Raw genomic sequence first — 115,343 nt, 5'->3', positions numbered from 1 at the left:
TCCAAGTACTGGATTACTGCACAAACCTGATGTTGCATCAGATCCTCCGCATTTAACTCCTACTATGAGGTCTGACAATGGAATATCCACCAATGGGGTGTTTTTGATCTCATTTATTAACTGATCGGCTATTTCTATTCCTTTATGAATAGTATTGACAGATCCGCCCTCTTCCTGAATATCGATCCAAACAACTGGTTTTCCGGTTTCTGCAATTTCTTTTTGAATTTGTTTCGCATCCATCACTTCGCAGCCAAGGCTAACTAATAGAACAGCTCCAACATTTGGGTTTCTTCCCATGCCTACAAGGACCTTATGTGTTCGGTCTTTGTCTTGGCCTACTTGGCTGCAGCCATGCTGATGGGGGATGGCAATTGACCCTGGGATCTGCTGTTGAATTTTTGTTACAACTTGATTTGCACATACGACTGTGGGCATGAGCAGCAAATGATTTCTTATGCCGCTCTTTCCGTTCGGACGACGGTATCCTTTAATGGCTGCCATTGCTATTCTCCTTTAAATTTGATTGATCTCCTCTGCCGCGAATGCCTATTAAATTATGAACATGGACATGTTCTCCATCTTCTATATCAGCTGTTGCCCGTCCAATAACTTCCCCATATTTTATGATTTCTTCACCTTCCTTAATTTTTCGCAGGGCAAGTTTATGTCCAAATGGAGCAGCCTGTCTAGCCCTTAAAGTTTGAGGGTGACCGTCTATATCCATACTGAATGTAAGCAATTCATTTTTTTCTGCTCTTTTAAGCAGAGTGATAACGTTATCATTTTTATTCATGACAATGCATGATATTTGAGATCCCATTAGTTGATTTATCGAATCCATGAAATAATTCTCCCCTCTAAGAGTAATGAATGGCCAGTCTCATTTTTATCATTCAAATAGATTTTCTTTATTATTGATAGAAAGATGTAACGGACTTCCTTTCACCGCTTTTCCACAAAGACTAAGAACAAATTCGCTGAACATAGAATTGGACCAGGAAAACCATTCTCTCGTATACTTTTCAGGCATATCTGCATGAAAACCTTCGTGCATAAAACCTGTATTTCCATCTGTAGAAGTCAGGATCTTAAGAATCTTCAGTTTTTCTTCAGGTGAAACAGCAGTCAACCCTTGAATAGACAATGCAATAGGCCAGACATACTGTCCAGGAGTATGAGGGCTTCCAATTCCTCTAGCCTTCAGCCCTTCGTAGTAATAAGGATTTTCCCGACTCAGTATATAGCTGCGCGTATTTAAATAAGTTTCGTCCCTTAAACCTGAGTAACCAAGATAGGGGATAGATAATAAACTTGGAACATTCGCATCATCCATAAGGTTAAATCGCCCGAGCCCATCTGTTTCATAAGCATAAATAGAATCAAATACTGGATGATTAAAGACAGCATACTTTTCAATCCCTGTGTTAATTTCATCAGCAATCTGCTCACAGGCCTGCTTCAGCTCCATATCCTTTATTACTTCGTCACATATCTCTGCAGCGTATTTTAATACAACAGCAGCAAACATATTTGACGGCACCAAAAATCCGTATAAACAAGCGTCATCACTTGGTCTGAAGCCACTCCAAGTCATTCCCGTCTTCGCTGTTTTCGATCCCTTTCCATCACGGATTAGTGTGTCATAATAACGGTTGGTCTCTCTTATAAATGAATACGGGGAGTTATTTTCATGATCCTGTTCTGCCGTCCATACATTTATAATCTTTTTCAATGCTTCAACAAATAAATGATCAAAGTGATCCACTCTGCCTGTAGACTTCCAAAATAGGTAAGAGAGCTGAATAGGATAGCAGAGGGAATCAATTTCATATTTTCTCTCCCAAATTTCGGGAAGCATTTCTGTTTGATCAGTCTGATACCCTTTTCCATTTGCAGATTCGTTAAAGGCATTGGCGTAAGGATCTATATGAATGAACTGCAATTGACGCATAATCACCCCTTTGATCATCTCAGCAATATTTTCGTCTTCTTCTGCTGCCATTAGATACGGGCGCACCTGTGCTGCCGAGTCACGAAGCCACATAGCAGGAATATCACCAGTGATGACAAATGTTGTTCCATCTTTCTGAGGCTTTAAAGTTGTTTCATACGTATTAACAAAGCATTGTTCAAACATCCTTTGCAGTTTTGCATCCTCAGGAAACGTTTCTTTAACAAGTGCAATTAATCTGTTTAGTGATGCTGGAATGACTTTATTTTTCATAAATGTTTCCCTCCCTTGCATCCTAATGTGATAATTTCATAGGGTCTTACCTTTTCCTCATCAATGGATTGATTGAATCTTACTATTTTTTCTTCTATTACATTACTTCGGGTAATAAGAACTTGGCATATTAAAATGAAGAGTAGTTATTTAAGTTTGATTTCAATGACTGGAACGATAACATTGGGCTTAATAACTGGGATTTCAAGAACAACTTCGCAAGCTTCAACTACCGGTACGTTATGGTGGTGTATATCAGACTCCATATATTCATAGAATTTCACTTCGGAATGATCATGTAAAAATTGAACATATTCTATTTTTCCTGCTAGTTCGCTTAGATGGATTGTCCTAAATGGCCAAGAAAAAATATGAAGATAAATAGTTTGATCTTTTTGAGTTAATCGGCAATCTGGAGGAGAAGGAAACTCACTTTCCCCAGCACCATATATGGATGAATCATGATACTTCATCCATTCCGAAATTCCTTCCATAATTTCCATTGATTTTAAATCCCATTCTCCTCTGGCATTTGGACCTATATTCAATAATAGATTTCCATTTTTAGATACAGTATCGATCAGCATTTTTATGACCATTTCCGGCGACTTCCAATGAAGTTCATCCCGGTCATATCCCCAGCTTCCATTCAAGGTTTGACAGGCTTCCCACACGATATCTAAGCCGTCTTTTTTTATGGACCGTTTAGGCTGATATTGCTCGGGTGTATAAACACCCCGATTCAGATCCAGTCGATTATTTAAAATGATATGCGGCTGCAGTTTAAGAATTAATGCTTCCAGCTCTTCAGCCTTCCAATCTTTTGCCCCTTTGCCTTTGGACCAATCCCAGTCCCTGTCCGGATAGGAAAAATCAAACCATAGATAATCGATTTTCCCATAGGATGTTAACAATTCATGAACTTGTTGATGCAGAAATTGCACATACTGGTCAAACTCTCTTTTTTTAACCTTTTCTTCTTCGTTTTCACGGAGTGAATGCAAGCCATCAATCGTAAACTCAGGATGATGCCAGTCGATGAGGGAATGATAGAATCCTATTTTTATTCCTTCCGCTCTGAATGCATCTGCAAACTCTCTTACAACATCTTTTCCATAGGGTGTATTTGTCACTTTATAGTCCGTTGCATGTGAGTCCCACATGGCAAATCCTTCATGGTGTTTTGTTGTGAGAACAGCATATTTTATGCCTGTCTTTTTTGCATTTTTAGCCCATTCCCTCGCGTTAAAAAGATCGGGATTAAATCGATCCATGTATTTTTTGTATTGATCTGAGTGAATTTTCTCTTTCGTCATCACCCATTCATGTCTTGCAGGCAATGCATACAATCCCCAATGAATAAACAGACCAAATCGATCCTCTATAAACCACTGAAAATCTCCGTAATGATTTGGCCAGTCATATACACGTTCCGTCATATACTCAACTCCTTCATATTCCAAATATAATAACCGCAGGCTGGATGATTCATCTATCATCATGCAGATGGTTAAAAGGTTACCTCTATGCCTTTTTCACTGGACTCATAGATTCCGCAAAGAATCTTCATGATCTCTACTCCATCCTGTACAGGACTAATCGGCTCTTTATTTTCAAGTAAGCATTCAACAAAATGATCGATTTCTGAATGAAAAGCTTCTGTAAAGTTAAAGGTTGCATGATTGATTTGAGGCGTAATATTAAGGATCGTATTGTTTTTCTCAGATACAATTTCTAAAGAAGGCTCTATTTCTGCTCCACCTTTATCCCCATAAATTTTTATTGTTGTCTCATCTTTTTTAGCATGCAGGGTGAAGCTTGCATCTACAAAAAGAGTAGCCCCATTTTCAAAGCGAATAAGAGCATTTGCCATATCTTCTACATTATTTTTTGTCGCGTCATAATCTGCCGCTTTATAAAAAGAGAGATTCTTCACATTTGAACGATTCCCTAATAAATGATAAGTGTTGCCTGAAATAGATTTGACCTTTGGGCGGCCCATTAAATACCAGCATAAATCTATTACGTGGACACCAATATCTATTAGTGGACCACCGCCGGAACGCTCCTTATCAGAAAACCATCCGCCTGGATTTCCCAAACGACGAATACTTGAGGCTTTTGCATAATAAATCTCGCCGAGTTCTCCAGCATCAATAAACGTTTTTAAAATTTGGGTATTGCTTGCAAACCGCCTTACAAATCCGACTTGAAGAATTTTCCCGCTTTTTTTGACTGCATCTTCAATTTCAAGAGCTTTTTCAACACTTGTGGTTAATGGTTTTTCTACTAAAACATGTTTTCCAGCATTCAACGCTGCAATGGCAATTTCGGCATGTGTATTATTCCATGTGCATATACTGACAGCTTGAATCTCTCTGTCTTCTAATAATTTTGTATAGTCCGTATAGTATTTTTCTGCATTGTATTTATCTGCTGTTGTTTTTGCTCTTTCTTCATTTAGATCGCAGACAGCGTAAAGTTCTGCACGCTCATGCATTGAAAAGCTGCTTAAATGCATTTCTGCAATTGAACCCGCACCAATAACTCCTATTTTAAGTTTCCTCATTGTTAATCCCTCCAATTAAAAATCTACTTCCATAACCTTTTAATATTGTTTAAACCAATTTCAATGGCTTTAAGGCAATCTTCCATGCCTTCAAATTCAAGTGAAATGTACCCATCATATCCAAAAGATTTGAGAGCTTGTATAATTCCTGTAATATCCAAATCACCTTGCCCTACAATTGCCCCTCTTAAAAAGTTTCCAGCAGTTGTCTGGAAAAATCCTTCCCCAGGGAATTGAGTATGCGGACGGATGTAAAAATCTTTAAAATGGACCATTGATGCTAAAGGAATAGTGCGTTTTACTGCAGATAATGGATCTTCATCCACGCATAGAAAATTACCAATATCGAGAGTTGTTCTAAAGTTTTTTCGATCAACTGAGTGAACAATCTGTCTAATCCGGTCTGCATGCTGAACATGAAAACCATGATTTTCGATGCTGGTAATAATTCCATATTGAGCAGCATAGTCAGCAATTTCTCGACAAGCCTTGATGATAATCGGCAAATCACACGCAAACTGTTCAATAGAAGTATGTTCTTTTTCTCTTGATGCAATATCATGGCGCATTCGCTTTACGCCAAGAGCATGTGCGATGTCAACCTGCATTTTCAGCTGTTCTAATTCTTGATTAAATTGAGCTTCATCTTTGTCGACGAAATTGGCGCCTACCGCATAATTAGAGATCTCAATCCCTGCTTCTTTTGCTTTTTCTACAATATCGTTAATTAGTGGGCTATTATCAGTTAGCGTAAAACCAATGGGGACGATTTCGATATGTTCTCCGCCATGGTCTTTAAGCCAATCAATCGCATCTATAATGCTCATATTTCCTGATCGAAGTGCGGAATAAAAACTGTAAGAACTTACACCTAGTTTCATAGATATCCTCCATAGTATGAATGGGAATTGAGAAACAATTGAAATTAAATATGTAAACAAATTAATAGGAAGGCTTCATCCCCTTTAATGAACGGGAATGAAGCCAGACCTTTTATTTCTCTTCTGTATATCGGTCGTATGCTTTCTGATAGATTTTAACCAATTTATCCACGCCCATTTTATCAATGGTTTTGATGTATTCGTTCCACTTCGAAATTGGCTCTTGACCTGTGATAAACTTAGCTTCCATTTGCTCTACATAAGCTTCAAGATCAGCATTGATAGAAGCAACTTCTTTTAGCTCCTTAGGAGTTAGAAAAACCTGCGGCATTGCTACTTGTCCAACTGGTTTGATTTTATTTTTTGTTTCAGCCACAACAAATGGATCATATTCATTTCCTTCGTATACAATTGGAGAGTCTAAATGAGCCCATGTAGGAACATTTATCCCATAGTTTGGTGTTAAAGTTCCTTTGTAATCTTCAATCGATGTTCCATCTTCACGAGGTTTTAGTCTTCTTAGATTCTTATCCTTATCTGCCCATTCCCAAATATCTCCTTCGTCCAGAATGCTCAGGAACTCGTTTCCTTCCTTGGAATAAGAATAGTCCACCCAGCGCATAGAAGCTTCAGGGTTTTTATTGACATTCGTAATGGCAAACTGTCCGACACTTTGTCCGGGGCTAATGGCAATAACAGGTTTATCAGCACCCTTACCGGTAATAGGCTGCATCATAGGGTTTGTTGTATCATTTGGCATACCAAGAAAATCTCCAGGCGCCCAGTTTGCAAACAATCCGACGCGATTAGCTTTTCCTTTTGCCCCCTTTTGATCCCAAGACTGAGAGAATACTTCATTATCCAGTAACTCTTCTTTATAAAGCTTATTCATAAATTCCAGGTAATTCTTAAACCCTGGCTGAGCTGCTCCATACTTCACTTCGCCGTCATAGGTGCCTACACCTATAGACACAACACCAAAGAATCCCATAAACCATTGATTAATATCCCACATTTCAGCTGCAGTCAGCGGAATTTCATCTTGTTTTCCATTTCCATTAGGGTCTTCTGTTTTAATTCGTACTAATAAGTCGTACAATTCATCACTTGTTTTAGGCAGTTCTTTCACATTTAAAGCTTTTAAAAATGAGCCATTATACCACATAGGATGAATATTCCACTGCAAGGTTCTATCTACAGTCGGCAGAGCATAAATGTGACCATCCAGGGCGGTAATACTTTTCTTTACGTCCGGATACTCTTTAAACATCGCTTGTATATTTGGAGCATACTTTTCAATTAAGTCATCTAATGGAACTAACAGTCCCTGTTCGCTGTATTTTATAATTTCACTGTTCGTCAAGGACGCGCCATAAAATAGATCAGGAAGTTCATTACTGGCAAATAAGAGATTCTTTTGTGTTTCAAAACTATCATTAGGAGGCGTATCAAACTCAAAATGAATATTTGTTTTCTTCTCCATCATTTTAAAATACTTCATATCTTCCCACTTCGCTCTGCCCACATTTGGGCCAAACATAGATAATGTAACTTTCTCATCAACAATAGGAAAACCTTCTTTGTTAATCTCTGCACTTTCGCTTTTTTCAGAACTTGCTTCCTGATTGTTTGAACATGCAGAGAGCATACCTGCCAATAGAATTGAAATCATAGGTAAAGCGAATCTTTTTTTCACAGTAATCCCCCTCATAATAATTTGATAGTAATAAAAGCTAACCTTAGTCTTTAACTTACCGCCTCTCTTTCTATCAGCATTCAGTGCCTCCAAAAAAGCAGGCAATTTATCCTTTAACAGAGCCAATCATCACACCTTTGACAAAGAAACGCTGCATAAACGGATAGATGATGATAATTGGCAAAGTTGCTACAATGATGACGGCATATTTCACAATATCCGCAATTTCAGCTTTTCGCTGCAAGGCCTCAGCAGTCGCCCCAGACATAATATCTGCACTCATTTCCTGTAAGACAAGGATTTGCCTTAAGACCAATTGCAAAGGATATAAATCCTGATCTCTCAAGTAAATAAGCGCTCCGAAATAACTATTCCAATGTCCTACTCCGTAAAACAAGGCCATTACAGCAATGATAGGAGCTGATAGTGGAAGAATAACCTTGAGAAACAAATTGAAGTTACTGCATCCATCGATTTTTGCCGCTTCTTCCAATTCATTTGGGATTGACGTTTGGAAAAAAGTGCGGCAAACAATAATATTCCAGACTGAAGCTGCACCAGGAAGGATTAATGCCCACATAGAATCCATTAACCCAAGGCTTTTCACAATAATATAAGTTGGAATGAGTCCTCCGCTGACAAACATAGTGACAAGCATCATTCCCATGATAAAGCCTCGGCCAACAAAATCTTTTCTTGCTAACGCATAGGCGGCAGGGATTGTCACCATCAGATTAACTGCTGTTCCTACCGCTGTATAGATGATGGTATTTTTATAGCCAAGCCAGATTTGCTCGTTTTGAAAGACTCTTTCATACCCTTCAAATGTTAGGTTGATAGGGAAAAGCCACATCTCGCCTGAGTTCACAAATTTCGGATCACTGACAGATGCACTGATAATGTAAATTAGCGGATACAACACGATGATAAGTGCCAGTGATAGATAGAAGTAGCATAAAAGCTTAAAAAATCTGTCAGCAGCTGTATCTTTAATCATTCCAACACCCCTCTTTTTTTACCATAAGCTCGTCTCCGATTTTTTCCGGGCAATTTGGTTAACAATTATGAGCAAGGCTGCATTAATGACGGAATTGAATAATCCGACCGCAGCACCGAAGCTATATTGACCTTCTAAAAGACCGACACGATAGACAAAGGTAGATATGATATCAGATGCTTCCATATTCAAAGGATTTTGCAGAAGCAGCACTTTTTCAAACCCGACTGATAATATGCTTCCTGCATCCAGAATAAACAGAATAACCATTGTTGGAACAAGAGCTGGAATATTGATATTCCAAATCCTCTGCCATCTTGATGCACCGTCTACAATGGCTGCTTCGTGAAGCTGCTGGTCAACGCCGGCTAATGCCGCTAAATAGATAATGGTTCCCCAACCAGCGTTTTGCCAAATTCCCGACAGTACATAAACTGTCGAAAACCATTTAGGATCTGTCAGAAACGGAATAGGTTCCATCCCAAGCATCCCGATAAGGTTATTAATCATTCCTGTTGTTGGAGATAAAAATGTTATAATCATCCCAGACATAATAACAATAGAAATGAAATGGGGTGCGTATGTGACGGTTTGAACTGTTTTCTTAAACATGCCATCACGTATTTCATTCAGGGCTAGTGCTAGAATAATAGGGATCGGAAAGCCTACAATCAGGCTATATACACTAATTTCGACCGTATTTTTAATCAGGTCCCAGAAATAATAGGATTCAAAAAATCTCATGAAATGATCAAATCCTACCCAAGGGCTCCCCCAAATACCTTGTACTGGATAATAATCCTTAAATGCGATTTGTATGCCATACATTGGCATGTAGTGAAAAAGGATTAAGTACATTACTAAAGGAAGTACAAAAAGATACAATTGCCAATTCTGTCTGACATTTTTCTTGGTTTTCTTTCGCTGTATTCTTTTAAACTCCGGATCTTCCTTCTTTTTTCTAAACTTGATAATTTTACTCGCAGCCTTTAAAGTTTCAGTAGATGCACCCTCATTCTTCTCTTTAAGAACACCCAAGAATTCCCCTCCCTTTATTAGTTTTACTTTCTGTTTTCATTTTTTCACAATTTTGAATACGGGGTAAATATGTCATATATTTTTGTTGTGTAAGCGCTTAAAAAAGTTGAAAATCCAAGCAAATAATAGATTTTACACATTAACGTTAAATTCTACATATGCCAGTTTCGTATAGACTCTATTTAAAAATCCGCGTTTTATTGTTATTCTTATGATAGATTTTATTTAGAATTTTCAATCTTGTTAACGCTTTCTTAATCAGAAATAATTTCGAACGGTGGTGATAGTTAATGGGGTCTAACACTTTGATTGGAAAATTCTACACTCTGGCAGAGTGGATATTAAAAGCTATGTATCTGCATTTGCTGTGGATCATTTTTACTATAGCAGGAGGGATTGTATTAGGGGTTATGCCTTCATCTGCAGCTGTCTTTTCAATCATTAGGAAGTGGCTTCAAGGGGAGACAGAGTTGAAAACCTTCCCTTTTTTCCTGTCCGTTTATAAATCAAGCTTTAAAACGACGAATTTAGCAGGCTTTATCTTTTTATGTTTAAGCATTGTCCTTCTGGTTGATCTGCAGCTGAATGAACTTACTATTAAATCTGCACTAATCCATTTACCTCTTCTGCTGTTTGGTTTGTTATTAATCAGCACCATGATCTTATTCTTTCCTGTTTATGTACACTATGATTTAAAATTCTTTCAGCATATTAAGCAGGCATTTATCCTATCACTGGCACAGCCATTGTGTGTAATGGCCATTTTATTATGGATCGTAACAGCGTATATCCTTTCGCTGTATATCCCTATTATCTTTTTATTCATGGGGATCTCAGTTTTAACTCTTCCAATAATGTGGTTTTCCCTGCATTCCTTTAACAAATTGGAGACAAAATGAAGGAATTAAAAGATTAAAAGGGGTGTTGCTATGAAAAAGATGACTTCAAGATTATTGCTGCAATACATCTTTTCTTATTTGATTATATTTTTTGTTCCATTTTCTGTCATGGCCCTCATTTTATATCACAATTCTGTTTCCAGTATAAGAGAAGAAATCGAACTGTCAAATTTGCATAATTTAAATCATGTGAAAAACCTGACAGAAAGCCGCATGCAGGAGCTTAGCAAGATCGGAACTCTTATATCATATGATCCAAATCTTACACCTTATATGATAAAGATGAAGGAAAATCATCCTGATGCTATAAAAAGCCTGGATAAATATAAAGAAAACAGCTCTATTATAACGGACCTTTATCTCTACTATAATGAGCAGGATCATATTTACTCTTCTGAAGGACTAATGTCAACAAATACATTCATAGAGTACAAGACAACCTATACGGAAATGAAGACGTTTTTGAAGGCGATAGAATCCTCAACCTACCCTTTTATAAGCAATAATCTGAAATTATCCAACAATACAACCGCCTATATTTATCCGCTTCCCTCAGGAGCTGTAAAGCAATACGGCAGTGTCATATTTAAACTGAAAGACTCTTTCTTTAAAGACATGATTAACAATATTCTTGGTACATACGAGGGGAAAGTATTTATTTTAGATCATAATAATAAAGTAATTGCGACCAACAATAGATCTTCCCAAACCATCGATTTAAACCAGATTGAAAAGATAGCTTCTTCAAAAAAATCATTTATTGGAGAACTTAAAATTGATGGAAACTCCTATTCTATTTCATCCGTAAATTCAGAAAGAAGTAACTGGTCATTTGTTGCAGCCATACCTACTGAGCAATTTTATGGAAAAGTATCAAAATTCAGCACGTTTATATGGCTGATTATACTTGGGATCGCAGCCGCGGCTTCAATTCTTGCCATCATGCTGGGTTTATACCAATATCGTCCGATCAAAAAAATCATTGAATTTATTAAAAATAAAGATGAAAGCTTACAATTTACGAGTAATAACGAGCTGGATACCGTACGCAGCACTTTAGAAAACATTTATCTCAATCAGGAACAGTTAAATAAAATCGTATTGCATCAGGAGCCACTCGTACGTGATCAATGTTTAATGATGCTTTTGCAAGGACAGATGGATAAATATATGCAGTCAGAAGGCTTATTGGAATCGCTGAACATTCAAATTGACGGTCCCTATTCATTTGTATTTACAACAGAATTAACAAGCAGGCAGCTAAGCACCATTGATATGAAGAAACTTGAGCTTTCCTCCAGCAGTTTAATAAAAGAGGTGACTATTTTTAGTGTTGAATTAATTAATAATAAGACTATGGTTTATGTGGCCAATGGAAATTCTGATCATCCTTCTGTTAAAGAAAGACTTATTCATGAATTTCAAAGAATCCTAATGAAGAACAATCCCAATCCCAAAATTGGTGTAGGTGAAACGTATAAAGGAATTAATCATATAAATCGTTCTTTTATTGAAGCATCAGCAGCCTTGGAATTCGCAAAATTAAGCGAGAAAAGAGATATCATTGCATTTACAGAAATAGATGAACTCAATGAAAAAATGTGGATCCCTAAAGAATATCTTTTAAAATTGTCGATGAGCTATAAACAGGGGGATGCTGAAATCGCATCTGAAACAATCATAACTTTGTTTAATTGGCTTCGAGACAACAGTTCATCTATTCATTTACTAAAAGGGATGACCTATGACGTTGTAAACACAATCACTAAAACAGTGAATGACATGAATGTACCGTGTAATTTCGGCAAAATCTATCAATTGATAGAAAGACAGTCATTTATCGAGATTGAAAAAAACTTAATTGAAATGACAATTGATATCTGTGCAGAAATTTCAAAAACAAAAGAATCTCAAAAAAACCAATTAGAGCAAAATATTCTCGATTATCTTACAAACCACTACGCTGAGTACGAATTAAGCCTAGAAGGAATGGCAGAGCAATTTGGCTTATCGAGCTCTTATCTGAGCCGTTTTATAAAAGAACAGACAGGAACAACTTTCTCACAGTATGTATGGAACTTACGGACAGACGAAGTTAAGAAACAACTGCTACAGACTAATTCGTCAATTAAAAAAATTATATCTGAGGTAGGATATATTGACGTACCGAACTTTATCAGGAAATTCAAAAACTCTGAAGGAATTACACCTGGTCAATTCAGAAAATTATATACAAAAGCCACGGAATAACTTAGGGACAGTCAAAATAACACAAGAAGCCTTTTCCTGAATTGTGAAAAGGCTTCTTTTCTTCTTACTGCTTCATGTGAGTGAAACCAGATTGAATGACCGCTGCAGATACTTCATGGTCACGATATACACCTATTAGCTTTCCATCCTTACCGGCTGCAAACAGCACAGACCGTTCAGCTTCCAGAAGGAACTCATATGTTGATCCGTTTTGCGTATTTTGTATTTCCATCTCAACATCTTCTCCGCATTCCGAAACAAAGATAAACAGATCCTCAGAATGAAAACTGAGCTTGCGTCCATATATACCTGGATAATCGCCTTTTATCCATTTTAAATCTTCAGCGACACCAGCAATATTCAAAGCATACTTATAAAGTTCGGAAATTGGTTCATTTCTTTCGTTTAGTTCAATTGATAACGGAGACCACAAAAGCTTCCCTTTTCCGATCTTGTATTGCTGAATCTCTGTTGGCTGTATACAATCAAGCGGGATCTCCTTCATCACTTCTGCTATTCGTTTGTCTGGGAACGATGCGAGATGCCTTGTATTATTAATGAACATAAATTCTTCTCTTCTTATATTTCCAACTGAAGTTTTTCCGACAATTCGCTTTGCTCTTTCAGTCTTATTCCAATACTCATCCATGCTTATTGGTCCGGTATATAATAATGTAGCTCCAGTAGCTTCCACTATTTCAAGAAGCTTTTTAAAAGCCTTTGTATTAAAGGTATGCGCACTTGGCACGATGATTAATTTAGACGGATTTATCCTTAAATCATCCAAATGATATTCACTTATTGCCCGAAAAGCTACATTTAATTCGTAAGCCATAACTCTAGTTAATCGTGCAGTAGAATCAAAAGCCAAACGCCTATTTGAAAAATCATTGGAAAATGGGAAAATAACAGCCACTTCTTCAATCTTTCTTCCTTCAAATATGTGGCTGATGTCTTTCATAAACGCCCCAAAATCATACGATACATTAGCCTCTGGCTTTTCTGTGCCATCGGCTCTTATTGCTCCGATATTAGACTCATTTATATTGTTAATAAAATAATTTGTATTCCATATCCATTGAACAGCGCCAGCCCCGGCCCCAGCGAAAGAATAAGCATATTTCCTTTCGAGAATATTCCTTAACTCTTCTTCAGTTCTCTTTGCGATATTATCTGGACGCTCGACATACATGATTCCTGTTTCTTGAATTAAATTTGGTTTATTTGGAGCTTTCGTAAAGATGCTGTCCCATAAAAGCTGATCCATAAACCACCAAGAGTGATTCGTTGTATAGTCTACAGCCTCTTCATAAAACATCGGTGAGGGTCTTTGAGACGTCAATGCTTCATCCTGTCCCACTGTGACCAATTGATCTGGTGTAAAATGCTTAATTGCTGCTGTTAAACCTTTTGCCCATTTATTATGCATATCCATGGTGTAGAAGGTATAGTCGAACCATTTTAGTCCGCGATTTCCCCAAGCCATGTTTTGAATATGCGAATTGATCTCACTAGGTTCAGGGGTATTGATGCTGTTGAAATCTGGAATTTCTGCCGGAGTTACATTCCAATTTTCCTGAAGGTTTTCGATTGTTCGATGTTTATTCTTTAACCAATTGCGAAATTCCTTTTTATCGTAAGAATCATGAAGAGATCTCGGTCCGGAAAATCCCCGATTTGGATCAAACATAGATGGCTCATTAATTAAGTCCCAATTTAAATTCTTCGTCTCTTTATGTCTTTGCACAATTGTTGTAATAAACCGTTTTTGTGCTTCTACACTCCTTGGATCTAAGTATGGATTTTCTCCATCCCACATTTCCGGCGTGAATGAGAAAAAGCAGAAAGTAACATCAATTTCATACTTTTTTGCACAAAGAACAAACGCATCTAAAGCTCTCAAGACTTCCTCACTTACGTGCCCGTCCACAAACATGATGTTGCGGTAAGCGGTCCAGATGCCTGTTCTTACATAATTAATATTTGCCTTTTTCATCTGGGCAAAATCACGATCCCATACCGCAGGGTTAGGCAGAAATAAAAAATAGCGCGATACATCTGAGGTCATGTAAGTCATGCCGACAATAGGCAAAGGCTTCCCGTTCTTTCGGAAATAATCCCGATCGACTGCTAAAGGCTCCCCTTTACTTAATAAAGATCGGTCCATTCCCCAGAATCCCTGCTTATAAATCAGTTTTTCTCCTTTATTTGAAGTCGCCGTACACACAACTTCATATAAGCCAGGTGAGATTGTAATATCAGGATGAATTCTTTTAAAATCCAAGTAGCTTGAAACAGTTGTATTAAAACGATGAGTAAATACTTCAGCATGATCTTTTGTAATTTTTATCTCAAAAGTCCATTCTGTGCTCTTCTTATGAATTGACTGAAATTGAAGGGAAATTGCTGGTGATTCATTCGCTTCATAACAGGCATAATTCGTTTTTAGCCAAATTTCTGTAACGCCGCAGTTAATGTATTGGGAAAGACTTTCTATCAGGTGAATGCTTTGTTCATTATAAAAAGGATTTGCCAGCTCTTGATTCATAAAAATCCATCTTCCGCCCGGAAATTTCCCCTTATAATTTTCTATCAATATCACAGGAGCCGTTATTTTTCTTTCTCCCTTATTTTCACCTGTAAGCAAAGGGTAAATCCTGGCATCCATAGGTCCGTTAGAACCCATCTCTTTTTCTATCGAACTTTTTTTTGTTACATGTAAAATAAAATTATAGGTGTCTTCTTTAGAAAATAGGGCTTCAAAGCCATCAAGCAATGGAATTTCCTTATTATGATTCAGGGTTTTTACATCTTTAGATTTTACTGTGAGCGCTTCATGTATGTTTAAATGCATGTGATAACCGGTCTGTTCTCTTTCTATTTCCCACGAACCATTTGTAAAGTTACATGGCTTGCGAAAAGGAATACCGCCAAGATATAAAAGCCCCTTACCCTTTTCTAAAAATGACGATATATCGCCCCAGGATCTTTTAGGAAAATAAGGACCATGCATGTGGATAAAACTGCTATATACAGGATTCCTAAGTTCCATTTCCAAATTCTTTGAATCCACAACAGTAAACTTTTCCTTTAAAAGATTTAGCCATTCACGTGTTGGCCTTAATCCAGCAAAGGGAAACGTTTCATCATAAAATACCAGAACCTGCTTCAACTAAAATCCCCCCATATCTGAAAAAAAATCGATTTGCCGATAATAAAAGAGCACCTCATTATTGAAAAGCTCTGCATCAGTTTACCATTCCTATTGGTTCGTACAATATGTGTATTATGACTAGGCATTGTAAGAATTTACTTTCCATTAAAGACCTTATATTTCTGCTAATCTTGTATCATATTTTAAATTCTCTCCATAGAAACAACCTATACTTTTGTAAAAAGACAAATAAAAAAAGGGAAAGGAACTTGTCATTCCTCACCCTGTCCATTGTTTACTTAAACTTTTGTATAAAAGCAATTGCTTCCGTAATATCTTGTATTGGATTTGCTTTCACTTCTCTTTCCTATTGTTAGGTAGCCTCTGTATTCTATCTCTTGAAGAGCTGCAAAGTAATCTGTAAAATTTACATGGCCATTACCCAGCGGCACTTCCATAAAATATTCTCCTGAACTAACCATCTCGGCAATTTTCTCATGATCAGTTCCGCTGTCATGGCCAAGGAACCCATAAACATTCCTTGGATCAACTGGTTTGTATTGGACTCCATCTTTGACATGAGAATGGACGAGGTACTCTTTAAGCAATTTAACACCCTCAACTGGATCATCTCCAGTTACCATAACCATATTTGCAGGATCAAAATTAACGGAAACACCATTTGTACTGAGCGAGTCTAAAAATGATTTCAGCCGCTTAGCCGTTTCAGGGCCTGTCTCGATGGCAAAGTAAGCATTCAAGCTCTTCGCATAAACACCCAGCTCCTCACATGCCCTTTGCATAGAATCATATATTCTGGAGTCAGGATCCTCAGGTATGATTCCGATATGAGTAGTCACAATGTTTGTACCCAGCTCTACTGCCAAATCTAGTATTCTTTTTGATTTCTCTATTTTTAATGGATTAAGACCATGATCTTGAAATCCATGTCCGCCCAAGTCACCACAAAGGGCGCTTATCTCTAAGCCTAATCCTTCTATCATTGATTTAAGATTTTTTCTGGCTGCTGATGATAAATTTTCAGGACTCATTTCACCTGAAACAGCGTAGATCTGAACACCATCCGCACCGAGCTTTTTTGCTGTTATTAAGCCTTCTTCAAGCGGCAACTGCAAACTGTCAACAATAATACCCGTTTTATTCTTTAATTTCTTTATGTTCTTGTTCTTGGTATCCATTTTAACTCTCCCTTCCTTTATAAGCAGCTCTGTTCAGTCGTACTCACACTCTAAAATTAAACTTCATCCCAGATTCGGCAGACGTTATCCATGCCAATTCTGGTGCCTTCCTGACAGTTTTCCATTCCCTCAAATTCTACGGTTAAATATCCATCGTAGCCTGATTGCTTGACCAGCCTTAATGCTTCACGGATATTAATATCCCCATGCCCAACAATAGCCCCGCGCAGATAATTATTGTTTACAGTTCTGAACCACTCACCGCCACCGGGATTCTCATAGTAAGGGCGTATATAAAAATCTTTGACATGGACTGTCTTGGCATATTTTACATTCTTCTTTACTCCCACCAGAGGGTCTTCGTCAATGCATAAGAAATTACCTATATCAAGTGTTGTTTTAAAATTATCCCGTTTTACAGCATGAAGCACCCGCTGTACACGATCACTTGATTGTACGTTGAAGCCATGATTTTCAATTGTTGTTGTTATGCCAAATTGATCTGCATAATCAGCAATCAGCTGACTTCCTCTTACCATCTGCTCAAAGTGCTCTTCAAAATAGTGTATGGTCATTTCTTCTTGCTCTAGTCTAAATGCAGTAACATCATGCCGCATAATTTTAATGCCCATTCGGTTCACAACATCCACATGTTTTTTTAATCTGTCTACCTCTTCTATAAACGCTTGTTCCGTTTCCTGGATAAAATTAGCCGGGAGTGAATAGGCAGATAATTCTATTCCTGCATCAAGAGCCTTTTCTCTTATTGCATCTGCCAGTTCGGTATTGTCAACTACCGAAAAACCGTATGGAACGAGTTCAAGATGAGTACCCCCATTATCAGCTACCCATTGTACTACATCCAATATGGTAAGGCTTCCATTTGTAAGATCCTTTAATAAGCTATAAGAACTAATTCCAACTTTCACTATACATACACTCCTTATTTTATGATTCTGCAAGATAAATTTTTTTAGATGTTTAAAGCTAAATTGAGAGATGAAACTAGTTTACTGACCAGGTAATATCTTTGCACAATGCTGTGCTTCTCGAATGATCAGGGCTGACAGCCAGCAGTTCTAAATAAGTTTTTCGTTCATGATTTCTATTTTTTAATTGATGAATATAGTAAACTTCATCATAAATTCTTCCTACTAATTCGCGATTCCTCTCTCCTGTTACATGGTATATTTCGTAGAATAAGATGTTTTCCGGATCGAAGTCCCAGGATAGAAAAACATCGGCTGTTCCCTCATTCATTTTCAGGTGATCAATTGTAAACCCGGTTGGCTCTTTTGGTTTGTCTGTTTTTTCTCCTTTTGCCAAATGAATTTGTCCAAGATTCAGACAATAATCTCTTTGGCCGTTAGCAACTTGTATACCAATGGCTGCAATGACTCTCCCTTTAAAGTTAGCCAGTGAAAGAGAATTTGCAGTCCAATCAGAGGTCATTTTTTCTTCACTATCCACCCAATAGAACTGATAAGGCTGATCTTCAAAAATAAGACCAAACTTAAAGTCTTTTGAGTGATCTTTTAGATTGCTTTTGTATGTAAATGAAAGAGAAACATCATCATCTACTGGTAAGCATGTCTTAAAAAGTCTTATTTCTGCTGCTTGATCTTCCGATAAATCTCCGCTTATTTTAAGTGATGAGCCTCCATCGTAGGCTGTTTGGTAATCATAAGAAACAGAGATTGGATGATCTGACCTGCTGTTTGTCACCCACCATTGCCATGTGGGCAAAATATCTTGAATACTTGCATTATTCCATTCTTCGACGCTTGCCAGTTTCCCATTTACAAAGAATCTTTTCCCATGCCCTGTATTGAAACTTGTAAGAAAAGGATAGGAACCAATAACAGACCTCTCAGGTATATAACGAGAAACACCGTCCCAGCAGCGAAACTCTTCAGGATTGACGGCTTTATATTCATCTTTGTACGGCTTATATAACGTTCTCCCTATAGGATCTAAAGGACTTTCTGTTGGACCGCACCAATAACGCCTTTCTCGTCTATCTACTTCTTCTTGATCTTCTGGGTCCAATTTATTATCGTAGCGATTCCATACAAAATCTGTGCCGAACAGAGCCCAGCCAGTTCTAGGCTCACCATTCTCAGGGAATATTAATCTCGTATCATATGGGGGGTTATACCCATATTTATCATTTTCTGTTCCTGCAAATACTTCGGTATAAGGGTCTAAACCTCTTTTTTCTGCATGACTATTAGAATACTCCAAACGCTTATCGTTCCACGCATAATTTAAGAAAATGCTGTTGCTGACCCTTTCTGCCCCATCTCTTACCCAACTATCATTTTTTTCGTTAAACTCATTCTGATAGTTTAACTTTCCATCTTTAAGAATGGCATCATACCATTGAACATGAAAAGGCTTTGATGCTTTTTTTTGCATGTATTTCATCATTTTCATTAAATTCTCACTGTCTTTTTGTGTGATCGTAGCTTCCTGATTAATAAAGTATCCATCAAAGCCGAAATATTCACACATTTCAAGCAGTTTGTCAGCAATTGGAAAGGTATGATCTTCTTTCTCCTCAACCCATTCAGAAAAGTTTTGGCCTTCACGGGGCCAAAACCATTTTCCTAAGCTCAAGACACCGTTCCGATGTGCCGCGTCCGTATAAGCGGGATTAGGTAAATTGATAACACCATATTGAGCATTCTCTTCTTCTGAATGTAAAATAGGCAGCCCATGCCATGCCCCGTAAATATCTGTGTACTGCCAAAATTTAAGGAGGTTCTTCGCAAAAGATTTACCGTATTTAAAACTGATTGCTGATTTATCATAATCTGCAGATAAATTCATTACCTGTGGAAGCGGACTGAGTTTGGGATTAACTTGAGTTGGTGCAAAAAATGGAATTCTTTTTGCCAATGGAACACGGGACCGATTATATTTTGCAAAGGGATCTGACTCAGCACTCCAATTTTTAATGTCATTCACATTGTAGCCATGAAAACGAACCTGATTAGTTTCTCTGCCTTTAACACTATTAGTCAACGTTTCACTCCTCCCTAATAAATAATTCCTGAATGTCACAGCATGAAGTAAAGTGATTTATAAACACAGCCTCCAATCTAATAATTAATTATTTATAGCTTTGCAAATTAATAGCATTATTTATATATGTATCTTTTTTTTAATGTGTCGTAACTGACAATTCTCAAATTGGAGATGTGTATATTTTAGTTGAGGCGTGCAGAACATATTTTTCAAATAAATGATATTCTCTCACAGTACACAGAGCTCTAAGAATATTTTTCATAACCTAACATACAATCATCTTGAGAAAAACAACCAACAATTCCCCTCAATAACAAAACAACCTAAAAAAACCTTGAAATACTCAAGGTTTTTTTAGGTTATTCTAGTAACTAATTCTGCATAAATTGCCTTGGAATCATCCCCGCCCCGACAACTCCAGCTTTCTGATCCAATAAAGCAAGCTTTAATTGGAGATGGGGTCTAAGACTAGGGTACAAAAGCGGAACCACTTTCTCTTTTAATGGATCTAGCATCAAATCCTTTGATTTCATCACTCCGCCTCCAAGAACGATAACCTCCGGATTTAAAGTATGAACAATATTGGCAATCCCCATTGCCAAATAGCTCAGCGCTTCATCAATAATCTCAGCTGCCTCTTGATTGCCTTCTTGAGCAAACAGGAACACTTCTTTTGCACCGTGGCCTGGCCCAAATACAGACTCAGCTTTTCTCCCAATTGCCGTGCCGCTTGCAAGTGCCTCTAACGCTCCTTTGTTAAGGTTAGGAGCACCTATTGCATGTGGATCTACTATCATATTTCCAATTTCACCGCAGTTTCCCTGAGCACCTGGTATTAGCTTACCGTCATATACGTAACCCCCGCCAATGCCAGTAGAAACAGTTATATAAAAGACACTTTCAGCTTCTTTGCCAGCACCGATCAGTGCTTCTGCAAGAGCAGCTGCATTGGCATCGTTTTCAAGATACACCGGCAAATGAATGGCCGACTCAATCATTTTTGTTAAATCAATATTTTTCCAGCTAGAAAGATTAGGAGGTTCTATAATGATTCCCCTTTTTGCATCCAGCGGCCCCGGCGCTCCAATGCCAACAGCTTGAACAGCGTGTTTTTCCTGCAATGATTGAATCATTGCAATGATTTTTTCAATAGCCGGAAGCGGCCCATTCCCCGCTTCTGTCGGGCATCCAAGCTCTTCTAAAATAATCCCATTATCATCAATCACTGCCACCCGAATGTTTGTACCGCCTAAATCGACTCCGATGTTCATTTTCCCCCACCATCCCATCAAACTTATATAAGATTAATCATATTGTCTATGCTTCTCGTGCACAACAGGAAAATTGAAATTATTTTCTCGTTTAATAATAAAACCTCAATGAGATCTAGCTCACCGAGGTTTATTCTTTAAACTAGCTTTTAAACACAAATACAATTACCTAAATACATCTATTAATTTAAGCAGTCCGATCACTATCCAAAATATCAATAATTTGATTCTTTAAAATCTCAGCAGTAGGTCCAAAAATTGCCTGAATACCATTTCCAACTTCTAATACTCCTTTAGCTCCAAGCTCTTTTAACTCCTCATGATTCACCTGTGATTTATCCTTAACACCTACTCTTAACCTAGTAATACAGGCATCGATATTGTTGATATTCTGTTCGCCTCCAAGTGCTGCAAGTACTTGAAGCGCTTGTTTGTTTTTCGATTTATCCTTATAATCCTGCTTGCTGTACAGCCTGTTGGAATCTTCTTCTCCTCTTCCTGGAGTAAGCAGATTCCACTTGCTGATGGCGAAGCGGAAGACAAAATAATACACAACAGACATAGTTAAGCCGACAGCAAGGACTAGCCACCATGGCTCGCCAACTCCTGGCAGGATTCCAAATAAAGTGAAATCAATGATTCCTGCTCCCCCTGCATAGCCTATGTTGACATCAAGCATATACATTAGCATAAAGGAAAGTCCAGCCATCAGACAGTGAAAGACATAGAGTAATGGCGCTACAAATAAGAACGTGAATTCAAGCGGTTCTGTAATTCCCGTTAAAAAAGCTGTACCGGCAGCTGTCAGGAGCAGACCGCCGACTGCTTTCTTATGCTGGGGTTTTGCCATATGGTACATTGCAAGAGCAGCTGCAGGAATACCGAACAGGATGAATGGGAACTTCCCTGTCATGAAGCGGCCAGCTGTGATTTCAACAACAGCGTTTACCTGTTTATCCGCCAGCTGAGCCATATACATGGCCGTATCACCTGAGACGACTGAACCGGCAAGTGTGGTATACGTTCCACCTACTTCCGAGAAACGGATTGGAATGTAGAAGATGTGATGCAAACCAAATGGAATAAGTGCCCTCTCAACTAAACCATAGATAAACATGTAGAACGGTGGTGTGTTTTCACCTGCCAGTTGATTGCCAAGGAAGAAAATCCATCCTTGTACATGAGGCCATACAAATGCAAGGATCAGCGCCATGATAATGGATACACCCGCTGTAATGATCGGCACAAAACGGGAGCCTCCAAAGAATGACAGCATTTCTGGCATTTTAAAGTCATGAAACCTTTGATATAGTGCAGCTGCAACAAAGCCCATGATAATTCCGCCAAAAACACCGACCTGAAGTGTAGGAATACCCAGTTCTAATGTTTTCCCGGGTTCTGCAGCTGTTTCAGGTGTTATTCCTAACACAATCCCAATGACTGTATGCATGACAATGTATCCTACAAAAGCGGATATACTTGCTCCTGCCTTTCCACCGGTCCAGCTGCCGGCGATTCCAATGGCAAAAAGAACACCGAGGTTTTTAAAGATGACACTCCCTGCACCTTTCATTAAGGACGCGAAGGTTTGCCAAAATCCGTTTTCCAGAAATGGCATATACTCTATTAAATATGGCGACTGCAGAGTCGTTCCTATTCCAAGGAGCAAACCGGCCGCAGGTAAAAGCGATATAACAACCATAAATGACTTCCCAATGCGCTGAAAGAAATCAAAGTTAAAGATTTTTTTCATCTTAATCAATCCCTTCTTACCCCATGTAAATAATGCTGAAAGCAGTTACATTTCATTCTAGTAAAAGGAGAGAGGAGCTCTTACGGAACCACTCTCATCCTTGTTCTATTTAATTTAATTCCGGCCAGTACTCTTTATTTTGCTCAATTAAAGCATCCAGCACTTCACGTGCTTTTCCTGCAGAGACAACAGTTCTGTTTAGCGTTAAGGCTTGGAGAGCCTTTTGATAAGATCCTTCAAGGTAAGCCTCAACCGTCAGTTTTTCATAAGCAAACTGTCCTTCAATTAACCCTTTATAGAATGTTGGAATTTCACCTACTGCATACGGTCTCGGACCATTCGCAGTAAGACTTGCCGCAACTTCTACCATAGCATCTTCAGGGAGATTATCAATGATGCCGTCATTTTTCAAGATCACTACAAAGTTATCCCCTTTATTATAAGCAATCGATTCAGCTACAATTAGAATAAATTCCCCATGTGCATCATTATGAACAACGTGAGAATCTTTGGCAGTATCTGCTGCGATGATGCGCTGACATTCCTCAAATACTCGTTTCTCACGGCCATCCATGACTTCGTTTGCACGCGTAAATTCTGGATTCAACTTATTTAAAACCTTGTCCGGATACAAGTAATACTGCAGGTAGGTGTTCGGCAGATAATCAGGAAAATCGCGCACCATCTGTTCCACCATTGCATACGTTTCAAGCCATGTCTTGTCCCGCTGTTCATAATCAACAGGTCTGAACCCGCCTTCTAAAATCACTTCTCTCAGCTCAGGAAGCAAATCATTTCCTTCTTGGTCGTACAGCTTCGTAAACCAGCCGAAATGATTCAAGCCAAAGTAGACAGGATCAAAGTCTCTCGGGTTTCGGTTCAGCAGTCTTCCATAGGACCGAAGCAGATTCTCAGGCTGATCGCAAATGTTCAGGATGCGTTTGTCTTCCGGGAAAATCCGCTGTAAAGCATCTGCTACTATAGCGGCTGGATTCGTATAGTTTAAGATCCAGGCATCCTTAGTTTTGCTTCTAACATCGTTCACGAGCTCCGTCATATCCCGAATGGATCTCATTCCATAAGCAAATCCCCCTGGTCCGCACGTTTCCTGCCCAATGACACCTAAGCTAAGCGGAATTTTTTCGTCCTTCTCTCGCATAGCATAGCCGCCAGTTCTCATTTGAACAAATACAAAGTCTAAATCCTCTGTGATGGCTTCCTCTTTATTGGTTGTATAGTGAAATTCAAGTTCTGGGAACTCTTCTCTGAATAATATGTTAGCAAAATCGCCAATGACCTGCTGACGCTCAGCATTCACATCGAGCATGACCAGACGTTTAATCGGAAATGTTTTTTGTCTGACGCAAATACTTTTCAGCAATCCCGGCGTCCAAGTACTACCTCCGCCAACGATTAATACGTTATACTGTTTCATATAAAAATCATCTCCTAAAGAGTTTGTTATCGGTTACATGTACATCTTAACAAGGAGATCCAGAAATAATAGAAAAGTTTCATTTTATGAAACTTTTTATGAAGAAAGGCGCATTTTCAATTTAGGAGAAACGTTCGGAGGCTCATTATGTACAACTTTATCGCTAAATTGCTTAACTTTATCGAATCTTCAACGGATCATACAAACTCAGAGATTGTGATTGCCGAATACATATTGCGTCATGTTGATAGAATTCCTGGAATGTCGATTTATCAGCTTGCAGAAGCCTGCCACACATCTCCCGCCACCATTACGCGCTTCTGTAAAAAGTTTGAGAACATTTCCTTCAAAGAACTGAAAGAATACGCCAGAACCTATATCGAGTTCAATGATTCAGAAGTGGATTATACAGAAGTAGAGGAAACTCTAAACGAAGATATGCTTCTAACTTATTTCAGCGATGTGCAAAAATCACTTCAAGAAACAAGCGAACTTATAAATTCAAAAGAAATCCTGGAAATCGTCAAGCGAATCCACCAAGCAAAAAAGGTATCATTCTTCGGAGTCACCTTTTCACACGTTATCGCACGAAATGCGCAATTCAAATTTATGCGTTTAGGTAAATACTCTACAGCCTACAGCAATCATGAAAATCAGATCGCTGATGCGGAATCACTGACTGGTGCAGACGTGGCAGTAGTCATTTCATTTTCAGGGGAAACAAGATTTATTGTTAGATTAGTGAAGACACTTAGGGAAAAAGGTATTCCAATTGTAGCCATTACAGGAAATGAAGAGTCGTTTCTGGCAAAACATGCAGCTGATATGATTCGAGTGAGCAATCGGAAGGTAACCACTTATAAGTCGCCAATTATTGAGGAGTTAAGTATGATGAGTGTCGTGAATTCGGTTTATATGATTTATTCTTTGTTTTTGGGCGGATTGGAGAGGAAATAAAAAACGAGAACACAGTTCTCGTTTTTTCATATAGATCTGTTCTATTCAGATTCCCCTTTCAGTTGCAAGCTTCATATACGCACGCCTCTTCTTATTTTCCATATGAATGAAGGTTCAATGAAAATCTAAATTTGGCATCTTCTTCGTACCACATTGGAAAATTCGTTCCCCATACATTGTTGTATAAATTAAAATGAAAGCCGTTCTCTAAAGTCGGAGGTTTATTATCCAGCTGTAATAATCGTTTTTCTCCTGGTGACACAAGAGGGACATCCTTCGTTTCAATGACAGCCCATCCATCTGCGCCATGGTAAGTTACTCCCGACTGAATGCCATGAAGGTTGCGGTTTCCGTTTTTTACAACCTCATACGGAGAAATCAGGGTGCCCATTTTATCCATTTTCCAAAGAGACGGATTATCTACCTGCAGATTAAATGAGAACCATATCGCTTCAGGAAGACGGTTTGCATCTTTTCCAAACCAATTCATTTCAATATCAATCGTTGGCTCATGCTTTAAAAATGTATAGATAATCTCAACTTCTCTTGGAGCACCGAACAGCTCTGCAGCCTGAACCGGCAAACGAAGGTTCACATAGACTCGATCTAAGCCCTGATCTTTATGCTTTGTCAGGGAAATTAATTCAGGACGATAGAGAGTATGTACAGGAATGGGCTCAACCAGCTCCATGCCCGGCTTCCCTTGATCTGCCTCTGACCAGCGGTAGGTTTGATGAAGATTTTCTACATACTGCTTAAACCACGTCTGATAGTTTTCTGTTCCGAAGGATTCATAGGAAAATACTCCAAGCCGCTGATCTTGATTGGCCCACTCTTTACCTGATCGATCAAGTAATCGAGAGATGGAGCCATCATCCGAGAATGATACTTGGAACTCACCAAGTGAATAAACAGTGCCTGTTCTTATTTCCTCTAAAAAATTCTCTTCATTCTTAACAGGCACTAATGCCTCGAGGGCTGCCTTGACTTCCTGCTTTTTGTCAGAAGAAAGCGCTCCAACAGCTTTTTGAAGAAACCCTCTCTGCTCCTTCCATGAGCTTTCAAATAAGCTGTAGCTTCTATTTTCCCATGTGGTTGAAAAGAGCTGCTTGGACATATTGTCAAATTCATGCATCGCAAATGAACCAATGTAGCCGTATTTATCAGGAACCGCATCTTTTGAAATCAAGTCGCGCTCTCTAGCCGACTTAAAATCTTGTTTTGCATAATGTTTATAGTCATTTAAATACTTTTTTTCATCAAGGCCCCATGTATGCTCAGGAATTAACAATAACCAATCCGAAAACTCCTTGAATTCTTCGCTGTCTTCTTCAAATCTGCCTTGTGTGATCCATGTATTTCGAAGCCTGATCAGCTCACGGTATTCCGCGACTTTTTTGGGATCGGTGCCTGCTCCATGAATCCATGTATCGCCGATCTCTTCATGCACAACTGGAAGTGTATGCTTGATCGAAAGAAGCTTTTCTGCAAAGGCATCCATAGTAGACGCTTTAATTCTGGCATTCGGGAAGCGTTCTCTTAATCTAGTAAACTCTTGTTTGATATCCTCTATCGATGGCGGTCCGCAATTGTCGCCGGTGTGGGCAAATACCATCACCTCATTCAATCCACCTATCCTTAAGACATCCCCGTAATTGTCTGCATAATTAATAATGACATCAGAGCCATCATCCGCTTTCCATACAAACAGGTTAGGGACGGAAGGGACCTTTGAGGCCGGGTTTACTCCAAAATGCAAATACTTGATTCCACTTTCGGCGAGCAGAGGAATCATAGCCTTTGTATGTCCCGGGACATCTGTCATTTTTCCGGCGATCGTCTTTTTCTCATACTTCTTATCAAGATTCTTCGAGATCGTTAATGCGTATTTAAACAGATTTTTGTCCATCAATTCCGTATGTGTCGTGAAAGGAAGGCCGTGCCAGGCGATATACCCTCTAGAGATGGCATCATCCATGACCTTTTTTTCATCAGCATTTGCCCGTTTTAAGTATTCATGAATGAGCCAAGAGCCCGTAGTCCATACAAACCCGGCACTGCCTTTCTCCTTCTCAAGCTCCCGGCTTAATTCAATCGCCTTGGGTATGTAGGACTGAATATATTGATTCGTCACATTTTCAGCTAAATCTGTAAAACCGATATCAAGATGTGTTTTAAATACGACATGAACAACTTCAATCTCGTTCAAATGAATGTCACCCCTAGTTTGTCTGCCATTTGGCTGTCAGTTTGATCAAGTATGAAAGGCTCTGCTCCAGGCTCTCGAGCGGGCTCCCTTCACAAATATCCTGTTCAACCGCGTACCACTCCACACCATTTTGTTCTCCCCACTTTAGAATCGGTTCAAAATCGATGCAGCCTGACCCTATCTCTGCAAAATTTTCTTTTCCGTCACTAGTCATATCCTTCAGGTGCAAAATCGGCATTTGATTTGGAAAACGGCGAATATAACTTAATGGATCAAGTCCTGCTTTTTTCACCCAATACGTATCGATTTCCGGAAAAATTTCTGGTGGAGCCAGAAGATAATCCAGAGCATATTCCCCATCGATCTCAGTTTGGAACTCAAAATCGTGATGATGATAGCCAATTCGAAACCCCTGCGGAACTGCTATTGCAGAAATGGCGAGCAAGTCTTTTCTGACGTTTTTGTATCCTTCTTCATTTTTTAAATGGTCATCTAAATAAGGCAAAATGATTTCTGCTGTTTGAAACAGTCTGGCTTCCTTCAACACATCATCCAATTCATGCTTCAGCCTGTCTAAGCTGACATGCATGCCTGCCGTTTTTAGCCCTGTTTCGTTAAGAACTCCAGCAATCTCCTCTGGCGAATACCCATATAAGCCATCCACTTGAACTGCTTCCCAGCCCATTTCTTTTACGATCCTTAAAGTGCCTGGAAAATCATTCTGAATTTCATTTCGCAGCGTATATAGTTGGGCAGCGAATTTATGCTTCATTTCTGGTCGCTCCTCTCCTTAAACACTTGCTTCATGTTCCATCAAATTCAGCCAGTTCATTTCCTCAGCCGTCAGCTTGATGGCGGAACCTGCTACTGATGACATTAATTCTTCTGAATTCTCCGGTCCTATGATGGCTGCCGTTTGGTATGGCTGATTCAACACATAAGCGAGTGCAATTTGAATAGCCGTAACACCCTTATCTTTGGCAAGCTTCTTAGCACGTTCATACCTTTTCCAATTATCCTCGGTGTAATAGACCCGAACCATTTCTTCATGATCTTTTCTATCAGGAGCAAATCTTCCGCTGAAGAAGCCGCCCGCTTGGGATGACCATGAGAGCAGCGGCATCTGTGACCCTTTGTGCCAATTCTCCATGTGCTCATCCACTGAAATACATCCAGGCCATCTTGGTTCCCTGCATTTTGCAAGGCTCAGGTTCGGACTATTAAACGTAAACCCTATTAATCCATGCGCCGCAGCATATTCATTCGCTTCCTGTATGCGCTGATGCGACCAGTTCGAAGCCCCAATCGCATGAACTTGCCCTGCAGCAAGATGCTGATTTAACGCATCCATAATCACGCCAACCTCTACGCTTTCATCATCACGATGAAGGGCATAGAAATCAATATAGTCTGTATTCAATCGCTCTAAGCTTTCTGAGATATCTTTAGAAATAGCTGCCGGATTCACGCGGGGACCTGGTTCACCATCATCAGGATGAGCCCCTTTTGTTAAAATATGAATCTCACTGCGATTCTTCCTCAAATGCAGCCATTCCCCAAAAATAACCTCGCTGTCTATGTACTGATGAGCCATATCAAACATATTTCCACCTATTTTGAAGTACTCATCCAGCATATCGAAAGCCTGCTGCTTACTGTCATATTGATAGAAATGAGCCGTCCCCATTATTAACCTTGAGCACGCTTTCTCAACATATTTTTGATCAATAATTCCTTTTAAACTGTGAAATTCCATTTAATGGCCCCCTTATGAATGATGAATCATTCTTTCTTATCATGACGTCAGGAAGATTCGTGTCCATCGCGTCGATTTTCCATTCCTGAAGCGTTTTCCATACATGGATATCGTCGCTCATGCTTCCATGCACATAATAGTCAGCCTGATGAAGCTCTTCTATTAAACTTGGAGATAATTGATTGATTGGCACATTTAATACTTGTGCCTGAAGTTCTTTCAGATAACGGACAGGATCTGCTAATCGCGAGGAGCAGATAACATTTGTGAGGATGAGCTTGCTGTGCAACCTCGCCTCTGCTAAGGATGCATGGTTAAAGGACATGAGCTGGATTTGGTCTTCCATTTGATAGCTTCGGATTAAATCTGTGACTCTTTTAGCTAATGGTTCTTTCAGGTGCTCCATCTGCTTCAGTTCGATACTGAGCACGATTTTCCCCTTCGCCCATGCTAAAACTTCCTCAAGCGCCGGAATCTCTTCATCTGCAAACTCCTCTGAAAACCACGCACCTGCATCTAGTTTTTTCAAGTCGGATAAAGTGTGTTCCCTCAAAAATCCTGTTCCATTAGTTGTTCTCTCAAGCGAGAAATCATGGAAGACAACAGCATGCCCGTCACTTGTCAGCTGGACATCAAGCTCAAGCATATCAGCCTGCAGCTCCATCGCTTTCTTAAAAGACGACATCGTATTCTCCGGACAATACGCAGATGCACCGCGATGAGCGCCAATTAGAGCTCTGTTCTTGCCTTGAAAGATTCTATCCACCTTTTCACCTGCTTCTTATGAAAAATAAATCGGATTGCTGATGACAATTGGAGTGTCGGTTTCCTCATCCCATAATTCAGCACGCACATATAAGCTGCTGCCTGGAATCTCAACAGTTCTAGACAATGTTCCTGTGGGTTTATGGCTTTTAAAAACGTCCCCTTGATCCGTAATGATTTTTAAAAGACCGCCAGTACTTTCCGGAATCTCAATTTTTATAAGTATCCTGTCATGCTTCCTTTTAAAAGTACCGCTCATCAATGTCTCTTCCGCCTGCATTTGAATCCAAGGGGCATTTGGACGGCCGGCTATACACACTTGGCCAGCTGTTAAAGCTTCTAATAGCTTTCTTGGCGTATGCATATCTGAATAAATCCATGTCGTCGGCGTTCCATATTTAATGGATTCATGAAGGCGATGGGTATCGCTTCCGCCAATCGCCACGATTTTCTTCCCTTGCTGCAATTGCAGATCCCACCATGTTAAAGTAGCTTGATTTTGTTTGCTCCAGGGACCATTCCAAATCTCCACTATCTTTACATCGAAATGCTCCAGACCCCAATCCCATGAGCAAAATGAACAGTGCGGATGGTTGATCGAAATAACGGCGCCGTTTGCCATTCCTTCATCCAGCTTCTTTTGAACATCTTCCTTCGTTGCACAGCGAAAATCGGAAAAGGGCTTGTGCACGCCATAAAAGTTGCAATGCCCGCGGTTTGTCGTCAGTTCAACAGCTGGAATAACAGCCAAATCTTCAACCTGCGGATACTGGTAGTTTTGACTGAACGTATTATGATCGGTTAAAGCCAGAAAATCTAAATCAGCCTGCCTGGCATTATCAATCACTTCTGCAAGAGTAAAGGCACCATCACTGTGATTGGAATGCAGGTGCAAATCCCCTTTGAACCATCTCTTTTCGCTCATCATAAGAGTGACTATAACGTTGACCTCACACGACCCGGGAACACGGTAAGCATTCAAGATGACCCCCCACTCGCCGGCAGGAAGCTCCCCTAACGTGTAGCCTGGCGTGGCACGGTCTTCACGGACAAAAATGTCCTTGCGGGCACCGCCGCTCCACCCTTTGAAACCATTGGGATCCTCCAATCCCAGATCAATAATATTTTCATCAGCATGACTGAAAGACAGCTCTACCTTTATTTCTTCAATATCGTCTGGGACAGAGAAGGGCAGGGTGATGTATTCGCCTTGCTGCGAATGATGGATCACCTTAGACAGGGTGACTGTGTGAACTCGGCTCACGATTCTTTTCCTCCTGAACCCAGTCCTCCCAATCCTTGTTCAAATAGAGGCTGAAGGATAAAGTACAAGATAATCATCGGCAAAGCGGCAGTGGTTGCACCCGTCATGATTAACGGCCAATCGATGTTATATTGACCCTGGAATGCTTTTAGAGCAATCTGGATCGTATACATTTCCTGCGACCTCGCAATCGTCAACGGCCATAAATATTCATTCCAGTGACTCAGAAAACTGAAAATGGCTACTAAAGCAATCGCCGGTTTATTTAGAGGCATAATCACTTTCCAATAAATTTGAAATTTAGAGCAGCCGTCAATGGTCGCCTGCTCATCCAATTCCCTTGGAATGGCAAGGAAGTTTTGCCGCATCAGGAAAATGGCAAAGCCTGTGACTGCAAAGGGAAGAATGAGTCCCACATAGGAATCAAGCCATCCATCTGGTCCTGCAAACGGTACATTTTTCATCATAAAAAAGAGCGGAACAACCATTAAGCCGGAAGGAATCATCATCGTCGCAAGCACTAAGAGGAAAAGCTTATCTCTTCCCGGAAATGTCAGTCTTGCAAAGGCAAAAGCCGCCAATGACGCAAAAAACACGTTAATAATTGTAGCTAAAGCTGATACGATAAAGCTGTTTAAGAAAGCTCTCGGCAAGTTCGTTTCCTGCCAGATTCTCAGGAAATTTTCCCAATGAAATTCTGTTGGCAAAATTTTAGGCGGCCAAACCATGACATCACCCTGAGACTTCACGGCCGTCATCAGCATCCAAATATATGGACCTAAAAACACGAATAAGACAAACGTCAGCAAAAAATACAGGATGAAGTTTTTCAGGATTTTTGACTTTTTCATCGTATTTAGTCCTTTCCGGAAGATAGCTTTAATTGAAGCCAAGTCACTGCAAGCAAGAATGGGAATAGAACAAGTGACAGTGCAGCCCCATAGCCAACATAGTTAAATTCAAACGACTGCTGCCAAATATGTTTAATGACTACCATCGTGCTGTCCATCGGTCCGCCGTTTGTCAAAATGTCAACAACCGCAACAACCTGGAATGATCCAATAACTGACATAACCATGGTGTAAACTAATATATGGGTGATCGATGGCAGTGTAATATGTATAAACTGTTTCCAGGAATTAGCTCCATCAATCCTTGCTGCTTCATATAAAGATTGAGGGACTGCCTGAAGGGCTGCCAAGAAAATCGGGATATTATAAGCTGTTCCTCTCCATGCTCCAATCAGAATCAGAATGATCATCGCCGTAGTTGGCTGCAAAAGCCATGCCGGCGGTGTTTCGACACCTGCGATCTTCAACAAGTAGTTAAGGATGCCCAGGTTATTATCAAACACCCACAAAAAGATCATGGCTGTAATAACCTCAGAGGTGATCGTCGGCAGAAAATAAAACACTTTAAAAAATCGTAAGCCTCTAAGCTTTCTATTAAGAAGCACAGCAACAGCAATCGCGCCGCCTAGCCCTAAAAACATGGAACCGGCTGTATAAACGATTGTGTTTCCGAGACTCTTAATGAAAAGCTTGTCTTGAAGCATTTGTGAGAAGTTCTTTAAGCCAGTAAATTCGGCAGGATTCGGCAGGCTATAGTCATGAAAGCTCAGCCAAATTAAATAGAGAATAGGTGCTATGGAGAATATAAATAAGAAACTAAGTGCAGGTAAAACAAATAGATAAGACCCGATATAACTTTTTAATTTATGAAACTCTTTTTTCGCTTTTATTTCAGTATTCATTTGAGTAGCCATTTCTGTTTTCATAATAATCACTCCCTTTAAAGGGAAAGGGCATGTCTTCACATACCCTTTCAATATCAACCATTCGATTCCAATGTCTATTTAGCTGAATTCACAGCCTTTTCGGCAATTCCCTGTGCCTCGTCAAGTGTTTTTTGCGGATCGGCTCCGTCAAACACAGCACGCAAAGCTTTTCCCCATGCATCATTTGCTTCTGGGTACGCTTCCAATTTGTACGGTACAGCATCCTGTAATGTCTCTACATATGGCTTCAATAATGGATCGCTGTACATTTCATCTTCATATAAATGAGTTTTCACTGGATGACGGCCTTGCTCTTTTGCTAACCGAATTCCGTATTTGTCTGAAACAAACCATTTCATTAGCTCAAAGGAAGCGACTTTGTTTTTGGATCCCTTTGGAACAAACAAGCTTCCTCCGCCTAAGACGGAACCTTTTTCATCCCCAGGAAGCTTAGCAGTTGCTAAATCTTTATAAGCATCAGGGAATTCATTTTTGATTCTAGCAATATCCCATGGTCCAGAAATGAAGGAAACAGCTCTTCCAGTCCCAAACATCGCTACAGGATGATCAGTTTGTCTTTGCTGCGGCGGAGGAACAGGAGATGATTTATCAACTGTTGCTAAGCCTGTATATTTCGCCATCGTTTCAACAATCTTTGGATCATTAAGATTCGCTGTCACCTTGTCACCGTCAAACTTCAGCGTGTTCGTTCCCGCTGCGATGACATTTCCAAAGAAACTCCATCCGCTGGCACTAGTCACGATTCCATATCTGGATCCATCTTTCTTCGTCAGCTTCTTTGATACAGCCACTAACTCATCAAGCGTTTTAGGCGCTTCTTTGATGCCGTTCTCTTCAAAAACCTTCTTATTATATAAGTAGATTGTTGTATTTACATCTATCGGCATTCCGTACTTAACACCTTCCCAGGTCGTATCCTCAATACCGCCTGGTACAAACTTATCCTCTTCGCCCCACTCTTCCCACAAATCATCAACCGGTTCAGCAAGACCCTGTGCACCCATTGCAAAGGCATGGGCATGAGCCATATCAGGAACCGCTCCACTAGAAACGGCAAGCTTTACTTTATTGCTCATATCTCCCCATTCAATCCCAACCGTTTTAATTGAAATGTTCGGATAAACTTCCTTAAATTCCTTGATCGCATCTTGAATTGGAGCTGTGTTGGCATAGTCAGCTGCAAGCCAAATTTCCAAATCTGTTTTGCCTAATTCTCCAACCTTTTCATTAAACTCCGGCAAGCCTTCTGCCGCTAGATCACGATCCGGCGCCTTTACAGGTTCCGTTTTCCCGCCCGAACTGCCCGTGCTCGATTGACATCCTGATAAAACAAGAAAAACAGCAAGTACTAAAAATAGCAGCTTCTTCATCATAATCCCCCTGTTAATCGTTGTTAACTACATGTAAGCCCTTACAATTCAGTATGTAGAATCTTGATAGATTCCAGGTCTCCCCTCCTTTCATGCCTCATCCATTACGCTTCTTGATGTTTTATATCTTGACAAGAATCGCGAATAACCAGCTTTGCAGGGATCGTTCTGATTCTTGGTACAAGCTGTTTGTTCAGCATATTAATCAGAACCTCAGCCGCTTCCTCCCCCAACTTCTCAGGAAACAGCTCGACACTCGTTAAGTTAGGAGTCGTCTCAAGAGCCAGAGTTTCATTATTGCTCAAAGCAATCAGGGAAAGATCTCTCGGAATATCCACTTCCATTTCCCTTGCAGCTCTCATCACCCCAAGTGCAACACGATCCGAATCCGCAATGACCGCTGTATACTTCTTCTCTTTTATCTTTTCAAGAAAAGAGACATACCCATATTCAGATGCGTTTGAAAAGGTCGATTGATCATAATAAACAACATTCCCCTCGTCAAACGGCATATTGTAATTATCATAGGCCCTCATCAGCCCAGCTTTTCTGTCCTCTGCTACCGTCATATGATAGGAAGCATTTAAAAACAAAATTTCGCGATGGCCATTGCCGATTAAATACTCCCCGACCTCTTTCGCCATGTCAATATTGTTATTATCAACACATTTGATATCCATGTCCGTTTTGTCTGGCCGCCCGATCAGGACAAACGGCATGCTGGAATCCCTGTATTGCATAATACGAGGATCATCTTCACGGGGATTTAATAGAATCACTCCGTCAACAGGATCCCTTGAAAAGTTCGACTGGTCATCTCCTTCATAGATGCGGTCCAAAAGAACCCGGTATCCGCTTTCCGAAGACTTTTTCACAACCCCATTAATCACTTTCGTTTCAAAGCTGCTTAACTCATAATCTTTGACAGTCGGCATCTTAAGACCAATAATCATCGTCTTCTTAATAGCCAGACTTCTTGCCATGTGATTAGGAACATAATTCAATTCCTTTGCAACCCGGATCACACGCTTTGTCACATCCTCACTTATCGGACGCTTCTTGCTGAATACATTAGAAACCGTACTTTTAGATACTCCAGCCTGCTTTGCTACATCGCCTATTGTGACCATTGAGATCTCCTCTTCCGCATTTCGTCGAACCGGTTTCATTGACAGTGAAAAAATAATGAAATATTAAAGAAGTATTTCATGAACTATTGAAGATACTATTAAAATATATTTCAATTTATGTAGAATATGCTTTTTGAGTCATCGAACCGGTTTCATTAATCTGACTTCATTATAGTAAATAGTTTTAATTCAGTCAATATTCAGATTAATAAAATTACAGAATACTAAAACAAGGATTCCTGCATCGGAACCCTTGTCATTTTTCATATATGGGAAACGATTAAATCACATTTGCCGCTAATCGAAAAAGCTCCAGTCCCTGAAGGCAAAATAAAATGAGTTCCTTTCGGAATAGGATAGCTCTTACCATCATGAATAAGCTCGCCATCTCCTTCAATCACACTGCAAAGAAGAAAAGGCTGATCCTGCGTAAATGACGCCTGTCCATTTACTTCCCACTTGCAGACAGTAAAATACTGCTCTTCTACAAAAGTCGTAATGGCTACATCATTCATCTTTGCAACGGCTGGATGATTCTGGCCATCAACATGCGGCACTGTACTCACATCAATCGCTTTCTCAAGATGCAGTTCCCGCTTGTTCCCTTCGTCATCCTTACGGTCATAATCATACACACGATAAGTCGTATCAGAGCTCTGCTGCGTTTCAAGCACAAGTGTACCCTCACATAAAGCGTGAATCGTTCCGCTTGGCACGAAGAAGAAATCACCAGGCTTAATTTTGACACGGCGCAGGAGCGCATTCCATTCCCCGCTGTTTACCATTTGAATCAGCTCTTCTTTAGAAGCAGCGTTATGACCATAAATCATGTCTGCTCCTTCTTTGCAGTCAATGATATACCAGCATTCCGTTTTGCCAAGCTCGCCATTTTCGTGTTCATTCGCATACTCATCATTCGGATGTACTTGAACAGAAAGATCATTGTTGGCGTCGAGAATCTTTGTTAGCAGCGGAAATGTGTTTCCTTCCACTCCACCAAACAATTCCCGATTCTCGTCCCATAATTGTCCTAACGTTTTTCCGGCATATTCCCCAATAGAAACCACACTTTGACCGTTTGGATGGGCAGAAATGGCCCAGCATTCGCCTGTGGTTTCGGTTGGGATATCGTAACCGAATTGTTCTCTTAATGAAGTTCCTCCCCAAATGCGGTCTTGGAAGAGCGGAGTTAAAAAAATGGGCGTTTGACTCAAATGTATACACATCCTCATTTGTTTAAATAGTTAATTTAAAGAAGAATATGAATCTATTATAGCGTTAGTATTATTTGAAATGAAGGCCAATCTAGTTTCAGCTGGCATATAGAAATTCATTGCCCTTACTTTTTAAACCACCATTCTTATTACACTCGCTCTAGCAGGATGAGGAGCATGTGTGTACGTCTTCCAATTTTACGCCATTACTTTACTAATCAGCCCATTCTTCTACATCATCATGCGAATTCATAGAAAGTTGTTTGAAGAAAAAGAGAAAAGATAACTAAGAAATTGTCGATTTGTAGGTGTTAGAATGAAAAAAATTACTATGCAGGATATTGCATATAAACTAAAAATCTCAAAACATTCCGTATCACAAGCACTGACCGGCAAGCCAGGTGTCAGTGAGGAAACAAGATTATTGGTTCAAAAAACAGCAGAAAAGCTTGGATATTCCTATCCGAGCGGAAGAAAAAACGGAACGAACGGACATACAGGAAATATCGCCCTCCTCGCTTCCGTACGAGCTTTTTCTTTCAAAAGCTTTTTCGGTGAGATCTATCTCAGCATTGAAAAAGAATTAAAATCAAGAGGGATGATCTTCTGATACTCTCAGTGAACGAAGAGGAGAAAGAAACTTTGAAGTTGCCTGACGTGATAGAAGATCGTTCGGTTGATGGAATTCTAATCCTTTCACATCTCACCACAGACTATATTAACAAGATTCTGGATACAGGAATCCCAACAGTGATGATCGATCATCATGATCCACTCAATCACGCAGATTCCATCCTGACGAATAACCGTTTCGGCGGATATGAAATGGTCAAGCATCTCATTGACCTTGGACATCAAGAAATAGGGTTCATTGGAAACATAGACTACTCGCCAAGCTACCAGGAACGTTGGGAGGGCTATCAGCTGGCACTAAGAAGACACGGACTTGAACCAAATAAACAATGGATGTATCTTCATGCTGATGAAGACGAAGAAAAAATTCACACCTTCCTTTCAAACCTTGACCCAAAACCAACAGCCTGGTTTTGCGTAAATGATGGACTTGGCTTTATCACCATGACAACCTTGCAGCGTTTAGGTTATACCGTGCCCGATCACGTATCCGTAGGCTGTTTTGATAACGGACAGCTATCAAGAATCGCAAATCAGAAAATCACAACAATGGATATTGATCTTAACTTATTTGGAAAGAAAGCTGTGGAGCAGTTGTTTTGGCGGATGGATAATAAAGGGGAGCCGTTTCAGGAGACTTTGCTGCCTGCGAGGTTGGTGAAGAGAGACTCTGCTGAATTTGCCTCCGTAAAAAAAAGGTAATGGATCAATTATAAATGGTCCATTACCTTCTTTACATTCGAATTCACGCAACACCCTGAGAATAGCCTAATAGACTATTTAATCATATTTTAGTTTTTAAAAAAGCCAAATTCCTCAAAGGAACTTGGCTGCTTCCATTTAGTATGCTTCGTACCCCTCATATGACTCAGCTACACAGGAGGATAGCTCCCACATCTCTTCTTGGCGGTCCAAGTAAGCCAGAACGAGCTGCTGGGCATGTACGGATTTGGTTAAAAAGCTTTCGACACTTCCATGAATCTCAATTTCCTCTCTATTTCTGCATTCAATGAAGGTCTTGTTGTTCTTCTCAAAAACCCGTTTCACATGATGGTAGGAAACCCACATACACTCTTCACTGTCTGGAGATAAAGTCGGAAGCATACATATCCTGTATCCTGGCGATAAACTTACCGGCAGCATTTTTTTGCCGGGCAAAATAAGCTTCGCTGAATCAACCATCCCCTGATAAGAGGCTCCGGCATGTACACAGCTGAGGTTCATAATTTCTCTCGGTGACATCTTCACGATCAGCTTTCTGTACAGCTCATGAACAATAGTCCACAACTCCCCATTTTCCGTGTACATCGGCTTCAAAACGATTGTTTCTCTCCAAACTCCATAGCTTTCTTTCATTAGCATTCAATCCACCTCAATCTTCTATTTTTGTCATGAAAAATTTCCCACAACATTATTTTACAAAAAAATTCAATAAGGGAAATAAGAACTAGGTAAATTTAACTAGAAATAAACATTACATTTACACTAAATTAACACAGACAAAGAGACCTCCAATCTAGAGGCCTCACTCATATTCCCATACAATCTTCCAATCTACCTTTTCCTTCACCACATCCTGCATAACATCGAATGTCCCGAACTTGCTCTTAAAAGTCTGCCGCACTTTGATGATACGCGCCTTATTAAATACCGGTGCTCCTTTTGCCACCCTCCAACTTCGGACCTTTTTCTGCTTCAAAATTTCAAAAGAAAACGTCGAAACCCCGTAATGACTCATATAAATATGAGACCGCTCTGTCACATATGCATTCTTTGTAAAACGATCCTGCATCAATGGGTGAAACAGATCCCAGGCACCCCCGAAGTTTCCAGTCTGTTCAGCTGTATAAAAGAGCTGCTCAGCCTTTTACGGCGAGGATGGAGTGAATAGATGAAACAGTCCGATCAGCAGGAGAATGACAGCACCGTTCATTAATATAGGAATAAGAGGGAAAAGTTTACGTCTTCGCATGATTATCACCCTTTTATGCATGTCTAAGACATGTGTATGAGATAGCATCAGGGATAATACGAACTGTTTTCATAGAAGACTTAACCCTAAATACATGCCTTTTTTCGTGCATGATTAAATCCCTGGTGCCATATAGTTGATATTAGTGCTTCTACATATGCATAGGAGAGATTGAATGATTCTTGAAAAACAGGGAATGACTACACAACAGCTTTTATTGGTTGACAGTGAATTCAGCAAAAAACAAAAGTCGAAAACAACCGCTTTTGTTTTATGGTTTTTTCTAGAGATCTTCTGCTAATCCAAATTTTTAAATAGAATTCTCTAACCATAAACTGATTCCCTACCAACCTCGGCCTTTTGATCCAAGAGGTAAATTTAATTTAAACTTAGGGTTAAGAGAAGATTGAAGGTTAAAACAAAAAATCCTTAGATTTAATAACTCCATCTCAAAGATCGATGAACTTATGATGAAGAAGATGGAATACTTCTTTTGCTCTTTTGCAAAGTAGCAATTAAGAAGAACTTGTTTTAATAAGAAATAAAAAAGTAAGCAATCCCTAACTAATATAACCAAATAATAGAAATTAATGGTATATTATAACCATTATAAATTATATAGATCAATAAAATAATTATGAGAGGTAGGAAGATTTTGATTATTTTAAGGTCAATTTTAGAATTAATGTATTTTGTTAGTGGGATTATATTAATTTTCTCTGTAATGTCGAGTATTAAGCAGGCAAAATTATTTAAAAAAGATATTGACAATAGAGAAAAACGTCAAAGAACTGAAAAATCTATTGAATACATTGATAGATTTGCTACTATAGTATTGCCTTCTTTAAAAAATTACCAAACTAAATTGCGGAATAATGAACTACAAAAATACGAAGGATTAATTGAATGTAACAAAAATGCATAACAATATTTTTTGTAACAACAATATTTGTCACGAATAGTTTTTAGTACATAGTTGGGAGAGGAGAGGATGAACATGAAGTTTGGCTATATGCGTGTTTAACATTTGATCAAACCAAAACTACGTGAAAAAACATTTAAAATGTATAATTTATTTATGTAATGGTATGGTGTAATTTTCTTTTAATGGTGATTTATTTATTGGTGGATTCCCAATCTAATTTATCCCATTCTTGTGCATAAAAAGATCCTATGATATCGAAAGGAAAAACATCTCCGAAAACAAAATGTTCTTGATCCTACTTATGTTTTCATATTCATGATCTTCAATCATCTTAAAAAAACCTCATTTATACAAACAACTTCAACAAAATATGTTTTTCCGCTGTTCTTAAGGTTCATTTTCTTGATGATATATTTTTAAGTAATGGTGCTTTCTTCTTTAACCAGAGGAATGGTATGCTTATTCTTATCAGTAGAAAAAAGAGTAAACGACAGGTCTTTCTTGCCGTTTACTCTTCAACTGTGCCATATTTACTTCATTAGAAACCGCATTATAAATGTGACCTGCTAAAATTGGTATATTTATTTGCTATTTAAATTTTTTTCTTTACTGGAAATAATACAAAGAAAAAGAAAGAAATAATTAGTATACTCATTAAAGTCTGAATTATTCTTAAGTTACTAAGATGGAAATTCAACAGAATAAAACAGTAAACCATAATAGAAAATCCATTGTAATTAGACCTTTTCATATAAAGATACGCTAGTTTGTATATAGCGCCTAGCAGAAACATTCCAATAAAAACACCAGGTATCCAAAAGTTCATATACATAGTTCCTAAAGTTTCCGTTGGAAATGAAGAAGGATATAACTCCTTAAATGGCTTTGATGGTTCGACCTCAAGATACCAATTTTGCACAATTGTCTGTAGATAAACACCCTCATCACTCGGAGGTTTATTAGGATATATTGAACTTGGGATAGGGGCGAATAATAAGTCAATAAAACTTCGTCCATACCAAATTTTATCGACAGAGAAATGATCTAAAACCAATAAGTAGTTATCTACATAACTTATTTGTTGTGTAGTTCTTCCAAGGTTATTCCCAATTTCCTCTATTAGAGCACCTGAAGTATTCATGTAATAATCAATACCAGCAGGACTTCTTAAAATTGGCACAGCTATAATATAAACTAATAAGATAGGGACTAAAAACCATATTTTTAAAGGTATTCGCCTAAAGCGTTGTACTCCATAATGCCAAGTTATGACGCAAAATGCAATCAACTGAAGTGTTTGTTTTCTACCACCAAATGAAGATAACATGAAAGCCACAAATAAAACTAAAGCAATTAAAAATAAGAATTTTAATAAAGTTTTTTTATACTTAAAACTACAGATATAGCACACTACTGATGTTATTAACAACGTAGTAGTCAATGACATTAAATAACCGTTACCCGCAGTCAATTGAGTTCTGATGTGCAAATTAGAAACCAGTACGTTGAATCCTCCAACTTTTTGTAAAAACAACATGTATCCTAAAACACCAAATCCAAAAGTAACAAAGAAAGCAAACATGTATCTTTTTTTATTTTCAGTTTTAGCTATAACTGGAAACACTGTTAGCTCTTTAATTAAAGGTGCCTTTAGACCCAAAAGTAATGATAAAGAACCAATAATTAAAATTAGTGCAAAGTAAGCGATGTACTGATCCAGATTATTCAGGCCAATTCTACTTAGAATAGCTGGGTAAATAATATATTTGTTACCTGCTATTGAGAGTAAATACGGTACAGTGGTAAGAATCAAGAAAAAGAATGCAATCATTCTAGGCGCAAACATTTCTCCTCCTTGATTCCTCCAACGAATCATAGGGACTAGTAAGACGATAAATAGTATAAAAGCAACAAGCGAAATCATTATAAATTTCCTACCCCTTTTCTAAAATCCACCTTTGATATTAAGGGATATTTCCATTCTTTGTGTTAGCTTGATGGGCATGTGGCCGATACCCATATATCAAATATTATAGGCTACCATTTCCTTACCTACCGAATCTGGACGACCTATTGAAATATAGTCAATTTCATACTTGTTTGCTTCTTCAAGAGAATAGCAGTTCCGACCATCAATTATAACTGGTTTTTTCATTAGACGTTTATAGGTATTTAAGGAAAGATCCCGAATTTCTGCCCACTCAGTAACAATGAAAGCAATTTCTGCTTTATCAAGCGCATCCACCACAGATTCAACATATATAACTTCTTGTGGAAGTATTTTCTTTGCGTTTTCTGCAGCAATTGGATCATATGCGATTATTTTGGCTCCATTTTCAACTAACTCGTTTGCAATTACTATGGATGCTGCCTCTCGCATATCGTCTGTATTTGGTTTAAATGCTAATCCCAGCATCGCAACCCTCTTACCCTCTAAACTACCAAATCGTTCAAGAGCTTTTTCAACAAGTATGGATTGCTGTTTGTTATTAACATTAATGACAGCTTCTAATAAATCAAATTGGTGTTCTAAATTACCAGCAATTTGAACTAGCGCATGAGTATCTTTTGGAAAACATGATCCTCCATAACCGATACCAGCGTTTAAAAATTTGGAACCAATTCGAGTATCTAATCCCATACCATAGGCAACGTCATCTACATTAGCCCCTAGTTTCCCACAAATATTCGCAATTTCATTAATAAAACTGATCTTAGTAGCTAGAAAAGCGTTAGAGGCATACTTTATCATTTCGGCGCTATTAATGTCTGTTTTAAAAATTGGTAAGTTAAACGGCTCATTAATTTCTTCAATAATAGAAGCAGCTCGCTCACTTTCTGCACCAATAACAATCCGATCACCATTAAAGGTATCATTAATAGCTGAGCCTTCACGTAAAAATTCAGGATTAGAGACAATATCAAATTGGATGTTTTGCTGCAGATATTGGAGAATCCATTGTTTTATTTTATAATTAGTTCCAACTGGAACTGTACTTTTGGTTACAACAATAAATCCTTCTTTTGGTGTATTTTCTGCAATATCCTTGGCTACTTGCTTTATAAAGCTTAAGTCGGCAGAACCATCTTCTCTTTGTGGTGTACCAACTGCAATGTAAATCGCCTCAGCATTAGAAAAAGCATCATGATGATTAGTAGTGAAATCTAAGCAGCCTTTTTGAATATTCTTTTTCATTAATTCATCTAATCCAGGTTCGTAAATCGGAGAAAAACCAGCACGCATTTTTTCTATTTTTTTTTCATCTATATCAACACAAGTTACGTTGTGGCCAATTTCAGAAAGACAAACCCCTGTAACTAATCCGACATAACCAGTGCCAACAATAGCAATTTTCTTCATCTCAACTTCCCCTTCAAATTGACTATTTCTAAAAAGTTATGAAAATAAACCAATACTATCTTCTATTGCATCAGAATTACTAATGTTATTATCAATGTAAAGTCTGATATTATTTGATATTTTTCCGAAATCATTTTCATCCATATCATATAATTCCTGAAAAATTGCTGCAAAACGGTTACTTTCTTTGAGTGGGATATCCCAACCTATCCCATGTTTATCTAATTCTCTCCATGGAGTTTGATCACTCAAAATTACTGGACATCCTGATAATAATGACTCGACAATAACATGACCATAATTTTCTCCATGCGTAGGGAAAAACAAAGCATCATGATTCAAAAAAATAGTAGAAACTTTATTATTATCGATTTCACCCTCATATTTCACCAATATATTACTAGGCAAAGTCTCTATAATTTTTTTGCATTCATCCCAATAACTTGAATCCTCGATTGGTCCATAGATATTAAATACCATAGGAATCGATACTTGTTTTAAACTTTTAAGCGCACCATCTAAATTTTTTTTAGGTGATATTCTTGATAAAAACACTAATTTTAAACTTCCTTTAACTTTTTTCCTACTTTTCAGATTATGATTTATGCTCGAAGGAAGATTGGAAGCCACATGAATATCTAAATCATCACCAAAATTTTGAATAATATGTTCCTTTTCTTCTAAGCTTGTACCATGCCATTGAACATTGGAATGCAATTTTATTAATTTGGTCAAATAAATAAATAATGTCTTCTTTTTTTCTTTTATTTTCAGAGCTCCTGGTGAGAATTCCCCACGAGGTGCTAACACGATAGGTTTCTGGGGGATTAAATTGAGTTTCCTTAACAACATTTGCATTATAGAAAATTTAAATGAAAAAAAGCTGTTCAAGTAAATTAAATCGTATTTAATTGTGTTTAAAAAATTCTTAAGGTTATTAAATGATATCCAGTTATGATTAACATAAAATACCTCGGCTTGACCAATGGTATTCCATGCGTTCTGTTTTATTCCTTTATAAGAATTCTGATCACCAAAATCTCTATCATAGGTAACGATTTTAAAGTTAAAATCGTTACCTAGAGCATCAACTAAATTACTAATAGAGCGGATTGGGCCTCCACCTTTAAAACCAGGAATATAATAGGGTGTAAATATTAAAACAGTTTTTTTCTCTAACATGATTGTGCCTCCAATAAGGTTATAATCACCTTACATATAAGAGTATTCAGCCAATTATAACATTCTAACTGATATACACTTTTAAAACTAGTAATGACTAAATCCTAAACTTTGGTATATAAATAATACAATATAAAAGTAATAGTTAGTCTAGTTATATGACATAATACAACAGTCAATGCAGCTCCAGTTAATCCATATAACGGAATTAAGAAAAATGAAGCAGCGAGAGATACTATAGTGGTTATAACATAAATCGTCATTTGGCTATTAAATTTTCGAGTTGAAACTAGTGCAGTTCCTAAAAAACTAGACATATACCAAATAGCCGCACCTATCATAATTAAAACAAATATATTATTGTAATTCTTGTACTCTGGACCGTACAAAGCTCCTAATATAATATCTCCAGACAACCAACTGACTAATACTCCAATAAGGCCTATGCCTACAGCTAGAATAATTAATTTTCTTATTAAATTCCTAAAGGATTTTAAATTAGTATTATATAGTCTTGCTAATCTTGGTGTTACAGATTGTGCCATAGACGTTATTATCATTCCACCACTTGCCATAATAAAAGCTATCGCAGAGAAAAAACCAACTGATTTTTCGTCCATGTAATATTGCAAAAAGTATCTTGGAATATTTGCATTAAATGAATCAAGGGAAGCTGCGATCCCAAGAGGTAATCCTGTAACGAATAATACTATTATTTTTTTGAAGTCAACTTTTCTCTTGAAAATATCCAATCGAGTTCCAGTAATAATGTATATCTTTTTTAAATTATAGATTAAAAATGTTAGTAAAAATGATAGACCAATTAAAGCCACCGCTAAACCTATGTTATTAAAAAGAATAATCGCGATTGTAACAAAAAGTACGGATAATAAACTCTGAATTATTTTCGATACAGATACAAAATCCATTCTTTCATGTTGCTGGAATAAACCGAAAGAAACATCACATATTGATTCGAAGATTCTACAAAAAGCCATTATAAATACAATTATTTGTGTTTCCTTATTTAGATTAATCCCACTAAGAATAATCCAAATAATTAGAAGACCTATTATATTGGCGATATTTCGATTATAAAAATATTCTATAAACTTATACTCATTTTTTGTATCTGTTGCTTGAATTGTTCTTAAGTTTACGTTCACAAGTAAAAAAACTGGTGCTGTTATTGCTAAAGCCAAAGCATATCGTCCAACCATTTCAGGTGTTCCAAATTTTGCTATCAATAGTATAATCATCAATTGGCTGAAAGCATAGCTCAAATTCCCAACTAACGTGAAAAGGAAATTTTTTTTTAAAGAAAATTGATTTGAGGGGATGATTTTCTCTGAATTAGGAACTAATTCCATTTAATTACTCCATTTTTTGTTTTTCTTATGACATAATTCTTAATAAATAATTTATTTATTCCATATGAATTTATTAATAATCTTGGAATAACTTTGTACAATTTTAACTACCTTTGCTGACACATTATTATCTTTGTAATCTATTGCCAATTCAACTTCTTTATTATCTTCCCACATTACACGGCACAAGTTAACGGCCTGGACAATTTCATTTTCTTTTATGCCACCAATAATAACACTACCTTTGTCCAATACTTCCGGACGCTCAGTTGAAGTTCTAATTAATACAGCAGGGAAATTTAAAATAGCCGATTCTTCGGACAATGTACCACTATCAGATAATACACAAAAAGAATTAACTTGCAAATTATTGTAATCAAAGAAGCCGAATGGTTTCATCTGCTTTACTAAAGGATTAAATTTAAAGCCACTTTCTTCTATACGTTTCCAACTTCTTGGATGGGTAGAATAAATAATAGGTAAATTATACATATCGGCTATATTGTTAAGAGCACTCATTAACGAAAAGAAGTTTTTTTCGTCATCAATATTCTCTTCTCTATGAGCAGAAACTAAAATATATTTTCCTTTTTCTAGAGCAAGTTCCTCTAATACTTTACTACTCTCTATCTTATCTATGTTTTTGTGTAACACTTCTGCCATAGGTGATCCTGTTACAAACACATGCTCTTTTCTTATGCCTTCTGATAGTAAATATCTTCTGCTGTGCTCCGTATAGGCTAAGTTAATATCTGATATGTGGTCTACTATTTTTCTATTGATCTCTTCAGGTACATTTTGATCAAAGCAACGATTCCCTGCTTCCATATGGAAAATGGGTATTTTTAAACGTTTAGCTGCAACCGCACTTAAGCAGCTATTTGTATCACCTAGAATTAACAACGCATCAGGTTTTTCTTGTTTTAAGATTTTATATGTGCCTGAAATAATATTACCCATAGTTTCACCTAGATCTTCACCTACAACTCCCAAAAAATGATCAGGTTGTCTCAACTCTAATTCCTCAAAAAATATTTCATTTAATGTGTAATCCCAGTTCTGCCCAGTATGAACTAACCTATGGTCAAAATATCTATCACAAGCTTTTATTACCTCTGATAATCTGATAATCTCAGGTCTAGTTCCTACAATAGTCATTAACTTCATTTTTTTCATATATTTAAACCTCCAAGTAATACGTATCTGGCTTTTCTGGATTGAAAATTTCACAAGCCCAAAATAGGGTTAAAACATCTTCTTCCCCAGTATTCTCTATTGAATGTGTATAACCAACTGGTATGTCCACTACCTCTGGTGTTTCACCATTCACCTTATATTCAAGTATATTTCCAGAGTCTATTTGTCTGAACTTGATAACGGCATCACCTTGAATTACAAGGAATTTTTCTACTTTAGTATGATGCCAGTGATTGCCACGTTTAATGCCCGGCTTGGTTTTTGAGATGAATATTTGTCCCATACTATCGGATTTTATGAACTCTGCAAGCCAACCTCGATTATCAACATTTTTCTTTAATTTATATGAAAAATTATCTTCTTCTAAATAAGATAAAAATGTACTATATAAAGCTCTATCTAAATCTTTTTCCAATGATGGCATTACTAAAGATTCCCTATTTTTTCTAAAAGAATAGATCTTTTCTGTAAGCTCACCTATTTTGATTTTATGTGTTACAGGCACTGCACAGAAACATTCCATTACTGTCTCATTACCTTCTAATGCTCGTTTAAATTCTGCTAGTACATCATCTATATAACATAATGTAAGTTCTACACTTGGGTCATTAACTTGAATTTCTAGATCTCTTGCTATATTGTGACAAAATGTTGCTACAGCACTATTATAGTTAGGCCTGCACCATTTTCCGAAAAGATTAGGTAATCTGTATACCAGAGCTTTTGCCCCTGTTTCTTTACTATATTTAAACAATAAATCTTCTCCAGCTTTCTTACTTCTACCATAAGGATTATCCTTTTCAGCCTGTATGGAAGAAGTAATCAAAACAGGTGATTTATTATTATGTTTTTTTAGTAGTTCTAACAATTCAAAAGTGAAACCATAGTTTCCATACATAAATTCTTTTTCTTCTTTTGGCCTATTAACACCTGCTAAATGAAAAACAAATTCACATTCTTTTGTATATTTATATAGCAAAGATAAATCGCTTTCTCTATTAAATTCAAATATTTCATTGTAACCTTTAGTTTTTAATTCGGCAATAAGGTTTTTCCCTACGAACCCCTTTGATCCTGTAACTAGTATTTTCACTATTTAATCCAGCCTTTCCGAAGTATGTTAAGAAACAGACTACTTGGTTAGAGTTTTATTATCTAAATGAAATTTACTTTTTCAAAAATAGGGAAAAGGTTAATCCACCTAAATATTTTCACAACTATTACCCCATTAATCTATTTATTAGTCACTAGTTTAACTTTAGTATTTTTCAACTCTTTTTGAACAAATTCTAATTCAAGCAATTTTTCTTTAATCTGTTCTATATTTAAAATTTGGGTATTATGCGAATTATATTCTCCTTCTGTTGATAATTTCTTATCCCCTTCCGCAAAATACTTGTCATAATTTAAATCGCGTTGATCAGATGGAACCCGGAAGAATCCACCTAAATCTTCAGCAACTACATATTCTTCCCTTGTTAGGAGTGTTTCATATAACTTTTCACCATGCCTGGTACCAATAACCTTAATCTCAGTATCAGCGTTAAATAGCTCTTTTATTGCTTGTGCTAAATCTCCAATTAAACACGCTGGTGCTTTTTGTACCATGATGTCTCCAGCCTCTGCATTTTGGAAGGCAAATATAACTAGCTCTACTGCTTCTTCCAGACTCATGAGATACCTTGTCATATTGGGATCTGTAATTGTTAATGGTTGACCACTTTTTATCTGTTCAATAAATAACGGTATGACAGATCCACGAGAGGCCATTACATTACCATACCTAGTACCACAAATAAGCGTTCTTTCTGGATCGACAGTTTTTGCTTTAGCAACAAAAACCTTTTCCATCATTGCTTTTGAAATCCCCATTGCATTAATTGGATAGGCTGCTTTGTCAGTTGAAAGGCAAATTACCTTTTTGACACCATAATCTATAGCCGCTGTTAAAACATTATCAGTCCCTAAAATGTTAGTTTTTACAGCTTCTAGTGGAAAAAATTCACAAGACGGAACTTGTTTTAAGGCAGCAGCATGGAAGATATAATCAACACCATGCATAGCATTTTTAACACTAGCCAAGTCTCTAACATCTCCAAGGTAAAACTTAAGTTTATTACTTTTATATTTCTTTCTCATATCATCTTGTTTTTTTTCATCACGTGAGAAAATACGAATTTCTTTAATCTCAGTATCTAGGAATCTTTTCATAACCGCATTACCGAATGAGCCGGTTCCTCCAGTTATTAGTAATGTTTTATTATTAAACATGTTCTTTACCTCGCCTTTCCAAAATGATTCTCTAATATTTCAACAGAACGATTCACATTAAATTCGCTTTCTAAGTACTTTCGTCCGTTATCTCCCATCTCAGAAAGTCTTTCTGATTTGGACATTTCTTTTGCCTTATTTATAACACTTTGTACATCACCCGACCACACCCACTCACCACAGTTAGCTTTCTCAATCATCTCTTTAAGATCAGTGACTTTATCTATCGCTGCAATGACAGGCTTTGCATATTCCATATATGCCAGAATACGAGATGGATAGTTTGGTATTGTGAATCGTGGATCAAGCACAATCAGTCCAATATCACATTCTTTCGTTATCTGTTCGTATTCAGTTCTCGGGAGATTCTCAATCACAAGCGCATTGTTGATATCATTTTCTTTTATCGTCTGTTCTAACTTTGGTCTATCAGTTCCCCTACCGACAAAGAGAAAGTACATTTCCTTTTCATCCTTACAATCCTTAATAACTTCACACAAAAGATCTATATACTGCGGCCTCCCCATATTCCCACCAAATAAAAAAACGCAGGCTTCTTTAGGAATTCCGTAACGCTCTCGCATTGGAAAACTAATTGGTTTTATAGAACCTGTCAATTTTTTAGTGTTTGGAAATATTTCGATATTTTGGGGATTGAGCCATGAATTGTGTTCCACAATATATCGTTTATTCTCTGAAGACATGCACCCAATATAATCTGCTGTCTTGAGCAACTTCTTTTCTTTTGCTTTGAAATATCGATATAAGAGCCCATTTCGTTTTAAAATGCCCAAGTCAACTGCATTTTGCGGAAAAATATCTTTAAGCATTAGATATGATGGACAACTAAAGTTCTTCTTGGCCCAATCCACTAGTCCAGCATTCGTTACCGGTGGTGCTTCAAATAAGATTAAATCAAAGATTCTATCTCCTAGGTACTTTTTTATACCTTTACGCATAAGTACTGGTATTTTTAAAGAAGTTATACCCTTTTCAATATATCCTACATCATAGTAATTCCCGGTAACTACCCGCAGTACATCAAAACCACGTTCCTTCTTCATTTCAGTACTTTTTTTATTTCTTGACTGTTCGGACACTGCAACTGTTATTTCATGCCCAGCCTCATTTAATGCCTCTGCTAAATCTGTGTATATTGTTGCACCTTTAGTCGGCTCCGGAAACGAAGTCGCAATATATAAAACTCTCAAAATATCTACCTCAATTTCTTTCGCATACTATCATATTTGGTATTTTATAAATTCCACAAGTGATAAACTTGATGGCAACCAACTTGCTTACAACCAACCTTATGATAAAAGTTAATTGCATCCATATTCCGCACTTGAGTACCAACTCTTATTTCACCGTAGCCACGTTGATGTGCTTCATTTTCAACTGCTTTGAATAAACTTGTACCAATACCACCTTTAGCTACATTTTGCGACACAGCAATAAGCTCTATTACACAGGCATTATCTGAATAAGAATGTAATAAAAAACCGTTTAGATCAGTATTCTCACCCTTAGATAACGCATAAAACTTCTCGGATTTATCAAATGAATTTATAAGCCATTTATGATAAACTTGATCTCCACCACGTTTAGCCAATTCCGGATCCTCTGTAAACTTCGAGAATTGAAAATCTGCAATCTCTATCACTTGATCATTTCTCTTTAACTTTTGATGAACTGTAATGTTTTTTGGAATTTCATGTAGACCTTCTATCTTTTTCACAAACTGAATATTCACATCTGCCAAAAACGCAGAAGTATCTTTCCCTATCACCTGTGTATTAACAGGTTCTGAATTTTGATTCTCAATTGATATAAACTGATAATCTCTAAATCTGGTTTTCAGTTCATCCCATTGATTCAAGTTAAGAGGCTTAAGCAAAAGGACTTTGGCACTCTTTACCCCAAAAAACTCTGTGTCCCACTTTAAGTCGTAGAAGGTCACTGCATTTTCAATATTTTTTTTTTTCATAAGAACTCCATCCTTTTTACATTCCTATGCCAGTATTACTATTAGATTTAGCATTCTTATCAGTTACAAATACATCTTCACGTTTTAACACTGAAACAGCTGTTTTAAAGAAAATCTTAATATCTAGTAACCAAGACATGTGGTCAATGTAGTAGATATCATTTTGGATTCTTTCTTTCCAAGGCACAGTGTTTCTAAAGTAAGCTTGGTTATACCCAGTAACTCCCGGTCTAATTTCTAGTTTTCGTTTTTCATTGCCCTCATATAGTTCACAATGTTCCGGCAAGTCAGGTCTAGGACCGATGATACTCATGTCACCCCTTATGATATTTAATAGCTGGGGTGTTTCGTCTAAACTTGTCTTCCGAATAAACTTACCTATTTTAGTTAATCTAGGATCATTTTCTGCATTAAAAGTAGAACCATCTTCATTTCTTAAATCCGGAGCGTTCACTTTCATAGAACGGAATTTATACATTTTAAATACTTTTCCGTTCTTACCAAGTCGTGGAGCATTATAAAAAATTGACCCTTTGTCTTGAAAGTAAATAAGTGAACTAATGATAGCTAAGATAATAAGCCAAAATGGCAAAGCTATTACTGATAGAATTAAATCAAATACTCTTTTAAATAAGATCTTATACATTGCGTCACCTCACTAGAGAATCGTTACGGACATTATTTATAACTTTTTTTAAAATCTCAATAATATACTCCACATCCTCATCACTTAGTAGCGTATGAAGCGGCAATGTTATCTCATTCTTATACATATCAAAAGCATTAGGATAATCCTTAATATCAAATCCTAAATTCTTATAAGCCGTAAACATAGGCAATGGCTTATAGTGGACGTTACATGCAACACCCGCCTCAGCCATTTTTACGATTACTTCATTTCTCTCAGCTTCCCTCATACCAGGTATTCTCACTAGATATAGATGACCTGAAGAAGCAAAGTCCTCGCCATAATGCTGCAAGTTTTGAATTCCAAATGGTAAAAGTGCTTTATCATACATCTCAATAATCTCTTTACGTCTTTTTATCAGAGCTTTATATCTTTTTAACTGTATCAAACCGAACCCAGCCATAATATCGGTCATATTGCACTTGTAAGCGGGATAGACAATGTCATATTCCCATGCACCCTTTTTCGTTTTAGCCAGAGCATCTTTAGATTGACCATGAAGACTATATAGCATGAATTGCTTATAAAGCCACTCATCATCTAAACCAAGGTCATCACGCCAAACGACTGCACCACCTTCGGCAGTTGTCAGATTTTTTACTGCATGGAAAGAGTAGCAAGTGAAATCTGCAGCTTGTCCACATTTCCAACCTTTCCTCTCAGCTCCAAAAGCATGAGCAGCATCAGTCATTACAATTACTCTATTAAATATCCATTGAAGCTCATTATTAGCCTTAAACAGTTCCTTTTTATTATCTACTATTTCGTAAATTGCCTCGTAATCACACATCTTTCCTGCTATATCAACAGGAATAATTGCTTTTGTCTTCTCTGTAATTGCTTCAGCAAGTTTTGAATAATCCATTTCAAAAGAATCCGGTGCGGTATCAACAAGTACAATCTTCGCCCCAACGTGATCAATAATAGAAGCAGATGCCGTATAAGTATATGCTGAAGTTATTACTTCATCACCTGGACCAATTCCTAAAATTCGAAGAGTAAGCTCCATAGCGGCAGTAGCTGAGTTTAGGCATACTGCTTTGTTTACACCAACGTATTCAGCAATTCTCAATTCAAACTCTTTTGTTCTAGGTCCAGTTGTTATCCAACCAGATCTCATTGCTTTTATAACTTCTTCAATCTCTGCATCTGTAATGTCAGGAGGAGAGAAAGGTATATTTCTAACTTTATTTTGAATCATAATGATTTTCCTCACTTCACACATAAATATTTTTAGTAGCTTAATTAGAATTAAACCCTTTCCAATAAACTATAACCCACTAAATTTCGACTTCACTCACTACAATAAAGAATATATCCTAAACAAATATATAGAAAAAAACATTAACTACTTAATCGAATCAACTTGAGGTTATTAAGAATAACCTCAAGCCAATTCATTACAACTTTTGCTCATCTTTCTATTAAAAAGTTACTGATTCACTTCTTCGGTTTTTAAAACACTTTTTAAATAATCTACAATTTGAAGTTTCAAATCATTCCGCTCTAAAGCAAACTCCACCGTAGCCTTTATAAAACCAAGCTTATCTCCAACATCATAACGTTGTCCCTCAAATTCACAACCAACAACCATTTGCAATTCATTTAACTTCTTAATCGCATCTGTCAATTGAATTTCCCCACCGGCACCCGGTTCAAGGTTCTTTAGTATATTAAAAATCTCTGGTCTTAGAATATAACGTCCCATGATTGCATAATTAGAAGGCGCTTCTTCTAATTTTGGTTTTTCAACTAAATTATCAATATGAAATACTTTATTTTCAATCTCACCGTTACTAATAGAAATCACACCATATTTAGAAACATCTTCATTAGGAACTTGTTGAACTCCAATGACTGACGAGGTATATCTTTCATACACATCGATCAATTGTTTTAAACAAGGTTTTTCAGGTGAGTTCACAATATCATCGCCTAGCAAAACAGCAAAAGGTTCATTCCCTATAAAACGACTAGCGCAGGCGATAGCATGACCCAATCCTAATGGTTCTTTTTGACGAATATAGTGAATGTTTGCTAGTTTAGAAATCTCTTGGACTTCTTTTAACTGCTCAAACTTCCCCTTCTTAGCAAGAGTCTCTTCCAACTCATACGACTTATCAAAATGATCTTCAATCGCTCTTTTGCCTCTGCCTGTAACAATAATAATATCTTCTATTCCTGAAGCTACTGCTTCCTCGATAATATACTGAATTGTAGGTTTATCTACGATTGGCAGCATTTCTTTCGGTTGAGCCTTAGTTGCCGGTAAAAATCTCGTTCCTAACCCCGCTGCTGGAATGATCGCTTTTCTTACTTTTTGCATAGAATCCACCTCTTAATTAGAATTTTTCATTAAAAGATTTTCTTTTTTATTGGCTAAATCCAATACATATCTACATAAAAATTCCTGGTCGAAACTAAAATAATTCTCAATCAGGTTATAAACCCTGCTGTAATCAACATCTACCGACTTCCCAATGAAAATCTTCGGAAAAATAGCTTTTCCATGAACTTCATTCTCTCCTAGAAGTTCCTCATACATTTTCTCTCCGGGTCTAATACCTGAAAACTCCAACCCGATTTCTTCTATAGAGTAACCTGACAACTGAATTAAATTTTTAGCCAAATCAACAATCTTAACAGGTTCTCCCATATCAAGAACGAAGATTTCACCGCCACGTGCAAGTGCTCCTGCTTGCATAACAAGTCTTGAAGCTTCAGGAATCGTCATAAAATACCTGGTCATATCAGGATGAGTAACTGTAACCGGTCCACCAGCTTGTATCTGTTTTTTAAATAACGGAATTACGCTGCCGCGACTACCCAAAACATTTCCGAATCTTACAGCAACGAAATTTGTTTGACTTTCTTTATCAAGATTCTGTATCACCATTTCAGCAATTCGTTTAGTAGAACCCATAACGTTCGTTGGGTTTACCGCTTTGTCTGATGAAACTAATACAAAGGTTTTAACTCCGAATGTATCAGAAGCTTCTGCAACATTTTTTGTACCAATCACATTGTTTTTTACAGCCTCTTTTGGATTGTATTCCATTAAGGGCACATGCTTATGAGCTGCTGCATGATAAACAACATCTGGTTTGTGCAATTCCATTACTTCGAAAATTCTGTAACGATCTTGTACGTCTGCAATTACCGGAATGATTTCAAATTCATTCTGATACATGTTTCTAAGTTCAATATCGATCGAATATATGGAATTTTCTCCATGACCGAGAAGCAATAGTTTCCTAGGTTTGAATTTACTTACTTGTCTGCAAATCTCAGAACCTATTGATCCTCCAGCACCGGTAACTAAAACTGTGTTTCCTGATATTTTCTTAGAGATCGATTGGATATCTAATTCTACCGGTTCTCTGCCTAGCAAATCTTCAACCTTAACATCTCTAAACTCGTTAACCGATACTTTACCAGTCATTAAATCCTCTATTTTAGGGATGATTTGTGTTTTTGCATTCGTTTTGCTGCACTCTTCAAAAATAACCTGTAAATCTTTTTTGTTAAGAGATGGGATTGCAATGACAATATTTTCAATTTTATATTTCTCTACGATTGTTTTGATAGACTCTGTCTTGCCTTCTACAGGAATCCCCATTATGTGCAGATTTAATTTTTTTGGATCATCATCTGCAAATGCAACAGGATACAAACCATTGTCACTGTTGTTCAATAACTGGCGTGCAATCATTGTTCCAGCTGCACCAGCTCCAATGATAAGTGTTCGTTTCTTATCTAAAACTTTTCCTATAATTCGATGTCTTACCATTCTCCACGAGAAACGTGATCCTCCAATTAAAAGGACATGCAGCATCCAAGTTATGAAATACACCCGTACGTAGATATGCCCAAAAACTAGTGATTGAACAATTGCTGCTGCAACAATTGAAAGTGTGACTGCCTTAACGATTCCTACTAACTCTCCCACACTTGCATACTGCCACGCCTTTTTATATAGGTGATAGAAATGAGCAAAGATATGATGGCTAATTAATAGCGTGATTGAATTGAAAAATAAGATTGGCATGGTGAAGATGCTTAAGTATGGATGTAGGATGAAATACCCTAGATAAATTGCAGTAAGTACAATTAATGAATCTATACTGACAAGCATGGCTATTCTTTTCTTATATGTCATAATGACATGTTCCTCCTTTCGGTCATTTGTTTTTCATCTTTTTGTAATTCCATTAATCTTTCTTCGATTGTTTCTTTTAACAGTTTTTCAATTTCGAAAATTTGTTTATCCGTAGCATGTCGTTTGATATAACGAACAGTTTTTACAATGTTTATAGGGAAAGCATCTAATTTCACTTTGATAGCTTCCTTTCTAAAATAAGCCTAATAGCTTTTTTCGTTTGATCCGTTCTGGACTTTCTTTGTAGATTGATTGTCCACTGACTAATAATTCTGCGTTTTCTACGAAGTAGTATTGGCTTCCTCTTCCGTATTCTTTTTTCAATACATTCATAGCTTCATTCCACTTGAATCTTCGATTTGAAGTGTTATGAGCATCGGAAGCGATAAAATGTGTGAGTTTAGCTTCAATTAGCTGATGAGAGAACTTTTTGATCTTTTTCCCAAACTCTCCTGTCAAACTTGCAGCTGTAATTTGTGAGCATGCCCCTTTTTTTATAAGGTTATAGAGAATGGTAGGATGCTCAATGATTTCTGCATTTCTTTCAGGATGTGCGATGATTGGAGTTAAGCCTTTCATCTGTAAATCGAACAGCATTTGTTCTGCATACCTAGGTACGTGATTCGATGGGAATTCTATTAGAATGTAGTTTGCTTGATTGAGCGAAAGAATTAAATCAGAGTCATAATCCTGCAGAAGCTCTCCGTACAATCTGACTTCTTGACCTGGCATAATGGTTAGCGGTATATTTGCGTGATCTATCGCTTCTCTTAGCACTTCGATCCCTTTAGTGACTGTTGCCTTGTTGTTTTCATAGCGACCATTTTGGTGATGAGGGGTTGCTATGATTGTTTTGATTCCTTCGTCAAATGCTGCTTTGGCCATTTCAAGGCTTTCATTCAAATCGGCTGCTCCATCATCCACTCCGGGCAATATGTGGCAGTGTATATCGATCAATTTCCTTCACTCTTTCTTTTGTTACTTTTGAATCATGTTTTGTCATGAATTTGAATGAATGTTACTTATTTCCACGGAAAAAGCACAAAGAAAAGGGGGAACCTTGTCCATGAGACTTATTTCCCGCCGTAGTAGTAGTAGTATGAGCTCTCACTTGCTTTCTTTCCGTTAAGCACGACACCTAATAGCTTGCTTTTAGCTGCTTCAAGTGCTTCTTTTGCTTTTAACGCCATTTCTCTTTCTGTTTTCCCGCTAGAAACAACCAGTAAACATCCTTCTGTTTCATTTGCTAGAATTTGTGCGTCTGTGACAGCCATTACAGGTGGAGAATCAAAAATGATTATGTCATAGATTCCATATGCATTTTCAAGCAGCTGCTTCATTGATTTTGAAGAGAGCAATTCCGCAGGATTTGGCGGAATCGGACCGCTTGATAGAAGGTCCAGGTTTTCGACTTCTGTGAGATTCACAGCTTGTTCTAAAGACTTCTGTCTTAGTAAAACATTGGTTAACCCTTGAAAATTCTCTGTTTTGAACGTGTAATGCATAGTCGGTTTTCTTAAGTCTGCGTCGATCAAGAGAACTTTTTTTCCTTGCTGAGCGAATACTACCGCAAGATTGGCTGCGGTGGTTGATTTCCCTTCGCCTGGACCAGTTGATGTAACTAGCAACGATCGTACTTCTTGATCAACAGCAGAAAACTGGATATTGGTTCTTACTGTACGATATTGTTCAGAGATTGGTGATTTTGGTTTTAATACTGTTATTAAACTGCGATTGTTCACCTTAAATAATTTGTTTCCTTTACGCGCCATAGTTTTCACCTCTTGCTCTAGTGGTTTTGGATGGCTTCACTTGTTTTTCTTCTAATTCATCGTCACGGTCCATTAAAGCAATAGATCCTAAGACTGGTAGCTCAAGCAGCTTTTCAATTTCCTGCTCGTCTTTAATGGTGTTATCTAGATACTCAAGTAAAAATGCAAGTCCGACACCTGACATTAATCCGACAACAAATGCAATCGCCATGTTTAAAACGGGTTTAGGTTTTATTGGTGAAAGCTGTTCACCGATGTCTGCCTTTGAAAGGATGCTGACATTGTCTACTTTCATGATGTTTTTGATTTCTGATTGAAACGTTGTAGCAACTGTGTTCGCAATTAAAGCTGCTTTTTCTGGATCTTCATCTTGTACGGTAATAAGGACAACTTGTGAATCCTTTTCGCTGCCTACCGTAATTTTGCTATTTAATGCTCCCGTGCTTTCTTTTAAATTCAATTCACTTTTCACTTTGTCCAAAATAGCTGGGCTTTTAATAATAACGTTGTATGTATTTATTAATTGCAGGTTTGTTTGGATTTGGTTTGGGTTGAATTGCTGCTGATCGGGCTGAGATTGGTTGACTAGGATTTGGGTAGAAGTTTGGTAAATAGGTGTGATAAAGAAGTAACTGACAACTCCGCTCGTCATTGTTGCGATGGCTGTGATGATAAGTATGAGACCAAGACGCTTCTTTAGCGTGGTGAACAGTTCTTTCAGACTAATGGTTTCCTCCACGGTGACCTCCATAGGTTAAATTTCTCACTGAAATTATCGTTGAAATTCTTCAGAAACATATCAAAATGATATGAAACTATCATTTTATATAATCAATAACTCCTATTATACAAACTAAGTTGACAAAAGCCACGCTTTTTACAATATTTTCACAAAAAAAGAGCGTCAAATTTCGACACTCTTCGCGGTATTGCTGAGTTTTCTTACATCATATTCATTAAAAAGGTAATTCCGGCGCCAAATGTTGCTGCAAAAAATGGAATCGAGATGTAGAGCATTTTTTTATTCCATTCTTTTTTTGCATCTATTTCTTCAGGTGTTAACCAAGTTCGTTTCATTCAAAAACTCCTTCGTTTTTTAGCAACTGGCTGACTTAGTACCCAGTACCTTAGCCCCTGTAACTTTGCGTCATTGCCTTTCAGCATTTTTTTAAACGAGCTGTAGAAACTGGTATAAACTTGCTGTTATACTAAAATTATCGAACAATTCAAGAATAATATTAATAGGCCTTTATACCTAACAAACCACAAAACCCGCAATTTTCGACAAATTGCGGGTTTTGCGCGCGAATTGCGCGAATTATGCTGTATATAATTTTTTCATTTGAAGGATAAGGTCCTCCACCATTTCTTTTGTTGTAATCGTCGATGATTGCTCGCCTTTTTGCTGAGCATTTACTAATAGCTTCAAAAAATCTTCATGATTGATTTGATTTTCTTTCATCGTACCTTTTACCCTTTCATTTTACATTTTTATACAATCGTGATTATGAGCATATTATAATCCTAGATTCGCAGAAGTTCAACAACTATTTACATCTTTCGATACAATCTCTCTTTTATGTCCCCGAATGATGACAACTCTAAACCTCTCCGCCGAAAATTTCCTTTCCATTTTATCCTTTGTTCAATATCAGTTATAATAAAAGAATTGACTACGAAAAGCGCAAGTGCCCGTTTAGCTCTGACAGACAGATAAGAATCCGGCAGAAAAGTCCGGGTTTGACTTTTTTGACGGATTTGTTTTGGCCGAGGAGTTGGGCGATAAAGCTGGATAAAGAAGCGCAAAATTATATACTTTCTTATTACTTAAAAAAGGAGCGGTGTCCCATGCTTCAGCATGAACTGGATAAAGAGTTGATTCTGCATGCGGGTGAAGAGCTGCAGGATCAGCTTTCGCCTGAGTTAGAAGACGATCGCAATCTTGTGAAAAAAGGGCTAATGCTGTATCGGCAGGGCAGCGTGTACAACGTGAAAATAGATGGACACACAATGAGTGCCAATGTGCAGGATGTGACGCCTGTTCGGGTTGTGCTTGAGCTTGATTTTTTTACAATGAGCTCATGTTCCTGTTCTGCAGCTTTTCCCTGCCGTCATGTTGTGGCATCCTTTCTCTATTTATATGCAAGCGTCGAACGAGTCGGTACATATATAGACGCTTGGAATGCCAAGACGCAGCAGGCGATTCTTGCCCAGCTGAAGCCGGCCAGCCAGATGATACCATCTGTGAGCTGGAAGGATGATTCTCTTTCAAGCTGGCTATCGTTTTTTGAGTTTGAATACAAGAGATGGGCTCAGAATCGGCCGCGCAACATTCAGCAAATACAGAGCTTGTACAACCATTACTATCCCGTGCTGAAGAAGAAGGCTCCGAAAAATGCGGACCTCAGACGGTTTTATACTATACATGCAAACCTTACGACATTGTTCTACATGCTTCGTCTACTTAATGAGACGAAACCAAATGATCATTTGTTACATCATGTTTATCATTCTTATTTTGAAGAGTGTATTGAGTCCATTACATTCGAACTTCGGGAGATGCGGAAATTCGCGTTGCCTTTCTCTCTGGATTCACTTTTTGAAGAGAGCATGGAGGTTTTTCATCAGCTGCTTGATGTCAGCAGTTATCTGCAGTTTGAACGGATCAGTCTTTACCGTGCTCTTTGGATCGGTCTGCTTAATCGGAAGAAGTGGATTGAGCGAGAGGTTGACTGGCTGAATGAGCAATTAAGTGAACGTGATGTCCCTGAATATCGTCTTGCCTTAATTCATATGGATTTTCTTCAGGGCGATGATGATGCTTTATTTGAGAAGATGAAGGTCTTTAATGACGGAGCTTTTCCGATTTTATATGACTGGGTTGGCGATCTTGTTTCCCGGAAAAATTGGAAGCGAGCTTCGAAGTGGTTTACGTATTTGCTTGGGAAATCGGATGCTTTTTTAAACAGCGACATTCCATATGAAGAGAAGCGCCGTTCGATTCGCTTTTTCCTGGATATACTGTCAGAGTACTCGACTCAGACCAAGGATGAACGGCTGTATGAGAATGCCTGCCGCAATCTGCTTCCATTCAGTTACGCAGAGTATCATCATTTTCTCGTGAACCGGAAGCAATTCAGAACATGGGCAGAGCTGCATTTGCTGCTTGGGTTTGAATTGTATGAGATTGACCGTGATTTGTTAAAGATGATAGAGAAAGAAAGTCCTGAATCGCTGCTGACGATATATCACCATGCGATACGCCAGGAGATCGCTCTCAGGACGCGAACGAATTATAAGCTTGCGGTGCGCTATTTAAAGAAAGCGCGCACGTTATATAAAAAGATAAAGAATGAAACGCAATTTGAAATCTATCTTGAAAAGCTTTCACATGAGCACCGGCGACTGCGTGCTTTTCAAGAGGAGCTGAAGAGAGGAAAGTTGATTCATGCTGAATGATTTGAAGATCTCCGTCCATACGGAACAAATCGAGAATTTTCACTTTTACGTATGGTGCACGACGAAGGATGAGAAAACGCTCGGAACGAATCATATGCGGCGCTACTTGTTCACATGGCATGAATCCTCTTTCTTTGGATCGCTGCTTGAAGATGTGAGCTACATTGGGGTCCCTTCTGTTTTGCTTTCTCCATGGATGATGGTTGAGCTGATCGGAAAAGATACGACGAATTCGCTGGCTGATATTGAGTACAGCGGTGATGCTGTCCCGCTGATTGATGCAGCAGAGGCCATTTACGACTGCATTGTGAACGGCGAGTTTATGCCTGATTTTGAACGGTGGAAGAATGGTACGTTTGGCTGGCGTGATACTGCTGGAGAGCTTGAAGGCTTTACGGCGGATTGGCTGTCTGCTGCTGTGAGCGATTTGATTGAGCGGAATTCAGATCTGGGGCGGGCATGGAGTGACATTGTGGAAGCTTATGCCGCTACAGAGAAGTTTGAAGGTCATTTTCTTGACGAGCGCGACTGGCTTGAGAAGATCGGCTTCTTAATTGATGATGCTCCGTTTACGATTGGGCTGCGGTTAAATGAGCCTGATTATGATGGCGACGATTGGAAGCTTGAGTTGTTTTTGCGGGACCGAAAGAACCCGGATTCGTTTCATCTTTTTCAGGGACTGAAGGATTTGCCTACTCCATGGCGAGGTTATATGGACCGGATTGAACGCGAGCAGCAGCGGTTTGAGGAAATTGTGCCGTGGCTCTCTTTTCAAAATGGGAACACGCATATTACCGAGGATGAGGCGTGGCTCTTTTTAACAAGTGCTAGTGAAACGTTTGTAAATACTGGCGTCGAGATTCTCTTGCCATCATGGTGGCAGGTTGTCCGTGATTCAAAGGTGTTGCTGAAGGCGAAGATGTCGTCGGTCCCCGCGCGGACAATCGTTTGTCGGCATGAACTCGCTGATTGATTTCAACTGGCGCTTTGCGACGAATGGCGTGGAGATGAGTGAGGAAGAGTTTATGGGGATGGTGAATGATAACCGCCGTCTTGTGAATTTTAAAGGACAGTGGATTAAGCTTGACCCTGCTTTTATTAAACATGTGCAATCGATTTTGAAAAAGGCTGAAAAAGAAGGCCTGCACTTTTCCGATATTCTGCAGCAGGAACTTGCTGATGCACGCGATAACGATGATGAGGTTCTTGATTCAAGAGCATTTGCGAATATTCATATTGAGCTCAGCCGTCAAATGAAGTCGATGCTTCGTCAGCTGACGGAGATAACGGATATTCCGACGCACGATGTTCCTTCGACGTTTCACGGTGATCTGCGTCCTTATCAGCAGCAAGGCGTTGACTGGCTGCTGTTTCTGCGGAAGTTCCATTTTGGCGCTTGTTTAGCGGATGATATGGGGCTTGGGAAAACGATTCAGATGATTGCTTATTTTGTGTATGTAGTGGAGCACGAGAAGCGTGAAGCTCCGTTTTTAATTATTGCCCCTACCTCTGTCCTTGGAAACTGGCAGAAGGAAATTGAGAAGTTTGCTCCTAGTTTGAAGGTTCATCTTCATTACGGTCCTAATCGGGCAAGGGGTGAAGATTTTCATGTATCGCTTGCCGATACGGATATTGTTTTGACGTCTTACGGCCTGTCTCACGCCGATCATGAAGAGATTGCTTCCGTTACATGGAGCACGATATGTTTGGATGAGGCGCAGAACATTAAAAATGCGCATACGAAGCAGTCCCGTGCGATTCGGAAATTGAAGGGTCTGCATCATATTGCCTTAACAGGGACTCCGATGGAGAATCGCTTAACGGAATTGTGGTCGATTTTTGATTTTATCAATACAGGATTTCTTGGCAGCTTGCATAGTTTCCATAAGCGATTTGTGCTCCCGATTGAGAAGGATCGGGATCCAGCGATTATCGGAAACCTGCAGCAGCTGATTAAGCCGTTCCTGCTGCGCCGGACGAAGCGTGATGAACAGGTTGCGCTGAATCTGCCTGAGAAGCAGGAGCAGAAAGAGTATATCCCGCTTACGGTTGAACAGGCATCTCTTTATGAACAGCTGGTTAAGGATACTTTTGACCAAGTGTCACAGCTTGCAGGGATGCAGCGGAAGGCTTTGATTTTGAAGATGCTCGGGAAGCTGAAGCAGATCTGTAATCATCCTGCGCTTTATTTGAAAGAGGAACATGCGGCATCAGTGACAACACGCTCTCATAAAATTGAGAAGCTGCTTGAGCTTGTAACGGCGATTCGGGAGCAGGATGAGAGCTGTTTGATATTTACGCAATATATAGGCATGGGTGAAATGATTCAATCCTTGCTCGAGAGTGAATTCGGAGAGAAAGTCTTGTTCTTAAACGGCAGTGTGGCAAAAGCGGCGCGCGACAAGATGGTGGAGCAGTTCCAGAATAAAGAGTATTCGATTTTGATTTTGTCACTGAAGGCTGGAGGAACCGGCTTGAATTTAACGGCCGCAAATCACGTTGTTCACTATGACCGCTGGTGGAACCCTGCTGTTGAGAACCAGGCTACAGACCGTGCTTACCGCATTGGTCAGAATCGTTTCGTTCACGTGCACAAGCTGATTACTACAGGAACGATCGAAGAGAAAATCGATGGCATGCTTGATAAAAAGCAATCCTTGAACGATGAAATCATCCAAAGCGAGAGCTGGATCACAGAGCTGTCCACAGACGAACTGGAAGAGCTCTTCACCCTCTCCATGAGCTAGGAGGCGCGCGACATGAGCAAGAAAAAAGACGATTTGAAGAAAGAAACAATGAGTGCAGAGTGGAAGAAGCTGTATGAGTTGATTGCGAAAAAGGTTGGGAAATAGGATTTTTGTAGGGACCAGTCCGGTTTGGGCTGGTTTTTTTGTGTTTGTTTAGTGGTTTTTCTAGATGCAGTTGGGTATTTAAGGGTTTGGGGATAGCTGTTGGTACGGAAATTCCGTCAGACAGTTGGATTACTTTCCAATATGGGGTTTTTACTTGCCGGAATGGCTCTTTTACTAGCAGGAATCGGACAAATACTTGCCAGTTTGGATTATATACTATCTTTTTTCCAGACACCTCCATCTCTTTAAGTTAAGACCTGATTTGTTTTTTTATATCCTGCTTGTCCCTTCTCATGAAAAAACTAGCCGGAGAGTTCCGGCTAGTTAAGTGAGGAAGTGGGGAGTTCCTTGATTCTGTTTCTGTGAGGGGTTTTGAGGGGTTGTTATTTTTCTGTTACTGCAAGTTCACGGGTTTTGCCGCCCATGAAGCGTACGGAGTCCGCTACTACTTCTGTGACATAGACGCGCCTGCCTTCCGAGTTTTCGTAGCTGCGGGTCTGGATGCGTCCGGATACGCCTACGATTGAACCCTTGCGGCAATAGTTGGCTGTGTTTTCTGCCGTTTTTCTCCACAGGGTGCAGTTGACGAAGTCTGTGTCCATGTCACCCGCTGCATTTTTAAAAGACCGGCTCACTGCGAGTGTGATATTGGCGACAGGCGCCCCTTCTGCTGTGTAGCGCATTTCCGGATCTTTCGTTAAGCGTCCGACCAGCGTGACTGAATTAATCACCTAATTCCTCCTCTCTTTAGCTTACAAGGCTATTGTAGCGGGTATTTGGAATTAGGAAAAATCTTGAAAACGCCGTTTTTGGATTGTAAAAAGTGATTTTCCCTGTAGAATTTCTGTTTTTTCTAGGGTCAATTATTACGATTCGTTATGTTTGCTGCTATTTTCTATGTATTTGAAATAAATAGGATTGCTGTTCATGACCTGAAAAAGTGATGCTTTGGAGAATAGCTTGAAATGCTTGTGATGCGATGAGTTCATTTTGAATGGCTGTTTCTTCATAACGCTTGGTTTGGTCTGTCCATACGTACGATTTGATGGACATTTCACTTTTAAATAAATCGAATAGGATTCTTACAATTTGAAGCTTGTCTTTTGTTTCGTATAATATTTCTACTGACGCTTCCCTATGTACCTGGAAGTGGTAGTACTTTGTTTTGCCGGCAATGATCTCCCCTACTTTTAATAATAATGATTTATCATCTGACCTTTCCCTCACCATTTCACCCGTTGTTTGCAGATCTTTTACCGAAATTGTTTTTAACTTAATCGTCTCCATTGATCAGCCTCATTTCTTAAAGTTTGCTATTTTACCATAGCAAATTTACAAGTTTATGAAAACAGCCGGATATAGGCATTTTCGCTCGTATATTGTCATATTTTGTATTAATTCTCTCATTTCCTCTTTTTTCCTCTTTTTTTTATCTATTTAATTGATTCATTCTGCTCATCCCTCTGTTTAGTGCTTCACTCTTTCTGTATGGTATAATGTAACAATAACCATACAGGAACGATAAACTGGACCAAGGAGGGTATTTATGAAAACGTTTAGACTCGTAGGGCTGACCATTGAAGTGCAGGGAGAAAATGGTGCTCGTTTAGAAGAAATTCCTTTATCGGACGGACTGATCATCAACAAAGAAGACGGGGAAAATCACTGGATGATTGAAGCTCTTTTAGCAAAGGAACACCGCTCATATTTTGAAACACTCTCGCAAAAGAATAAAGAGCTGCATCTATATGTAACGATTTCCAAGAAAACCAACAAACCCGCCGAGATCGTGGCGATGATTAAATCCATTATGGTCCTGGAAGAACATATTTCTGTCTTATTTGAGGGGCGGATGCTCGCGCGGAAAGCAAAGCACGAGCCTGAAAAATTGCTTGAGGATCTGCTGAGGAAAGGTCTGCACGGTGAAGGCCTAAAGCAGGCTTTCAAACAAAAGCTAAAGGAACAAAGAGAATTAAACGTGAAAAAGTCCGCTCAAGCGTGAGCGGGACTTTTTTTATTTATGCGGTTATTTGTTTTCTTCTTTCATATCGTTTTCCATGTTCTGTTCCATCTCTTTCTCGTCTTCTTCCATCTTGTTCCCATCTTCCTGCATGTCTTCTTCCATATCCTGCTCCATGTTCTTCTCTGTTTCGTCCTCAGCAGGAGGAGGCGTTTCATCATTTGGCACTTCTTCTTCCATATTGTTATCTTCCGGTGGTGCAGGATCCTGATCGTCCGCACAGCCCGCAATCAGCATAGCTGCTAGTAATGTACCTGAAATTTTGAGTATCCACTTCTTATTCATAATCATACTCCTTCCTTAATTAGACCTTTATCCAGCGGTCGTGGTTAGGGTGTCCAGAATGATTAGGTTTATTCGGAAAATTTGTCTAAAATGGGTGTTACAGTATTTATTTACCACATGTGCGGAGATGTAAACGTTTATTTGGGGAGCTGGTATCTGCGGTTTTTGTAGGTACCTGTGTAGGGGAGGTTTAATGATTTCAAGATCCTGGAAGCAGATGAGTTTGATGCAAGCATTAGAAATTTAAGGGTCTCTTTGGTTGTAATTGAGGTTTCAATTAACATGGCATAATCCATGAGAGACTCAATGTGGGCATCTTTGCTAGAAAAATGACATTTCATGCAAAACCAGCTACCGCTTACTCTTCTCATTGGAAGACAACCACAATTTGTGCAATGTACACCTATTAGAAGGTCTGAAGGGAGAACCTGAAAAGTTTGCAGGACATCTGGATCATATGGAGCATGCTGTCTAACTAGGAGTCTTGAAATTCTGTTAAGATCCTTATTTGTCATTACTGTATTCTTATATCTTTTGTTTAACTTGTTTATCTCACCAGGTAATTTAGCTGCGTGAATGACTTTCTTTTGAATGGTATCTGAGTGCATAGGAATTGATTTAATAACGGTTGAGGGGTTGCTAATAACGATGTAAGAAATGATGGGAACAGGAGGAAGTTTATGTTTTTCGAACCACTTTTCGAGGTTTCCATGCTGGCGCTGCAATTGAAGAATCGGATCTGGAAAAGCATCTTCACGGCCATTTTGTGTTCGGAGTAACTGATTGTATTTCTGATCAAAACATAAGGTTCCGCTCATATTTTTTATCTCAAGAATGACAGCGAATACAGGAGATAAAATAATAGTATCCATTTGAAAAAAATACTTTTCGTCTTGAGGAAGTCTTACATCGTGAAGAATGATGAATTCTTTACTATCAATCCCGTCCAAATGAAATAATAAAGATTTTTCACCTCTATATCCAGCTATACATTTTGAGTATTCCTCTTCAATCCTGTGCCTCTTTGGATAATTTGAAGGCAGCCTTCTTAGCAAAGCTTCTAATTTTTGCAGTTTGAGAGTCCTTTTCAGCTCTTTCTTAATCAAAAAATCACTCCTTTTTATTTCCCTTAAAACTATTCTTTCTCCGGTGCTGCTTTCCTTCAATTTAGCCAGAATTAATTTCAGGAATGCGGTAAATTGGCTTAACTCGTCAACTATATGATTTTACTCTTCAACTTTGCACATTTTCTCATCACTTTATCAAATTTACTCATCAACTATTACGAAATACTTTCACTTTTCCAATTTATTCCCAATTTAAAAATTGCAGGCACCTTTTTTAAACGAAATCTGGAATTTGCTAAACGATCTTGGGTATTTAGCCTTTGACTTGCAGCTGGCAATTGGCTTTATTCGTCACTTTATAAGATTTACTCTTCAACTTTTACAAAATACTTTCACTTTTCAAATTTTATCCTAATCCTTATGTTGAACTGCAACCTTTAAAACCTTAAATACCTCTTTTCTAGCAAAACCCGCAAAAAAACGACCCCACAAAAGGATCGTCTCACCATCTATTCTTTCTTTTCACCCAACGCAAACATCAATTCTGTTTCACATACGACTTCGCCGTTTACTGTAGCGACACCTTTGCCTTTGCCGAGTGATCCGCGCAGACGGATGATTTCAACTTCGAGGCGGAGCTGGTCGCCTGGTGTTACTTGCTTTTTGAAGCGGCAGTTGTCGATGCCTGCGAAGAAGGCTAGGCGGCCGCGGTTTTCTTCTTTGATCAGCATGGCAACAGCGCCGACTTGGGCGAGTGCTTCAACGATTAAGACGCCTGGCATGACTGGGTATTCTGGGAAATGGCCGTTGAAGAATTCTTCGTTTGCTGTTACGTTTTTTAGTCCGATTGCACGCTTGCCTTCGTCTACTTCAAGGATTTTATCGATGAGCAGGAATGGATAACGATGCGGAATGATTTCTTTGATTTGTGTGATGTCTAACATTTTAGTACCTCCTCCTAGTACAACCTATTAGTTCTATTATACACAAAAAGGAGGGGTTAGCCCTCCTTATTTTTCGGATTCTTTTTCCACCAGGTCAAAGACGTGCTGCCATGTTCGTTTATCGAATACGCCTGTTGGCTTTCCATCACCGAGTACACCGTAGCCAATCATCGCACCGCCGATTGCCGCAATGGACATGAAAAAAAGCAATAAAACAATGCGCAGCCAGATCGGAAATAGCCTGATTCTGATTTTGCGGCTGCTGGATTCTTCTGTTTTTTTCGTTTCTTTCACTTCTTCACGAGACTGTTCGCTTATACTCATTGTAAAAACCCCTTTGTTTATCTGACGCTATTGATTAACCCGAGCATTTGATCGCCCATGGTGATTGATTTTGAGTTTAATTGATAAGACCTTTGAGCTACCATCAGCTCGGTCATTTCTTTTGATAGATCGACATTTGACATTTCAAGCGCACCTTGCTGAACACCAATTTGATCACGGTTCAAAAATGTGATCGTGCCGTTTGGTGCGTTCTCATTTAAAGCGTACCGATTTCCGCCCTGTTTTTCAAGCATAGATTGCTGATTTACCCCAACTATTCCTAATTGAACAGAATGATTGCCCGGAACTGCCGTTAATCTGCCATCAGGTGTTACCTTCATTTTTTCAAACGCATCATCAAAGAAAATCAGATTTTGATTTTCATCAAGTACAGCGTGGCCTTCAGATGTGACAAGCTGAAGCTTGCCATTCTCTGCAGGATTCAAATATAGAGCTCCATCCCGAGTATACTGGACCTCGCCGCCTGCTTCTACTTGCAGGTATTGGCCAGGCTTTGTCAGGGCAAGGTCAAGCTCCCGATCCGTCACCTTGATGCTGCCTTGGGTATACACGGTTTGTCCTGTCACTATCGCGCCGACTCCAGGCCGAACGCCAAGAGCTGTCGACCGCCCAGCAGGGTTGTCCTGAAGTCCGGCATTGTTTACTTGCTGATTAAGGAGCTCCGAGAAACCTGTTTGAGTGCGTTTGTAGCCTTGTGTATCAATGTTTGCCATGTTATTTCCAATCAGATCCAGCTGTTTTTGCAGCTGACCTAATGTATTTGTAGCTGTAATCATCGAACGCAGCATCTGCTCATCCCCCTATTATCTTACCCTGCCGATTTCATTCACGGCTTTATCCATACTTCTATCGTAAGCCTGCAGCACTTTTTGATTTGCTTCAAAAGCACGGTAAGCTGTCATCATCTCTGTATACGTTTTGGAAACGTCGACATTTGAGCCTTCCACATAGCCCTGCTTTAGCTGGTACGAAATTTCAGGATTTTTGACCGCAGTCGGCAATTCATTTCCATCCTCTGTCCGGTAAAGACCATTTCCTTCTTTAATTAAGGTTCTTGTGTCACCGGCAAAGACAATTTCAATTTTAGCCTGTTCAACCCCGTCCACTCTAACCGTTCCGTCTGCTGTGATTTCAAATTGATCAGAAGCAACTGAAATGGGCTGTCCGTTCGTACCTAAAACAGGGTTGCCTGCAAGGGTAAGCTCACCGTTATCATTTCGAGTAAATTGTCCATTACGTGTATAGCGCAATTCATTAGCTTGAGTCTGCACTGCAAAAAGCAAAGTACCTTTCGCATTGGTCTCCTCATTATAGGGAACCAGCTCTTCAACTAAGGCAACATCGCTTGAGAGACCTGTTTCACGAAGATCGCCCTGAGTAAATTGAGGAATCATTTCTTGAAGATACACGCCAGTAATCAGCGTTCCGACAGCCTGCGTGGCAGGAGCAGGAACCTTGCTGCTTTCAACTCTTTTCAGCAGCATTTCCGGGAAGGCCTTTAGCGCTGCCTGATCCGATTTATATCCAGGTGTATTCGCATTGGCTATGTTATTTGACAGCATTTCTGTTCTTCGCTGCTGGGCTAGCATCCCTGCAGTCGCTGTATAAAAACCTCGTAGCATTCTTTCACCTCATAAGAGAGTCATTTCTCTTTTTCCGACAGTATTTTCTATTTTCATTATATCTGACTTTTGGAACATCACTTGTATAAATATATAAGTTTAATAAAAAATCGAAGGTACACTCTTAAAATCGGCTTGATTGGCGAAAGGTTTATAGGAAGTGAGAAAAAACAAAAAAACACCAGTTCAAAAACTGATGTTTTTCCATACTATTATCCAAACTTGCGTCTATTAAGGCGATCGACGTTATCAAGCATGATGCCTGTGCCGATTGCTACACAGTCCATTGGATTTTCTGCGATTAAGACAGGAACCTTTAATTCTTCTGCCATCAGCTGATCCAGACCGTTCAGGAGGGCTCCGCCGCCTGTTAAGATGACGCCGCGGTCGATGATGTCCGCAGAGAGTTCAGGCGGTGTGCGCTCGAGTACGCTTTTTGCAGTTTGAATGATGAGGGCTACTGATTCACGCAGTGCGCCTTCTACTTCTTCAGAATTAACGGTAATGGTACGGGGCAGGCCTGATACCATGTCTCTGCCGCGAATGGCAATTTCTTCGTTGCGTGCGCCTGGGAACACTGTCGCTACTTGCGTTTTAATATCCTCAGCCGTACGTTCACCAATTAAGAGCTTGTACTCTTTTTTGATGTAATTTAAGATTTCCATGTCGAACTTGTCCCCAGCCATCTTAATAGAAGAGGCGGTGACAATATCGCCCATTGAAAGGACTGCGACATCCGTCGTTCCACCGCCAATATCTACTACCATATTTCCGCTTGGCTGAAAAATGTCCATGCCGGCGCCAATTGCTGCGACCTTTGGTTCTTCTTCAAGATAAACGTATTTTCCGCCGCTTTTTTCAGCAGCTTCTTTAATGGCTTTTTGCTCAACAGAGGTGATATTCGTCGGACAGCAGATAAGCATCCGCGGTTTCGTGAATAAACCCTTTACATTTAATTTGTTGATAAAATGCTTAAGCATAGCTTCTGTTACTTCAAAATCGGCGATGACTCCGTCTTTTAAAGGACGAATCGCAACAATATTCCCAGGAGTACGTCCTACCATTCTTCTTGCTTCTTCTCCAACAGCAAGAACCTTGCCCGTGTTCTTATTAAGTGCAACTACAGATGGCTCGTTTAAGACGATGCCTTTACCTTTTACGTGAATTAGTACATTTGCAGTACCAAGGTCAATTCCTATATCCCTTGCAAACATTCTTACCATATCCTCCTTGCAATCTGATCCCAGCAATTCCTACTTTGTGCCCTAATTTCATATTGTATCATATATTACTAAAAAAAGTATGAAATTGTAAAATTCCATGTTGGGATTTGTCGAAATTGCAAGAAAGACAGGTAATTCTTTATTTTACTGGTTCTTCCTGAAGGATATCCTCCTTCCGATACTTAAGCTTCGTTGCTTCCCCGCCTCTTAAATGGCGTATCGATTTATGATAATCAAGGATTTCTTTCACTTCATTCGCAAGCTCTGGATTAATTTCAGGCAGTCTTTCAGTCAAATCTTTATGGACAGTACTTTTAGAAACGCCAAATTCCTTCGCAATCACGCGAACAGTTTTCCTCGTCTCCACGATATACTTTCCAATCTTGATAGTACGTTCTTTGATGTAATCGTGCACACCACTCGACCTCCCTAAAATGGATGTGAGAAGTGTGAAATGAGACTCGCATACTTAGTTACAGCAGTTATTTTCCGCTTAGCTGAATGTATAATAGCACCATTGCTGCGTTTACGAAAAATATTCACGATCCCTCACCTCATACACTCTCTTTGTTAGGTTTGTAACATTTTATTAGCTTGGGTGAAGATATATGCTAAAAAGTCAAGAGGGACAAGGGATTTGTGCGAATTTTTTTATAAATTCCGGATTTAGAGGCAGAAAATCGGGTTATTGCATCCAAAAATATGTGGAAAGAAATGAACTTTGGAGAAATTTAAACCAATTAGAATGGTTCACTGCTTTCGTTATTTCCCAAGAAATTTGTCGATTTAGGCCATGGCACTGAATATAAAACAAAAAAAATAGTCTATCCCTATTGGATAGACAATCTATATGTTGTAGCTTATTAAGCGTTTTTTGTGCTGATTGAAGCTTCAGATTGGTCTTGTGAATTCCCTTTTTCTGATCCTTCTTTACCAGCGTCTTCTTTTTCTTTGTCTTCTTCAGCACCTTTTTTGTCTTCAGTGCCTTTTTCAGCGTCTTCTTTTTCTTGCTCAGTGCCTTTTTCTTCGCCTTCAGTACCTTCTTCTTCTTTAACTGGCTGTTCTTTTACAGGCTCAGCTTCTTTTTCAACATTCACGTCGTTTAAAGAAGGAAGTGGTTTGTCCATGAAGTCTAATGGATTGACTGCAACGCCATCTTTGCGGATTTCAAAGTGAACATGTACGCCATCTTCTTCTTGGATCAGGCTTTTTCCAGCTTGTCCGATGATTTCGTTTTGCTCAACTTCGTCACCAGCTGCAACCGTCATGCTTGCTAAAGATTGGTAAACAGTTGTCACGCCATCTTTGTGCTCGATTTCAATGACATTTCCAAGTAATGGATCTTTTTCAGCTTTTGTAACAGTTCCGCTTAGTGAAGCTGCAACTTCGAATTCCTTGCCATCTTCTTTTGCCAAGTCAATTCCTTTGCTAGGCTCGTACGTATTATTATAGGAAACGAGTGCTGCTTCTTGCTCTGCTGCTGTTGCATCTTTTTCATAGAACTTGCGGATAACAGATACTGCGTCTGAATCAGCTGCCGGCATTGCGAAATTTTCTACAGCTGAGTTCACTTCTTGAGTCGGTTCATCTTGATAAGATGTTCCTTGGTCAATCGGATCATTTGCTGAATCTCCATTGCCTAAAGCCTGATACCATAACACGGCTGTCAAAATCAATGCTGCACTTACTAAATAGATTGCTGGGAATACCCAACGCTTTCTGAAGAATTGTTGCATTTTCGAGTTTTGAGAAGTACGTTTAGTTTCTTCCTCTCTCATTCTATCATCACCTCAGCAATCATTCTGAACAAAATTCTGAAAATATATACACCTCTATCAAAAAAAGTTAAAAACTTATTTTCTGCTTCCCTTTATAAAATTATGTATGGATTCTAAAATTTTTATTTCAGTCGTGGTATACTATGTTCCATCAGCACCTGAAGGAGCACGATAATGAAGAAACCTTTCCTTAAATGGATGCTGACTCTGGCACCCATTCTTTATATGATTCTCATATGGATTCTATCAAGCCTGCCGGCAGATGCGATTATCAACACGCCTTTTTCATTTGACCGTTTAATGAAGGAATCGCTTCACTTGATTGAGTTCGGAATTCTCTATTGGCTGATTGCTTTGGCGTTTGCGGCTCATCAAAGCTGGACCGTGAAAGCAAGTATCCTTGCAGCTTTTGCATCCATTCTATATGGGGCAACAGATGAAATTCATCAATACTTTGTTCCATACCGGTCTGCAACAGTCATTGATTTAGTGAAGGATGCTATTGGTGTCCTTGTATCTTTTTATATTATGAAGGTGACGTATTTTGCAAAACGTCCTTCTTTTATAACCTCTAGTTTTCAAAAGTTAAATGATGCGGAGTGATCAGCTATGAGTTTACCTATTCGAAAAGCCGTGATTGACGACCTGCCTGCCATCGTTGAGATCTACAACTCTACGATCGAAAGCAGAGCCGTTACGGCAGACTTAACCCCTGTTGCCGTTGAAGACCGTGCGGGCTGGTTTCATCAGCACACAGATCAGCGTCCGCTTTGGGTCATGGAGGACGGAGATCAGATTGTTGCCTGGCTGAGCTTTGAATCCTTCTACGGCAGAGCTGCCTACCAATATACAGCAGAGGTCAGCATTTATATTGATCAGAACGTGCGCGGCAAAGGAATCGGCACCACGTTCATACAGGCTGCGATTGATGCTTGCCCTAAGCTTGGCATTAAAACGCTGCTTGGCTTTGTCTTTGGCCACAACGAAGCAAGCCTGCGCCTTTTTAAGCGCTTCGGCTTTGAGCAGTGGGCGAACATGCCTGGTGTCGCGGAGCTAGATGGCATAGAACGTGATTTGGTGATTGTCGGGAAAAGAGTAGCAGAATAACGTAAAAACGAGCTTGGGCAGTTCAGGCTCGTTTCTTTATTTCTCAGATTCATTCACTTTTTTGATTGCCAATAACGTTCTAATCTTTAGCAGGAAAATAATAAAAGTGACCTAGAATCCTCAAATTACCTTGTAAGTTCTAGATCAAAGTGATATTTCTCACCGTGATACTTGGTAATCGTATATTCTATTGGCCTGTCATCAAAGCCAAAGCTTACCCTTTTAATTTTCAGCAACGCTTCTCCCCCGCGGATTCCGAGTAAGTCCGCTTCAGGCACTGTAGCATTAATTGCAGCGATTTGATCTTTTGCATATTTTAATGTGATATTTTCTGCTTCCAATATTTCATAGAATTTTGCGGTATCCAAATCATGCTTCATCAATATTTTTCCTATGTATGCAGGCCAGCACGAACGTTCAATCGCTATAGGTACTTTATCAGCAAATCTGATCCTTTCAATTACTAATATTTCCTCTTCCTCCAATAATTCAAGCATCGATTTTTCATGATATAAATCACTTCTGAATTCAGCTCGAATTAACTTTGATTTTGGCGTTAACCCTTTTTCGGCTGCTTCTTCTGCGAATCCTTTTAATCTTCCCCCGCCAGCAAGCTCCTGGGCTTTTACCATTGTGCCTTTACCTTGTTTTTTTTCAAGCAATCCATCTTGGACAAGGATGGATATCGCCTGCCGTAAAGTGGTGCGGCTCACGTTGAATTCTTTCATTAATTCTTGTTCAGTTGGTATTAATGTGTGAGCAGGCCACACTTTTTCCTGAATCCGTTTTATTAAAATGTTTTTAACTTGTAAGTATAAAGAAAGATCCTTATGAGGATCTACGTTATGTTCCATTGATTAATGCTCCCTTCAAGATTCTCTAACTCTATTCTTATCTTACTTCGGAATTAAAAACAAAGTAAAGCCTGCTTGCATTTTCTGTTTTTTCAGGAATTGTGCTTGGCATGTATCCCTGATAATCATTATTTTTATACCTAAAAAAGACTGTTGAAATATTGTTCAACAGTCTTGCATCTCTTTTTATAGGTTTAGATTGACGATATCTGACTAAATAATTCTTTCCAATTCGAACTTTTGCGGTAAAAGACTGGAGGATAGCCAATTGGTGCGGAAATCGTCACTGTCCCGCCTTTAAATTCTTCCCCGCTCCAAATATGAACCCACTCATCCTCTGGCAAATATACTTCCCAATCCGTTTGATTTTCTTGGTGCACAGGAGCAACCAGCAAGTCTCTTCCATATAAATATTGATATTGAATATCATACGCTTTCTCATCCTGTTCATAATGCATGAATAAAGGACGCTGTACAGGAATACCATGTGTGGCATTTTCTTTCACAAGCGATTTTGTATACGGACTAAGTGCAGTATACACATTTGACATTCTTGAAAGGTGTTCTAATGATTCATTGTCATCATCGTATTGAAAGCAATCTGCAGGACGATTTCCTTCATGAGTTCTCATCATTGGAGTAAAAGCTCCCATGTCGGCCCATCTCATGAGCAATTCCTTCGATCGTTTATTTCCATGGAGGCTTGTGTAGCCCCCAATATCGCTATGATGCAGTCCGCAGCCAATCATTCCGGAAGAGAGCGCTGCAGGAATAACAGATGCGAGTCCATCATCAAGTGAAAAATCTACGCTCTGATCTCCGCCCCAAAGCATCGTGCAATATTTTTGGATACCGGTATATCCCGCACGCATGAAGTATAGAATTTCACCTAATTTTCCAGACTCAACAAGTGCTTCATAATTCACCTTAGCCCATAATGCAGGCCAGGCGTTATGCATTTTTTTCGGATCAGCCCCATTGCTTAACACAACATCAATAGGCAAATATTCTCCGAAATCAGCCATCCATCCGTCTAAACCAAATTGGATCAAATTCTCTTTTATCACTTCTTTATACCAAATAAATGCATCTTCATTTGTAAAATCTACGACCCCGCAGTAAAACTCTCCGAAGTCAACGAGATAGGTACTGCCTTGATGATTAAGTGCCAAATATCCCTTTTCTTCTGCTTCTTTAAATAGGTCCCCTTCAACCGCAACATAAGGGTTAATATATCCTAAAAAACGAATTTCTTTTTTCTTCCATTCAGGTATCTTCTTGTCTAACCCCGGGTATTCTTTTTCATTCCATTTCCAATTCCACATTAACCTTTTGCCAAAGGATGTAATGCGCTTTCCTTGCCAATCCTGACACCATACACCGGCAATAGACATCCCTTTTTCTAAAGCTTTATTAATCTTACTTTCTGTAATCTCTGTTCCTCCCTGGATGCCAAGAATAACGCCATTATAGATCCAATCTGGCAATTCCGGCTGACGGCCAAGAAGATTTGTTATTTTCCCTGCTAGCTCCAAGAATGAGTCAGCAGTTTCAAATAGTGTCTTTTTCGGTATTTCCCAAAATTGCAATTCATGAAAATGCAGATTACGGAAATCAAAATCTGCATAGGCTGTTGTATCTGTATGACAGTAATATTTTTTACTGGAAACAAAGGTAGGCTGCGGAAAATTCGTATGATAGTAATCTCCGCCCGCTTTATCTAATACGTCTGCCTGCCAGGTTACATACGTTTTTTTATTTCTGCCTACACCTGGTTCAGAAGTCCACAAAGGAAAGTTTTTACCCCGCAAGTTAAAATGTGAAAGCTGTTCTCCGCAGCCATACACTTTTTCATCTGGATCTGCCGGTGTACGCAGCCACATACGATTTATGCTTTCATCATTTGTATGGTATTCAACCGACAGCCGCCCATCTTCTTCTTTTATCTGCAATGTCATTACAGGGTCGATATTCGAGAATTTTGAAAAAGCTACAGTAATCTCATGTTCCTGCTGAGAAATGTCTGCATAAAGCAGAGGAGACCTTTCGATTACGTAATCTTTTATTTCAAAATTGCCTCTGTACATGTCCATACTGTCTTGTCCTCGTCCTATAAACAGCATTGGACTTTCCAATGTATGACGCAGTAGTACTTTTTCGTTGAATATCACTTCAAACCCATCTTCTATAGATTGAATCATTAATTTTGAAAGCTTTAATACTGATTGCATTGGCGTTTCCCCCTAATTATTTTCAGCCTGATGCGGTTTTTCCCTTTTCTGAAATATTTGATGAAAGATCCTCATGAGGCAGTAATTGCTTCTCAATGTAGCTGCTGTATTTTACGTTGTATTTTTTAACTGAAATATAAGCCACAATTCCTGTAACCACCGCTAAACCAAGAAATGCCGGGAAGAAGTAAGGTGAGACAATGCCGTCTGCATAAGCTAAACCAATAGGTGAGAAAACGATGTAAAACTCAAACATTAATCCTATTAAAATCACAGCTACCGGCAATGCATATTTCCATGGCTTCATTTCTATTTTCGGTTTTGGTGTAAATCTCCATTCTTTAGCCGGTGCTATTTTGCCTATAATCAGCATCATAGCAATCTCCGTAAAGAAGAGAATGGCATAGATATGAATGTAGTTAATTTCAACTTTGTAGCCAAATAATTGATCCGTGCCCCAAATTAACATGTAGTAAGTTATAACATGGAAAAAAACGACTATTTTCGCAGCAATTGCAGGTACTTTTCTTGCAAAGATGCCAATTAAGACGATGGCTATGATTGGAATATTAAAGAACCCTGTAAATCTTCTAATCAGCTCCCATAAGCCATCTGGTGCATACATCAAGAGCGGTGAGACACAAAAACTAATAATAGATAATACAATCGAAAACCATTTACTTAAGCCAAGCAGCTTCTTATCCGTGACGTTCGGCATAAGAGGCTGTACTACATCTAAAGCAAACATAGTTGCTGCCGAATTGATTAAAGCGTTAAATGTGCTGAAAACAGCTCCTAATAATACAACCAGGAATAGTCCCTGTAAATACCATGGCAATACATTCGCAACTAATGTCGGGAAAGCTAAATCAATGGATTCAAGATTTCCGCCGTATAAATGAAACGCAACAATACCTGGAAGCATCATTAAGATCGGAACTAATAATTTGAAAAAACCAGTGTATAAAACACCTTTTTGCCCTTCTGCCAAATTAGCCGCACCAAGTGTTCTCTGGATTGCGTATTGGTTAGTACCCCAATAAAACAGGTTAGCCCAAATCATACCTGTAAAGATCGTCAGAAAAGGAACAGCATCTGTACTTGATCCAACGGCATTTAACTTTTCTGGGTTCGTTGTAGTAATTGTTTTTAATCCTTCCATGATGCTTCCGTCCCCTAATTGAAACAGCCCTATCAATGGAATCAATGTACCCACTACTAATAAACCTACTCCAATAAATGTATCAGAAACCGCAATCGCTTTCATTCCGCCAAAAGTAGCGAACAGTGCACCAATAATTCCGATCACCCAAACCATGAGCCATACGGACTCTGTATAGGAAAGACTGAATAAAGAAGGTATATCAAATAGTTTCAGCACTGCTAAAGCACCTGAATATAAAGTAGATGGAATTGTAACTAGAACATATCCTAACATGAAGAGGATGACAGCTAATCTTCTTACCCCTTCATCAAATCGATCTCTTAAAAACTGAGGTAATGTTGTGAAGGCTCCCCCTAAATAACGAGGCAATAAAATTAATGTCATAATGACGATGGCTAATATGGCCGTAACTTCCCATGCCATATTTGTCATATTTGCGCCATATGCCTGGCCATTTAATCCAATCATCTGTTCTGCTGATAAATTTGTTAAAATAAGTGCCCCGGCAATAAACCCTCCAGATAATCCGCGTCCTGCCAGGAAATATCCTTCTGTTGTTGAATTAGCCCCTTTTGTTTTCTTGTAAGTCCAAACACCCAATAAGGACATAATCACAATACTTGACAGTAAAGTGAATAGAATGTTCTGATCTCCCATAGTTTCCCTCCTAATCTCCTAATAGTAAACCCTTACATTTTCACCGATTATTCCAGGATAAGCCCCTTTTTGAATAAGGACTTCTCTATCAGGATGAGCAATCAGCCACTTATTCTTCATAAATAATAATTCGTCTTCATTTGTGGTTTTTTTCGTTTCTTGTTCCAGCTTTTCATTGGTACCTGCTGGAAGGATGACAATCGCTTTAAAGCCGTCATCTTCAACTTTACAAGGAGCAAAATGAAGAGTTGTCCCATATAATTCAATCGCTGTTCCTTTTGGAACATAAAAAGCAGCCGTATGCTCTGATTCGTAGGTATTATTCCTTATATCTTGGACTTTTCCCAATAATAGCACGAAGTCTGTAATTGCAACATTGATTTCGCTTCCTTTATGATATTCCAGTGCATTTAATGAAGAGTTGCGCCCGTTGCAGTACCCTATCTGCACGGGCATTCCTCCATAGAAAGTATTAGCTAGTTCATTGCATACAGATGTTTTTTCCATATGGGGAACTGAGGCAACATATTCATTGCCTTCAACAGGAATCTCAGTTGTTTCCATGTATACCTCAAGCTCCCTGAAAGAATAATTCTCAATTTTCCTGCCGTAGGTTCGAAAAGATTCATTGCCTACCTCATAAAATGAAAGATGCTTATTCTTTTCTTTCAGCCTTTCAAAATTAGACATTATCCATCTCTCCTTGATGTTTGAGCTTTATTTTGAAACAGCTTCTTCTGTTTTCGTTTGATCCCAGGCATTTCTGAAAACATTCAGACCATAATCTGTAAATGCATGATCAAAACTGCTTTTGTACACATCAAATCCGCATGTGACAATATTCGCTCCCGCTTTTGCAGCATCAACAATCTGTTTGCCATTACGTAAAGCGGCTACAATAATTTCTGTCTCAAATCCGTAAGTTTTATAGATATTCACGATATCCTGGATGTACTGGGCCGTATCTTCCCCGCTATTTTCTTTCCAGCCTACAAACGGAGAAACGAATGTGGCTCCTATTCTAGCTATCTGGATCGCCTGAGAAGGTGAAAATACCAGAGTGACATTGGTTGAAATGCCTTCTTTTTTTAGTTCTTTTGCTGCGATTAATCCGGGTTCGGTGCAAGGAATTTTCACTACAAAGTTAGACGAACGGGCTGCAATTTTTTTGCCTTCAGTGACCATTTCTCTTGCATTATTTAAATGTGGATTAATCTCAACTGAAATAGGAAAGTTTTTTATTTCGCCAAATTCACCTGCAAGTTCATCTACAATAGTTAAGAATGATTTCCCGCTGTTCATAATGTGTTTAGGATTTGTTGTAACCCCATCAATTGCCCAGTTCTCATATGCGTAATGGATTTCCTTCGTAAGCGCACTGTCTAAAAAATATTTCATCTTGACCTCTCCCTTTATCATAATGTTTAGATATTTGTCATAACGTAGTAATCTTTAAATATATGTAACTACCTTTAACTCTATAATATGAAAACGGATTCAATTAATCAAGTCTTTTTTTATTTTAATTGAATAGTTGCACAATTTTATGAAGATAAGGGCAAAAAGAAAATAAATGGAGAGACAGTATATATAGCGCAATATATCGACCTCCTGCAAGCTGGTCTGTTCCTGCCTAAAGAATAGCGAGAGGCACAGGAGCTTGGTTATTGCCTCCCCTCAATCTTTAGATTCCTCTTCCTCCAAGCACTTATTGCACAAATCGCAATGACGCAGGGAACCATCCAGCCAATTAAAATAGGAAAATAATTCGAGGATGCTAATTCCCTGCCATTAGAAGAATTCGCTAAAAATACAACAAGCGTAATGAACGCCGGAAACAAAAGGATCCATCTAGCGTTTCGTTTTAATGTATTTAACACTATTCATCACCCTTCTTATTTATAATATGAGGAAAAAAACAATTGGCAGTGTTGCCAAACTGAGTAGGGTACTCACAAGAGTTACACTTGATACAAAATCGGGCTCTGTATTAAATTGAAGAGCGTACATGGTCGTATTAGCAGCAGTCGGCATAGCTGCCATAATGACCATAATTTGTTTGACCATATCATCAACAGGCAAAAAATAAGCAATTCCAAAAGCAATTATTGGTGAAATCGCTAATTTAACGATTAGTCCAAGTGACATTCTTTCTATTTCTAATTTTTTTATTGAAAGCGTCGCTAATTGCATTCCCAAAGCAATCATAATCGTTGGGATCGCAGCATTTGCTACTAAGTCAATAGCTGTTAATACGGATTTTGTTAATGTAATATTCAAGGCCTGACATATTAACCCTATGATTGCAGCATATACAATCGGAACACGCAGTACTGCGTTAATCGCGGATCTCATTCCATTGGATTCAGAATTGCCTTTTGCCGCAAAGTAAACTCCGATTGTGCACATCACAAGCTGTTGAACGACCATAAGAATAATTCCATAATGAAGTCCAGCCGTTCCAAAGATCAGCAAAACAACAGGAGTGCCATAATTTCCATTATTCATAAATGAGGAAGAAAGTATAAATCCGCATTTCTCTGTGTTCGAATAGTTCCGAATAAAAGAAAGGATATACCCAACAAGAATTAAACAAAAACAAAGACCAAATGTGTATAGAACAAAAGACAAATATTCTATCGTAAAAGCCGTAGTATAAAATGTCCGAAAGACAAGAAAAGGAGACATTAAGTACAGTGCCATTGTTGAGATTCCTTTTGTATCAAAATGAAATTTTTTTTGACCGACAAACCCCAAGACGAAAATCCCAAATACAGGAAGCAATACACTTAAAAATTCCAACATTTTCACCTTCAATTTTCAATGATATAAAAACCCTGGCAACTATTTAACCAGGGCGTTATATTGCATAATCTCATTCACTCTTATAAATTCATGACGATAATCTTTTCTTCCGTCATTTCTTCAATGGCGTATTTAGGGCCTTCCTTTCCTGTACCGCTGTTTTTCACTCCGCCATACGGCATGTGATCTACCCTATATGCAGATGCATCATTCACAATCAGGCCGCCTACTTCAATTTCACGCGCAGCTTTCATTGCAAACTTTAAATCATTTGTAAACAAACCTGCCTGTAATCCATAATCTGAATCATTCACTCTGGCAATCACTTCATTTACATCGTTATATCCCGCTACTGATACAACTGGGCCAAATACTTCTTTCCTGCATACTTTCATATCATCATTTACATTCGTAAGAATTGTAGGGTAATAGGAAGCACCTTCTCTTTTGCCGCCTGTTTCAATCTTTGCTCCCTGCTGGACAGCTTCTTTGACCCAGGAGTCTACACGTTCTGCTTCACGAAGGCGGATTAATGGCCCAATATCTGTATTTTGTTCAAGAGGATTGCCGACAATCAGTTTTTCTGTTTTTTCTTTTAGCTTTAATAAAAACTGTTCGTAAACTTCTTCTTGAACATACACACGCTGTACAGATATGCAGACCTGTCCCGCATTGTTAAAGCTCTTTTGTGTGATTAACGAGGCTGCTTGTTCAAGATCTGCATCCTTATGAACAATTGTTGCGGAGTTATTGCCAAGCTCCAATGCAACTTTACGCAAACCTGCTTTTGAGCGAATATATTCACCAACACCAGGACTTCCTGTAAAGGTAAACATTGAGACGTCTTTGTTCTCTAGAAGCCAGTTTCCAATTCCAGCCCCTTCACCTGTCAGAACTTGAAGCCGCCCTAATGGAAGACCTGCTTCTTCAAAAATAGAAGCTAACATTAATGCTGTAATTGGTGTCACTTCAGCAGGCTTTAAGACCACACTGTTTCCAGCAGCCAGCGCAGGACCAATCTTATGGCATACCAAATTGAGAGGAGCATTAAATGGAGTAATAGCTGCGATAACGCCTACAGGAACACGTAATGTAAATGCCATTCTATTTTCAGACCCTGGTGCAGATTCTACTGGAATTCCTTCACCATGTATTCTTTTGGCTTCTTCAGCAGAAATTTGCAGAGTAAGAGCTGCGCGCTCCACTTCGCCGCGGGATTCACCGATCGGCTTTCCGACCTCAACCGTTAAAATGCGGGCAAATTCTTCCGTACGCTCGATTAATAATTGGGCTGCTTTCATTAATACATGATAGCGATCCGTCGGATGAAAAGGCTTTTCAAGGGCAAGCTTTGCACCTTTAACGGCATCGTCCACATGACTTTTATCAGCTTTTGAAATTTTGGATGCTATTTCTTGTGTATATTTATTTAATACATCCATTGTTGCTTCTGTACTCTTCCATTCACCATTTATGTACAATCCATATTGTTTTTCCAGAGCTATCGCTGTCAATTCGTCCACTCCCTCATATCTTTTATAAATGATTACCTTTTAAGATCAATATTATAATGATACTGATCACTGTGATACTTAGTTGAAGTAAATTCAATCGGTTTATCATCAAAACCGAAACTTAGCCTTGTCATCTTCAAAAGGGCTTCTCCGCCTCGAATGCCTAATAAATCTGCTTCATTAAGCGTGGCATTAATGGCAGTGATTTGTTCATTTGCTCTTTTTAAATAAATTTCATTTTCTTCTAAGATTTCATAGAATTTTGCTGTATTTAAATCATATTTTAAAATAATATGACCTATGTACGACGGCCAGTAAGAACTTTCAATCGCAATTGGCCGATCATCTGCAAAACGAATTCTTTCGATTAATAACACTTCTTCGTCTTCCTGCAGTTGCAGCATAGATTTTTCAAAGTATACATGCTGCTTGAATTCAGCACGGATCAGCTTTGACCTGGGAGTTAGCCCTTTTTCTATTGCTTCTTCTGCAAAACCCTTTAATGCCCCTAAATGACTGACGAGCAATTGAGGTTTTACAATCGTCCCTCTGCCTTGCTTTCTCTCCAGTAAGCCATCTTGGACAAGCATTGAAATTGCCTGGCGCAAAGTGGTCCGGCTTACTTGAAATTCTTCTATTAACTCCTGTTCAGTAGGAATTAACGTGTTTGCAGGCCAGACTTTTTCTTGGATTCTTTTGAGCAGTATTTGTTTAACTTGTAAATAAAGAGAAAGATCATTATCAAAATCTATGGTACTATTCATATCTTATTACCGCCTTTAAACACGCTGTTCTTTAATTCCACGTGAGGTAAGGTCTTCTTTAGGCTTCAGCAAAACTGCTCTTTTCACAAAAGAAGATTTCATGTCACACAGCAACAGGAGTTTATTAAACATATACATTCGTTTCCAAACCAAGCATGCGGCCGAGTTCAATCAGCTGATTTGTAACATCTCCATAAACTAATGCAAAATGAGGTTCATAACCTGCGTGCATAAGTTCATATAGAGTGCTGGTCACATCAGTTGATAATTTAACCTCTACTGACGTTCCGCTGAATGGCTGTTCAACATCCAGCGCAGCTCCTTTCATTACTAAAAGGCGATATCCTTCTGGCGTGCTGCTTACACGAAAGATTGTTACTTCCCCTGCTTTTAATCCAAAATCCATTGCAAATCCAATTTTCCGATTTGGATGGACCCCTGCCGTTGCACCGGTAGAAGGGCTGGCCAGCGAGTATGCACCTGCTCCGCAATGCCAAAAAACAACGGAGTTTTTCTCTTCATCCACATGTACCAGATCTCCTAAATATGGTGCACTTCCGTTTGTCAGCTCAGATAGGATATACATTGATATCGATCCATGTATATCAGATTCACAAGATGTGACCATTCCTTCTTCTGTTAGGTGTGAAAGTGTTGAACAAGGTGCTGCTCCTAAATCAGTGAAAAAGTCTGGCCAGCATCTCATTGCCAATGACTGAAGATTTTCTTGCCTAACTTGTTTTTGAATATATGCTGAGAACTGAGCGAATTTTTTTACAGTTTCATCTTCACGATTTAAACCAATTACTTGTTGTTCCGCTCGTTCAATTTGCCCAATCCACTCTTCTTCTTTAAGCTCTGTACATTTTTTAAACGCATCGTGCAGATCCATTTTCAGCAGTTTAACACCCAGTGCTTGCTTAAGTTTATCTTCATCTGCATCAGAGAAAAAGAATCCGGGCGGATAATCTCCTACTACACCAATCTTCATTTCCCCAAGCAAAGTCATAACACGCATGACATCCAATTGCTCAGTTAATCGTTTCTCAAGGCGTTCTTCACCCGGATTTCCGAATACAAATGCAAATGGATGATTTTGATTGCGCAGTACATTGCTGGTGCTATTTCCGCCTGTAAGTGAATTCAATCGCAGTCTGCCGCCAACGCTTGGTTCACGAACTGACCAAACAATCATCGGCTGTTTAAAATATTCTAAAACCTTTATCACAAATTCACCATCTGCGAATGTCACACTTTGGTATAAAACCGTATCAAACTTATTTTCTTTTATTGAAAATAAGAAGGTATCGAGTTCTTCAACTGACGTGATGATTCCCTCTGGAGCAGCGACAGTTTGACAGTTTTCATTTAACCAGCTCATGCTTTTTAATCGAACATTTTCTGCTGCTTCAAGATCAAACGTTTTTCTGCCAATCGGTACATATAAAACTGCAGTTTTTGACATTTTGTATCCCCTTTACGCACTAATCAACACTAACTTTAATGAGTTAACTTATTTTTCTAAATTTTTCTTCAATAATCAGTATATATCTCTTAATCTCTATATAGGAACTTGAATGATTTTTTATCAAACAGTTACTTCTGTTTTTGTGTTGTCCCAAGCATTTCTGAAAACATTCAGACCATAATCTGTAAATGCATGATCAAAACTGCTTTTGTACACATCAAATCCGCATGTGACAATATTCGCTCCCGCTTTTGCAGCATCAACAATCTGTTTGCCATTACGTAAAGCGGCTACAATAATTTCTGTCTCAAATCCGTAAGTTTTATAGATATTCACGATATCCTGGATGTACTGGGCCGTATCTTCCCCGCTATTTTCTTTCCAGCCTACAAACGGAGAAACGAATGTGGCTCCTATTCTAGCTGTCTGGATCGCCTGAGAAGGAGAAAACACCAGTGTAACATTTGTTAGAATGCCTTCTTTTTTTAATTCTTTTGCTGCGATCAATCCAGGTTCGGTGCAAGGAATTTTCACTACAAAGTTAGAGGAACGGGCTGCAATTTTTTTGCCTTCAGTGACCATTTCTCTCGCATTGTCTAAATGTGGATTAATCTCAACTGAAATGGGAAAGTTTATTATTTCGCCAAATTCACCTGCAAGTTCATCTACAATGGTTAAGAATGATTTCCCGCTGTTCATAATGTGTTTAGGATTTGTTGTAACGCCATCAATGGCCCAATTTTCATATGCGTACTTGATTTCCTTTGTAATAGCACTGTCTAAAAAATATTTCATTATACCCTCTCCTTTTGTTATGATGTTTTTTATATTTATCATAACATAGTTATCTTTAAATATAAGTAGTTACCTTTAACTCTATAATATGAAACCGGATTCAATTAATCAAGTCTTTTCTTAAAAAGGATAGAAATTCTGAAATAATTTAGAAGTAAATGAAAAAACACTTTATAGTAAAAAAGAAAGCGCAGGAAAAACCTTCCCTGCGCTCCCCTCTTAATTTCGAGCCGTAAACTGCGTCACAAACGGCTCAACATTCGCCACTTGTGCTCCCTGGTAGTAGTGGCTGACAATGTCTTTGTATTTTTTTCCGTCCTGCGCCATGAAATTGGCTCCGTATTGGCTCATGCCGACGCCGTGGCCAAAGCCTTTTGTGGTGATGAGGACTTGATCACCTTTAAGCTGCCATGTGAAGTCGCTTGAGCGGAGGCCTAGCTTTTCACGGATTTCTCGGCCTTTCAGTTTTTTCCCGTTGATGTCGACTTGAGCTACTCGTTTGCCTGAGGTACGTTCAATGACTTTCCCTACTTCACCGTCTGAATCGAGTTTCACACCAAGTTTTTTCTCGAAATCGCTCACTTTGATGGCGATTTGGTCATAGTATTTCGGTGATTTTTCGTCCCATGGACTTTCCACGCTCTTTAAATAAGGCAGGGATGCTGGCCAATAGTCTTCGGAGTTTTCGGTGTATCCGTTGCTGGTTGAGAAAAAGGAGGCTTCGATCGGTTTGTTTTCATATGTTAAGATTTGTCCTTGTGTAGTTGCGACTGCATTGTACACCTTTTTGATTTTCCAATCATAATCCTTGCCCCATTGCCTTTTCAGCTCTGCATCACTTTTGAAAACCTGATGAGCTGTCGTGTCACTGACGACTGCACCTGTTGGAACACTTATCGTTTTTTCGCTCATTAATTGCTTTACAATATAAGTCCGGGCTGCCAGTGCCTGGGCTTTCAGCGCTTCGTCTTCAAAATCTGCAGGCATTTCTGAGGCAACGACACCAATGACGTATTCTTCTAATGGAATGTTCTCGATTTTTTCCGAACCGCTGCGATAGACCGGTACATCAATAATTGATTTGGCAAGCATGATTTGTTCATCCTTTTTGGCTTGAAGGTCTTCTGATAGTTCACCTTTGGCCTGGTTCATAAAAGGTGCGACTAACAATGTCGGGATCATTAATATGATGAGAAATAATCCGGCAAGAACTAAAAGTATTGGTTTCAAAGATTTCATCTAGGAGCCTCCATATCCGATATGTCGTTTACCGTCTCTACTCAATACTATGGAGGTGGACAACCATTTATGACTGAAAAACTCTTAAATCTGAAGTATTCCCTTTTGCTTCCACTGTCTATTTCTACATATTCCGCCGATTTCCTTCGACAATTTGCACGTGTTTTGAATAAGCTAAAATGATTTTTATTAAAATGATTCCTGCTAATGCCCCTGTCAGGTCGTAGATCATATCCACAATCCTGCCGCTGCGCATAGCAAATAGCTGAAGGATTTCTGAGGATACAGCGAGAAATACTGCCCATAAAATCGCTGTACGCATCCGGTACATATAAGTCATGATAAGCGTAAAAAAGAAAAAGAAAAAGGCGTGTCCAATTTTTGTGACAACATAAAACTTACTGTGCAGGGCTATATCATGATAGAGAAACAAGTCGGAAAAATCGGGGTCTCTCCGAATGGTGAGACCGATATAATCTCCCGTCAGCAAAGACAGTAAATCACTCGTAAACGAGAACAATGAAAATGCGATAATCAAAAATAATGCCGTTAAGAATTTCATGAAAACCCTCCTTCGCATTCATCGTCGTCAATTGCTGGGTATTTTATGCAAAAACATGATATCTGATGTATAAATCATAGTAGAAACAGCAACACTAATAAAGTATTTTTCTTTTGGACAATATAAAAAGAAGCTGGAATCCGAGGACTCCAACTTCTTTAGATGTACGTATGTTTAAGCGTTCATGTCGCTTACAGCCTGCTCGGATTTAATCGTGGTTTCTTCAGTGATGCGTTCGATGTCAGCACCGATTGCAGCAAGTTTGCCGTGGAAGTCAACGTATCCGCGGTCAACGTGCTTAAGCTCAGTTACACGTGTGTAGCCGTCTGCAACTAAACCTGCAAGAACAAGTGCTGCACCAGCGCGCAAGTCTGTTGCTGCCACTTCTGCACCTTGCATATTAACTGGACCATTAATGATAACAGAACGGCCCTCAATTTTAATATCCCCATTCATGCGGCGGAATTCTTCCACGTGCATGAAACGGTTTTCGAAAACAGTTTCCGTGATCATAGAAGTTCCTTCAGCTTTCAACAGCAATGCCATCATTTGAGATTGCATATCTGTCGGGAAACCTGGATGCGGCATTGTTTTGATGTCAATGGATTTCAATTTTTCTGGTCCGATGACACGAAGTCCATCTTCTTCTTCAGAAATCTGAACACCCATTTCTTCCATTTTCGCGATCAAAGAAGTTAAGTGTTCCGGCACAGCTCCGCGAACCAATACATTTCCGCCTGTAATAGCTGCTGCAACCATGAAAGTTCCAGCTTCAATGCGGTCAGGAATGATATGATGCTTAACGCCTTTAAGTGTTTCTACACCTTCAATGCGAATCGTGCCAGTTCCGGCTCCGCGCACTTTGCCGCCCATTGCATTAATGTAATTGGCAAGGTCAACGATTTCCGGTTCTTTTGCTACGTTCTCAAGGACAGTTGTGCCTTCTGCAAGAGCCGCAGCCATAATAATATTTTCAGTTGCTCCAACGCTTGGGAAATCCAAGTAGATTTTTGCCCCGCGAAGTCTTCCAGAGACTTCAGCGTCGATAAATCCGTTCCCAACCTTAATGGTAGCTCCCATTGCTTCGAAGCCTTTTAAATGTTGATCAATTGGACGTGATCCAATCGCACAGCCGCCTGGCAATGCCACACGTGCACGGCCATTTCTGGCAAGTAATGGACCCATAACTAAAACAGAAGCACGCATTTTGCGTACATATTCGAAAGGAGCTTCCATATTTAGCTCTTTAGATGCATCTACAAACACTTGGTTATTTTCAAAGTGTACTTCTGCACCTAAATGGCGCAGCACTTCATTGATTGTATACACATCGGAGAGCGTAGGCACATCACAAATTATGCTTTTTTGTTCACTGGCTAATAAAGATGCAGCGATTACTGGTAAAACGGCATTTTTAGCACCTTCTACTTTAACAGTACCGTTTAACTTACGACCGCCGCGGACGATGATTTTTTCCAAGGTCTTCCCCTCCGCGTCCCAATTTCTATATATTAATATTCAGACGTTATGATTGGTGTTCCTACTGTTACGCTAGTATTACTGCCCAATCCTGCGCCTCTGAGCGCAATTTGAATATTCATGCTGCCTTCATCTGTTGGAATCAGGTGATCCCAATCTGACGTACGTGCGGACACAGATATGAACGAATCTTCTTTAAGCTGTTCAACTGGCACCGCGTTAAATTGTTTAAGCAAACCATTTACCTTCAATTGCAAAACACTACTCATCTTATCATCAAGCTGTCCATTTACACAAGTGAAAATTGTAGGATTTTCATGAAAAATGTCGAAGCTACGAGCCTGCGCATACTCATGTAGCTGAATCCAATTTTTCCCTGAACCTTCCCCGCTGAGCTCATACAAGATATACGATTGTTTTTGTCCGTTTGTGTCGGTTGACTGAATTTGAAGCTTTTCTGTAAATCCCATCTTCTTGTTAAAAAAGATTCCCGATGCTTTATGTAGCTTGCCATCCACACTTTCATTCGACCACTTATAATGACGAAACTGAGTTTGTAAAAGTTTCGTTAATTCTTCAAAAGACTGATTCTCTTCTGAAATCATTTCCTTTGAAAATAAAGACCACTTTTTAACATCAATTCCCTGTGCTTCCATGCCTTCTACAATGGTTCCAAGTTCAGCTTCCTTCTTGTCAGACCCAATAGCTTGTGCAACAACCGCACCTGTAAGAAATAATAAAAAGATAATAATTGCCAGACTGACTTTTTTCATCGTAACCCACGTCCTCTCCTTAGTAACATTGTTACCGTTTGAGAGGGGCGTATACGTGGAAAAAGTCGTCATTGTTAGACAATTCTCAAGCTGTCCTGTGGTAATCTGCAGGTCATATTCCCCTGTTCATTATTAGTTAAACGTTAATAAGAAAAGCGGAATCGCCAATGCCCGATCAGACAGATAAGGATCCGACAAAAAAGGCAGGGTTTGACTTTTTTGGCGCAGCCGCTCTGGTCGAGGATCTGGGCGCTGCAGATCTACATCAATGCGCAAAAACAATTTATAACTTCCTTTAATTTAAAAAGCTGATGCCTTTTGCTGACTGAAAAGTTCGTTAAAATAAAAAAGGCAGCTGGCGGGACCATATTAAATAATCAAGAAAAAAGTTGCTTACAGCGCCTGAGATGGCGATCGTAAGCAGGATCAGCAGCGCACGCGCTTGCATGACTTTTCCTTTTTTCATGGCTTTTTCAATATGCAGCGCCTGCAGTGCCCACCATGTAACCGGAATGAATACAAGATGTGACAAAAGGCCAAGTAATGCTTGCTGATTAAAATCAAGCATAGGTTTTAACAACTCCTATATGTAGCTATTCTTATAGCAAGCATAGCACTTTTTACGAAAACAAAAAAAGAAGAGGCTTTTACACCTCTTCCATTATATAAAATTCTGCTGGCACTTTGATGTTTTTTTTGTAAAGATTAGTGGCAAATTTATGAAATATTTAAGTTTAGAAAATCAAAGGCCGCACCTGGGAAAATTCCAAGCAGCACGGTTGCAATCATACAGATGACCGTCACGATCAGAAGCGGCGCACTCCATTTAAATGGCTCCTCGGTTTCTTTTTTCCTGAAAAAGACCTGTGTGAGAATGCCGAAGTAATAAAAGTACGAGACAACGGTTGTCGCAATCATGATGGATGCAAGAACGATCTGCGGCGTGCTGTTGGTAAATGCATTCATGAAGATGGTTATTTTCCCGATAAAGCCTGCCGTACCAGGGAATCCTGCAAGCGATAAGAAAAAGATGGCGACGGCGATTGCCGCAAGCGGTGAACGGTGATACAGACCGGCAAAGGCTGAGACATCCTCTGAACCTGTTTTTCTTCCGACTGCCTGGACTATCGCAAAAGCGCCGAGATTCATGATGACGTACGATAATAAATAGAACCAGATGGCGTCAAAGTAAAAGTATCCGCCGAAGGTTACGAAACCGACAAGCACATATCCAGCATGTGCAATGGACGAATAGGCAAGCAGGCGTTTGATGTTTTTCTGCCTCAGGGCGACTGTATTGCCGACAATCATCGTAATCGCAGCTAAGATGGCAATAAAGCCTTGATAGATCACCAGTATCGACTCCATGCCGTCTTCTTCCGGAATGTTGCCAAAGACAGACAGACATAATCTCAGGATGATAATAAACCCGGCTGTTTTTGAAACGGCACTCAGAAAAGCTGTGACAGGTGTCGGTGCCCCTTCGTATACATCCGGTGCCCACATGTGAAAAGGAACCGTTGCGATCTTAAAGGATAAACCGACAAAAATGAGCAGGAAAGAAATTCCTGCGATATAGAGATAGCCTGATTCTGTCAAGGCATTCAGCTGCGGAATCATTTCTGTCAGGCTTGTTGTGCCAGTCAGACCGTAGATATAGCTCATCCCGAATAACGTAATGGCCGTTGAGATCCCGCCGTTAATCACATATTTCAGGGCTGATTCATTTGATTGCAGATTTTTTTTGCGTAAGCCAGCAAGTATATAAGAAGAAATGGACAGCAGCTCAAGCCCGACAAATAAGGTGATTAAATCCCGGCTTGATGCCATCATCATGGCTCCTAGAAGTGCAGCAAGCAGCAAGTAATAGAATTCTCCCCGTTCCTTCAAGCCTTCCTGAGGTTCATAATCGATTGCCAGCAGGAAAATAATTGCTGCTCCAAGAAGTAAAATGAATTTGAACGCTTTTGCAAAGGAATCCAGTACAAAGGTGTCATAAAGAATGACTGCGTCCTTTGCGCCGATCATAAAAGCAAGACTTATTACGGCGGCCGCAATACCGGCGAAACCTATCCATCCGAGCCATTTACGGTTTTTTCCATTATCCATAAAAAGATCAATAATAGACAGCAGCAGTGCCGTCCCGAGAATGATGAACTCCGGTGTCATGACACTCCATTTATAGCTGAGCAAGGTTTCCATATCCATTGTTCATCACCCTCCTATCCCTTTCATGATGGTCTCAATTGTCAGCTGCAATGGAATGGAAAGTCCATTCGGATAGACGCCAATCAAAATAATGAAAAACAGCAGCACGATGACCGGGATAATCTCATACCACTTCATATCAACATGCACATGCTCTGATTTTTTTTCGGTTCCAAAGGTGATCGAAAGCACAGCTCTCAAAAGATAAGCAGCGGTTAAAATGATGCCGATTGCCCCGATTGCCCCAAGCTCCGGATGCTGATCGAAGACCCCCATGAACGCCGTCAGTTCACTGATAAAACCGGACATTCCCGGCAATCCAAGTGAAGCCATTGCGCCAGCCAATAAAAAGCCTGCAGCAAGCGGCATAGCTTTCGATAAGCCTGAAAGCTGATCCAATTGAGTTGTTTGAGTTCGTTCAATTAACACTCCCACTAAGAAGAACAGAAGCGCAGAAATTAGTCCGTGTGAAACGACCTGAAAGATCGCACCCTGTATACCAGCTTCATTTAGTGCACCAAGTCCGATGAGCACGATGCCCATATGTGAAATACTCGAATAGGCAAGCACCATTCTGAATTCATTTTGAATGAGCGCCAGAAAGGCCCCATACAGCAGATTCACAAGCCCAAGCACGATTAAAATGGTGCTTAGTTTTGAAAATTCATCCGGGAATAAGCCAAGACCGAATTTAATCAAACCGAATGCCCCTATTTTCAGAAGAATTCCTGAATGAAGCATGACAATGGGCGGCGGAGCCTGAACATGCACTCTCAGCATCCACGTATGCAGCGGAAAAATTGGAAGCTTTACTCCAAATGCAACAATTAGGGCAATCAGCAATCCAAGCTTAAAATCCTCTGAGATTGCCCCGATCAGCTGAACATCAGGCGTATTCAGCATTTGGCTCAGCAGGGCAATATTTGTTGTCCCTGTTTTTGAAAAGAGCAGGATGATCACAATCAGCAAGATTGCCGACCCAAATCCGTTATAAAGCAAAAATTGATACGCTGCTTTTTCACGGGCCATGAAGCCCCATTTTCCAATAAGGAAGAACATCGGAATCAGCGTAATTTCAAAAAAGATGAAGAAAAGAATTAAATTCTGGGCCATGAAGACACCGAGCATGCCGACTTCAAGAAGGAGCAGCAGCATAAAATAGCTTTTCCAGTCCTTCTTAATGGAAACAGAGGCCGCTGCAGCGAGAGCCGCAAGAATCGATGTGAGCAGAACCATAATCAGCGAAAAGCCGTCCAGCGCAAGCTCATAATCAACTGTAAACACGCCAGGCTGCATGTCATGGTATTGTCCAAACGCAAGCCATTCGTGTTTCTCGGCAAATCGCGCGAGATCATTGCCTATCTGATATTGTGCAAACACGATTCCAGATAAAAGGACGGAAGGCAAGGTCGCCAGAAACCCGACAAGTTTTAACGATGTTTCCTGATCTTTTTTCATAAAAGCAAGAACGATGATTCCAAGTATAGGCGAGAAAACAAGGGCCGTAAGCAGAATGGATGTCATAAGAAGCCCCCCCCTGTCACTGCATATAGAACAAGTAAAATAGCGAGTCCGACAAAGGCAACGGTTCCATACATCTGTACCTGCCCGTTCTGCATTTTCGATCCCAAGGCTCCTGCTGACCGGACAATCCCTGCCACTCCTTTTACAGCACCCTCAACCAGGAATTTTTCGAGGTACTTGCAGAAGACGCTGATTGTGTTCGTGAGCCAGACGATCGTCATTCCATAGAGTTCATCAATGAAATATTTGTTTTTAAGCACTGAATGAATCATTGGCACCCGCGATCTTATTTTTTCAGGAGAGATGGATTGTTTACTGTACATCATGTAAGCAAGCAAGATGCCAAGCAGAGAGACAGCGGTTGCTGCGAACATAATCCATATTGGTCCTTCAATGTGTCCGTGCCCAAGCTGCGGCGAACCTTCCGTCAGCCAGTCTCCAAGAAATGTGCCGAACCAGGGAGTGTTGCTGTAGCCTGAGAAAATGGCGAGCACGGCAAGGATACTCATTGGAATCAGCATATTGGCCGAGGATTCTTTTACACCTGAAAGCTCTGTTTTCGCTCGTCCGGTGAAAACGAGAAAGAAGAGCCGGAACATATAAAAGGCTGTGAAGAAGGCGGCAATGAGTGCCAGCCAGAAAAGGACAGGATTTCCATGTGTCCACGCTGTAATCAGGATTTCATCTTTACTGAAAAATCCTGAGAAGAGCGGGACTCCGCTTATAGCAAGCGTCCCGATCAGAAACAGCGGTCCCGTGAACTTCAGCTTTTTCAACAAGCCGCCCATCTCATCAATGTTTTGTGTATGAACAGCATGAATCACACTGCCCGCAGCGAGAAACAGCAGGGCTTTAAAAAAGGCATGTGTCATTAAATGAAAAACACCCGCGACATAGCCTGCGGAACCAAGCGCAAGCATCATGTAGCCAAGCTGACTGACAGTAGAATACGCAAGCACGCGTTTGATATCTTTTTGCACAAGTCCGATGCTTGCAGCAAAAATAGCCGTGAAGGCTCCAATTGTTGCGACAACCAGGAGGGCCGTTTCACTTGCGGCAAATAGCGGATACATGAGGGCTACTAAATAAACACCGGCCGCTACCATTGTCGCCGCATGAATAAGGGCAGAAACAGGCGTCGGACCTTCCATCGCATCCGGAAGCCAGGAATGGAGCGGAAACTGACCTGATTTTCCAATCGCCCCGATAAAGATTAAAAGACTGATCAGGGTAATCAAATCAAGCGGCACCTTGCCATCTGCGACGCTTGCAAAGATCTGGTCATATTCGAAGCTGCCAGCCTGCCAAAAGAGCAGGAGCATGCCGATGAACAGACCGACATCCCCGATTCTGGTCATGATAAAGGCTTTTTTTGCAGCTGCTTTTGCTTCTTCTTTATAAAAATAGAAACCGATCAATAAGAATGATCCGACTCCGACGAGTTCCCAGAAGATATAGAGCTGAAGCAGGTTTGTCGTCATAACAAGTCCGAGCATGCTGAAGGTAAATAAACCGAGATACGCATAAAAAACAGGAAAGCGTTCGTCTCCATTCATATATCCTTTTGAATAAATATGTACAGCCAAGCTTACAAGCGAAACGATCACAAGCATTAAGGCATTTAATTGATTGATTTCAAAGCCCGCTGTCAGCTCAAAATCGCCAATTGTGAGCCACACGGTTTCCGCTTTAAAGGTTGGCTGTGTAAACCGCTCGAACAATACAGCGAGTGAGCCCGCAAATGCGAAAAGCATAAGAGTGCTACCGACATAGGCGCTGCTCTCCCTCAGACGTTTGCCGAACAGGAGCAGCACGAGGAATGAGACAAGCGGGAACAGCGGGATCATCCAGGCATATGGCATCATTGTATTCCATCCCCTTCTTGTTTAGAGGTTTTAGTGCTTCATAGAATGATAGTCGTCAATATTGACAGATCTCCGGTTGCGGTACAGGGCAAATAGGATGGCAAGTCCAACAGCTGCCTCTGCTGCTGCGATCGTGATCGTAAAAAGAGAAAAAACCTGTCCGGTAATATCCGGAACAACGCCGTATTTGCTGAAGGCAACCAGATTAATGTTGGCAGCATTCAGCATAAGCTCGATCGAAATAAGCACGATGACCGTATTACGTTTCGTAAGGGCTCCGTACAGACCGATGCAAAACAGAATCAGCGCAAGAACAAGAAAGGCGGATAATGGAATCGAGCTCATTTTTTGTCCTCCTCCTTCTTCTCGTCTTTTTTCGCCAGTATGATGGCCCCAACCAGTGCGACAAGCAATAGAACGGATGTAAGCTCAAATGGAATGACAAAATGTGAATAAAGGGAGATTCCGATTTGCTCCGTATTTTTCACATGCAGATTGGCAGTCGGCTCACCGAGCTTGAGATCATAGATTCCAAGATACATAACGAGCGCAAACGCAGCGATACCAAGAAGTGTAATGAGCTTTCTTCCGTTGCCCGCTGTGGATTGCTCCTCGTCCTCATGACGCGTGAGCATAATGCCAAACAGCATGATGATCGTAATTGCACCCGAGTAGATTAAGATTTGGACAGCTGCGACAAATTCGGCGGAGAGAAGAACATATAAACCGGCAATACTCACGAACGTAAACACCAGCGATACGACCATATGAACCACTTTTGTCACATTCAGCATGAGAATGCCGCCCCCGATTGCCACCATTGCGAGTCCGACAAAGGCTACATACTCTCCGGTTATACTCACACCTTATTCTCCTCCCTGATGTTCTCATCATTTTCATCCAGCCACTCGAGATTTTTAAAAAGCTGATCGCGGCTGTACTCCGCAAGCTCAAAGTTATTCGTCATAACGATTGCCTCTGTCGGGCAAACCTCTGTACAGAGATCGCACAAGATGCAAATTTCAAAGTTGATATCATACGTATCAATGATTTTCCCTTTTTTCGCCGGATCCGGATGCTTCTTGCCTGTCAGCTCGATGCAATCCGTCGGACAGATATTCGCACACTGATTGCAGACAATGCACTTTTCCGGATAAAACTTCTGAATGCCCCGGAACCTGTCAGGCAGCGCCAGTGCATCGTTCGGGTAATCATACGTCACTTTTTTCTTCGTCAAGTTGTTCAGGGTATACGTTAAACCTTTTGCTAAGCCTCGCATGCTCTCACCCCTTGATTTTGTGAGGATCCTGCCGGTGTGCCGGCTTTAGGCCGGGCTGCGGCGGGTGTTTCCTGCTTTTACTTGCCGATTAAGGCTGAATACTGTCCAGAATGCTTCTTTTACTAGCCAAAATTCGGGATTTACTTGCCAGATTGTTGAATTTACTTTCTTTTTTCCAGTGATCTCCTAAATCAGCGGATAATTATCGAAGACGGTATTGGGTTTTTATCTTTAAGATTCACTCTGAATTAGGGTTTGGCTAAGATTTCACAGTTTACTCGCCAATTTTGCCTAAATACTTGCCGGAATGCCTCTTTTACTAGCCAAAATCCTTGATTTATTTGCCGAACTGGCGAATTCACTTTCTATTTTCCAGCCGTTTCCTACTTAAAGAAAATCTCCTTCACAATCGCCGTTATGAAAATATTCGCGAGTGCGACCGGGAGCAGCACTTTCCATCCGAATTCCATCAGCTGATCAGCGCGGATCCGCGGGAATGTGACTCGGAACCAGATGAGTGTGAAGATGACCACACTGAATTTGAGGCCGAACCAGATTGCGCCAGGGATGAAATCAAGAAATGCAACTGGATGCCAGCCGCCTAAAAATAAAACGGTTGTTAAGGAAGCCATTGCGAAAAAATACACATATTCCGACAGCATGAAAAATGCCCAGCGGAAGCCGGAGTACTCGACATGATAACCGGCAACAAGCTCTGATTCTGCTTCAGGCAAGTCAAACGGGGTCCTGTTTAACTCTGCCACCGATGCAATTAGGAAAATGAGAAACCCGATCGGCTGGAGAAAAATAAACCAGACGTCCTCTTGTGCGTCTACAATCGTATTTAAGTTCAGGCTCCCGGATAACAGGACAACCCCGATGACCGACATGACAAGCGGGATTTCATAGGAAATCATTTGCGCCGCTGCGCGCATCCCGCCGAGCAGAGAGTATTTGTTATTCGAAGCCCAGCCTCCTGTTACAATGCCAATCGTCGTTAAACCCGATATGGCGATGTAAAAAAGCAGGCCGACACCTAAATCTGCAAACTGGAATGCGTCAGTAAACGGAATCGTTGATAGAACGATAAACGCCGGAGCAAAAGCGATGACAGGAGCAAGAATAAACAGCGGCCTGTCAGCAAGCTTCGGAATCGTGTCTTCTTTTAACAGAAGCTTTAAAACATCTGCCACTGTCTGCAGCAGACCCCATTTGCCCCCTACCTGGTTAGGGCCGATCCGTCCCTGCATAAATCCCATAACTTTGCGCTCTGCAAGAATCCCGTAGGTGACGAAACCAAGGACGACGAACAGAAAAGCTGTTGCAAGCCCAAAGAATATCGCAAAGTTGCCTATGCCCGGCGATGATTGAAGCAAGCCTTCCACCATTATCCGTCCACCTCCCCAAGGACAATGTCAATGGCCCCGAGAATGGTAATGAGGTTTGCCATGTTTTCTCCTTCCAAAAGCTTTGGCAGGATCTGAAGATTGTAAAAGGAAGGACGCCTGAACTTCAGACGGTATGGCTCTTTTTTTCCTTCACTTGCAATGTAGCAGCCGATTTCACCTCGTGGAGATTCAATCCGTACATACGCCTCTCCTTTTGGTGCTTTAATGATTTTCGGCACTTTTGCGATAATTGGTCCCTCAGCCGGGAATTGTTCAACAGCCTGCTCTAGTATTTTCAAGGATTCCTCAATCTCTTCCATTCGGCATTCATAACGTGCGAAAGCATCACCTTTTGTCCGAACTGGCACGTCAAAATCAAATCGGTCGTAAATTGAGTATGGTTCATCCTTTCGAAGGTCCCATTTCACGCCTGTACAGCGCAGATTTGCCCCGCTTAAAGAGTAGGCAAGCGCCTCTTCTTTTGTGTAAATGCCGACCCCTTTTACACGATTTAAGAAGATTTCATTTCCTGACACGAGATCATGATAGCCCTTCAGCTGCTCTCTCATATAAGGAATGAAATCTGCAACCTTTTCAATCCAGCCCTCAGGCGCATCCCACTTTACGCCGCCGACCCTCATGTAATTGAAGGTAAGCCTCGCTCCTGAAAGCTCCGTCAGCAAATTAATAATCATTTCCCGCTCGCGGAAGGCATATAAAAATGGACTTACTGCTCCAATATCAAGCAAATAGGTGCCCCACCAGACGAGGTGGCTTGCAACTCTTCCAAGCTCCATCGCAATCACCCTTAAATACTCGCCACGCTCCGGAACCTGAATGCCTGTCATCGTTTCCACAGCATGACAGATGACATAATTGTTCGTCATGGCAGAAAGATAATCCATACGGTCTGTATAAGGAATGATTTGTGTGTATTGAAGGTTTTCTGCAAGCTTTTCGGTGCCTCTATGTAAATAGCCGATAACCGGTGTAGCTTCTTTAATGATTTCTCCGTCAATCTTGATCACAAGCCGGAACACGCCATGTGTGCTAGGATGCTGCGGTCCGACATTCAGGAGCATTTCTTCTGTCCGTATCAAAAGCTACACCTCCACATCATAGGGTTCATAATCTTTGCGAAGAGGATGGCCGACCCAATCATCCGGCATCATAATTCTTGTCAGGTTCGGGTGGCCGGTAAAATGAATGCCAAGCAAATCAAATGCTTCGCGCTCAGGCCAGTCCGCTCCTTTCCAAAGCGGTTCAAGGGAATCAATTACAGGCTTGTCGCGGTCAAGCTTTACTTTCAGCACAACTGTATGGCGATGGACGTAGGAAAAAAGATAAACGTACATTTCCATATGTGTTTCAAAATCAGTGCCATGCAGTTCAGAGACGTAATCAAATGCTAATTCTTCCTGTTCTTTTAAAAACTTGGCGATGGTAAAATAGGATTCTTTCTTTGCAACAAGTGTCGGAGCATCTTTAGACAGCCTATTAATATAGGATTCTTCCAAAACCTCTTTGCCGAGCTGCTCCTCAATTACTTTTACATACTTCTTTAAAGTGGGCTCATTTGGTGAAGGTTCTTCTTGTTGAGGCTGCTCTTCTGGAGTAAGTTTCTTGGCTTTCGCTGCAGCAGCTGCTTTTGCTTTTGCAGCTGCGATGGCCTTTGCCTTTTCTTTAGCCAATTCGTCATCTGAAAGATTTTCACGGGAAGCCTTTGCTTTCGCGGCTGCTGCGGCTTTTGCCTTTGCGACGGCTGCTGCTTTTTGCTTGGCTAAATCATCTGCCGGGGCACCTTCTGATTTTGCTTTTTGCTTTGCGAGGGCTGCCGCCTTTGCTTTTGCAGCTGCAACTGCTTTTTGTTTCGAAAGTGCCAGGTCATCTGCTGATTCGCTGCCGGCCCCCTCCGCTTGCTTCGCTTTCTGTTTTACAAGTGCGGCTGCTTTCGCTTTTGCGGCTGCAACTGCTTTTTGTTTCGCAAGTGCCAGGTCATCTGCTGATTCGCTGCCGGTTCCCTCCGCTTGCTTGGCTTTCTGTTTTGCCATTGCTGCTGCTTTCGCTTTTGCGGCTGCAACTGCTTTTTGTTTCGCAAGTGCCAGGTCATCTGCTGATTCACTGCCGGTTCCCTCCGCTTGCTTGGCTTTCTGTTTTGCCAGTGCGGCGGCTTTCGCTTTTGCGGCTGCAACTGCTTTTTGTTTCGCAAGTGCCAGGTCATCTGCTGATTCGCTGCCGGCCCCCTCCGCTTGCTTGGTTTTCTGTTTTGACAGTGCGGCGGCTTTCGCTTTTGCCGCAGCTGCTGCTTTTTGCTTCGCGAGGTTAGCGTCATCTATCGTTTCATTCGCTTTAGCTTCCTGCGCTTTTTGTTTCGCAAGTGCCGCGGCCTTTGCTTTTGCAAGCCCTGTGCTTTCTGTAGGTATGTTTTCTTGATTTGCCTGCTTTTCAGCCAGCTTTTTCAGGGCAGCTTCCTTTGCTTTTTGAGCGGCTTCACGTTTTAGCTGCTGGATGTCTTTCTCATCGCTCATGGATTATTTCACTCCCTGTTTTCGCCTCATAACGGATTTTTTCTTTCAGCTTGTTAATTCCGTAGATAAGAGCGGCAGGATTAGGAGGACATCCAGGAATGTACACATCAACCGGTACAATCTGGTCGACTCCTTTTACAACTGCGTAGGATTTTATATAAGGACCTCCTGCTGTTGCACAAGAGCCCATGGCAATGACCCATTTCGGTTCAGGCATTTGATCGTAGAGGCGCTTTAGAACCGGAGCCATTTTTTTCGTCACTGTTCCTGATACGATCATGACATCGGACTGGCGGGGTGATGTCCGGAAAAAGGATCCGAAGCGGTCCAAATCGTAGTGGGATGAACCGACACCCATCATTTCAATTGCACAGCAGGCAAGCCCGAAAGTCAGCGGCCACAAGGAATTGCTTCTCGCCCAGCCCTTCAGCTCTTCAAGCGTTGTTAAAAAGACGCTGCGCTTCAGTTCTTCCATTTCATCCTGAGGAATATTCGTTACATTTAAGTCCATTTCAGCACCTTCTTCTTCCATGCGTAGACTAGCCCGATGACGAGCATGATGACAAAAATGAGCATTTCAATGAGAGCAAACACGCCTAACTTCTCATATGCGACTGCCCACGGATATAAAAACACGGTTTCAACGTCAAAAATGACAAACAGGAGACCAAACATATAATAGCGGACATTAAACTGCACGCGTGAATCGTGGTATGGATCAATTCCGCTTTCGTATGTGGTTGCTTTTGCCTCACTCGGTGCGTTCGGCCTCAAAATCCGGCCTATTCCGAGAGCGACAACAGGAAGCAAAATGCCAAGGAGCAGGAAAACGACAACGATTAAGTAATTATTCAAATATACGTTTAGTGATTCCATCCATTTCCCCCGTTATGTTAAAAATAGTAGAATACTCAAAATATTATAAATGTAATCGCTAACATTATAACATCATTATCCAATTCGTGTATATAATCTGAAATGCGGAACCGCCTGTTTAGCTCCGACAGACAGATAAGGATCCGACAGAAAAAGCCGGTTTTGCTTTTACTGGCGGAGCCGTTCTGGCCGAGGAGTTAGGCGGTGGAGCTGGACAATCCGAAATGCGGAACCACCTGTTTAGCTCCGACAGACAGATAAGGATCCGACAGAAAAAGCCGGTTTTGCTTTTACTGGCGAGCCGTTCTGGCCGAGGAGTTAGGCGGTGGAGCTGGACAATCTGAAATGCGGAACCGCCTGTTTAGCTCCGACAGACAGATAAAGATCCGACAGAAAAAGCCGGTTTTACTTTTACTGGCGGAGCCATTCTTATTTTACATATCCAAAATCCACCTCCTTTGTAGCTTTAATGTAAGCTGCTCTATTAAAGTCATGAGGATGATATACTTGCTATTGAACAAAAGACACGAGGTGACAGAATGCTAGAATCTTATAATCATCAAATTGAAACAGATTATGGCAGGAATTTGCCTGTCTTTGAAAATGAAGAATTGGCCAAAGTGCATTACTATGAACAACGGAAAGAGAACTTGTCTCTATTAGAAGATATATATGCAGAACTCGGCTTAACATTAAACTATTCTGTAAAAAGTTTAATTGAACTAGAAGAAGTGTACTTTTCATTTTTTCAGGAAAATAAGTTTCGTGACTTTCAGCTCTCCATTGGGGACTTGGAAGAATGCATGAGCATTTACTTTGGTGAAGTCGTCACGATACACTTGGATGGTGCTTCATGGATCGTCAAAGAATATTCGTTTACTGAAGGCGCCTATGTTATGGGACTGCAGTGCGGACGCAGGGCGACTTATTTTTCTAACCTTTTTGAAGATCACTATATGACTGCAAAAGACGCTTCCGGACAGAAAATTCATCAATTGTATAAGCGATATGAGAGAAAAGCGAAGAAAATGGGACCAAACTGATTTTTTGTTTAGTCCCTTTTATTTTATATGATTATGAATATTTAATCTATTTAAGATGATGGATATTTTTCATTATTTTTGAATTTATTGGCAGAAAAAAGAGCCATGAAAAATGATGGCTCCCTCACTTCCTTATTTGCTCCAAACAATTGAAAATGTGGTTCCCTGATCAGAGGTCTCTTTAAGGATGAGGTCAGCCCCCAAGGCTTTCGCAAGCATTTTGCTGAAAGGCAAGCCTAAACCAAGACCTCTTACTTTGAGCTTTTTCTTTTCGCCGCGGAAGAAGCGTTCAAATACATAGTCTATTTCTTCTTCCGGAATGCCAGATCCCGTATCTATGACATCAATTCTCCCTTCAGAAAGGGAGACTGTAATCGACCCTTCTTTATCCAAAGCCTGATAAGAGTTATTTAGAAGATTGATCATAATTTGCTGTAATCTAAGGGGATCTGTGTCTGTATATACCGGCTCATCGGGCAGATTTACCCTAACTGAGGCGTGGTCATGCTGAGTGACTTGCCACTGCCTTACAACATCTTTGACGAGCTTATTCATATTGCTCGTTTCTGTCCGGATGGAGAATCCTCCGGCAGCTAATGAATTAAAATCCAGCAGGTCAGCAATCATGGTTTGCAGTCTATGGACTTCTTTTAGTGTGATGTCGAGAAACTCCTGACGCTCATCACCTGTAACGATGCCGTCCCTGACAGCCTGAACAAGTCCGCTTATTGAGGTAACCGGTGTTTTTAAATCATGTGTCACGCCTGCCAATAACTCGGCACGCAGTTGTTCAAGCTGGATCAAGCGATTCGTCATTTCTTTAAAAGAGGAAACTAAATCATAGATCTCAAGCTCCCTTGCATCCGTATCCAGCAAGATGTTGTAATCTCCGTCTCTTACTTGTGCTGCTGCCTTAGATACATCCTGTATTGGTTTTAAGATTCTTTTCGTTAAAAAATAAATCACACCCCATCCGAGAAAACCTAACCCAGCAAGCAAAGTAAACAGCAGCCGATATTCTTGATCGACATTCGTTAAATCGGAGGCGTTCTGCATGACAACCACCCAGCCCGTTTGGCTGCCCCCTAATTCAATCGGAGATTTGACTATGTATACCTCTTCCTCTTCATAACGGAATTTTTGTACGGCATCCTTCTCCTCAATCACTTCAGCCGGCAGATTCAGAGGGAAATGGTCCTGTTTATTTTCCCTGTCAGGATCCTGTCGGGAAGGTCCTGTATTTATAGCGGTTCCCTCCATATCCGTAATGAAAATCCGTGGCGGTTTGTCCATCTGAAGAACCTGTTCCCGATCACCCAGTCTTCTCTCCACATGTTCGAAATTACCGCCCGCTTCAGCAGCCCGATCAGCTGTTTCCACTGCCAGGTATTCCATTAAATGAATCCGATTCTCAAGAACGGTTTGTCTAATCCACCACACCGATCCCGCTCCCAGAATCATCAGTCCGACAATAAGTGTCATTAGATAGCGGGCCGTCCAGTATCTGAGCAGTGTTGTTCGTTTTTTATTTCTCATATACACTGAACTGATACCCCAATCCCCGCAATGTCTTTATTTCCCCTTGAGAAACGGGCCACGCTGCCAAAGCCTGCCGAATGCGTTTCACCGCCAAATCCACAGCCCGGTCGCTTCCGTCGTAATCCATTCCCCATACACTTGCTATTAAGTCCTCTCTCGTAAAGGTCCTGTTCGGCCTCTCGGCTAAAAATAGCAGCAGGCTCAAGTCTTTAGGGGTTAAAAGAACGTTCTCATCGCTGATTGTGACAGCATGTGAGTCCAGATTTATTTTCAAACTGCCAAACTGTCTTGTATTTTCAGTTGCAAGTCCGCGGGCAGATCGCCGAAGCACGGCATTGACCCTTGCAACTACTTCTTCCCCGATGAAGGGTTTGGAAATATAATCGTCCGCACCTTGATTTAATCCCTTTAGCTTGTAGTCAATGTCGCCAAGAGCCGTCAGCATGATCACGGGACAAGAGCTGTTCTTGCGAATGCTCTGAAGAACATTCCACCCATCCGTTTCAGGAAGCATGACATCAAGTAAAATGAGATTGGGTACATGCTGATGAAACAGCTTTAACCCTTCCGTGCCGTCAAATGCCTGAATCACCTCGTATCCCTCGTGCTTCAGGTATACGGATAGCACTCTTGAGATCGTTTGTTCATCTTCTATAATTAAAATGGTTTTCATGGTTGGCCCTCCTGTCTCAACTATACAAAAAGGCTCTTTTGGAAAATAGGGTTTTTTCGTAAATTTACGATGAAAATTCCCTGATTTTCACCAGGGAATTCGTCAGCCTGTGATTGATCTCTTAATGACCTCTGCCGCCATGATGACCGCCGCGTCCCTCTTGATGTCCGGGACCGCCATCAGGTTTAAATCCGCCTTTTCCAAAGCCTAATGAATCTTCATCAAATAGTTCTTCAAGCTTTTCGGCATCTTTTTTCTCAATTTCTTTGGTCAGCTCTTGGGTTGTTTTACCGGACGTCGAAATACCAAGCTCCTTAGCCAGGTTGTTAATTTTTTTCTCTCTTACTTCTTCCGCAATTTCCATGATGCTTTTTCCATCAATTGTGATGTTCCATTTTTTTGCGTCTGCTTTCACTTTTGCTGAAGAAACTTCCTGTGCAACTTCTCTTATTTCTTTACCTTCTACTGAAATGCCCAGCGCTTTAGCTTCTTTTTTTACTGAAGCAGTAAAGACTTCCTGCTGAAGTGTATTCAAATCCTTGTCGGCTGTTGACACGCCTAATTCCTTTGCTTTTTTATTTAATGAAGCTGTTTGGATTTCATCCCGCAGTGTTTCTGCATCTTTGGATCCTGTCGAGATGCCAAGCTCTTTAGCCTCTTTTTTAAGCTTCGCTAAATGAATGTCATCATGCAGAGTTTGCGCATCTTTATTAGCTGTTGCTACCCCTAGTTCCTTTGCTTCTGCCTTGAGATTCGCCAATCTTACTTCCTCAGCCAGCGTTTCAATATCCTTGTCCGCTGTCTTAATTCCAAGTTCTTTGGCTTCCTTCTGGATTTCGGCTTTACGAATCTCAACCATTAGCGTTTCAGCATCTTTTCCGCTTGTGCTGATTCCAAGTTCCTTTGCCTTTGCAAGGAGTTCTTCAGAATCTCCTGCGAAAAATCCTTTATGTCCAAAACCTTTACCCTTAAAATCAAATGCTGACTTTTCCGATCCTGATGACTCTGTTGAACTGCCGTCCTCATTTGCAAAAGATGTAGTGACATAGCCTCCAAATAATAATGCGCCTGCTAATGAAAATCCTACAACTGATTTTTTCATATGACATCCTCATTCCTCTTCTTTTTGTCTGAGGTTAACATTCTGTCAACCTTGTACTATTAATTTACCGGGTGAATAAGTCAGCCAAATGTCAAAAACAAAAAAACTTTAGAATTTCTTCCCTGCAGCAAACTCCTTCATTTTCCTAATTTTAGATGTTAGGAATCAGATGAAAGTATGTCAGGTACATGTCAAAATCAACAAAGGACCCTTAAAAAGAGTCCTTCGTTCTTTATACGCTGATCGTTATTCTCCGCTTTTCAGTATTTGACTGAATCGCGGCTTCGTTCACTGCCGTTAACAGCAGGGCATCCTCATTCGAAATAGATGGAGTTTTTCCAGACTGGATGGCATCCGCCCATTGTTCCATTGGAATCGGAAGTTCTTTTGGCAGCTGTTCAATCACATGAGTACCTTCGCCGTTTCTAAGCTCCACTTTTCCATCCTGAATCAGCAGGCATCCTTCTGTTCCGTATAATTCGAGATAAAACGGGCTTCCATGTGAAACAAACGAGGTTTCGAGCACGCCAGTTACACTGTTCTCATAGGAAATGAGGACAGAAGCCTGGTCTTCCACTTCTTTTGAATAAACGTAATCAAAATGAGCGGATACTTCTTTAGGTTTTCCTGCGAGGCGGTTGAGCAAATAGATCGGATGAGCGCCTAGATCTATGAGAGCCCCTCCGCCGCATTGCTCAGCATTGTAGAAGTGCGCCGGCAGCCATCCTTCAGGGTTTTCCGCTGAAGGCACTGAACCGTTATGAGCGACACGGCATCTTGCCATTTTGAGTTCTCCAATCAAGCCATCCTTCAGTGCTTTTTCCGCATACAGGTAATAGTTTGTGCTCAGCCTAGGCATTGAGACCACAAGAGAAACTCCCGCTTTCAGGACAGCTTCAAAGATTTCTTTGCAATCCGCTGTTGTTAACGCCAGTACTTTTTCTGTAAAAATATGCTTTCCATGCTGCGCTGCTTTTATGATGACTTCCTTGTGCATGTTAGTCGGCGTGTCAACAACCACCCCTTCAATAGCAGGATTGCTTAGAACCTTCTCAAGCTCAGGTTCAAATGGAACATTCAGTTCATTTGCCCACTGCTGCCCTCTTTCTTTGTCCTCATCCCATACATGCGTAATGGTCAATTTAGAGCTGTTATGTATATCTCTTTCATAATCAACGGCATGGACGTGCCATTTGCTCAGCATTGCGACTGAAATCATTTTTTTCCCTCCCGGAAGTTTTTTACACTTATAGCTTCCTTTTCAAACACCTGATTTCCTTTTCATTTTTTGGAGTATTTTTTTATTAGAGAGGTTTTTTCTTTGGATAAAAGAGGGAATCTGCCTGTTATACCCTAAGGAGGAAAACGAATGAAGCTTCATAACGGTTCTCTATACTGGTCTCAAACAGCCAGCCATGTTCAGGCATATCCTGAACTGCAAGATACAATAACATGCGATGTCCTCATCGTTGGAGGGGGAATGTCTGGTGCTTTGTGTGCTTACACCCTTTCAAAATATGATTTAAATACAATCGTAGTATAAAAAAGGACTGTCGGCAGCGGCAGTTCAAGTGCAAATACAGGGCTCCTTCAGTTTTCAAATGATACGATGCTGCATAAATTCATCAAAAAAATAGGTGAAGAGAAAGCGGTCCGTTTTTATAAAATGTGTTTAAAAGCAATAGATGGGCTTGAACTTGCAGCTAAAATTTTATCGAAAGAAGTCGATTTCATCAGAAGAAAAAGCCTGTATTATGCAAGCACTTAATGCAGGGAGCGAAAAACGATTTTCAGCAAACAAAAAAACAGCACTGCCATCAGGCAATGCTGCTCTATTTATTTCTTCTTTTCATCATAGTATTGAACGGGATACATGGAGCCCTCTGAGACCATTTTATTATCTTCAACGTCGTGAGGATCTGGATGACCCGCTTTTTCAACAGGGAATGAATCTGTGTTTTTGCGCGCAAAGTAGGGAATCTTGTTTTTGGCGCTTTGAACGAATCCTGTTACCTTTTGACGGTTTGATTTATCCTTTAATAAATAGGATGTCACTCCGACTCCGACTGTTGATAAGGCAATTCCTGAAATTAATGTTTTCTGTCTCATACAAGTTGCTCCTTTCGTATTAAAATTTGTTGCTTACTTTTTATTACCCGCTTCTTTCTTTTGTAAAACATAGAAACTTAAAGAATAAAGCGCCGCACCAAAGTGCAAGTGTTCAAAAGCTACCTTTTCTTCTTATTCCGGCTGTATATATCAAACCACACAGCAAGGACCAGAATGCTTCCTTTTACAATCAGCTGCCAGTAGGCATCGATATTCATGATGCTCATGCCGTTATCAAGACTTGCCATAACAAGGGCTCCTATGATGGCGGCTGGAATGGTGCCGATTCCGCCCATTAAGCTTGTTCCGCCGATGACACAGGCTGCAATGGCATCAAGCTCATACATGTTCCCCGCTCCAACCGTCGCTGCGTTTACACGAGCCGTTAAGACAAGGCCGGCAATGGCTGCAAGTGTATTTCCGAGGACAAATACAAGCAGAATTCTCCGTTTCATGTTAATCCCGGACAGAACCGCAGCTTCAGGGTTCCCCCCAATTGCATAGACCTGTCTTCCAAACACGGTCTTCTTGACAATAAAGTGAAACACGACCGCGAGCAAAATCACGGTGATAAACGGAATTGGAATGCCTTGGTATTGGTTCATCAGGTAAACGAAAGTAAAGATCAGCCCACCAAACCCAACAGATGTAATGAGTGTCCAATTCATTGAGAGAACTTCAAATCCGTACTTAATTCTCGCATTGCGCTGTCGTTTCATTCTACTATTAAAAAAGGCTGCACCGCTAACGAGTCATCAGCGATACAGCCTTTTTATTCTGCATCAAAATAAAGACGTTTCTTCTTCAATCTGAATGGGAATCTTTTTCCTCATGGACATAGGGCTGTGCGGGAGGTTTTATGTTTGCTGCTTTTTTAATTAGCAGATAAGGTACCTCAGCTCCGGAATACGTAATTGTACTTAGCTCCCCTGAGACGTTAACCCACTGACGATCTTGAAGATCTTTTGCATTTTCCATCGTGGAAAGAAGACCATATAATCCGTCATGCTCATCCGCACAGCAAGGATCACCGCTTCTCGCAATAACAAATTGCTCTTCCGAAAAATCTTTTTCTCGGAATACAAACCCAGTCAATTCAATCTGTTTTCCCTCAAACTCTTTTGGAAATCGATCAAGAACATCCAATATTAAGATGTAATTTTCATTTGAAAGAGTGATTTTATCCATACTCAATAAATCATTTTTTTGATTCTCATAATATTCATCAGGTTTATCTTCAGCGTGATGATCATCTTCATGCGCAGGTTCATATTTTTCATTTAACTTTTCCATATATCCATCAGGATCTTCTAAATACTCTTTCGCATTCTTTAATGTTTCTTCTTTTTCCTGAGATGCTTGTTTTTCCGGATCTCTCTCTTCTTTTTCTGGCTGCATACTTATTACCAATACAATACTTCCGACTATCAGAAAACATAAAGATATAGTTATCATAAAAACTTTTTTCATTATTTTTAACTCCTACTCCATTGAATGACTGGGGACTGAATAACACCCTCTCCCAGTGTAACAAAAAGAAAGGAAGTTTCGTCATTCATTAACGGAATTACTTATTTCCTTATATTTCTACTACTGCTCTTTGTATACACATGCATTTTCATGCAATTCACAACAGTGATTTCCCTATAATAATAAACTCTTTAATTCTCAATAATGCATGGTATTCTGACATTTTTAAAATAAAATTTTTTAGAAATACAGCAAAAAAAGTATTGCATATAAATACAACTTGATGCAAGATTATGTATATATTGTTTTTCACTATCATTTAAGGAGGACAGCTGGATGGAACATCTTGGATGGGTTTCAATCATTCCGCCACTATTAGCGATTGTGGCAGCACTTGTGACAAAAAACGTTATTATTTCATTATTTATAGGAACTTTTTCCGGAGTTTTAATTTTAACCGGGGGTATGCCGCTCACTGCAACTAAAACCATAATTAGTGATTATTTGTTTTTCCAATTAACAGACGGATATAATGCGGGTGTACTTGTACTGCTTGTTTTTATCGGAGGATTTGTGGCACTGATGGAAAAGTCAGGGGGAGCCGCTGCCTTTGCAGAAAAAGTCATCCGATTTTTAAATTCAAAGGCGAAAACACAACTGGCTGCGTGGTTTGGCGGCATTATAATTTTTTTCTCAGATCTCGGTACACCGCTCTTAGTAGGTCCGATATTTGAAAAGATATTTGATAAAGCAAAGATCTCAAGAGAAAAGTTAGCGTGGATTATTGATTCGACCTCTTCCCCAGTCGCCGTTCTTATCCCATTTATCGGGTGGGGTGTGTATATCATGGGACTGATTCAAAAAGAGTATGACAGCTTGAAAATTACCGAAACAGATTGGGATGCTTTCATACAAGCGATTCCTTTTCAATTCTATCCAATTTTAGCAGTATTGATGGTTCCGCTTGTTGCCTTAACAAAATTGGAGTTTGGGGCAATGTCAAAAGCTGAAAAGCGTGTACAGGAAACAGGCGCTTTATTTTGGCCGAACTCAAGACCAATGAGAAAGCCCGACAATATGACAGAACTGCAGAATACAAAGAGCAAGGCAAGCTTAATCTTTGTTCCGCTCCTCGTATTACTTGTCACTCTATTTGGAATGCTGATTCCTCTTGGGTTCCCATTTGAAAAAATTGAAGGAAGCGCATTCCGTGTCGCTTTAACAACTGCCTACTTATTCGCAGCTATCGTATTGATTGGGATGATGGTTTTCTATAAAGTGAAAAAATTCAGTGAAGTCTTCGATATCTATTTGTCAGGCATGCAAAGAATGATGACAGTCGCAGCGATTCTTGTATTAGCCTGGTCCCTTGGTACAGTAATGAAAAACTTAGGAACAGCAAACTATGTAGTAGAAATCATGGATGGAAACATCCCTGTCTACTTGATTCCTATTATTCTATTTGTGGGTGGAGCATGTATGTCATTTGCTACGGGAACATCATGGGGTACTTTCGCCATTATGATGCCGCTTGCTATTCCGATGGCCGTTCATCTTGATGCTTCAATCTATATCTGCATTGGAGCCGTGTTGTCAGGAGGAATTTTCGGAGATCACTGTTCGCCAATCTCTGATACGACAATCCTATCTTCTACTGGAGCCGGCACCGACCATATTGATCACGTAAAGACACAGCTTCCCTATGCCCTTTTAAATGGAGCTGCTGCACTTGCTGCCTACTTGATTGCTGGTTTGACTTCAAGCGTCCTTTCCCTTGGAGCGGCGATTATTATTATGATCGCGGCAGTAGTCGTTATTTCAAAATGGCAGAATAAAAAGAGTGTTGGGGTTCAATAGGAGAAATGATTTCAACCTGAGCCTTCTTCTTTTTTGGGGTACCGGCGCAGACTATAAAAGGAAGAATAAAAACAGTGGATTCTGCAAAAGAATCCACTGTTTTTCACATTTTAATATAGTTTAATGGTCAACCCTTTTATTCATGTAAAACCAACAGGCTCAAAATCCTAGCTCTGACCGATCTTATTTGCCAAAAGAGAGTCCTTATACTGGCTTGGAGACTTCTTACAGACTTTTTTGAACACGCTGCTGAAGTAATTCGGATCGTTGTAGCCGACTTCAAAAACAATTTCTTTCAAGCTGAAGGATCCTTTTTCCATCATCTTCTTAGCCTTTTCGATGCGGCATTTTATTAAATAATCGATATAGCTGATGCCGAGCTCTTCTTTGAAAATTTTACTGACGTATTGCGGAGAGAGATTGAACTCCTTAGCCATCGCCTCAAGGGACAGATCGGTATGGCAGTTTTTCTTGATGTACTGTTTCATCCGGTTTGGAGACTGGCTTGATTGATAGATTTGAAAAAGCTGATAGAGAGGGTAAATCGAGGCGATCAGGAAAATGATCATCGCAAACTTAAAACGTCTTTTCATAGAATCACCGTTTCATAGTTAATTAATTATAAGGGTTGAATGAGGTTTGTAAACGCTTTATTTTTCCAGCTCATTTTTCCTTTTTAAGGAGGCTGCAGATCCCTTGTCATTCATGGTCTTTCAAATTCCGGGATAGAATTTCGGGTTAAACTGTCTTAAAAAACAAAGAACCATTTCTTTAAAGAAATGGTCCTAAATCTAGGGTAACTTATTATTTTTGAATGCTCATGGACAGCTAGCGTTTTTTCCTGGCATCGAGCTCGGCTTCGATATGGGAGACTTTCGAAGACTCGCCCATTCGCAAGTAGGAGATTAAACTGACCGCAATACATGCAGCTACGTAGAAATAGAAGAGTGTCTCTACCCCAGAACTCTTCAGCCATAACGCAATAAACTCCGCAGTTCCGCCAAACACTGCAACGGTGAGTGCGTAAGGGAATCCAACCCCAAGTGCCCGAATTTCAGTCGGAAAAAGCTCGGCTTTCACAATTGCATTGATGGAAGTGTATCCGGTAATAATGATGAGACCCGCCATCATAAGCAAGAAAGCAACGATAGGATTCTTCGTCTGCTCCATGATCATGAACAGCGGGACGGTCAGCAACGTTCCTAAAATACCAAAACTTATCAATAGAGGGCGCCGTCCGATTTTGTCAGACAGCATGCCTGCGAGTGGTTGAAGCACGACGAATACAAGCAAGGCAATAAAGTTTATCCAGCTGACAATTTCCTTGTCAAGGCCCACAGTATTCACCATATACTTCTGTAAATATGTTGTATATGTATAGAAGGCGACTGTTCCGCCGAGTGTAAGTCCAACTACTGTCAGCACAGCCTTTGGATGTTTCATCAGAGCCCGAATGGTCCCAGCGTTCTCCCTGCTTTTTGAACCCATATTTGAGAACTGCTCTGATTCGTCCATCGTACGGCGCAGCCACAAGACGGCTAACGCACCCATTGCTCCGATGACGAATGGAATACGCCAGCCCCAGGACATCATATCGGATTCGCTGAGCGTTTGCTGGAGAATAATTTGGACACCAAGTGCCAGCAGCTGTCCTGCAACAAGTGTGACATACTGAAAACTCGAATAGAACCCGCGCCGGCCGCTGCTGGCCATCTCGGACAGGTACGTTGCAGAGGTTCCATACTCTCCACCCAGCGACAGCCCTTGGAGCAGGCGTGCAAGAACAAGAATAGCAGGAGCCACCACACCAATGGTGGCATAGCTTGGGGTTAAGGCAATGATTAGAGAACCACCGGCCATAACTGTGATGGAAAGCGTCAGTGCTGCACGACGGCCATGACGATCAGCGTAACGGCCCATCAGCAGGCTTCCTAACGGACGCATCAGGAAGCCGACGGCGAAAATAGCAGCCGTGTTGAGCAGTTGGCTAGTAGGATCTCCCTTGGGGAAGAACGCTTCCGAGAAATATACGGCAAAGGCAGAATAAACATACCAATCGTACCATTCGATCAAATTTCCAACCGAACCTTTGAAGATGTTTCCGGTTATGCGGCGCTTATTTGTGTAGTCAATAGATTTATTCACTTTTCATCCTCCTCTTTGATGTGTCTGAATTAGGCTCTCCCATATTGCTTTTTCAACCATTCACGTTCTAATAGCTTTAGAATCATTTCCATTTCGAATTATGACATTTCCCCATAAATCGACAGAAATAGTTTGAATTTTGTTGAAATTTAATTAATGGTAGCATTTATATTATCTATTGGTAAACATGCCATTGTTTCTATTTTTAGACCAAAATAAATTTCCGATGCATCATCATCCTTTGCATTAGAAATTTGTCTTTTTTTATCATAAATCTCTTGATTAAGATGATTGTGCTGACCGAGAAGTCATTCCAGAACAACTAAAAAAATCCCCAGGACCAGGTCCCG

The 115,343-nt window shown here is 39.9% G+C and carries 106 protein-coding genes, 4 pseudogenes and 1 riboswitch (1 of these 111 cut by a window edge); of the genes and pseudogenes, 16 read left to right on the top strand and 94 right to left on the bottom strand.

The genetic code is table 11. The annotated features are described in order from the left end of the window. From QFZ72_RS03605 to QFZ72_RS03565, 9 genes are all read right to left on the bottom strand, one after another. Positions 1-504: the start of a UxaA family hydrolase gene (locus QFZ72_RS03605; protein ID WP_307429489.1), read on the bottom strand. The gene continues 657 nt to the left of window position 1, outside the view; the window shows 504 of its 1,161 coding nt (coding positions 1-504); the start codon lies at positions 502-504; its stop codon lies beyond the left edge, outside the window. Continuing rightward, complete coding sequence (locus QFZ72_RS03600; RefSeq protein ID WP_307429488.1) at positions 491-844, bottom strand: UxaA family hydrolase; 354 nt, start codon at positions 842-844, stop codon at positions 491-493. Before QFZ72_RS03600 ends, QFZ72_RS03605 begins: the two co-directional genes overlap by 14 nt. 48 nt (positions 845-892) lie before the next feature. Continuing rightward, positions 893-2,227 (bottom strand): glycoside hydrolase family 125 protein, encoded by a 1,335-nt coding sequence (locus QFZ72_RS03595; RefSeq protein ID WP_307429485.1) that lies wholly within the window; start codon positions 2,225-2,227, stop codon positions 893-895. Between the two features lie 146 nt (positions 2,228-2,373). After that, positions 2,374-3,666 carry an alpha-L-fucosidase gene (locus QFZ72_RS03590; RefSeq protein ID WP_307429482.1) on the bottom strand — a complete coding sequence of 431 codons (1,293 nt, stop codon included), beginning with the start codon at positions 3,664-3,666 and terminating at the stop codon, positions 2,374-2,376. A 71-nt stretch (positions 3,667-3,737) separates the two neighbouring features. Next, on the bottom strand, positions 3,738-4,796 hold the full coding sequence (locus QFZ72_RS03585) for a Gfo/Idh/MocA family protein (RefSeq protein ID WP_307429479.1): 1,059 nt from the start codon (positions 4,794-4,796) through the stop codon (positions 3,738-3,740). 23 nt (positions 4,797-4,819) lie between these two features. Then, positions 4,820-5,677: a sugar phosphate isomerase/epimerase family protein gene (locus QFZ72_RS03580; protein WP_307429476.1), complete on the bottom strand. Its 858-nt coding sequence runs from the start codon at positions 5,675-5,677 to the stop codon at positions 4,820-4,822. 112 nt (positions 5,678-5,789) lie between these two features. Next, positions 5,790-7,373: an extracellular solute-binding protein gene (locus QFZ72_RS03575; protein ID WP_307429474.1), complete on the bottom strand. Its 1,584-nt coding sequence runs from the start codon at positions 7,371-7,373 to the stop codon at positions 5,790-5,792. 106 nt (positions 7,374-7,479) lie between these two features. Next, entirely contained in the window at positions 7,480-8,370 is an 891-nt protein-coding gene (locus QFZ72_RS03570) for a carbohydrate ABC transporter permease (protein ID WP_307429471.1), read from the bottom strand. Between the two features lie 18 nt (positions 8,371-8,388). Then, positions 8,389-9,228 (bottom strand): ABC transporter permease, encoded by an 840-nt coding sequence (locus tag QFZ72_RS03565; protein ID WP_373464656.1) that lies wholly within the window; start codon positions 9,226-9,228, stop codon positions 8,389-8,391. A 470-nt stretch (positions 9,229-9,698) separates the two neighbouring features. Between QFZ72_RS03565 and QFZ72_RS03560 the strand changes: the two genes are divergently transcribed. Together QFZ72_RS03560 and QFZ72_RS03555 are read left to right on the top strand one after the other, a co-directional pair. Beyond that, entirely contained in the window at positions 9,699-10,307 is a 609-nt protein-coding gene (locus QFZ72_RS03560) for a YesL family protein (protein WP_307429468.1), read from the top strand. Between the two features lie 30 nt (positions 10,308-10,337). Further along, positions 10,338-12,557 carry a helix-turn-helix domain-containing protein gene (locus tag QFZ72_RS03555; RefSeq protein ID WP_307429465.1) on the top strand — a complete coding sequence of 740 codons (2,220 nt, stop codon included), beginning with the start codon at positions 10,338-10,340 and terminating at the stop codon, positions 12,555-12,557. A gap of 64 nt (positions 12,558-12,621) precedes the next feature. Here the strand turns inward: QFZ72_RS03555 and QFZ72_RS03550 are convergent, their stop codons facing one another. The 7 genes and pseudogenes from QFZ72_RS03550 to QFZ72_RS03520 all read right to left on the bottom strand — a co-directional run bounded on the left by QFZ72_RS03550 (position 12,622) and on the right by QFZ72_RS03520 (position 24,399). Then, on the bottom strand, positions 12,622-15,729 hold the full coding sequence (locus QFZ72_RS03550) for a beta-galactosidase (protein ID WP_307429462.1): 3,108 nt from the start codon (positions 15,727-15,729) through the stop codon (positions 12,622-12,624). Between the two features lie 277 nt (positions 15,730-16,006). Next, positions 16,007-16,910, bottom strand: a pseudogene (locus QFZ72_RS03545) (sugar phosphate isomerase/epimerase family protein). Positions 16,911-16,966: 56 nt separating this feature from the next. After that, entirely contained in the window at positions 16,967-17,839 is an 873-nt protein-coding gene (locus tag QFZ72_RS03540) for a sugar phosphate isomerase/epimerase family protein (RefSeq protein ID WP_307429459.1), read from the bottom strand. Positions 17,840-17,915: 76 nt separating this feature from the next. Further along, entirely contained in the window at positions 17,916-19,937 is a 2,022-nt protein-coding gene (locus tag QFZ72_RS03535) for an endo-beta-N-acetylglucosaminidase (RefSeq protein ID WP_307429456.1), read from the bottom strand. A gap of 374 nt (positions 19,938-20,311) precedes the next feature. Continuing rightward, positions 20,312-21,211, bottom strand: a complete 900-nt coding sequence (locus tag QFZ72_RS03530; RefSeq protein ID WP_307429452.1) for an ROK family protein — start codon at positions 21,209-21,211, stop codon at positions 20,312-20,314. Between the two features lie 187 nt (positions 21,212-21,398). Then, positions 21,399-22,964, bottom strand: a complete 1,566-nt coding sequence (ptsG, locus tag QFZ72_RS03525) for a glucose-specific PTS transporter subunit IIBC (protein WP_307429451.1) — start codon at positions 22,962-22,964, stop codon at positions 21,399-21,401. A gap of 109 nt (positions 22,965-23,073) precedes the next feature. Next, positions 23,074-24,399 carry a 6-phospho-alpha-glucosidase gene (locus tag QFZ72_RS03520; protein WP_307429448.1) on the bottom strand — a complete coding sequence of 442 codons (1,326 nt, stop codon included), beginning with the start codon at positions 24,397-24,399 and terminating at the stop codon, positions 23,074-23,076. A 147-nt stretch (positions 24,400-24,546) separates the two neighbouring features. Here QFZ72_RS03520 and QFZ72_RS03515 point away from each other — a divergent pair, with 147 nt between their 5' ends. Beyond that, complete coding sequence (locus QFZ72_RS03515) at positions 24,547-25,356, top strand: MurR/RpiR family transcriptional regulator (RefSeq protein ID WP_307429445.1); 810 nt, start codon at positions 24,547-24,549, stop codon at positions 25,354-25,356. Positions 25,357-25,447: 91 nt separating this feature from the next. Here the strand turns inward: QFZ72_RS03515 and QFZ72_RS03510 are convergent, their stop codons facing one another. From QFZ72_RS03510 to manA, 10 genes are all read right to left on the bottom strand, one after another. Further along, positions 25,448-27,565: a DUF5054 domain-containing protein gene (locus tag QFZ72_RS03510; RefSeq protein WP_307429442.1), complete on the bottom strand. Its 2,118-nt coding sequence runs from the start codon at positions 27,563-27,565 to the stop codon at positions 25,448-25,450. A 13-nt stretch (positions 27,566-27,578) separates the two neighbouring features. Further along, positions 27,579-28,337: a sugar phosphate isomerase/epimerase family protein gene (locus QFZ72_RS03505; protein WP_307429439.1), complete on the bottom strand. Its 759-nt coding sequence runs from the start codon at positions 28,335-28,337 to the stop codon at positions 27,579-27,581. 18 nt (positions 28,338-28,355) lie between these two features. Next, positions 28,356-29,321 (bottom strand): aldo/keto reductase, encoded by a 966-nt coding sequence (locus QFZ72_RS03500; protein ID WP_307429434.1) that lies wholly within the window; start codon positions 29,319-29,321, stop codon positions 28,356-28,358. Beyond that, complete coding sequence (locus tag QFZ72_RS03495; protein ID WP_307429432.1) at positions 29,290-30,087, bottom strand: glycerophosphodiester phosphodiesterase; 798 nt, start codon at positions 30,085-30,087, stop codon at positions 29,290-29,292. The genes QFZ72_RS03500 and QFZ72_RS03495 overlap by 32 nt, the downstream gene beginning before the upstream one ends. A 15-nt stretch (positions 30,088-30,102) precedes the next feature. Then, a complete protein-coding gene (locus QFZ72_RS03490) occupies positions 30,103-31,350 on the bottom strand; it encodes a CehA/McbA family metallohydrolase (RefSeq protein WP_307429430.1) in 1,248 nt (415 codons plus the stop codon). Continuing rightward, the gene (locus QFZ72_RS03485) at positions 31,347-32,201 is read right to left on the bottom strand and encodes a carbohydrate ABC transporter permease (RefSeq protein WP_307429427.1); all 855 of its coding nucleotides are present in this window, start codon (positions 32,199-32,201) and stop codon (positions 31,347-31,349) included. The genes QFZ72_RS03490 and QFZ72_RS03485 overlap by 4 nt, the downstream gene beginning before the upstream one ends. A gap of 5 nt (positions 32,202-32,206) precedes the next feature. Beyond that, on the bottom strand, positions 32,207-33,127 hold the full coding sequence (locus QFZ72_RS03480; protein WP_307429424.1) for a carbohydrate ABC transporter permease: 921 nt from the start codon (positions 33,125-33,127) through the stop codon (positions 32,207-32,209). A gap of 74 nt (positions 33,128-33,201) precedes the next feature. Next, entirely contained in the window at positions 33,202-34,518 is a 1,317-nt protein-coding gene (locus QFZ72_RS03475; protein ID WP_307429419.1) for an extracellular solute-binding protein, read from the bottom strand. A 104-nt stretch (positions 34,519-34,622) separates the two neighbouring features. Further along, positions 34,623-35,648 carry a LacI family DNA-binding transcriptional regulator gene (locus tag QFZ72_RS03470; protein WP_307429416.1) on the bottom strand — a complete coding sequence of 342 codons (1,026 nt, stop codon included), beginning with the start codon at positions 35,646-35,648 and terminating at the stop codon, positions 34,623-34,625. A gap of 263 nt (positions 35,649-35,911) precedes the next feature. Next, complete coding sequence (gene manA / locus QFZ72_RS03465; RefSeq protein WP_307429414.1) at positions 35,912-36,862, bottom strand: mannose-6-phosphate isomerase, class I; 951 nt, start codon at positions 36,860-36,862, stop codon at positions 35,912-35,914. Between the two features lie 331 nt (positions 36,863-37,193). Between manA and QFZ72_RS03460 the strand changes: the two are divergent. After that, positions 37,194-38,197, top strand: a pseudogene (locus tag QFZ72_RS03460) (LacI family DNA-binding transcriptional regulator). A gap of 138 nt (positions 38,198-38,335) precedes the next feature. On the opposite strand, the gene QFZ72_RS03455 reads toward QFZ72_RS03460, so the two are convergent. Together QFZ72_RS03455 and QFZ72_RS03450 are read right to left on the bottom strand one after the other, a co-directional pair. Then, entirely contained in the window at positions 38,336-38,857 is a 522-nt protein-coding gene (locus QFZ72_RS03455) for a competence protein ComK (RefSeq protein ID WP_307429412.1), read from the bottom strand. 163 nt (positions 38,858-39,020) lie between these two features. Next, entirely contained in the window at positions 39,021-39,290 is a 270-nt protein-coding gene (locus tag QFZ72_RS03450) for a hypothetical protein (protein ID WP_307429409.1), read from the bottom strand. 352 nt (positions 39,291-39,642) lie between these two features. Here QFZ72_RS03450 and QFZ72_RS03445 point away from each other — a divergent pair, with 352 nt between their 5' ends. Both QFZ72_RS03445 and QFZ72_RS03440 read left to right on the top strand, forming a co-directional pair. After that, on the top strand, positions 39,643-39,768 hold the full coding sequence (locus QFZ72_RS03445; protein WP_307429406.1) for a hypothetical protein: 126 nt from the start codon (positions 39,643-39,645) through the stop codon (positions 39,766-39,768). A gap of 354 nt (positions 39,769-40,122) precedes the next feature. Beyond that, entirely contained in the window at positions 40,123-40,392 is a 270-nt protein-coding gene (locus tag QFZ72_RS03440) for a hypothetical protein (protein ID WP_307429403.1), read from the top strand. Between the two features lie 416 nt (positions 40,393-40,808). On the opposite strand, the pseudogene QFZ72_RS29380 reads toward QFZ72_RS03440, so the two are convergent. From QFZ72_RS29380 to QFZ72_RS03345, 20 genes and pseudogenes are all read right to left on the bottom strand, one after another. Next, positions 40,809-40,895, bottom strand: a pseudogene (locus tag QFZ72_RS29380) (hypothetical protein); the annotation flags it as partial. 89 nt (positions 40,896-40,984) lie between these two features. After that, positions 40,985-42,316 carry an O-antigen polymerase gene (locus QFZ72_RS03435; RefSeq protein WP_307429401.1) on the bottom strand — a complete coding sequence of 444 codons (1,332 nt, stop codon included), beginning with the start codon at positions 42,314-42,316 and terminating at the stop codon, positions 40,985-40,987. A 99-nt stretch (positions 42,317-42,415) separates the two neighbouring features. After that, complete coding sequence (locus tag QFZ72_RS03430; RefSeq protein ID WP_307429398.1) at positions 42,416-43,753, bottom strand: UDP-glucose dehydrogenase family protein; 1,338 nt, start codon at positions 43,751-43,753, stop codon at positions 42,416-42,418. A 36-nt stretch (positions 43,754-43,789) separates the two neighbouring features. Then, on the bottom strand, positions 43,790-44,935 hold the full coding sequence (locus QFZ72_RS03425) for a glycosyltransferase family 4 protein (protein WP_307429394.1): 1,146 nt from the start codon (positions 44,933-44,935) through the stop codon (positions 43,790-43,792). Between the two features lie 104 nt (positions 44,936-45,039). Next, a complete protein-coding gene (locus QFZ72_RS03420; RefSeq protein ID WP_307429392.1) occupies positions 45,040-46,305 on the bottom strand; it encodes an oligosaccharide flippase family protein in 1,266 nt (421 codons plus the stop codon). A gap of 51 nt (positions 46,306-46,356) precedes the next feature. Then, complete coding sequence (gene wecB, locus QFZ72_RS03415; RefSeq protein WP_307429388.1) at positions 46,357-47,481, bottom strand: non-hydrolyzing UDP-N-acetylglucosamine 2-epimerase; 1,125 nt, start codon at positions 47,479-47,481, stop codon at positions 46,357-46,359. A 4-nt stretch (positions 47,482-47,485) separates the two neighbouring features. After that, the gene (locus QFZ72_RS03410) at positions 47,486-48,595 is read right to left on the bottom strand and encodes a capsular polysaccharide biosynthesis protein CapF (RefSeq protein ID WP_307429386.1); all 1,110 of its coding nucleotides are present in this window, start codon (positions 48,593-48,595) and stop codon (positions 47,486-47,488) included. A gap of 140 nt (positions 48,596-48,735) precedes the next feature. Next, positions 48,736-49,773: a polysaccharide biosynthesis protein gene (locus tag QFZ72_RS03405; protein WP_307429383.1), complete on the bottom strand. Its 1,038-nt coding sequence runs from the start codon at positions 49,771-49,773 to the stop codon at positions 48,736-48,738. Between the two features lie 5 nt (positions 49,774-49,778). After that, the gene (locus QFZ72_RS03400; RefSeq protein WP_307429380.1) at positions 49,779-50,984 is read right to left on the bottom strand and encodes a glycosyltransferase family 4 protein; all 1,206 of its coding nucleotides are present in this window, start codon (positions 50,982-50,984) and stop codon (positions 49,779-49,781) included. 44 nt (positions 50,985-51,028) lie between these two features. Then, positions 51,029-51,760, bottom strand: a complete 732-nt coding sequence (locus tag QFZ72_RS03395) for a GNAT family N-acetyltransferase (RefSeq protein ID WP_307429377.1) — start codon at positions 51,758-51,760, stop codon at positions 51,029-51,031. A gap of 16 nt (positions 51,761-51,776) precedes the next feature. Beyond that, positions 51,777-52,406 carry a sugar transferase gene (locus QFZ72_RS03390; protein ID WP_307429374.1) on the bottom strand — a complete coding sequence of 210 codons (630 nt, stop codon included), beginning with the start codon at positions 52,404-52,406 and terminating at the stop codon, positions 51,777-51,779. Positions 52,407-52,410: 4 nt separating this feature from the next. Beyond that, the gene (locus QFZ72_RS03385; RefSeq protein ID WP_307429371.1) at positions 52,411-53,649 is read right to left on the bottom strand and encodes a DegT/DnrJ/EryC1/StrS family aminotransferase; all 1,239 of its coding nucleotides are present in this window, start codon (positions 53,647-53,649) and stop codon (positions 52,411-52,413) included. A 231-nt stretch (positions 53,650-53,880) separates the two neighbouring features. Further along, positions 53,881-54,774: a UTP--glucose-1-phosphate uridylyltransferase GalU gene (gene galU, locus QFZ72_RS03380; protein WP_307429368.1), complete on the bottom strand. Its 894-nt coding sequence runs from the start codon at positions 54,772-54,774 to the stop codon at positions 53,881-53,883. Positions 54,775-54,786: 12 nt separating this feature from the next. Continuing rightward, a complete protein-coding gene (locus QFZ72_RS03375) occupies positions 54,787-56,607 on the bottom strand; it encodes a polysaccharide biosynthesis protein (RefSeq protein WP_307429365.1) in 1,821 nt (606 codons plus the stop codon). Next, positions 56,604-56,783 (bottom strand): hypothetical protein, encoded by a 180-nt coding sequence (locus QFZ72_RS03370; protein ID WP_307429362.1) that lies wholly within the window; start codon positions 56,781-56,783, stop codon positions 56,604-56,606. The genes QFZ72_RS03375 and QFZ72_RS03370 overlap by 4 nt, the downstream gene beginning before the upstream one ends. Positions 56,784-56,799: 16 nt before the next feature. Further along, on the bottom strand, positions 56,800-57,564 hold the full coding sequence (locus QFZ72_RS03365) for a tyrosine-protein phosphatase (protein ID WP_307429360.1): 765 nt from the start codon (positions 57,562-57,564) through the stop codon (positions 56,800-56,802). A gap of 116 nt (positions 57,565-57,680) precedes the next feature. Further along, positions 57,681-58,379, bottom strand: a complete 699-nt coding sequence (locus tag QFZ72_RS03360) for a CpsD/CapB family tyrosine-protein kinase (protein WP_307429357.1) — start codon at positions 58,377-58,379, stop codon at positions 57,681-57,683. Next, positions 58,369-59,118 carry a YveK family protein gene (locus QFZ72_RS03355; protein ID WP_307429354.1) on the bottom strand — a complete coding sequence of 250 codons (750 nt, stop codon included), beginning with the start codon at positions 59,116-59,118 and terminating at the stop codon, positions 58,369-58,371. Before QFZ72_RS03355 ends, QFZ72_RS03360 begins: the two co-directional genes overlap by 11 nt. Positions 59,119-59,321: 203 nt before the next feature. Further along, positions 59,322-59,456 (bottom strand): hypothetical protein, encoded by a 135-nt coding sequence (locus QFZ72_RS03350; RefSeq protein ID WP_307429352.1) that lies wholly within the window; start codon positions 59,454-59,456, stop codon positions 59,322-59,324. 18 nt (positions 59,457-59,474) lie between these two features. Then, positions 59,475-59,557, bottom strand: a riboswitch (cyclic di-GMP riboswitch). Between the two features lie 140 nt (positions 59,558-59,697). Further along, positions 59,698-59,841, bottom strand: a complete 144-nt coding sequence (locus QFZ72_RS03345; protein ID WP_165971016.1) for a YwzD family small protein — start codon at positions 59,839-59,841, stop codon at positions 59,698-59,700. Between the two features lie 386 nt (positions 59,842-60,227). On the opposite strand from QFZ72_RS03345, the gene QFZ72_RS03340 reads away from it, so the two are divergent. From QFZ72_RS03340 to QFZ72_RS03330, 3 genes and pseudogenes are all read left to right on the top strand, one after another. Further along, positions 60,228-61,838, top strand: coding sequence for an SWIM zinc finger family protein (locus QFZ72_RS03340; RefSeq protein WP_307429349.1), 1,611 nt, complete (start codon positions 60,228-60,230; stop codon positions 61,836-61,838). Beyond that, positions 61,828-64,585: pseudogene (locus QFZ72_RS03335) on the top strand (DEAD/DEAH box helicase). Before QFZ72_RS03340 ends, QFZ72_RS03335 begins: the two are co-directional and overlap by 11 nt. A 204-nt stretch (positions 64,586-64,789) precedes the next feature. Then, the gene (locus QFZ72_RS03330) at positions 64,790-64,939 is read left to right on the top strand and encodes a hypothetical protein (protein ID WP_307429345.1); all 150 of its coding nucleotides are present in this window, start codon (positions 64,790-64,792) and stop codon (positions 64,937-64,939) included. 134 nt (positions 64,940-65,073) lie between these two features. Here the strand turns inward: QFZ72_RS03330 and ssb are convergent, their stop codons facing one another. Both ssb and QFZ72_RS03320 read right to left on the bottom strand, forming a co-directional pair. Beyond that, on the bottom strand, positions 65,074-65,421 hold the full coding sequence (gene ssb / locus QFZ72_RS03325; RefSeq protein ID WP_307429342.1) for a single-stranded DNA-binding protein: 348 nt from the start codon (positions 65,419-65,421) through the stop codon (positions 65,074-65,076). Positions 65,422-65,578: 157 nt separating this feature from the next. Continuing rightward, complete coding sequence (locus QFZ72_RS03320; protein ID WP_307429339.1) at positions 65,579-65,977, bottom strand: hypothetical protein; 399 nt, start codon at positions 65,975-65,977, stop codon at positions 65,579-65,581. A gap of 259 nt (positions 65,978-66,236) precedes the next feature. Between QFZ72_RS03320 and QFZ72_RS03315 the strand changes: the two genes are divergently transcribed. After that, positions 66,237-66,692, top strand: a complete 456-nt coding sequence (locus tag QFZ72_RS03315) for a YwpF-like family protein (RefSeq protein WP_307429333.1) — start codon at positions 66,237-66,239, stop codon at positions 66,690-66,692. Between the two features lie 24 nt (positions 66,693-66,716). On the opposite strand, the gene QFZ72_RS03310 is transcribed toward QFZ72_RS03315, so the two are convergent. The 9 genes from QFZ72_RS03310 to spoIIQ form a co-directional block, all read right to left on the bottom strand. After that, on the bottom strand, positions 66,717-66,995 hold the full coding sequence (locus QFZ72_RS03310; protein ID WP_307429330.1) for a hypothetical protein: 279 nt from the start codon (positions 66,993-66,995) through the stop codon (positions 66,717-66,719). A 137-nt stretch (positions 66,996-67,132) separates the two neighbouring features. Continuing rightward, positions 67,133-68,101, bottom strand: a complete 969-nt coding sequence (locus QFZ72_RS03305) for a nuclease-related domain-containing protein (protein WP_307429327.1) — start codon at positions 68,099-68,101, stop codon at positions 67,133-67,135. Between the two features lie 470 nt (positions 68,102-68,571). Further along, positions 68,572-69,006: a 3-hydroxyacyl-ACP dehydratase FabZ gene (gene fabZ / locus QFZ72_RS03300; RefSeq protein WP_307429324.1), complete on the bottom strand. Its 435-nt coding sequence runs from the start codon at positions 69,004-69,006 to the stop codon at positions 68,572-68,574. Between the two features lie 66 nt (positions 69,007-69,072). Continuing rightward, positions 69,073-69,330: a DNA-directed RNA polymerase subunit beta gene (locus tag QFZ72_RS03295; protein ID WP_307429322.1), complete on the bottom strand. Its 258-nt coding sequence runs from the start codon at positions 69,328-69,330 to the stop codon at positions 69,073-69,075. 17 nt (positions 69,331-69,347) lie between these two features. Then, entirely contained in the window at positions 69,348-70,139 is a 792-nt protein-coding gene (locus tag QFZ72_RS03290; protein ID WP_307429317.1) for a flagellar hook-basal body protein, read from the bottom strand. A 15-nt stretch (positions 70,140-70,154) separates the two neighbouring features. Then, positions 70,155-70,973 carry a flagellar hook-basal body protein gene (locus tag QFZ72_RS03285; RefSeq protein WP_307429315.1) on the bottom strand — a complete coding sequence of 273 codons (819 nt, stop codon included), beginning with the start codon at positions 70,971-70,973 and terminating at the stop codon, positions 70,155-70,157. Positions 70,974-71,185: 212 nt separating this feature from the next. Beyond that, the gene (gene mreB / locus QFZ72_RS03280) at positions 71,186-72,187 is read right to left on the bottom strand and encodes a rod shape-determining protein (RefSeq protein ID WP_307429314.1); all 1,002 of its coding nucleotides are present in this window, start codon (positions 72,185-72,187) and stop codon (positions 71,186-71,188) included. Between the two features lie 148 nt (positions 72,188-72,335). After that, positions 72,336-72,611 carry a sporulation transcriptional regulator SpoIIID gene (gene spoIIID / locus QFZ72_RS03275; RefSeq protein ID WP_070875369.1) on the bottom strand — a complete coding sequence of 92 codons (276 nt, stop codon included), beginning with the start codon at positions 72,609-72,611 and terminating at the stop codon, positions 72,336-72,338. A gap of 448 nt (positions 72,612-73,059) precedes the next feature. Continuing rightward, the gene (gene spoIIQ / locus QFZ72_RS03270) at positions 73,060-73,974 is read right to left on the bottom strand and encodes a stage II sporulation protein SpoIIQ (RefSeq protein ID WP_307429309.1); all 915 of its coding nucleotides are present in this window, start codon (positions 73,972-73,974) and stop codon (positions 73,060-73,062) included. A 174-nt stretch (positions 73,975-74,148) separates the two neighbouring features. Between spoIIQ and QFZ72_RS03265 the strand changes: the two genes are divergently transcribed. Together QFZ72_RS03265 and QFZ72_RS03260 are read left to right on the top strand one after the other, a co-directional pair. Next, positions 74,149-74,577, top strand: a complete 429-nt coding sequence (locus tag QFZ72_RS03265) for a VanZ family protein (RefSeq protein ID WP_307429306.1) — start codon at positions 74,149-74,151, stop codon at positions 74,575-74,577. A 6-nt stretch (positions 74,578-74,583) separates the two neighbouring features. Then, positions 74,584-75,081 carry a GNAT family N-acetyltransferase gene (locus tag QFZ72_RS03260; protein WP_307429304.1) on the top strand — a complete coding sequence of 166 codons (498 nt, stop codon included), beginning with the start codon at positions 74,584-74,586 and terminating at the stop codon, positions 75,079-75,081. Positions 75,082-75,206: 125 nt separating this feature from the next. On the opposite strand, the gene QFZ72_RS03255 is transcribed toward QFZ72_RS03260, so the two are convergent. The 14 genes from QFZ72_RS03255 to QFZ72_RS03190 form a co-directional block, all read right to left on the bottom strand. After that, positions 75,207-75,935, bottom strand: coding sequence for a GntR family transcriptional regulator (locus QFZ72_RS03255; protein WP_307429301.1), 729 nt, complete (start codon positions 75,933-75,935; stop codon positions 75,207-75,209). 194 nt (positions 75,936-76,129) lie between these two features. Further along, positions 76,130-78,166 carry an alpha-glucosidase gene (locus QFZ72_RS03250; protein WP_307429298.1) on the bottom strand — a complete coding sequence of 679 codons (2,037 nt, stop codon included), beginning with the start codon at positions 78,164-78,166 and terminating at the stop codon, positions 76,130-76,132. A 22-nt stretch (positions 78,167-78,188) separates the two neighbouring features. Continuing rightward, complete coding sequence (locus QFZ72_RS03245; protein WP_307429296.1) at positions 78,189-79,988, bottom strand: solute:sodium symporter family transporter; 1,800 nt, start codon at positions 79,986-79,988, stop codon at positions 78,189-78,191. An 18-nt stretch (positions 79,989-80,006) separates the two neighbouring features. After that, on the bottom strand, positions 80,007-80,678 hold the full coding sequence (locus tag QFZ72_RS03240) for a DUF4867 family protein (RefSeq protein ID WP_307429295.1): 672 nt from the start codon (positions 80,676-80,678) through the stop codon (positions 80,007-80,009). A gap of 27 nt (positions 80,679-80,705) precedes the next feature. Then, positions 80,706-81,386 (bottom strand): transaldolase family protein, encoded by a 681-nt coding sequence (locus QFZ72_RS03235; RefSeq protein ID WP_307429292.1) that lies wholly within the window; start codon positions 81,384-81,386, stop codon positions 80,706-80,708. 501 nt (positions 81,387-81,887) lie between these two features. Then, positions 81,888-82,790 (bottom strand): AEC family transporter, encoded by a 903-nt coding sequence (locus tag QFZ72_RS03230; protein WP_307439571.1) that lies wholly within the window; start codon positions 82,788-82,790, stop codon positions 81,888-81,890. Positions 82,791-82,873: 83 nt separating this feature from the next. After that, entirely contained in the window at positions 82,874-84,307 is a 1,434-nt protein-coding gene (locus QFZ72_RS03225) for an aldehyde dehydrogenase family protein (RefSeq protein WP_307429290.1), read from the bottom strand. A 32-nt stretch (positions 84,308-84,339) separates the two neighbouring features. Then, positions 84,340-85,071, bottom strand: coding sequence for a GntR family transcriptional regulator (locus tag QFZ72_RS03220; RefSeq protein ID WP_307429286.1), 732 nt, complete (start codon positions 85,069-85,071; stop codon positions 84,340-84,342). A gap of 124 nt (positions 85,072-85,195) precedes the next feature. Continuing rightward, positions 85,196-86,536 carry a sulfoquinovose isomerase gene (sftI, locus tag QFZ72_RS03215; protein ID WP_307429283.1) on the bottom strand — a complete coding sequence of 447 codons (1,341 nt, stop codon included), beginning with the start codon at positions 86,534-86,536 and terminating at the stop codon, positions 85,196-85,198. Between the two features lie 123 nt (positions 86,537-86,659). Further along, positions 86,660-87,334, bottom strand: coding sequence for a transaldolase family protein (locus tag QFZ72_RS03210; RefSeq protein ID WP_307429280.1), 675 nt, complete (start codon positions 87,332-87,334; stop codon positions 86,660-86,662). 219 nt (positions 87,335-87,553) lie between these two features. Beyond that, a complete protein-coding gene (spoIID, locus tag QFZ72_RS03205; RefSeq protein ID WP_307429277.1) occupies positions 87,554-88,573 on the bottom strand; it encodes a stage II sporulation protein D in 1,020 nt (339 codons plus the stop codon). A 124-nt stretch (positions 88,574-88,697) separates the two neighbouring features. Continuing rightward, entirely contained in the window at positions 88,698-89,135 is a 438-nt protein-coding gene (locus tag QFZ72_RS03200; RefSeq protein WP_307429275.1) for a VanZ family protein, read from the bottom strand. 174 nt (positions 89,136-89,309) lie between these two features. After that, complete coding sequence (gene murA, locus QFZ72_RS03195) at positions 89,310-90,614, bottom strand: UDP-N-acetylglucosamine 1-carboxyvinyltransferase (protein WP_307429272.1); 1,305 nt, start codon at positions 90,612-90,614, stop codon at positions 89,310-89,312. Between the two features lie 32 nt (positions 90,615-90,646). Next, positions 90,647-91,387, bottom strand: a complete 741-nt coding sequence (locus QFZ72_RS03190) for a YwmB family TATA-box binding protein (protein WP_307429269.1) — start codon at positions 91,385-91,387, stop codon at positions 90,647-90,649. Between the two features lie 167 nt (positions 91,388-91,554). Here QFZ72_RS03190 and QFZ72_RS03185 point away from each other — a divergent pair, with 167 nt between their 5' ends. Continuing rightward, positions 91,555-91,686, top strand: a complete 132-nt coding sequence (locus QFZ72_RS03185; protein WP_307429267.1) for a hypothetical protein — start codon at positions 91,555-91,557, stop codon at positions 91,684-91,686. A 38-nt stretch (positions 91,687-91,724) separates the two neighbouring features. On the opposite strand, the gene QFZ72_RS03180 is transcribed toward QFZ72_RS03185, so the two are convergent. The 12 genes from QFZ72_RS03180 to QFZ72_RS03125 all read right to left on the bottom strand — a co-directional run bounded on the left by QFZ72_RS03180 (position 91,725) and on the right by QFZ72_RS03125 (position 103,055). Next, positions 91,725-91,955 carry a DUF1146 family protein gene (locus QFZ72_RS03180; protein ID WP_070875390.1) on the bottom strand — a complete coding sequence of 77 codons (231 nt, stop codon included), beginning with the start codon at positions 91,953-91,955 and terminating at the stop codon, positions 91,725-91,727. Positions 91,956-92,104: 149 nt separating this feature from the next. Next, on the bottom strand, positions 92,105-93,595 hold the full coding sequence (nuoN, locus tag QFZ72_RS03175) for an NADH-quinone oxidoreductase subunit NuoN (RefSeq protein ID WP_307429263.1): 1,491 nt from the start codon (positions 93,593-93,595) through the stop codon (positions 92,105-92,107). 6 nt (positions 93,596-93,601) lie between these two features. Continuing rightward, positions 93,602-95,119 carry a complex I subunit 4 family protein gene (locus tag QFZ72_RS03170; RefSeq protein WP_307429260.1) on the bottom strand — a complete coding sequence of 506 codons (1,518 nt, stop codon included), beginning with the start codon at positions 95,117-95,119 and terminating at the stop codon, positions 93,602-93,604. Then, positions 95,116-96,984, bottom strand: coding sequence for an NADH-quinone oxidoreductase subunit L (gene nuoL, locus QFZ72_RS03165; RefSeq protein ID WP_307429258.1), 1,869 nt, complete (start codon positions 96,982-96,984; stop codon positions 95,116-95,118). Before nuoL ends, QFZ72_RS03170 begins: the two co-directional genes overlap by 4 nt. Before the next feature lie 30 nt (positions 96,985-97,014). Continuing rightward, positions 97,015-97,329 carry an NADH-quinone oxidoreductase subunit NuoK gene (gene nuoK, locus QFZ72_RS03160; RefSeq protein ID WP_252207697.1) on the bottom strand — a complete coding sequence of 105 codons (315 nt, stop codon included), beginning with the start codon at positions 97,327-97,329 and terminating at the stop codon, positions 97,015-97,017. Beyond that, complete coding sequence (locus QFZ72_RS03155) at positions 97,326-97,841, bottom strand: NADH-quinone oxidoreductase subunit J (RefSeq protein ID WP_307439569.1); 516 nt, start codon at positions 97,839-97,841, stop codon at positions 97,326-97,328. Before QFZ72_RS03155 ends, nuoK begins: the two co-directional genes overlap by 4 nt. A 2-nt stretch (positions 97,842-97,843) precedes the next feature. Next, positions 97,844-98,263 (bottom strand): NADH-quinone oxidoreductase subunit NuoI, encoded by a 420-nt coding sequence (nuoI, locus tag QFZ72_RS03150; RefSeq protein WP_070875395.1) that lies wholly within the window; start codon positions 98,261-98,263, stop codon positions 97,844-97,846. A gap of 383 nt (positions 98,264-98,646) precedes the next feature. Further along, the gene (gene nuoH / locus QFZ72_RS03145) at positions 98,647-99,651 is read right to left on the bottom strand and encodes an NADH-quinone oxidoreductase subunit NuoH (RefSeq protein ID WP_307429253.1); all 1,005 of its coding nucleotides are present in this window, start codon (positions 99,649-99,651) and stop codon (positions 98,647-98,649) included. After that, positions 99,651-100,751 (bottom strand): NADH-quinone oxidoreductase subunit D, encoded by a 1,101-nt coding sequence (locus QFZ72_RS03140; RefSeq protein WP_252202724.1) that lies wholly within the window; start codon positions 100,749-100,751, stop codon positions 99,651-99,653. Before QFZ72_RS03140 ends, nuoH begins: the two co-directional genes overlap by 1 nt. 3 nt (positions 100,752-100,754) lie before the next feature. After that, entirely contained in the window at positions 100,755-102,179 is a 1,425-nt protein-coding gene (locus QFZ72_RS03135) for an NADH-quinone oxidoreductase subunit C (RefSeq protein WP_307429250.1), read from the bottom strand. Further along, positions 102,169-102,690 (bottom strand): NuoB/complex I 20 kDa subunit family protein, encoded by a 522-nt coding sequence (locus tag QFZ72_RS03130; RefSeq protein WP_223438631.1) that lies wholly within the window; start codon positions 102,688-102,690, stop codon positions 102,169-102,171. The genes QFZ72_RS03135 and QFZ72_RS03130 overlap by 11 nt, the downstream gene beginning before the upstream one ends. Further along, a complete protein-coding gene (locus QFZ72_RS03125; RefSeq protein ID WP_223438632.1) occupies positions 102,681-103,055 on the bottom strand; it encodes an NADH-quinone oxidoreductase subunit A in 375 nt (124 codons plus the stop codon). The genes QFZ72_RS03130 and QFZ72_RS03125 overlap by 10 nt, the downstream gene beginning before the upstream one ends. Positions 103,056-103,594: 539 nt before the next feature. On the opposite strand from QFZ72_RS03125, the gene QFZ72_RS03120 reads away from it, so the two are divergent. Next, the gene (locus QFZ72_RS03120; protein WP_307429245.1) at positions 103,595-104,098 is read left to right on the top strand and encodes a hypothetical protein; all 504 of its coding nucleotides are present in this window, start codon (positions 103,595-103,597) and stop codon (positions 104,096-104,098) included. Between the two features lie 132 nt (positions 104,099-104,230). Here the strand turns inward: QFZ72_RS03120 and QFZ72_RS03115 are convergent, their stop codons facing one another. The 4 genes from QFZ72_RS03115 to QFZ72_RS03100 form a co-directional block, all read right to left on the bottom strand. Beyond that, positions 104,231-105,634, bottom strand: coding sequence for a sensor histidine kinase (locus tag QFZ72_RS03115; RefSeq protein WP_307439567.1), 1,404 nt, complete (start codon positions 105,632-105,634; stop codon positions 104,231-104,233). Then, positions 105,624-106,310 carry a response regulator transcription factor gene (locus tag QFZ72_RS03110; protein ID WP_307429242.1) on the bottom strand — a complete coding sequence of 229 codons (687 nt, stop codon included), beginning with the start codon at positions 106,308-106,310 and terminating at the stop codon, positions 105,624-105,626. Before QFZ72_RS03110 ends, QFZ72_RS03115 begins: the two co-directional genes overlap by 11 nt. A 121-nt stretch (positions 106,311-106,431) precedes the next feature. After that, positions 106,432-107,412: a hypothetical protein gene (locus QFZ72_RS03105; protein WP_307429239.1), complete on the bottom strand. Its 981-nt coding sequence runs from the start codon at positions 107,410-107,412 to the stop codon at positions 106,432-106,434. A gap of 232 nt (positions 107,413-107,644) precedes the next feature. Next, positions 107,645-108,631: a Gfo/Idh/MocA family protein gene (locus tag QFZ72_RS03100; protein ID WP_307429236.1), complete on the bottom strand. Its 987-nt coding sequence runs from the start codon at positions 108,629-108,631 to the stop codon at positions 107,645-107,647. 150 nt (positions 108,632-108,781) lie between these two features. Here QFZ72_RS03100 and QFZ72_RS03095 point away from each other — a divergent pair, with 150 nt between their 5' ends. After that, positions 108,782-108,955, top strand: a complete 174-nt coding sequence (locus QFZ72_RS03095) for an FAD-dependent oxidoreductase (protein WP_307429233.1) — start codon at positions 108,782-108,784, stop codon at positions 108,953-108,955. Between the two features lie 293 nt (positions 108,956-109,248). On the opposite strand, the gene QFZ72_RS03090 is transcribed toward QFZ72_RS03095, so the two are convergent. The 3 genes from QFZ72_RS03090 to QFZ72_RS03080 form a co-directional block, all read right to left on the bottom strand. After that, positions 109,249-109,521 carry a hypothetical protein gene (locus tag QFZ72_RS03090; protein WP_307429231.1) on the bottom strand — a complete coding sequence of 91 codons (273 nt, stop codon included), beginning with the start codon at positions 109,519-109,521 and terminating at the stop codon, positions 109,249-109,251. Between the two features lie 119 nt (positions 109,522-109,640). Continuing rightward, positions 109,641-110,189, bottom strand: coding sequence for an ABC transporter permease subunit (locus QFZ72_RS03085; protein WP_373464406.1), 549 nt, complete (start codon positions 110,187-110,189; stop codon positions 109,641-109,643). 136 nt (positions 110,190-110,325) lie between these two features. Continuing rightward, positions 110,326-110,991: a TIGR03943 family putative permease subunit gene (locus QFZ72_RS03080; RefSeq protein WP_307429229.1), complete on the bottom strand. Its 666-nt coding sequence runs from the start codon at positions 110,989-110,991 to the stop codon at positions 110,326-110,328. Positions 110,992-111,327: 336 nt separating this feature from the next. Here QFZ72_RS03080 and QFZ72_RS03075 point away from each other — a divergent pair, with 336 nt between their 5' ends. Further along, a complete protein-coding gene (locus QFZ72_RS03075) occupies positions 111,328-112,848 on the top strand; it encodes a Na+/H+ antiporter NhaC family protein (RefSeq protein ID WP_307429225.1) in 1,521 nt (506 codons plus the stop codon). Between the two features lie 167 nt (positions 112,849-113,015). Here QFZ72_RS03075 and QFZ72_RS03070 read toward each other — a convergent pair whose 3' ends face one another. Together QFZ72_RS03070 and QFZ72_RS03065 are read right to left on the bottom strand one after the other, a co-directional pair. Further along, the gene (locus tag QFZ72_RS03070) at positions 113,016-113,441 is read right to left on the bottom strand and encodes a helix-turn-helix domain-containing protein (protein WP_307429222.1); all 426 of its coding nucleotides are present in this window, start codon (positions 113,439-113,441) and stop codon (positions 113,016-113,018) included. A 235-nt stretch (positions 113,442-113,676) separates the two neighbouring features. Further along, on the bottom strand, positions 113,677-114,993 hold the full coding sequence (locus tag QFZ72_RS03065; protein WP_307429220.1) for an MFS transporter: 1,317 nt from the start codon (positions 114,991-114,993) through the stop codon (positions 113,677-113,679). Positions 114,994-115,343 lie beyond the last annotated feature (350 nt).

It is taken from the genome of Bacillus sp. V2I10 (assembly GCF_030817055.1).
GTDB lineage: Bacteria > Bacillota > Bacilli > Bacillales > Bacillaceae > Bacillus_P.
This window is presented reverse-complemented; position numbering and strand designations above follow the sequence as displayed.

Coding starts and splice junctions, on each gene's coding strand:
- QFZ72_RS03430 (WP_307429398.1), bottom strand. CDS start 43,753: ATGAAGAAAATTGCTATTGTTGGCACTGGTTATGTCGGATTAGTTACA.
- QFZ72_RS03590 (WP_307429482.1), bottom strand. CDS start 3,666: ATGACGGAACGTGTATATGACTGGCCAAATCATTACGGAGATTTTCAG.
- QFZ72_RS03515 (WP_307429445.1), top strand. CDS start 24,547: ATGTACAACTTTATCGCTAAATTGCTTAACTTTATCGAATCTTCAACG.
- QFZ72_RS03295 (WP_307429322.1), bottom strand. CDS start 69,330: ATGAGTATAAGCGAACAGTCTCGTGAAGAAGTGAAAGAAACGAAAAAA.
- QFZ72_RS03265 (WP_307429306.1), top strand. CDS start 74,149: ATGAAGAAACCTTTCCTTAAATGGATGCTGACTCTGGCACCCATTCTT.
- QFZ72_RS03105 (WP_307429239.1), bottom strand. CDS start 107,412: ATGAAAAAATCAGTTGTAGGATTTTCATTAGCAGGCGCATTATTATTT.
- nuoL (WP_307429258.1), bottom strand. CDS start 96,984: ATGATGCCATATGCCTGGATGATCCCGCTGTTCCCGCTTGTCTCATTC.
- QFZ72_RS03135 (WP_307429250.1), bottom strand. CDS start 102,179: ATGAGCGATGAGAAAGACATCCAGCAGCTAAAACGTGAAGCCGCTCAA.
- QFZ72_RS03375 (WP_307429365.1), bottom strand. CDS start 56,607: ATGACATATAAGAAAAGAATAGCCATGCTTGTCAGTATAGATTCATTA.
- QFZ72_RS03385 (WP_307429371.1), bottom strand. CDS start 53,649: ATGATTCAAAATAAAGTTAGAAATATACCTTTCTCTCCTCCTGACATT.
- spoIIQ (WP_307429309.1), bottom strand. CDS start 73,974: ATGAGAGAGGAAGAAACTAAACGTACTTCTCAAAACTCGAAAATGCAA.
- QFZ72_RS03395 (WP_307429377.1), bottom strand. CDS start 51,760: ATGAAAAAAAAAAATATTGAAAATGCAGTGACCTTCTACGACTTAAAG.
- QFZ72_RS03435 (WP_307429401.1), bottom strand. CDS start 42,316: ATGATTTCGCTTGTTGCTTTTATACTATTTATCGTCTTACTAGTCCCT.
- QFZ72_RS03210 (WP_307429280.1), bottom strand. CDS start 87,334: ATGAAATATTTTTTAGACAGTGCTATTACAAAGGAAATCAAGTACGCA.
- QFZ72_RS03125 (WP_223438632.1), bottom strand. CDS start 103,055: ATGGAATCACTAAACGTATATTTGAATAATTACTTAATCGTTGTCGTT.
- QFZ72_RS03095 (WP_307429233.1), top strand. CDS start 108,782: ATGAAGCTTCATAACGGTTCTCTATACTGGTCTCAAACAGCCAGCCAT.
- QFZ72_RS03200 (WP_307429275.1), bottom strand. CDS start 89,135: ATGAAATTCTTAACGGCATTATTTTTGATTATCGCATTTTCATTGTTC.
- QFZ72_RS03070 (WP_307429222.1), bottom strand. CDS start 113,441: ATGAAAAGACGTTTTAAGTTTGCGATGATCATTTTCCTGATCGCCTCG.
- nuoH (WP_307429253.1), bottom strand. CDS start 99,651: ATGGTGGAAGGCTTGCTTCAATCATCGCCGGGCATAGGCAACTTTGCG.
- QFZ72_RS03390 (WP_307429374.1), bottom strand. CDS start 52,406: ATGTATAAGATCTTATTTAAAAGAGTATTTGATTTAATTCTATCAGTA.
- galU (WP_307429368.1), bottom strand. CDS start 54,774: ATGCAAAAAGTAAGAAAAGCGATCATTCCAGCAGCGGGGTTAGGAACG.
- QFZ72_RS03425 (WP_307429394.1), bottom strand. CDS start 44,935: ATGTTAGAGAAAAAAACTGTTTTAATATTTACACCCTATTATATTCCT.
- nuoI (WP_070875395.1), bottom strand. CDS start 98,263: ATGCGAGGCTTAGCAAAAGGTTTAACGTATACCCTGAACAACTTGACG.
- QFZ72_RS03130 (WP_223438631.1), bottom strand. CDS start 102,690: ATGGACTTAAATGTAACGAATATTCCTCAGGATGAAATGGAAGAACTG.
- QFZ72_RS03445 (WP_307429406.1), top strand. CDS start 39,643: ATGATTCTTGAAAAACAGGGAATGACTACACAACAGCTTTTATTGGTT.
- QFZ72_RS03565 (WP_373464656.1), bottom strand. CDS start 9,228: ATGTACTTAATCCTTTTTCACTACATGCCAATGTATGGCATACAAATC.
- QFZ72_RS03555 (WP_307429465.1), top strand. CDS start 10,338: ATGAAAAAGATGACTTCAAGATTATTGCTGCAATACATCTTTTCTTAT.
- QFZ72_RS03560 (WP_307429468.1), top strand. CDS start 9,699: ATGGGGTCTAACACTTTGATTGGAAAATTCTACACTCTGGCAGAGTGG.
- QFZ72_RS03570 (WP_307429471.1), bottom strand. CDS start 8,370: ATGATTAAAGATACAGCTGCTGACAGATTTTTTAAGCTTTTATGCTAC.
- QFZ72_RS03180 (WP_070875390.1), bottom strand. CDS start 91,955: ATGCTTGATTTTAATCAGCAAGCATTACTTGGCCTTTTGTCACATCTT.
- QFZ72_RS03250 (WP_307429298.1), bottom strand. CDS start 78,166: ATGCAATCAGTATTAAAGCTTTCAAAATTAATGATTCAATCTATAGAA.
- sftI (WP_307429283.1), bottom strand. CDS start 86,536: ATGTCAAAAACTGCAGTTTTATATGTACCGATTGGCAGAAAAACGTTT.
- QFZ72_RS03170 (WP_307429260.1), bottom strand. CDS start 95,119: ATGACATCCATTCTGCTTACGGCCCTTGTTTTCTCGCCTATACTTGGA.
- QFZ72_RS03580 (WP_307429476.1), bottom strand. CDS start 5,677: ATGAAACTAGGTGTAAGTTCTTACAGTTTTTATTCCGCACTTCGATCA.
- wecB (WP_307429388.1), bottom strand. CDS start 47,481: ATGAAAAAAATGAAGTTAATGACTATTGTAGGAACTAGACCTGAGATT.
- QFZ72_RS03345 (WP_165971016.1), bottom strand. CDS start 59,841: ATGAAAGAAAATCAAATCAATCATGAAGATTTTTTGAAGCTATTAGTA.
- QFZ72_RS03315 (WP_307429333.1), top strand. CDS start 66,237: ATGAAAACGTTTAGACTCGTAGGGCTGACCATTGAAGTGCAGGGAGAA.
- QFZ72_RS03080 (WP_307429229.1), bottom strand. CDS start 110,991: ATGAAAAAAGTTTTTATGATAACTATATCTTTATGTTTTCTGATAGTC.
- QFZ72_RS03585 (WP_307429479.1), bottom strand. CDS start 4,796: ATGAGGAAACTTAAAATAGGAGTTATTGGTGCGGGTTCAATTGCAGAA.
- QFZ72_RS03350 (WP_307429352.1), bottom strand. CDS start 59,456: ATGAAACGAACTTGGTTAACACCTGAAGAAATAGATGCAAAAAAAGAA.
- nuoK (WP_252207697.1), bottom strand. CDS start 97,329: ATGAGCTCGATTCCATTATCCGCCTTTCTTGTTCTTGCGCTGATTCTG.
- QFZ72_RS03090 (WP_307429231.1), bottom strand. CDS start 109,521: ATGAGACAGAAAACATTAATTTCAGGAATTGCCTTATCAACAGTCGGA.
- ptsG (WP_307429451.1), bottom strand. CDS start 22,964: ATGAAAAAAATCTTTAACTTTGATTTCTTTCAGCGCATTGGGAAGTCA.
- QFZ72_RS03285 (WP_307429315.1), bottom strand. CDS start 70,973: ATGCTACGAGGTTTTTATACAGCGACTGCAGGGATGCTAGCCCAGCAG.
- QFZ72_RS03340 (WP_307429349.1), top strand. CDS start 60,228: ATGCTTCAGCATGAACTGGATAAAGAGTTGATTCTGCATGCGGGTGAA.
- QFZ72_RS03475 (WP_307429419.1), bottom strand. CDS start 34,518: ATGAAGAAGCTGCTATTTTTAGTACTTGCTGTTTTTCTTGTTTTATCA.
- QFZ72_RS03360 (WP_307429357.1), bottom strand. CDS start 58,379: ATGGCGCGTAAAGGAAACAAATTATTTAAGGTGAACAATCGCAGTTTA.
- QFZ72_RS03075 (WP_307429225.1), top strand. CDS start 111,328: ATGGAACATCTTGGATGGGTTTCAATCATTCCGCCACTATTAGCGATT.
- QFZ72_RS03310 (WP_307429330.1), bottom strand. CDS start 66,995: ATGAATAAGAAGTGGATACTCAAAATTTCAGGTACATTACTAGCAGCT.
- QFZ72_RS03500 (WP_307429434.1), bottom strand. CDS start 29,321: ATGGAATTTCACAGTTTAAAAGGAATTATTGATCAAAAATATGTTGAG.
- QFZ72_RS03100 (WP_307429236.1), bottom strand. CDS start 108,631: ATGATTTCAGTCGCAATGCTGAGCAAATGGCACGTCCATGCCGTTGAT.
- QFZ72_RS03480 (WP_307429424.1), bottom strand. CDS start 33,127: ATGAAAACAGAAATGGCTACTCAAATGAATACTGAAATAAAAGCGAAA.
- QFZ72_RS03245 (WP_307429296.1), bottom strand. CDS start 79,988: ATGGGAGATCAGAACATTCTATTCACTTTACTGTCAAGTATTGTGATT.
- QFZ72_RS03110 (WP_307429242.1), bottom strand. CDS start 106,310: ATGAAAACCATTTTAATTATAGAAGATGAACAAACGATCTCAAGAGTG.
- QFZ72_RS03530 (WP_307429452.1), bottom strand. CDS start 21,211: ATGAACATCGGAGTCGATTTAGGCGGTACAAACATTCGGGTGGCAGTG.
- QFZ72_RS03235 (WP_307429292.1), bottom strand. CDS start 81,386: ATGAAATATTTTTTAGACAGTGCGCTTACGAAGGAAATCCATTACGCA.
- QFZ72_RS03260 (WP_307429304.1), top strand. CDS start 74,584: ATGAGTTTACCTATTCGAAAAGCCGTGATTGACGACCTGCCTGCCATC.
- QFZ72_RS03115 (WP_307439567.1), bottom strand. CDS start 105,634: ATGAGAAATAAAAAACGAACAACACTGCTCAGATACTGGACGGCCCGC.
- QFZ72_RS03320 (WP_307429339.1), bottom strand. CDS start 65,977: ATGGAGACGATTAAGTTAAAAACAATTTCGGTAAAAGATCTGCAAACA.
- QFZ72_RS03220 (WP_307429286.1), bottom strand. CDS start 85,071: ATGAATAGTACCATAGATTTTGATAATGATCTTTCTCTTTATTTACAA.
- QFZ72_RS03240 (WP_307429295.1), bottom strand. CDS start 80,678: ATGTCTAATTTTGAAAGGCTGAAAGAAAAGAATAAGCATCTTTCATTT.
- QFZ72_RS03520 (WP_307429448.1), bottom strand. CDS start 24,399: ATGAAACAGTATAACGTATTAATCGTTGGCGGAGGTAGTACTTGGACG.
- QFZ72_RS03470 (WP_307429416.1), bottom strand. CDS start 35,648: ATGGTCACAATAGGCGATGTAGCAAAGCAGGCTGGAGTATCTAAAAGT.
- fabZ (WP_307429324.1), bottom strand. CDS start 69,006: ATGTTAGACATCACACAAATCAAAGAAATCATTCCGCATCGTTATCCA.
- QFZ72_RS03120 (WP_307429245.1), top strand. CDS start 103,595: ATGCTAGAATCTTATAATCATCAAATTGAAACAGATTATGGCAGGAAT.
- QFZ72_RS03185 (WP_307429267.1), top strand. CDS start 91,555: ATGCCCGATCAGACAGATAAGGATCCGACAAAAAAGGCAGGGTTTGAC.
- QFZ72_RS03600 (WP_307429488.1), bottom strand. CDS start 844: ATGGATTCGATAAATCAACTAATGGGATCTCAAATATCATGCATTGTC.
- spoIID (WP_307429277.1), bottom strand. CDS start 88,573: ATGAAATCTTTGAAACCAATACTTTTAGTTCTTGCCGGATTATTTCTC.
- QFZ72_RS03420 (WP_307429392.1), bottom strand. CDS start 46,305: ATGGAATTAGTTCCTAATTCAGAGAAAATCATCCCCTCAAATCAATTT.
- QFZ72_RS03085 (WP_373464406.1), bottom strand. CDS start 110,189: ATGAATTGGACACTCATTACATCTGTTGGGTTTGGTGGGCTGATCTTT.
- QFZ72_RS03190 (WP_307429269.1), bottom strand. CDS start 91,387: ATGAAAAAAGTCAGTCTGGCAATTATTATCTTTTTATTATTTCTTACA.
- QFZ72_RS03485 (WP_307429427.1), bottom strand. CDS start 32,201: ATGAAAAAGTCAAAAATCCTGAAAAACTTCATCCTGTATTTTTTGCTG.
- QFZ72_RS03505 (WP_307429439.1), bottom strand. CDS start 28,337: ATGAAGCATAAATTCGCTGCCCAACTATATACGCTGCGAAATGAAATT.
- mreB (WP_307429314.1), bottom strand. CDS start 72,187: ATGTTTGCAAGGGATATAGGAATTGACCTTGGTACTGCAAATGTACTA.
- QFZ72_RS03290 (WP_307429317.1), bottom strand. CDS start 70,139: ATGCTGCGTTCGATGATTACAGCTACAAATACATTAGGTCAGCTGCAA.
- QFZ72_RS03255 (WP_307429301.1), bottom strand. CDS start 75,935: ATGGAACATAACGTAGATCCTCATAAGGATCTTTCTTTATACTTACAA.
- QFZ72_RS03455 (WP_307429412.1), bottom strand. CDS start 38,857: ATGCTAATGAAAGAAAGCTATGGAGTTTGGAGAGAAACAATCGTTTTG.
- nuoN (WP_307429263.1), bottom strand. CDS start 93,595: ATGGATATGGAAACCTTGCTCAGCTATAAATGGAGTGTCATGACACCG.
- QFZ72_RS03405 (WP_307429383.1), bottom strand. CDS start 49,773: ATGTTTAATAATAAAACATTACTAATAACTGGAGGAACCGGCTCATTC.
- QFZ72_RS03595 (WP_307429485.1), bottom strand. CDS start 2,227: ATGAAAAATAAAGTCATTCCAGCATCACTAAACAGATTAATTGCACTT.